We start from the raw sequence: 112,067 nt of genomic DNA, 5'->3' as shown, positions 1-112,067 counted from the left end.
CCCGCGAGGCCGTAGGCGACGACCAGCGGCGGGGAAGCGAGGTAGTTGGCCTTGATCTTCGGGTGGATGCGGGCCTCGAAGTTGCGGTTGCCCGAGAGGACGCTCGTCGTCCAGAGGTCGTGCTGGTCGATGGCCGCCTCGATCGGCGCGGGCAGCGGCCCGGAGTTGCCGATACAGGTCGTACAGCCGTAGCCGACGACGTGGTAGCCGAGTTCTTCGAGGTCGTCGAGCAGGTCCGCCCGCTCCAGGTACTCCGTGACGACCCGGCTGCCGGGCGCGAGGCTGGTCTTGACGTAGTCGGGCACCTCGAGTCCCCGCTCGGCCGCGTTGCGCGCGAGCAGGCCCGCGGCGACCATCACCGACGGATTCGAGGTGTTCGTACAGCTCGTGATCGCGCTGACGAGCACGTCGCCGTGGCCGATCTCGATCTCCGTGCCGTCCTCGAGTTCGACGGGGACCTTTTCATCGAGGGCGAGCCCGGGACCGGATGCGGTCGCGTCGTCCGCGGCAGCACCGCTGCCGTCACCAATGGCGGGTTCGCCACCGGGGCCCAGCACGCCCTGCTCCTCGAGCAGGTTCGGGAAGTGCTCGTCCAGATCGCCCATCGGGATGCGCTGGTGGGGCTTCTTGTGGCCCGCGAGGCTGGGCTCGACGTCGCCGAGGTCGAACTCGACGGTCTCGGTGTAGTCGGGCTCCTGCTCGCCGAACAGCCCCTGGGCCTCGAGGTACTCGCGGACGAGGTCGACGTGGTCGGGCTCGCGACCCGTCAGTTCGAGGTACTCGAGGGTCTTCTCGTCGACGGGGAACATACTGATGGTCGAGCCCTGTTCGGGCGCCATGTTCGAGATGGTCGCCCGGTCGGCGACCGAGAGCTGAGAGACGCCGGGGCCGTAGAACTCGACGAACTTGTCGACGACGCCGACCTCGCGGAGCTTCTCGGTGATGTGAAGCACCAGGTCCGTCGCGGTGGCTCCCTCGGGGAGCTCGCCTGACAGGCGGACGCCGACGACCTCCGGCAGCGACATGTTGATCGGCTGGCCGAGCAGCGCGGCCTCGGCCTCGATGCCGCCGACGCCCCAGCCGACGACGCCGATGCCGCCGATCATGGGGGTGTGGCTGTCGGTGCCGACGAGCGTGTCCGGAAGGAGCCACTGCTCGCCATCGACCTCTCGCTCGTGGACGACGCGGCCGAGGTGCTCGAGGTTGACCTGGTGGACGATCCCCGTCCCCGGCGGGACGACGTTGAAGTCCTCGAAGGCCTGCTCGGCCCACTTGATCGCGCGGTAGCGCTCCTCGTTGCGCTCGTACTCGATCTCGACGTTCTTCTCGTAGGCGTCCGCGCTGCCGAAGTGGTCGACCTGCACGCTGTGGTCGATCACGAGGTCGCAGGGGACCTCGGGTTCGACGACCGTCGGGTCGACGCCCTCGCGCTCGGCGGCCGAGCGCAGCGCCGCGAGGTCCACGACCGCGGGCACGCCGGTCAGGTCCTGCAGGACGACCCGCGAGACCGTGAACGGCACCTCCGCGTCCGGCACGTCGGGTTCCCACGAGGCCGCCGCACGGACCGCGTCGGCGTCGACGGGGCCGCCGTCGGTCGCCGCGTTTCGAAGCACCGACTCGAGCAGGATCCGGACGCTCACGGGCAGTTTCTCGAGGTCGCAGAGGCCCTGCTCCTCCAAGACCGTGAGGTCGGCCATCTTGTACGTCTCCCCGTCGTGTTCGAACTCTCGGATCGCTTCTGAGAACGATTCGGTTGACATTGTCTCGACTAGGAAGTCACTACATTTGAAACTGCCTAGATCGCGGAGTAGAGGTTATATACTCCCGAGATGCGGCGGCGTCAGTCATCGATGGAGCCATCGTCAATCGTCGGTCCGCGGGACGGACTCCCAGCGGCGCCGATCGGACCGTTCTGGACCGCGATCCCTCGCTGACGATGCCCGACCGCCACGATCTCAGCAGCGCGGACCTCTCGGGTAAGGCGCTCGAGCAACTCCAACGCGCCTACGAGTACCAGCCTGACGACTACGAGGAACTGGTCGAACTCGAGGGGATCGGTCCCGGCTCGCTACGGGCGCTCGCGCTGATCGCCGAACTCGTCTACGACGCCGAGAGTTCCCGCGAGGATCCGGCGAAGTACGCCTACGCCCACGGCGGTAAGGACGGCACGCCGCACCCGGTCGAGCGCGAGCGCTACGACGAGTCGATCGACCACCTGCGGTCGATGCTCGACGGCGCGGAACTCGAGCGGGAGACGAAACAGGAATCGCTGAAGCGACTGGCCGAACTCGAGTAACGGCGGTGTGACGCCCGCTCGCGTTCGGATCGTTCCGAGACCGATCCTCGGAGACGATAGGTGTGACAACAATTGCCACAAAGGATAATGAGCAGTGCTGGTGGACGAGCGCACATGCCCAAACGCCGTACTATCGCCGTCGCGGGAATGACCTGCACCGGCTGCGAAAAGAACGTCGAGAACGCACTGAAGACCGTTCCCGGTGTCCGTCGCGTCGAAGCCAACCACGACGACGAATCGGTCGAGGTCGTCGTCGACGACGACGTCGACGACCAGCGGATCGGTGACGCGGTGTACGACGCCGGCTACGAGTTCGTCGGCTGAGTCAGGCCGAGCGCCGGACGTACTCGACGAACGCGAAGCCGTCGCGCTCGTCTCGAGCGACTTCCTCGAACGACGCGCGGTCCCAGTCGGGGAAGTGCGTGTCCCCGTCGGGGCCCTCGTGGACTTCGGTCACGATCAGCCGATCGAGCGCGGGCAGGTACTGCTCGTAGACGGTCGCGCCGCCGGCGACGAAGATCCGATCCGCGTCGTCGTGTCGTTCTCGAGCGGCCGTCTCCGCCGCCTCGAGGGCCTCCTCGAGGTCCCCCGCGGTCACGGCGTTCTCGGGCGTCTCGAGGTCCCGACTCGTCAGAACTACCGTCGTTCGGCCGGGTAGCGGTTCGTCCAGCGCCTCGAGGATCCCCTCGTAGGTGACCCGGCCCATGATCACCGGGTGATCCATCGTGGTCTCCTTGAAGTGCTGCAGGTCCGCGGGGATGTGCCACGGCATGTCGCCGTCCTTCCCGATGACGCCGTTGTCGGCGACGGCGACGATGCCGACGAGTTCGCGGTCGGTCTCGGGCAGAGCTGTATCGTCGGCAGTCATTCGGCCACTGAAAACTCGATGCCGTCGTGTGACTCGTAGTCCCGAAGCTGGACGTCCTCGTACGCCAGTTCGTCGATCGAGACGTCGGCGACCTCGAGCGTCGGCCGCTCGAGCGGCTCCCGAGAGAGTTGCTCGAGCAGGCCCGGCACGTGATCGAGCCGCTCGTCGCCCTCGGCCTCGTCGGGGGCTTCGGACTCGAGCCACGCCTTGACCTCGAGGTACTCCTCGCGGTCCTCGACATCGTCGAGACGGGACTGGAGCGCCTCGAGGTTGTCGGCGTACCACTCGCCGCGGTCGCCGCGGCCGCAGTAGACGTGCGTGTCGACGACGGTGTGGGCGAACGTGCCCGGTTCGAAGCCGGTCTGCTGGGCGATGACCTTGGTCAGCAGCGCGTACGCGGCGATGTTAAAGGGAATTCCCAGCGCGGTGTCGCCCGAGCGCTGGGTCAGGTGGCAGTTCAGCCGGTCGCCCTGCACGTTGAAGACGAAGGAGTAGTGACAGGGGGGAAGCGTCGAGACGGCCGCGTTGGCGGGGTGCCAGGCGTTGACGACGAGCCGGCGCGAGTTGGGCGAATCCGAGAGCGTGTCGATCACGTACCGCAGTTGGTCGAACGTGCGCTGCCCGTCGTCCTCGACGGTGACCCACTGCTGGGCGTCGTCGGGCCAGGACTCGCCCTCGAGTTGGGCCTCGTCCTCGGGAATCGGGAACCGGCGCCAGAAGCGGCCGTAGGCGGTGTCGAGTCGGCCCTCCTCGTCGGCCCACGCGTCCCAGATCTTGGTCTCCTCGCGGAGGTTCCGAATGTGCTCTTCGCCGGAGAGATACCAGCAGACTTCGTGGAGCATCGAGTTCCAGCGGTAGCCGTCCATCTGCTTGGTCGTGAGCAGCGGATAGCCCTCCCGGAGATCCACCTCGTAGTGCTCGCTGAACGACGAAATCGTGTCGACCCCGGTCCGGTTGGGCTTGTAGGTGCCCTCGGAGAGAACCGTGTCGACTAGCTCGAGGTACTGTCGCATTGTCGCGCCATTCGAAGTCCCGACTAAAGACTTCACCTATCGATGGACGGGATGTTCAAATCACTGTGATGATCGAGAACACCACGAAAGCCCCTGCCGCGCTCGACCCTCCGGGACTCGTTGCGCTCCTCACTTCGTTCCGGTGCTTACGTCGCCCGGGTGGGATCGAGCGCGGCAGCCCCTTTCATTCCCGCCCGTGGTGACATGGCCGGCCAGCCGACACGGGTGGGAATGAAAGGGGCTGCCGTCTCCGGGAAGACGGGCGACGTAAGCACCGCAGGCTGAAAGCCGAGGAGCGCAACGAGCCCATCGACCGGAGACGGCAGGGGCTTTCGTGGTGTTATCAGAAGCTACCACTGCCGCTACTAGCACTGATCACTTTCACTCCGGTGTCCAAACCCTCTTTGTCGCCGCCCGCCTCCCGGCCACTAATGACCGCTCGAGCCGGCGTCCGCCTTCTCGCCCTCCCGCCGTCGGCGCTGGCCGACCGCCCCGTCGCGACCCTCGAGGACATCGATCGGACCCTCGAGCCCGACGCCGTCTGGGTGCTCGGCCCGGCCCGCGAGCCGCAGGCGTTCGCCCGGGCTCGCAGCGCGTTCGACGCGCCGGCGTTTCACCCGCCGCTCGAGACCGGCGGGACCGAACCGAGTCACCGGCGCGTGATCGTCGACGGCGACGGAGCCGAACTCGAGATCGCCGTCGTCCAGAGCCTCCGCGCGCTCCGTTCGGCTCCCGAAGCCGTCTCGAGCGCGCTCGGCGACGAGAACGACCGCACCGCGCTCGTCTGCGACGACGTGACGACGACCGTCCGGCCGACGGCCCTCGAGACCCGCCTCGAGGGCGCCGAGACGCTGGCCAGTGCGCTCCCGGCGGGAACAGTTACGACCGTTCTGACGGGCTCCGAGCCCGCAGCGTACGACGAGTTGTGGCGCCTCGAGTCCGAAACCGGCGCGGTTCGCGGCGTCGACCACGAACTGCGCGCCGGCGTCGAACCGCTCGACGAGGACTGCGTCGCCGTCCGCGTTCGGGGTGCCGGTCCCGTGGAGGGGTACGGCCGCTCTCGATCGATCGCGGTGCTGACGCTCACCCCCGACGGCGTCGAGCGCGTCGAAACGCACGACGTGACCGACTTCGGTCTCGAGTCCGTCTCCGGCATCGGTCCGAAGACGGCCGAGCGACTGGCCGACCGCGGCGTCTCGACCCGTACCGAACTGCTCGAGACGCCGATCGAGACGCTCGCGGGGCTGCCGAACGTCGGCCGCGACGGCGCCCGGACGATGCACGAACACGCGCGGGTGCTCGAGACGGGCGAGCCCCGTCGGCTCACCGACGAGTCGCTGCCGGGCGCGAACTGGTCGACGCCGCCGCTGTGCGTGGACATCGAGACGGACGGCCTCTCGCCGACGATCATCTGGCAGATCGGCGTCTACGACCCCGTCGCGGACACCTACCGGGCGTTCGTCGAGCGCGACGATCCGACGGATCCGGCGTCGGTGCTCGAGGCCTTCTGCGACTGGCTGCTGGGAGTGCACCCCGACCGCGCGCTGCTCACGTGGAACGGCTGGGGATTCGACTACCGACATCTGGGCGCATTCATCGCGAAGCACGTCCCCTACTACGCCGACGAGTGGGAGTCGATCCCCAAGTTCGATCTCTACCTCTGGGCCGTGAAAAACGACAACGCCCTGCTGCCCGGCCGGACGAACAAACTCGAGGCCGTCGCCGACGCGCTCGGCTACGACGGCGCGGCGACCGGCCTGGACGGCGCGGCGACGGCGGCGGCCTATCAGCGGTTCATGCGTACGGGCGCGGAACTCGAGTGGGACCGCCACGAGGCCTACTGCGAGGACGACTGCCGGGCGCTCTGGCGCGTCTACGAGCGACTGCGGGACGCGCCGACGGCATCAGCGTCGTCGTCGTTCGCGGGTGTTTCGGCCTCGAACTCATCCGACGCGAGCGGTTCGGCCTCGTCGACTGCGTCCTCGAGCACGAGCGCGTCGGGGTCCGAGGCGACCGATTCAGGCTCGAGAGGAGACACGAGGCAACAGAGCGGGAGCAGCGGTACCGACAGCGAGCAAACCGGACTGAGCGATTTCTAAGCCATGAGTAGCGACCACGAATCCGAACGGCACGACACCGACGGGGCGAACGTCCCGGTCATCGGCGACGAACTGGTCGACACGTTCCCCGGCTACCGCGACGAGGACGATATTACGGTCCTCGAGCGTCCCGGCCGCGAGGCGTCGACCGTCCCGAACGAGCGCGCGCTCCGTCCCGAACTGGCCGATCCGCTCGAGTACGACCTCTATGCCCACCAGGCCGAGGCCCTCGAGGCGCTGGCCCGCGACGAGAATGTCTGCGTCGCGACGAGCACGTCCTCGGGGAAGACGCGGATCTACGCGCTCCAGATCGCGCGGAACTACCTCGAGGCCCGCGCCCGGAACGAGGACGCGACGGCGTACGTCCTCTACCCGACGAAGGCGCTCTCGCGGGATCAGGAACGCGAGTTGAACGACCTCTTCGATCAGTTGGGCCTCGAGATCACCGTCCGCGTCTACGACGGCGACACCGAGCGCGGCAGCAACCGCAAGCGGATCCGCGAGGAGGCCGACGTCATCATCTCGAACTTCGCGGGCGTGAACACCTACCTCCACGACCACGACCGCTGGGCGCGGTTCCTCTCGGCCTGCGATCTCGTCGTGATCGACGAGTCCCACACCTATACGGGCGTCCACGGGATGCACGTCGCCTGGATCGTCCGCCGGCTGAAACGCGTCCTCGAGTACTACGACGCCGATCCGCAGTTCGTCCTGACGAGCGCGACGATCGGGAACCCCGGCGAGCACTCCGCGGCGCTGATCGACGAGTCCGTGACCGTCGTCGACGAGGACGGTTCGCCGACGGGGCCGCGGGATCTGGTGCTCTGGAATCCGCCCCCTCGAGCGCGGGAAGACACGGCGGACGAGCGCGACGAGTGGCGCGAGGACGCCGCCGAGACCGAATCTACCGACGATCCCGACTCGGGGGACACCGTCGTCGAGCGCGTCCCCGCCACCGTCGAGGCCCCGCGACTGCTCTCGCACCTGACCTACAACGACGCCCAGACGCTGCTGTTTACTCCTTCGAGGAAACTCGCCGAACTCTCGGTCAAGCGGGCGTCGAAACACCGCCACGATAACCGGCGTTACTACACGAATCCGGACCGCGGGAGCGCCATCGAGCCCTACCACGCGGGCCACTCGCGGAAGAAGCGCCACGGAACTGAACATCAGCTCAAGACCGGCGTGTTAGACGGCGTCGCCTCGACGAACGCCCTCGAGTTGGGGATCAACATCGGCGAGATGGACGCGACGGTTCAGTTGGGCTATCCGGGCCAGCGCCAGTCGTTCTGGCAGCAGATCGGCCGCGCGGGCCGCGGAACGAAGCGCGCGCTCTCGGTGCTCGTCGCCGAGCACCGCACGCTCGACCAGTACGTCGTGAACAATCCCGACTACCTCCTCGAGTCCGACGTCGAGGACGCCGTGGTCGACGTGGACAACGACGCGGTGTTCGCCCAGCACCTGCGCTGTGCGGCCGACGAACTCGCGATCGACGAGTCGGACGTCGGGACTCTCGCCGACCGCGAGCGCCTCGAGCGGGCGATCGAGATGTGGCGCCGCGCGGGCCGGCTACGGGGGCGCCTCGAGACGGGCGTCTCCTACGTGGGACCGCCCCGCCCGCAGCAGACGATTTCGCTGTACGCGACGACGGGCGAGGAGTACGAGGTCGACCTCGCCGACGGCGTCGACGAGCGCCGCGACCCGGGAATGGAGCCGCTGGCGAGGGAGCGCGTGCTGCGGGACTTCCACGAGGGCGCGGTTCGGCTGCACCAGGGCCAGCAGTACGAGGTCGTCGACGTCGACCACGGCGCACCACGGCCCTCGGTTACGGTCCGGCCGACGGACGTCGACTACTACACGCGCACCCGGACCGACGTGACGGTCCTCGACGCGGTCTCCGAGGAGTCCCGAGACATCGGCGACTTCACGCTGCACTTCGGCCGCGGCCGGGTGCTCGTCTACCACGGGACCTACGACAAGGTCGCGGTCCACGGCGGGGAGAAGAAAGAGCAGGGGATCCCCACCGAGAACCCGCCGCTCGAGATGGAGACCCAACTGTGCTGGCTCGAGGTGCCCCAGTACGTCGAGGACGCGCTGGTCGAGAAGTACCGGGACTTCACCGTCCCCGAGATGGACGGCGAGCTGGCCCAGACGGCCCACCTGGGCTACGCCGGCGGCCTCCACGCCGCCGAGCACGCCACGATCGGCGTCGCGCCGCTCGAGTTGATGGTCGACAAGCGCGATCTGGGTGGCCTGGCGACGCTGACGATCGATTCGCACCTCGATCAGGACGCGGGCGGAGACGACGGTAGCGAGGGTGGTATGGGTCCGGGAGCAAAGCCCACAGGCCCGGTGGGCGACGGCGCGCCGCGAAACATCGCTGCGGCCGAGGCCACGGTCCGGGAGATCGCCAGCGGCCTCGAGCGCACCCCCGCCAGCGGCTGGTTCATCTACGACGGGATCGAGGGCGGACTGGGCTTCGCGCGGGCGATCTACGAGAACTACGAGGCCGTCGCGGAGCGCGCTCGAGACCTCATCGCGGACTGCGACTGCGGCAACGTCGACGGCTGTCCGGCCTGCGTGATGGACGAGCAGTGTGGCAACGACAACCAGCCGCTGCACCGCGACGCGGCCGTGGACGTGCTGGATCAGTTGCTGGGAGAGGCGGACGAGGGCGCGCTCGAGGCCCACCTCCCCGACGAGGAGTACGGCGGAGACCGACGGCCGCCGCTGTTCTACGCTTGAAATAAGATAAGAAGTTTAACATTTTTCCAGGGCCGAGTGCGGAATATGTCTGTCCTCGGAACCGCACCGCTCGAGCAGGTCGGTACTCTACTCGTTAGGGGTCTCGTGAGCGGTATAGCTTGTTATCTCGCGATTCGCGTCACTGACGGACTCTTCGCCCAGTTAGCTGCGGCCGTCTTCTTCACCATCGTGCTCGCCGTACCGTGGGAACTGGTGAATCGACTTGTCGGTCGCGAACCGAACGACGGGGAGTGACGTCGGTGCGCTCAGGGTGACGAGCCACCGATATCGGTGGGTTCGTACTCGAAGCGCGTTCCTCGCTAGGCTCGGAGCGGCCGTGACGCTCGCTGTGAGTCCCCGACGGTCCGTGGCTGCCGCCGGGTTCGACTGGCGAGTGATCGACGGACGCTCGGGACCCGTCGGTTCGCGTCGTCACCGGCTGTTGCTTCGCGCTCTTCGAGTGCGGATCGAAACCTCGAGGATCGAGTTCACTACTCGACATCGCTCATTCGGGGCTCGGATACGCCAGTCTCCAGAGTCCCCACGGAACCGCCAGCGAAAACGGGAGGAGAAACGCGACCGAAACCAGCGAGATCACCGACAGCCACGGCTTGTACCAGAGGATGAGAGCCCCGGCGAATCCGACGCCGAGAACGACCGCGGCCCCTGCGAGCCGTCGATCGATCGGGTCCAGGTCCGCCGTCCGCAGCCGTAATTCGAACGCGGAGACGAACGCGTCGGGATCCGCCACGGGGCCGAGGTCTCGCTCGAACTCGTCGTCGCCCCACCCCATCGTGACGTCGAAGGTCCGCGTCCCGAGCAGGTGGTCCGGGAGGTGATCGACGACGACCGCAGCGTCCCGGATCTCGTGAAGGGGGACGGACCACTGCGGTTCGTCGACCCACGTATCGTACGCGACGAGTCGATCCCCGTACCGGCGGTACTCCAGCGGTCCGTATCTGAGAACGGTCTCCACGAACTCCGCCGCGGGAATCACCAGGAGCAGGAGCGCGAACGCGACGCCGGTACCGACCGTGAGCGATAGCGGGGTGTCGTCGCCGGCGACTATCGAGAGCACGACGACCAACGAACTCAGAATCCACTGTGCGAAAAAGACGGCTTTGAAGAGCGTCTGGTGGACGGCGGTATACAGGACGGCGGTGTCGTCGGTCGAAATTCGAACGTCGGGGTCGCCGTCGGGTACCGCCGGCGGATCGGCCGGCTCCGTCGGATCGTCCGGACCGGCGAGCCAGCCGGTGAGTCGTCCCGGCTCGCCGTGGGCGGCGCGGAAGGACGCCCACTCGACGAGCACCTTGACGAAGACGAATCCGGCGAGGAGCGCGACCCCGCCGATGGCTTCGGGACTCGCGACTGCCATGAGGACGAGCGCGAGAAGGAACATCTGGCCGAGGTGCGCCTGAACGACTTCGTAGGCGGAGACCGTCTCGTAGCGGCCGCCGCGGAAGTAGTCGCGCCACGCGTCGGCCGCGGTGGCGGCTACGAGGGCGACGATGCTCAGCACCACCTCCGATCGCCAGAGCACGTCCGCGACTGGAATCGCCGCGCTAATGGCCATCGCGACGACCATCGATATACCCGCGAACCAGGTGAAGACTGTGCCGACGAACGGCACGTTCCGGGGGTAGACCGGCGGGAGCCACGATACCAGTTCCGCGCTGCCGCGTCGCTGCTTCAGTTCGTCCGAGACGCTGGGGTCCCCGTCATCGTCAATTTTCGGCGGCTGCCGGGCGAACAGCGCCTTCGCCGCCGTGAGCGGAAACGCCAGAACCACCTCGAGCGCGTAGACCGTCACCAGCGTCGCCGCGTCCCAGCCGAACGCGAGGACGCCAGCGAGCGGAAGCAGGTTCGCGACGAGGATGGGAGCGAACCCGAGCCGAGAGGGAGAGCGCTCGAGCGTCTGCGGCGAAACCATCGGCTACGCTGTTCGTGTTGGTCGCCGAATCTTATAATTCTACTGAACTATCGAACGAAACGGGGATCGCTACCGGACGCTCGAGGCCGTCCGATCTGAGTATCAGCAGAACTATTATTCTCATCAAACACGACTGAGATATGCCTGCGCTCCAATCCGTGCTCACGGACTGGGATGTCGACCGGATCTACAGGGCCATCACGGCCGCAGCGGCGGTATTTCTTTCGCTGGGCGTAACGGACGGAGCGATCGCCGCGGTCGCGACCACTGCGCTCTTGCTCGCCGGATTCGGTGTCTGCTGGTCAGTCGGAACGCGAATCGCCGCCCGGTCACGGACGGTGAACTCGTGAGCCGTCGATAGTCACTAATTTCCCCACGATCGTGCATAGGTTCGACTCGAGGAAAGAGCAACGCTTACAGGTTCGTGCGTTCCGCTATCGACCATGCGAGAGAACGTGCTCCTGATCGGCGGCGGTGGCCGCGAACACGCCATCGCTCGCGCGCTCGAGGACAGCGAGGCCGACCTCTACGCTTGCGCGGGGAACCGTAATCCGGGCATCGCCGAGATCGCGATCGACTTCGAGACGCTCGAGACGACCAATCCGAAGGCCGTCGTCGACTACGCCGAGGACGTCGGCGCGACGATCGCCGTCATCGGCCCCGAGTCGCCGCTGGAAGCCGGCGTCGCGGACGAACTCGAGGCGGCGGGCGTCTACGCCTTCGGCCCGAAGGAGGAAGACGCCCGGATCGAGACGGACAAGGCGTTCCAGCGCCGATTCATGGCGGAGAACGACATTCCGGGCTGTCCGGACTTCGAGACGTTCGACGACATGGAGGCGGCCTGCGACTACATCGACGAGTACGACGGCGATCTGGCGATCAAGCCCGCCGGCCTCACGGGCGGGAAGGGCGTGAAGGTCATCGGCGATCAGGTCACCGCCGAGGAGGGCAAGGAGTACATCCGCGAGTCCGACTACGACCGGATCGTCCTCGAGGAACGGCTGATCGGCGAGGAGTTCACCGTCCAGGCGTTCGTCGCCAACGGCGAATTCCGCACCGCGCCCGCGGTCCAGGACCACAAGCGCGCCTACGAGGGCGACGAGGGGCCGAACACGGGCGGGATGGGAAGCTACTCCGACGCGACGACTCACCTGCCGTTCATGTCCGAGGAGGACTACGAGGAGGCCGTCTCGATCATCGAGGCGACCGTCGACGCTCTCGATGACTACCGGGGCATCCTCTACGGCCAGTTCATGCTGACCGAGACCGGCCCCCGCGTCGTCGAGTTCAACGCCCGCTTCGGCGACCCCGAGGCGATGAACACGCTGCCCGTCCTCGAGACGGACTTCCTCGAGATCCTCACCGCGGCTCGCGACGGCGAGGCCCCGCCGGAACTCGACTTCGCCGACCAGGCGACGGTCTGTAAGTACGCCGTCCCCGAGGGGTACCCGACCGATCCCGAGGCCGGCGCGAAGGTGCAGGTCGACGAGGAGAGCGCGGGCGACGCCCTACTCTACTACGCCAGCGTCGACGAGCGCGACGACGGCATCTACACGACCACGTCGCGCGCGTTCGCCCTCGTCGGCCTCGCCGACTCGATCACCGAGGCCGAGGAAATCGCGGAGGACGCCCTCGAGGTCGCCGGCGACGAGGGGCTACACGTGCGCCACGACATCGGCAAACCCGACCTCGTTCAGCGCCGTATCGACCACATGACCGAGATCCGCGGCGAGTAACGCGGCGTCAATCGATCGTCGGGACGCCGTCGGGCCGCTCGGGCCGATCGTCGACCGACCGAAGGAGATCGACGGCGATCGGAAAGGCGGAGTCGACCGCCACCGACTCGTTTTTCGCGTCGTAATCGACGATCCCCGCGTCGTCGAGCGCCGGCAGGTGGACGTGATACAGTCGCGTTGCGATTCGAGATCGGCGGTCGTCGCTCGTTGCGGACGACCGTTCGGTGCGAGCGTCGGCGACGAACGCGCTCAGTTCCCCGACGGAAACGACGTGCTCGTCGGCGCGTGCGAGGTGTCGGCAAACGAGACGCCGCCGTGAGTCACCTAGCGTCGAGAACACGCGATCGAGCGTTTGATCGGTCATTCGTATCGGTAGTGGCCGTTCGAACGGATGCGTCGCGTCCCTGAATCGTGAGGCAGTTAAGACCGGGTCCGTAGTAGCACCTCCCGAACGAGCGTCGCGGTCCCGCGTCGCAGGCGCTCCGAAAGCGCCTGCGAGGAGATGTTCAGCGTCGCCGCGAGTTCGGTCTGCGTAGTCGTTCGCGGGACGTCGAAGTAGCCGGCGTCGTACGCCGCCGCCAGCGCCGCGTACTGGTCGTCGGTCAACTGGGACTCGGCGGAGCAGTCCGCGTCGGCCTCCCGATAGAGCGACCGGAGCTGGAAGTCGAGGTCTCGGTCGCGCAGGGCCGATCGGTACCGCGCGAGCGTCTCCCTGTCCGGGATTCGCATGCGATTCTCCCACCCGTCGTGCGTGGCCCTCGCCTCGAGCAGGACGATGTCGAGTTCGCTCCACAGCGGGAACGTCGTGGCGTCACGCCCGCGGTCGGTCAGAGAGATGCGGTACAATCGCCGCGGGCCGCTCTCCGCGAGCAGTTTGCGGTCGGTGACGGTCGGGTCGTCGTCGAGGCCGGCCTCGAACGCGGACTGCTGGTCTCCCTCCGCCCAGAAGAGCCATCGGATCTCCCCCGTTTCGGCGAGGTACTGCTCCTCGCTGTAGACCGTGGTGTTCGGCGCTCGGTCGAGCGCCGCCATCAGAAGGGGAGAATCGACGCGGTATTCGACGGTCAGCATACCGGTGGAACGGTATCGGTCCGGAAAGAGACGTACGTGTTGTTCACACAGTGAGCACGTCCCGTATCACTCAAGTTTTCGGTCGCCGTTCGTACCGGAGCCCCGATACCGCCGCTGACGTTGCCGGACGAATCGGCTTTCGTCGCCGATCCGCGCAAGCGACGGCAGCGATCGATCCGCGGACGGGTCGACTATCGGCTCGCTCGAGAACGGAACGCGAGAAGTAGCGGCGTTCGAGCGCACTCGCCGGGTCGCTTCGGCCGTCGACGGTCGTTGCTTCCGGACGCGTCTCAGTTCTGGTTTTGCTCGCCGGTGAACTCGTCGGTCTGCTCCGACACCGACGACTGGATCTCGTCGACGTCGACGGCCGAGCGCAGCTCGTCCCGATCGATCGCCTCGTCGAGCAGCTGGGCGTCGGTCACCGCTCCCAGCCCGCCCTCGTCGACCGCGTTCTTCAGCGACTGGGTGTCGATGGCGGAGTCGATCGCGTCCTGGTCGTCGTTCGTCGCCGACTGGAGGGCTCGTCGGACGGCGACGTACCCGGCCAGTGCGATCCCGCCCGAGGCGATCGCTCCCGGAATCCCGTATCGTTTGTAGCCGAACGTGACCGCTTTCTTGCCGACGGTGAATGCGCCGATCATCGTACGTCGGGTTCGCGCGGACGGGGGAAGAGCCACCGGCTTTCGTACGACGACGTGCGGGCTCGACCGCCGGAGGACGGCGCTCTCACTCGAATTCCGGCGCGACGTCCGCGACGGCCTCGAGCAGCAGCTCCGTTCCCAGATCGATCTCGCGTTCGGTGACGTCGAGCGGCGGCAACAGGCGCAGCGTCTTGTGGCCGCAGCCCAGCGTGAGCAGCCCGCGCTCGAAGGCCGCCTCGAGGACGGCCTCGCGGCGCTCCTCGGTATCGAACTCGACGGCGAGCATCAGCCCGCGGCCCCGGACCTCGAGGGCGCCGGGCGCGTCGCCGTCCGCGATGGCGTCCTCGAGTCCGTTCCGCAACTGGCGGCCGCGCTCGCGGGCGTTGGCCAGCAGGTTCTCCTCGTGGATGGTATCGATCGTCAGCGCGCCCTGCAGCGAGGCGATGATATCACCGGCGCCCCACGTCGAGGAGAGGCGGCTCTTCTCGGTGGGGAACACGTCCGATCGGGAGATCGTCGCGCCGACGCGCAGCCCCTTCCCGGCCGTGATGACGTCCGGCGTGAGATCGAGGTGGTCGACGGCCCACAGCTCCCCCGTCCGTCCGACTCCGGACTGGATCTCGTCGGCGACGATGCGGAGGCCGTACCGGTCGCGAAGCGCCTCGAGGTCCCGCGCGAACTCGGGGTGGGCGACCCGGTAGCCGCCCTCGCCCTGGATCGGCTCGAGGATCAGGTAGGCGACCTCGTCGGGGTCGATCACGCCGCGCTCGGGGTGGAGTTTGTCCGCGACGACGTTGCCGCCGGGGCCGTCGGTGCGCCAGCGACGCTCGTACTCCTCGTCGGTAGCGGGGTAGGGCACGCTGACGACGCCCGGAATCTCGGGGTAGCCCCGGCGGTGGACGGCCTTCGAGCGATTCAGGGAGAGCGCGCCCAGCGTGCGGCCGTGAAAGGCTCCGTCGAAGGTGAACGCGCGGTGGCCGCCCGCGGCGTAGCAGATCTTGATGGCGTTCTCGACGGCCTCGGCGCCGGAGTTCGAGAGGAAGACCCGATCCATGTCGTAGTGGTCGGTCATCGCGACCAGGCGATCCATCAACTGGGTCGGCCCCGGAAACTCGGGGTCCTCGGGTGGCCCCCCGCCGCTGACGTAGAAGTCCTGGCCGGCGATCTTCAGCGGATCGACGAGGTCGAACGCTTCGAATTTCTCGCGGATCGCGGGGTTGTTGTACCCCAGCGGCGCCGCGGCGACGTGACTCGTGAAGTCCAGCAGGACGTTGCCGTCGACGTCGGTGCAGAACGGCCCGACGGCCTCGGCGGTCGCGTCCCAGACGAACTCGTAGACGTACGTGCTCGGCGCGGCGAACTCGTGGTGGTAGTCGACCCACTGTCTGGCGCGTTCGTCGGGGATCGTCCCGACCCGCGGTTCGACCGTATCGCGGTCCATAGCGTATGTTATCACGCGGAAGTGAAATAGGCGCCGACCAGTTTCACGAGACGGTCGGCGTCCGACGACGGAGGGCCGGAGCGTCAGCGGTCGATACTCGCTCGTCCGTCCGCCGTCTCGAGCGAGACGAACGCCGGCGGTATCGATCCAAGAGCTGATTCGGCGACGCGGATGCGGTGGCTGAACTCCCAAGGGAGTGTATTATGCTACCATATATCACAGTTTCTACCGGGGTGGCAACTAATGGCAGAAACAGCGACGGATCCGAACCGACTCGCTACCGAATACGCGACCATCTGGAACGAACAGGAGTTCTCGAGGCTCTCGGAGGTCGTCGCCGACTCGTTTACGTTCACCTCGCCGACCGCCGGCACGATCGAGGGGCGCGAGGCGTTCGAGGCGTACGCTCGAGAGATCACGGACGCGTTCCCCGACTTCGAGATCACCGTCCACGAGACGCTGGCCGGCGAGAACCTGCTCATGGCGGAGGGGACGCTCTCGGGCACGCACGAGGGAGAGTTCGACGGGATTCCGCCGACCGGCGAACGGTTCGAGATTCGCGATATGGCGCGGTTCGTCGTCGAAGACGGCAAGCTACGGGAAGAGCGCGCGTTCTTCGATCGGCAGGAACTCTTCGACCAGCTCGGGCTCCTCGAGGAGTGACGGCGGTCCGCTTTTCTCGGTCTTCGCTCGGCTCTCTAGACGACGATCGCGACCGTCGCGACCGCGCCGCCGAGCAGCAACAGACCGCTGTAGACCGCGACCTGATTGCGGAAGCCGTCGTTCGAGGACGTCGACGCGAGCAGGGCCTTGACGACGATGCTCGAGACGGTCGCCAATAGGATGGCGATGGTCGCCTCCGCGGGCCCCAGCTGGCCGCCCCGATAGAGGACGACCGCCGAGGTGGTCGCGCCGGCGCTCGAGACGAAGCCGCTGGCGACGGCGGTGGCGTAGAAGCCGAGCGTCCCGAACCAGGTCTCGGCCAGCGACCCGAAGACGAGGACGACGAGGAAGACGGCGCCGAACGCGAGCGCGTTCTTCAGCGAGAAGGGGGACTCGAGTTCGATCGGACCCGACTCGTCCCAGTCGGCGGTCCAGGCGGCGACGGCGAACGCGACCAGGATGACCGCGCCCAGCGGGACGATCGCCTCGAAGAGGATCGGACTCCCGCTGCCGACGGTGAACCCGACGGCGATGGCGAGGTTGCGAACGGCCATCGCCGCGTTGGCCAACAGGATCGCGGCGACGGCGTAGGAGGCGGCCTCGGGGCGCTGGTTGACGTGGTCGAGCATCGTCCCGACGACGGCCGTCGACGAGGCCAGCCCGCCGAAGAACCCGGTCACGGCGATACCGCGGCCGCCGTACGTCGTGACGATCGCGTAGTTGGCGATGCCGATGCCGGCGACCGCGACGACCATCAGCCAGATCACCTGGGGCTCGAGCGGGATCGAGACGCCGCCGACGTCCGCGGTGACCTCGGCGGGGAGGACCGGGTAGATGACGAACGCGAGGATGGCGAACTCGATCGTCGAGCGCATCTCCTCGTGGGAGAGCCCCCACGCGAACTCGTGGAGTTCGCGCTTGAGGACCAACAGCAGCGACGAGAGGACGGCGACGGTGACGCCTTCGATGATGAAGCCGGCGGCGACCAGCACGCCGACGCCGTAGGCGACGAGCATCGAGACCGAGGTGGTCAGCGAGAGGCCGGCGTCGTCCTCGCTCAACAGCCCCTGAACTGCCAGCAGGACGCCCTGAACGATCACGAGCACGCCGCCGAGGATGAGCAGCGTTTCGCCGATCTCGCTCTCGAAGACCAGCAGCGTAAAGACCGCACCGAGGAGGCTGATCAGCGAGAACGTCCGGATCCCGGCCGACTTCTGGGACCACTCCCGTTCGAGGCCGAGGAACATCCCCAGCGCTCCGGCCAGCGCGATCCGGACGACCGTCTCGTCCAGCGGCGCATCGGCGATCTGCAACGCGATCTCGTTCACTGTCGGTCGTTCACGGCGTATTACCATAAACGGCGCGCCGGCTCGCAGGGAGACCGTCGCCTCGAGCGACTGACGGAAACGCGGAAAAGCGCCGCGAAACTCGAGGAAAGCAGGTGACGAGACGATCCTCGACGCCGAACCGCAAACCCGCGAGCGAAGCGATCGGGCGCGATCGAGCGACGCGCTACGTGCTACGTGCTACGGGGCGAGTGGCCCGTCGTTACAGGTCGACGTACTGTCCCTCCCACTCGCGACGGGCCTCGAGTTCGCGGCGACCGCGCCGGGTCAGGGTGTAGAAGTTCGTCCGGCGGTCGCGCCGCCCCTTCTCGACGAGGCCCTTGTCGACGAGGGTGTCGAGGTTCGGGTAGAGTCGACCGTGGTGGATCTCCTTCTCGTAGTAGTTCTCGAGTTCCTCCTTGATCGCTAGCCCGTGGGGCTCCTCCTCGCCGGCGATGACGTACAGCAGATCTCGCTGGAATCCTGTCAGGTCGTACATTGGGAAAGTACCAGTTGCACTTACTGTCGAATTTTAATAAGGCTATCGGGTTGTTTCGATCGAAACAGCGATATTACCGATTGACCGCGTCGTTTGCGTGCGATTCCGAATAGATAACGGCTATGATGGGTTCTCGCGCTAATTCACGTAACGTGCAGTTCATGTTTACACACCATGCGTATTGTTTCGGTATTTTAATGATATCGGAGCGCGAGAAAGGCGGCTTCGAGTAACAGTGAGATTCAATTGAACGAGAACGCGGTCGCTGTGAGATGTGAGTTCGAAACAGGAAAGCAGATCGCGTGACGGGAAAAGTGTCACGCGATCGCTTGCCGCCCTGAATTGGTCCCCGCTGACGCTTCGGCCCTCCAAGCGAAGCGTCATCTGAACGCTTTCGCCGAGAATACTTAAAAGTAACGACACCGGATCGGCGTTTGATACGTTCCGCGGCTCAGATGTGCTCCTCCTCGAGCACCCAGCCGATGGCGCGCTTGTAGTGGGTGAACATCTGCCTGACGCCCTCGTGGCGCATGTCTTCGCTCTCGAGGTGTTCGGTGAGGAACTCGTACTGCTCGCGGATTTCTTCTTCGTCGCGCATGCTCGCCACTAGGGCCGGAAAACGGAAAAAACGGTCGCCGGACGGGATTCGCTCCGTCGTCCGGCGGTGGAGACGGGCCGACGGGGTGGCGCTATCGGGACGGCGTCGGCCGTCCGTTCGGCTCCGCCCGGCAGCTCGAGATCGCGCTATCGACGGACCGGAGGTAACTGGGGATTGGGACGGCGGCTACCGATCGACGCCGACGCTTTCGGCGATAAGGACGCGATTTGAGAGTGACAACAGTTCACGAACCGTTCGCGGGCGATTCCGATCGCCGGGTGGCGGACGGAGACGGCCAACTCCGACTCCGTCGCTGTCGCTCCCCGACGAGCGCCTGAAAAAGCGATGGGACACGGCGGCCGACGATCGACCGCCAGATTCCTGTCGACTACCGCTGCGCGCTGTCGATCGTTCGGAGCCGATCGATCGGCGTTAGCTGTCGTCCGATTCGTTATCGGACTCGTTTTCCTCGCCGTTGCCGCCCAGCATGCCGTCGTCGGACTCGTTGTCCGACTCGTTACCCGAGCTGCCGTCCTCGCCGAGAGTTAGCGTGACCTCCTCGTCGCCGCCGTCGATCTCGACGTCGTCCTCGGCTTCCTCGCCCTCGTGCTCGGCGGTGACGGTGTACTCGCCGTCCTCAAGTTCGTCGAACTCGACTTCGCCGTTCTCGTCGGTCTCCTCTTCTCGCGGCCACTCCTCCTCGCTGGCGCCGAGTCCGCCGTCCTCGGTCTCGTTGCCGGATTCGTTCTCCGACTCGTTTTCCTCGCCGTTACCGCCCAGCATGCCGTCGTCGGACTCGTTCTCGGACTCGTTGTCCTCCTGGATGAACGAGCCGACTTCCGACTCGTTGTCGGAGTCGTTTTCTTCGCCGTTGCCGCCCAGCATGCCGTCGTCGGACTCGTTGTCCGACTCGTTCTCGCCGCCGTCGCCGCCGAGCATCCCGCTTCCGGCCTGCTCGAGCGTGACGGTCGCGCCCTCGACGGGTTCCTCCTGATCGTCCTCGACGGTGACCGTCAGGGAATACGTCTCGTCTTCCGACCCTTCGGTCTCGTTTCCGTTTCCGGTTCCGGTGTCGTTCGTCTCTTCGCCGTTTTCGGTTTCGTTGTCTTCGCCGCCGGGTCCGCTGTCAGCGCAGCCAGCGAGTACGAGCGCGCCTGCGGTACCAGTTGCGGCGACGAACTTGCGTCGATTGAGTTCTGAATCGGACATATTCCTGGAAAGGACGTTCCATGTGGTTGCAGTGTGGCCTGCAACTGCCGCCCGTTAATCACCTATTGAACGTCGACTAGCCGTTCGTGATCGTCATCGGTTTCGTACCGTTCGATCGGTAAATCCGACGGTAGACGGCGGAACTGTCAGGAATTCGGGCCGCTCACGTCAGCGATCGAACCGATCACGAACGTTTCTCTATCGCGTCGGTTTCGGTACCCCGGAAGAACGAGCCCGATCGGTTGGAGAGAGTCCCCGTCGCCACCGTCGCGTCTGAAACGGGCGGCCGTCCCCGCGGCGTTCGGTCGACTCCGGTGTGATTTTGGGTCGTCCGCGCGTAGGACCGTCCATGAAGATCAGGGGCGAGCGCGAGTGCAAGGAGTGCGGGACGCGGTGGTCGTACTACGAGACCGGCAGCGTCGGCTGTCCGGCCTGCGGGAGCCTCCACAGCGTCGGCGTCGACGACCGGACCGAACACACCGATCTCCAGGTCACGTTCGACCTCACGGCGATCCGCAACGCCATCGACGACCAGCCCGTCGGCGACCTCGCCGAGCGGGCCCGCGAGGAGTGTCGGGAGTACGTTCGGCGGCGCGGCTTCGTCAACGCGGGCACGCTCCGGGAGCTCGACGACGACTACCTGGCCGCGAACGAACTCCTCCACGTCGCCGATATCGTCCGCCGGGAGATCGACCTCGAGGAGCGCGAAGAACTCTACTTCCTCTCCTTGCTCCGGGACGCCGACGGCGGCGGCCCGCGATCCGACGACGGCCAGCGACCGCCCGCTGAGGAAGTCCCGCCCGGCCTCCGGAGCGCGCGCGGTCTCGCCGCCGCGAACGCCGTCCGCGACTACCGCCGGGACATCCGCACCTGGGCCGAGGATCGCGACCTGACGACCGCCGAGCGCGGCGCCCTCGAGACGCTCGGCGAACACGTCACCCGCATCCGGATGCTCGACGGCGACGTCGATCCCCGGACCGCCGATCGACTGATCGAGGCCGCCCGCGACCTGGCGAACGGCCTCCGCGGCGACGAGCTCGCGTTTACCCGCGCGCAGGACCGCCTCGAGGACCTCGAGTTCGGAACCGACGGTTCGGGCGATCGGTTCGGGGACTGAGTCGGTGACCGCGACGGGTCCGGAAGCACCGGCCTCGCGAACGCCGGGTGCCGATCAGTTAATTATCTTATCATCCCGGTGTAAATCTTGCCGCTCTTATACCGTCGATCGAGAAGGTTCCGACGAACGCACGGACCGCCCTCGATCGGCTCGGCTCGCGCGACGGAACGGGTTCTCGCGCGAGCCTGCAGCGGCCGACGCGAGCGACCGCTCGCGGGGGTCCTGCACACACGCACACTATGGCGCACGGACCATCCGAAGAGAAACCGGACACGAGCGAGAGTCGCACAGCGCACGAACGGGCGGAACGCGGGCCGTCCCCGTACGTCCCCGCGGGGAAGAGCGTGGCCGAACTCACGATCAAGGCGGTCGCGATGGGCCTCACGCTCAACGTGGTGATGCTGACCGCGAACATGTATCTCGGGATGCGCTCGGGCATGACGATCAGCGCCTCCATTCCGGCGGCGGTCATCAGCATGGGCCTCTTCTACGGGCTCCGGCAGGCCGGGATCGGCGGGACGATCCTCGAGAACAACATCGTCCAGACGATGACCTCCGCGGGCGAGGCGCTCGCGGCGGGCGTCATCTTCACGATCGCGGGCGTAACTTTCCTCGATCAACCGATCGACATCGTCAACACCGCGGTCGTGGCGATTCTGGGCGGCCTGCTCGGGGTCCTGTTTATGATCCCGATGCGCCGCTACCTCATCGTCGACAAACACGAGGAGCTTCCCTATCCGGAGGGGACGGCCTGTGCCGACGTGCTCGAGGCGGGCTCGCGCGGCGACGAGGGCGTGAAACTCATCTCCTTCGGCTTCCTCGTGAGCTTCGTCTACATGTGGCTGGCCAGCGGGATGGCCGCCTTCCGGACGACGATCCAGACGGCGTTCTCGGCCGGTGAGACCGACGGATTCGCCATCGGTGGCGACTTCACGCCCGCCCTGATCGGCGTCGGCTACATCATCGGCCCCCGAATCGCCGGCTACGTGTTCGGCGGCGGGCTGATCGCCTGGATGATGCTGATCCCGCTGCTCATCACGGGCGGGTTCGTCCCCGAGTCGGCGGCCGACGCGGCGCTGATGACCCAAGCCGAGGCGGTCTGGGACGAGTACATCCGCTACGTCGGCGCGGGCGCGATGATCGTCGGCGGGTTCTACGCCGTCCTCTCGATGCGGGGCACGATCGCCGACGCGCTGGGAACCGCAGTCGCGGAGATTCGCGGCTCCGGTGCGGCCGCGACCGGGGACCGGAAGCGCACGCAGCGGGATCTCCCGATGAAGGTCGTCGTGGTCGGCGCCGTCCTGATCGCGCTCGCGCTGGTCGCGGTCCCGCAGGTCCAGGTCGGCCTGCTGGGCGGGTTCATCGCCGTGATCGCCGCGTTCCTCTTCGTCGCCGTCTCGGCGTACCTGGTCGGGGTCGTCGGCAGCTCGTCGAACCCCGTCTCCGGGATGGCCGTGGCGACGATCCTGATCGCCGCGCTGGCGCTGCGATCGACCGGCGTCACCGATCCCGTCGTGGTGCTGGTGACGGCCTCGGTCGTGGCCATCGCCGCGGCGGTCGCGGGCGACACCTCCCAGGACTTGAAGACCGGCTACCTGCTCGGCGCAACCCCGCGAAACCAGCAGATCGCGCAGGTGATCGGGATCGCCATCTCGGCGCTGTTCGCCGGCTGGGTGCTGTACTTCTTCCACCAGGCCTACGGCATCGGGAGCGAGACCATCCCCGCGCCACAGGCCGGGATGATGGCGCTGATCTCCGAGGGCGTCCTCACGGGCACCGCCCAGTGGGGGATGATCCTCATCGGCGCCGTCTTCGCGTTCGTCCTGATCCTCATGGACGTCCCCGTCCTGCCCTTCGCGGTCGGGATCTACCTGCCGATCACGCTCGCCACGCCGATCTTCCTCGGCGGCCTGTTGCGGGCCGGCATCGACCGCTACGTCTCGCGACGAGACGACGAGGACGGATCGCTCGCCGAGCACACGACCTCGAGGGGCCGGATCGTCGCGGCCGGACTCATCACCGGCGAGGCGATCATGGGGATCGTCATCGGCGCGCTCTACATCACCGGGACCGGGAACGCCGAGGGCGCGCCGTTCCCGCTCGGACTCGGCGGCCAGACGCAGACGATCCTCGGCGTCGTCGCCGTCGTCGCGCTCGTCGGACTCTTCGTGGCCAGCGTGCTCCGGAACGCGCCCGACGCGGCGGACCGATGAGTTCGCACGGGCCGAGCGCCGTCCCGATCCGGACCGCCGACGACTGGGAAGCGACGGTCGTCGACGGTGAGCCACGAGTCACCGTCTACTGGACGAAGACGCCGCGCAACCGGCTCGACCGGTTCCTGTTCGATCTCTTCGGAACGAGTCGGGAGCGGGAACTCACGCTGGATCCCGTCGGGACGACGGTCTGGCGCCGCTGCGACGGCGACCACACCGTCGCCGAGATCGCGTCGGTCGTCGCGGACTCCCACGCCGACGAACGCGTCGCTCCCGTGGACGAGACGCTCGCGCACTTCCTCATGCAACTCGAGGAGCGCGGGCTGATTCGGTTCGACGAGGAAGCGTAGTCGGAGAGGAGCGCGTTCGAAAGCCGTCGGGCAGCGCCGAGCGCGGATCGCCCGCGGCCGAATCGGACACTCGAGAGTCGGGATTCGCGGGTAGAAGTTCGATACCGACTCTCCGACGCCTCGAGAAACCGATCCGGCGTTCGATCGCAGCGTCCGGTCAGGGCAGGTCGACGTCGACGTCTTCCTGCAGGCTCGCGGCCTTGACCGTGTTATAGAGTAACATCGCTCGCGTCATCGGGCCGACGCCGCCCGGGACGGGCGTGATCGCGCTCGCCTGCTCCTTCGCGCTCTCGAACTCGACGTCGCCGACCAGTTCGTACCCCTTCTCGTTGTCCGCGTCCACGCGATTGACGCCGACGTCGATCACGACCGCGCCCTCGCCGATCATCGAGCCGTCGACGAGTTCCGGCGCGCCGGCGGCGGCGACGACGACGTCGGCGCTGCGAGTCTTCTCGGCGAGATCCTCGGTCCGGGAGTGACAGAGGGTCACCGTCGCGTTGCCGTCGTCGGCCTTCTGGATCAGCAGGTTGGCCAGCGGCTTGCCGACGATGTCCGAGCGGCCGACGATCGTTACGTCCTTGCCTTCGGTGTCGACGTCGGCGGACTCGAGCAACTTCTGGACGCCGTGGGGGGTGCAGGGACGGAAGCGGGCGTCGCCGGCGACCAGCCGGCCGACGTTCTCGGGGTGGAAGCCGTCGACGTCCTTCGCGGGGTCGACCCGGCGGATGACCTCGCGGTAGTCGACGTGATCGGGAACCGGGGCCTGCACGATGTAGCCGTGGACGTCGTCGTTGCCGTTGAGGTCGGCGATCTCGTCGTACAGCGTCTCGGGCGAGGCGTCGCCGTCGACGTCGACGTGGTAGCTCTCGATGCCGACCTCCTCGCAGTCGCGTTGCTTCATGTTGACGTAGGTCTGGCTCGCGGGGTCGTCGCCCATCAGCACGGTCGCCAGCCCCGGACGCGCGCCCGCGTCGGCGAGCGTCTCGATCGCGTCGGTCAGGTCGTCTCGAATCTGACTCGCGACGGCGTCGCCGTCGATGATCTCGGTCATTACTCGAGTGGGCGACCGCGAGGCTAATCAACCCTCGGATTCGTGCGCAGAACAGGTACCGAGAGCCGCTCTGATGACCACGAACGTGGATAGGTGATGGCGGCGTCTGGCGGCGGTCGCGAGTCGCGAACGGCGCCGCCGCTCTCGGATCTGCACCAGTTCGGATCCGCAGATCGCTATCGGATCGGTACCGCCCGTCCGTGCGTAATCAGAGGTAACCGAGACGGTCCGTTTCGGTAGCGACCGTCAGCCTCGAGTATCGAGGTAGTTCTCGCTCGCTCCGTCTTCACGGCGACGGAATAGTCGGCGGCGAGGCCGACGATCGGCAGCGTCTCGCGTTCCGAGCGTCGGCGCGGTGTCCGACCGTCGCGCTCGGTACCGACGTTCGGTATCGCCGCTTACCACCAGCGGCCCCAGGCGCGACCGCGACCCGGGTGGGACGACCGGCTGTCGAGTTCGTGCCGGACGGTGTCGGCCATCGTGCCGACGCGGAAGTCCTGTTCGGTGCGTTCTCGAATGCCGTTCGTGACGTACGCGAACGCGATGTCGTTTTCGGGGTCGGCCCAGCCGACGCTGCTGCCGAGGCCGGCGTGACCGAACGCCGTCGGCGGCGCGGTGACGCCGAGGTTGCTCTGGACGACGCCGCCGAGGAAAAAGCCCATCGCGAACCGGCCGGAGACGTCCCGGCTCATGTCGTCGGCGGTTTCGGCCTGCAGCGAGGTCCACTCGTCGATCGTCTCCGGGGTGAACAGGCGCGTGCCCTCGAGTTTTCCGCCGTTCAACAGGCAGGCGTAGAACCGGAGCATGTCGCTCGCCGTCCCGATCCCGTTCGCCGCCGGGATGATCGCCTGCTGCTGGACGAAGTCGCTGTTGAAACTATCGGCGGTGTCCTGGTTCGTTCCCGACTGGACGCCCGAACTGGCCGACGTGATCTGATCGTAGGGTTCGAAGCCGACCAGCGTGGCGACGTCGACCTCCTCGCCTTCGGGGAGCCCGATGCTGGTGTTGTCCATTCCGAGGGGCTCGAAGATCTCGTCCCGCGCGAACCGGTCGATCCGTCGACCGGAGACCTTCCGCACGATCTCGCCGACCAGCCAGCCGAAGCTGAGCGTGTGGTAGTTCGGCTCCGTCCCCGGCTCGTAGACCGGTTCGGCCGCCTCCATTCCCTCGGCGATCGCGTCCGGATCGCTCCACAGGTGAGCCTGGCCGTCGATTTCGACGGCCGGAACGCCCGCCTGGTGCGAGAGCACGTGACGGATCGTCGTCTTCGCTTTCCGCGTTCCCTCCTCGGCGTAGTCGGGCCAGTGCTCGACGACGCGGTCGTCGTAATCGAGTTCCCCTCGCTGGGCGAGCAGATGGACGCAGGCCGCGGCGTACGGTTTCGTACACGAAAACAGAACGTGTCGCGTTTCCGTGGTCGTTTCGCCCCCCTCCGGATCGGAGAGACCGCCGGCCGTATCGACCACGAACTCCCCGTCGTGGTAGATCGCCAGCTGGGCGCCGTGATGGAGCTCCTGTTCGAGCTGCCGATCGAAGGTCGCCGTGATGCGATCGGTGCCCGTCTTCAGAACCGCCGACTCCGTGTCGTCACCGTCGTCCTTCCAGTTCCCCCGTCCCCGTTCGGATCGATCGTTCCCTCCCTGTGCTGCTGCGCTCGTCGACGCACCGGTAGCAAGCGTCGCCCCCACCGTACCGAGCGTCGCAAGCACACGTCGTCGATCCATCGAAGTCCTCTGTGATGGCATCACGCGAAACCATAGGATCCGACGTATATGAATCCATTCATAATCAATTCAGAATACAATATAGTCACGAGAAGTGTCCTGTAGCTGGATACCGGCATTTAAACCCGTCAGCAACAGGCCAGCCGTTTCAGTTTCCGTGACTGTTCAGGTCCCGGTATCGCCGTCGACGACCACGGGCTGGTAGGTCGTCTCGAGGTCGCCGTACTCGTCCGCGTCCGCGGCGTCGGTCAGCCGGAGCGCCTGTCGCTCGTGGCACTCCCGCGCGGCCTCGAGCGCGTCCGCGTCGACGTCGACGGCGTTCGACTCGAGCGCCGGCGCGATTCGGTCGGTCCACGCCCCGTCCTCGAGCAGGCACACCGCTCGGTCGTCGACCGTGAGGGGCGGTTTGCCGGCGACGTGATCGCCCGAGCCGACGATATCGTAGGTTTCGATCCCCTCGAGGATTCCGACGACGTCGGCTTCGGGAACGTCGGTGGGTGCCTCGGCCATGACCTCGTCGAGCACGAGCGCGTCGATCGGCGCGTCCATCGTCTCGGGTCGCGGGGTCGGATCGCCGTCGCGCTCGCGGGCGATGGTCTCCTCGGCGACGGGGTCGCTGTCGTCCGGCGTCCCCGGCAGCGGCTCGGGACGGTACGGGTCGCCGTCGTCGAACCGGACCGGAACGAGGCCGATCGTCTCGGCGGCCGTCATCGCGTCGAACAGCAGCGGCCGATCGGCGTCGTAGGACTCGAGGTCCAGTCCCAGCCCCTCCGGCGGGGCGGCGCGCACCAGCGGATCGGGGACGGGCGCGACGATCTCGCCGTCCTCCTCGCGGAGCTGGCGCGGGTACGGCGCGTCGCCGGTTTGGGGCTCCGGAATCCCGCTGAGCACGAGCATGGGTTCGCCCTCGTACTCGTCGACGCCCCAGTCGACGTGGTCGCCCGGCTCGGCGCCCATGAAATCGGCGACCGGCGTCAACTCGAGGGCCAGTTCCGAGGCCGCCGTCGTCGCGGTCTCGCGAAGCTCGAGCAGTCGATCGTCGTCGAGAACGGTTCCGATCGGATTCGTAGCCATTGACGGCGGTACGTCCAGCCGGTGGAAAAGCCGCGTGCCGGCGAATGACAGGGAGCGGGAATCGAGCGGTCGCGGCGTCGTGACCGATCGTCAGCGCCTCGAGCCCGAACTGTCGGTAGCGGACGCGAGCTACCGGCGATCGGTCCTACTCCGACTCGTCCTCGTCCACATCCTCGCCTTCGTCCGATTCGAGAGACTCGCCGGTCCCTTCGCGGCGCTCTCGAGCCTGTCGCGAGTCCTCGTCGCTCACTTCGTCCTCGTCCGTCGATCCGTCATCGGCGACGAATTCGACCGCCGGTGGCGGCTCGTCTTCGGTGATGGTCTGTTCGTCGAGCGGTTCGCGGTCCGCGTTCGCGTCGAACCTCGATTCGTCGCTCATAGGTGGTGTGTCGCGGAGCGGGTCGCGAAACGGTCCGGTTTCGACTGCGGACTCGTCGCTCGCTACCGGGCCCGTGTCCGTGTCGGACGGCACCACGTAGCACGGATGACGGTGTTGCTTGCCAGTTCGGGCACCACCGAAACCGAAAACAGCACCGATTGCAGCCGCGTCGGCGACGACCGGTCGCGACGGATTCGAACCGGTCGAGACGGCGCGGTTATCGACTACTCGTACAGCGGGTTCGCGTCACACAGCGTCGCGACTTCCTCGCGGACCGCCTCGATGACGGCCTCGTCCTCGGGAGCGTCGACGACGCGGGTGATCAGGTCACCCACCTTGCGGCAGTCCTCCTCGTCGAAGCCGCGGGTGGTCAGCGCGGGGGTGCCCGCGCGGATGCCCGAGGGATCGAACGGCGAGCGCGTCTCGCCGGGGACCGTGTTTCCGTTGAGGACGATGCCGGCCTCCTCTAAGGCCTCCTCGGCGTCGCCGCCGGAGGTGTCGGGGTGGCTCTCGCGGAGGTCGACGAGGACGAGGTGGTTGTCCGTGCCCTCCGAAACCAGCGAGAAGCCGTTCTCCGCGAGGCTCTCGCCGAGGGCCTTCGCGTTGGCGACGGTCTGCTCGGCGTACTCCTCGAACTCGGGCTCGAGGGCTTCCTTGAAGCCGACCGCCTTGCCCGCGATGTTGTGCATGAGCGGGCCGCCCTGTCCGCCGGGGAAGACCGCCGAGTCGATGTCGTCGGCGTACTCCTCGTCGCACATGACGATGCCGCCCCGACCCGAGCGGATCGTCTTGTGGGTCGAGCCGGTAACGAAGTCGGCGGTGCCGACCGGCGAGGGGTGGACGCCGGCGGCGACGAGGCCGGTGATGTGGGCGATGTCCGCGAGGTGGAGCGCGCCGACGCTGTCGGCGGCCTCCTGGATGCGCTCCCACTCGATTTCGCGCGGGTACGCGGAGTAGCCGGAGACGATGATGTCCGGCTCGAACTCCTCGGCGTGTTCGGCCAGCCCCTCGTAGTCGAGGTAGCCCGTCTCGGCGTCGACCTCGTACTGTTCGACCTCGTAGAGCTGCCCGACGAAGTTCGCCGGGTGGCCGTGGCTCAGGTGCCCGCCGTGGTTGAGATCCAGCGAGAGGATCTTGTCGCCGGGCTCGAGCATCGCGAAGTAGACGGCCTGGTTGGCCTGCGTGCCCGAGTGGGGCTGGACGTTGACGTGCTCGGCGCCGAACAGCTCGGTCGCGCGGTCGATGGCCAGCTGTTCGACCTCGTCGGCGTACTCGCAGCCGCCGTAGTAGCGCGAGCCGGGGTACCCCTCGGCGTACTTGTTCGTCAGGGCGCTGCCCTGCGCGTCGATGACCGCCTGACTGACGTGGTTCTCGCTGGCGATCATCTGCAGCGTCTCTCGTTGGCGGTCGACCTCTCCCTCGAGTGCATCGGCGACGGCGGGATCGACGTCCCGTACGTGCTCGTGCTCCATGTCCGATGTGCCGGCTGGCGACTGTATAAGTGTACCCGTCTTCGGCGAATCTCACCGCCGAAGGCGATCCCGACGCGTCGATTCGCTCGGACCCCACCGCCGGAAATCGGCCAAACGACGGTCGCTCCCGGCACCTCTCCTGAATTATCAAAACTTTGACTCCCGATACAACTAACTTTCTCGGGGAACATTCAGCGTACCGAATGATAGAGTGGGCGGTAGACGACGGGGCGCTCCGCGTGACTGACGCCGACAACGCCGAACTGTCGGTCCGCGGTAGCGACCTCGTCGTCGGCGGAACCGGACCCGACATCCCACGGCCCGTCGACGAGACGGTCGTCGTGACGACGGACGAACTCCGATTCCCCCACGCGGTCGCCTACGCGTTTTCGCTCGGCTCGGACGAGCAACACGAGCTCGATCCCGACGGGGCGCCGCTCTCGCTGTCCCCGGGCGAGTACGTCGTCGACATCGACACGGAGATCAAGACGTACCTCCGGTTTTCCGGGACGGCGACGATCGAGAAGACCGGCGGCTACGAGGAGACCGTCGTCAGATTTCCCGATCGCGTGCGCGTGATCGTCGGCTTCCGGAGTCGCCACGAACTCCCCGCGGGAACCATCACCGTTCCCGACACGCCCGAGGGGGTCGCCGCCGGACTCACGCATCTCGCCACCTCCCACAAGACCGACGGTCCGGATCGCACCTATCCGACCCTCAGGGGCCACCCGTCGCTGCTCGAGTGCGGCGACGGCCTCGAGATTCCGGACTGCATCCGGGAGGACTTCTCGCCGTCGGGGATCGAACTGATCGTCCCGGCCGACTACGAGTCGCTGTTCGTCGCCGCGCCGCTGGCCTACTACCTGCAGGCGACGATTCAACCCCGCGAGCGTCCCGCGACCGGGCCGAACCACGCGACGCTTCGCGTCCCGGAGTTCGCCGTCGAGAAGCGGCTGTCGCCGATGCCCGGTCTCGAGCGCGACGTCGATCGACTGCTCCGGAAGGTCTTCTTCTTCGACTGCCTCGTCCGCAACGCCGGCCCCTACGGGACGAACCTGGCCGAGCAGAGCATGCTCGAGGTCCTCGGTCTCGACGCCGAGGAACTCTACGAGGCCGGCCCACAGCGCCGACTCGCGACCTACCTCGAGGTGCCCGACGCCGCCATCGAACACCGCCTCCCCGACTGGCACCTCTCGACGTACGTCCGCCCCGACTACGACAGCGTCGAGTCGCTCCCCTTTCTGCTCGACCGGATGAGCCTGATCCACATGCCCCGGACCTCCGAACTCGAGGGGAAGGAACTCGTCGAGCGCTCGCTGGAGGACTTCTACCGCGGCGGCGGTTCCCGCGACGGAACCGACGGCCGCGACGGCCGCAGCCGGGCGAGTGCCGGGAAGGTCGCGTCGGTCGACATCGTCAAACCCGAACTCCACAACGGGCGGGTCCACGGCTGGCTCGCCGACGGCGTCCCGATCGACGTCTTCAAGACGACCCCCGAGGCCTATCACAACCGACTGGACTACCTCGAGCGCGCGACCGACTCGACGTCGATCGCCGTCGTCCTGAACGATCCCGAGATGGCCGGCGAACACGACGACGTCGCCGAGATCTACCGCCAGCGATCCGAGGAGCTCTCGATGGAGGTGACCGTCGACGAATCGCTCTCGACGGCCGAACTCGCGCGCGTCTTCGAGGACGACCACGACTTCGTCCACTACATCGGCCACTGCGAAACCGACGGCCTGCGCTGTCCCGACGGCTACCTCTCGACCTCGTCTCTCGGTCGCTGTAACACCCAGACGTTCTTCCTCAACGCCTGCGGCTCCTACTACGAGGGGATGGGGCTCATCGAGCGGGGGAGCGTCGCCGGCGCGGTCACCTTCTCGAAGGTCCTCAACGACCACGCCGTCAAAGTCGGCTCGACGTTCGCCAAACTCCTCGTCCACGGGTTCAGCATCGAACGCGCGATGGGGCTCGCGCGCAGGCGCATCATGATGGGGAAAGACTACGCCGTCGTCGGCGACGGCACGCACTCGCTGACCCAGGGCGAACACCGCGTCCCGACCACGCTCACGCTCGAGAAACTCGAGGACGAGCGCGCCGAGTACCTGGTCACGTTCGACTGTTACTCGACGCGGGTCACGGGCTCGTACTACTTCCCGCACGTCGAGGACAACGAGTTCGCCTACCTCTGTGGCACGCAGTCGAATTTCACCGTGACGAAGTCGGAACTGGCCACGCTACTCCAAGAAACGGAAGCGTCGGTGATCTTCAACGGCGACGTCTACTGGTCGACGGAGTTGGCGTCGCGGTTCGTCGAGTGATTCCCACAGAGAGTCCGACAGCCAAGCGGAGGAATCCACGACTGCAGTCGTGGGAGGCGGTCAAGGGCCGCCGTACGTGCTGACGCGCTTGGCTCGCATCGCCGGTCGATCCGCTCTCTCGGCCGTGTGTGCCTGATAGAGGAGCTCACGCGCAACCGACCACAACCGCTCGCAGCTAACACCCATATGACCTAACAATAACAGATCGTTACTATATATCTATCGTCAATTCCGCAACTGTTTACGAGTGGCTAACGACGGTGCAGTCGAACGGTCTCGCGGCTCTAGACAGATTTCCGACAAGATATCGATTCGGCACCATCTCGTCGGTGAACTGACGAAAGCGCGGACAAAAATTACCGGCGTCGCCGTCGCACACGATGTTCTGGTGTGGATTCGGCCACCAAAATTAAGTAATATCCGTACGTTTACTTCTGTATAGACATGACCTCGAATTTACTCAACCACCAGATTGACGATATCCTCGACTCCGTACTCGAGGAGGCGACCGGGGACGTCTACATGGTCAACCCGTCGGGGGACGCCATCGAAGAGTTCGTTTCGGTCGCGACCGCGTTCGACGGCGACCTGCCGTCCGTCCACATGCTCGCCGACGAACGAACGCTGAAAGACGTCATGGACGACTTCATCGTCGCCTCGAACGCCGCGGACCTCATCAGCGAGGACGCCCTCGCGCTCCGCACGCTCGAGGAGGCGCCCGAGAACTCGCTTTTGGTCACCGAGGACCGAGTGATCGCCATCGTCCACGCCGGCGACCGCGTCGGCGGCCTCGTCACGGACGACGAGAGCTTCGTCGAAGACACCTACGACACCTACGCGGCCCGCTGGGACGACGCCGCCGAATTCAACCTCCGGACGCCGCCGATCACGGCCGTTCGCGAGACCCTCTCCGAGGAGATCAGCCCCGAGGCCGAGGAGGACTTCACGTCGATCCTCAACTCGCTCGAGACCGCCCGCGGCGACGGCGACGGCCTCGACGAAGTGACGATCTCGCTGCTCGTCGCGGCCAAGAACGAGGCCCTACTGTACGACATCAGCAAGTGGGGCGAGGACGTCGGCATCGCTAGTAAGGCCACGTTCAGCCGCACGAAGACCAAGCTCGAGGATATGGGCCTGATCGACACCGAGAAGGTCCCGATCGACGTCGGCCGTCCGCGCCTTCGCCTGAAGATCGGCGACGACCGACTCCAGGAAGCGGATAACGGGCAGCTCGCGACGGTCGCGCAGTCCATCCTGAACTAGAACCGAACTTTTGCTCTGCGTGGGGTCGCGCAGCGACCCCACTCGGCAAAACTTCGATGAAAAGCACTCCTCCTTCCGTTCGTTCGTCTCTCCAGTCCTCACTCACATCAGTCGTCGGCCCGCTCGCTCCCTTCGGTCGCTCGCGGTCGTATCGGGTAATGGCCTGCCTTCCCCCGGGTCACACGTCTCTCGCAGTTGCTCGAGACGCGTTCCCGGCCACGTGATTTTGCGAGCGACTCGACGCTGAGTACCGTCGCATGACGCAAACCCCAAGTCGCCGCCGCGAGACGACTCGAGTATGTACGAGGCCGTCCACGCCCGCCCAGACGGAGAGAGCACGGTCGCCCGGTTCGCCAAGACGGCGGCCGACTACGGCTTCGAGGGCGTGGTCGTGCGCAACCACCACGATTCGCGCGCGGAGTACGACGCCGAGGCGATCCGCGAGGCGTACGGGATCGACGTCGTGGAGGGCCTCGAGATCCGCGCCGACGACCCGCAGGCGGCCGGCGGCTCCGTCGGGAACTACCGGACGACCGAGACGATCGTCGGCGTCCACGGCGGAACGAACGCCGTGAACCGGTTCGCCGTCGAGAGCGAGAAGGTCGACGTGCTGGCCCACCCGATGGCCGACAACGGCGACGTGAACCACGTGCTGGTGAAGGCGGCGGTCGAGAACGGCGTCCGCCTCGAGTTCGACCTCTCGGGGGTGCTCCGGACCAGCGGCGGACGTCGCGTCAGAGTCCTCCAGTCGCTGCGCAAGCTCGAGGAGATCGTCGGCCACTACGACGCCCCCTACGTGGTCAGCGCGAACCCGCGCTCGCACCTCGAGTTGCGCGCCCCCCGCGAACTGACGGCGCTCGGCGAGGAGATCGGCCTCTCGACGGCGTTCGTCGAGCGAGGGTTAGCGGAGTGGGGACGGCTCGCCGAGCGCAACCGTCGGATCCAGTCCGAGTCGTTCATTGAGCCCGGGGTCGAACGAGGGAGGTATGAAGAAGAGCCTTGAGGACCACGCCGCCCGATTCGACGAGAAGGCCGGCGAATACGACGAATCGAACTCCGACGAGTACCGCGCCTGTGCGAACCTGGTCGTCGAACACGCCGCCCCCGGCGAGGACGACGTCGTCCTCGACCTCGGAACGGGGACCGGCGCCATCGCGCTCGCGCTCGCCCCCGACGCCGACCGCGTGGTCGGCCGCGACATCAGCGAGGGGATGATGGAGGAAGCCGAGCGGAAAGCCGACGAGGAAGGCCTCGAGAACCTCGAGTTCGATTACGGCACCTTCCGGGAGCCCGAGTACGACGGCCCGGTCGACGTCGTCACCTCGAACTTCGCCATGCACCACCTCTCGGACGACGAGAAGCGCGAGGCGATCGACGTCATCGCCGCCCTCGAGCCGCGCAAGTTCGTCCTCGGGGACGTGATGTTCTTCGGCGAGCCGGATTCCGACGCGCCGTTCTACTCGCCCGAGGTCGACGACCCCGCGACGGTCGGCGCGCTCGCCGACGCCTTCACCGACGCCGGCTTCTCGCTGACCGCCGTCGAACGCGTCCACGACCAGGTCGGCGTGCTGGTCGCCGAGCGGTCGCCGACCGCCGCTGACGCCGACGCCGACGCCGACGCCGAGGGCGAGGTCGGCGATCCCGGCGACGACCCCGCCGCGGACGCATGAAACACCTCCCGAAACACCTCCAGCCGCGGTGGCGGTATCTCGCCGTCGAGCTCGAGAGCTGGCCCGACGCCGGGATCGATCGCCGAGCGTTTCAACGCGAGTGCTGGTACGCGGCCCAGAACCTGCTGGGAGATCCGGGCAGCGCCCACGCCGATATGACCGTCGTCAGGTTCGAATTCGCCGGCGAAACCGGCGAGGCGATCGTCCGCGTCCGCCGCGGCGAGACCGAACCGGCCCGCGCTGCCCTGGCCTGTATCGACGAGATCGACGGCGCTGCGGTCGGCCTGCGAGTCTGCGGTATCAGTGGCACGATCCGTGCCGCTGAAGAAAAGTATTTAGGACGCCGCGGGCAAGATTCCGAGGAGAGAAACGTCGTGTTCGGGAACGAGGAGCGAGTCGCCGTCCTGCGGGAATGCGTTGCAGACGTGCGACTCGATGAGGCGTTCGCGGGTGCGACAGACCTCGATTACGATTTAGCGTGATACTATGCAGGGACAAGCCCAACAGCAGGCGTACGACCGCGGCATCACGATCTTCTCGCCCGACGGCCGACTCTACCAGGTCGAGTATGCTCGCGAGGCGGTCAAGCGAGGAACGGCGAGCATCGGCGTCCGAACGAGCGACGGCGTCGTGCTGGCAGTCGACAAACGAGTCCCCTCCCCGCTGCTCGAGGACTCGAGCGTCGAGAAGATTCACAAGGCCGACGACCACATCGGCATCGCCAGCGCGGGCCACGTCGCCGACGCCCGCCAGCTGATCGACTTCGCGCGCCGCCAGACGCAGGTCAACCAGCTGCGTTACGGCGAACCGATCGGCGTCGAGACGCTGACCAAGGAGGTCACCGACCACATCCAGCAGTACACGCAGGTCGGCGGCGCCCGTCCGTTCGGCGTCGCGCTGATCGTCGGCGGTATCGACAACGGCGAGCCGCGCCTGTTCGAGACCGACCCCTCGGGGACGCCCTACGAGTGGAAGGCCCTGGCCGTCGGCGCCGACCGCGGCGAACTCCAGGACTACTTAGAGGAGAACTACGACGAGGAAGCCGACCTGGACGGCGGCATCGCGCTCGCGCTCGACGCCCTCGCGTCGGTCAACGACGGCTCGCTCCTCCCGACCGAGGTCGGCCTCGCGACGGTCGACGTCGAGACCGAGTCCTTCGAGCAGTTCGACTACGACCGGATCGAGTCCCACCTCGAGGAGAACGACATCTTAGACGAGGGCGACGACGCCGCCGCGGACGACGAAGAGCAAGAGTAACCGACTCGCTCGATTTCGACTCGAGTACCGCCTTCGTCCCGCGCGTCGACGGGTTCGACCCACGGAACGATTCGCTTCTCCCGTTTCCAATCTGTGCGTGTGAGCGTGCGAACTGTCCACCGTCTGCCTGCACCCGCGCACGATGGACGACGACCGGATCCGTACCCGCTCAGCGGCGGCGCTCGCGAGCGGCGGCTCGCCTCGACTGACCGGACGACCGGCTGTCGCCGATTCGAAGCGGGGTCGAACCCGGAACCCGCGCCGTGATATCGGGAAACACTCTTTTCATTGGCGGGGGAAGCAACCGATATGATATCGCTCGACGAGGCGGTGACGGCGCGACTCGAGTCACACGGGGCGCGCTTCGAGGTGCTCGTAGATCCGGACGCGGCGTTGGCGATCAAACGCGACGAGTTCGACGGCGACCTCGAGGACGTAATCGCGGCCGAGGACGTCTTCGAGGACGCGTCGCGGGGCGACCGACCCGCCGAGGACGACCTCGAGACGGTCTTCGACACGACGGATCCCCTCGAGATCATCCCCGAAGTGATCAAGGAGGGGGAGATCCAGATCACGGCCGACCAGCGCCGCGAGATGCAAGAACAGAAGCGCAAGCAGCTGATCGACACCATCGCGCGCAACGCGGTCAACCCCCAGATGGACAACGCGCCCCACCCGCCCGAGCGCATCGAGAACGCCCTGGAGCAGGCCGGGTTCACGGTCGATCCGATGGAACCCGTCGAGAGCCAGGTCGACGACGCGCTCGACGACCTGCGTCCCGTCATTCCGATCCGATTCGAGGAGGTGACCATCGCCGTACAGATCCCCGCCGAGTACGCCGGCAGCGCGCAGGCACAGGTCCGTCAGTTCGGCGACTTAGAGCGCGAGGAGTGGCAGGCCGACGGCTCGTGGGTCGGCGTCATCACCTTCCCCGCGGGGATGCAAAACGACTTCTACGACGTCGTCAACGAACACTCCAGCGGCGAGGCCGAGACGGAGATCATCAAGGACAAGGACGACCTGAAGACGCGGTAGGGCGGTTCGGCGGGCGGTGGGTCCTTCTCAGCCGCGGTGGTAGCCGATCAGGAAGCCGCTGGCGAAGCCGGCCCCGACCGCGACCATCGAGAGCGCCGACACGAGCCAGTGAACGCCCTCCTGGGCGCGGTCGCCCGTCTCGAGCAGTCCCGCGGAGAGGCGACTCCAGTCGACCGTGACAATTTCCTGGGACTCGAGGTAGCGAAAGGCCATCAACTCGACGCCGACGATGATCGCGAGCACCTTCGCGATCTGTTTCGTGGCGAATCCGAGTACCCCGCCAACGACCGCGCTGCCCCCGAACTCGAGGCCTAACCCCGTCGGATCGACGTCTAGCATTACGGTCTCGTATTCGGGTCGTCTCCAATGACTGTTATGGCTTCGTGATTTTTCGAGCGGTTGACGTCCGCTTTCGATCTGCGACGCGCTGCTCGCTGCGGATCGAGTCACGTTCCGGCACGTCGATTCCGCCGCGAACACCGCGGCCTGCGGACGCGCCACGGGATTCAAGACCGTCGGGAGCGTACGGTCGGGTATGTGCCGTATCCGTCGAACAGTAACGGAGGTGTTCGACCGCCATCCGTAGCGCGATCGGGCAGCCGCGGTCGCGAGTATCGAGCCGCCGTACCCAGCCCGTGGGACCGACGGGCCGTCGGGTCGCCCAGCGACCCGTCTCGCGTCGTCTCGAGCCTTCTTCTCCGAACGAGAGCTACGAGCACGTCTTTCCACCCGCATGAGAGCAATCATCGCCAAGCGCGTCGATTCGGGAACGCCCGACACGAGTGAGATCCGCGACCTCGCCGCGGCCGCGGGGTACACCGTCGTCGGCGAGATCACCCAGTCGCGGAAGGCCGATCCCGCCCTCCAGCTGGGCGAGGGGAAAGCCGAGGAACTCGCCGACGAGGTCGTCGCGACCGACGCGACGACCGTCATCTTCGACAACCGGCTCGGCCCCTACCAGACGTACAACCTCGGGCAACTGCTCCCCGAAGGCGTCGAAGTGATCGATCGATTCACGCTGATCCTCGAGATCTTCGGCCAGCGCGCCCAGACCCGCAAGGCCCAGCTCCAGGTCGAACTGGCCGAACTCCGGTACGAACTGCCCCGCGCCGAGGCCAAGACGAGCCTCGCCAAGCGCGAGGAACACCCCGGCTTCATGGGGCTCGGCGAGTACGACGAGAGCCGCGAACAGGACATCAAGGATCAGATCAGCCGGATCAACGACGAGCTCGAGCGGATCGAGCAGACCGAGCAACACCGCCGGGAGCGCCGGCGCGACTCCGGCTTCGATCTAGTCGCGTTGGCCGGCTACACCAACGCCGGCAAGTCGACCCTGCTGCGCCGGCTCGCCGACGACCTCACGGTCGAGGAAAACGAGGATCTCCACCCGGATCTCGACGCGACCGCCGAGTCCCAGGACAAGTTGTTCACGACGCTGGGGACGACGACCCGCCGCGCGGACATCGAGCCCCGCGACGTGCTGGTGACCGACACCGTCGGCTTCATCAGCGATCTGCCCCACTGGCTGGTCGAGTCGTTCAAGTCGACGCTCGACTCCGTCTACCGGGCCGACTTGGTGTTGCTCGTCGTCGACGTCAGCGAGGACATCGACGAGATCCACGAGAAGCTCGTCACCAGCCACGACACGCTCTACGAGCGCAACGAGGCGCCGATCGTGACGGTGCTGAACAAGATCGACAAGGTCGACGACGAGGAGCTCGCGGAGAAGCGCGACGCCCTGTCGGCGCTCGCCCCGAACCCCGTCGCCGTCAGCGGCCGGGAGGGGACGAACGTCGACGCGCTGCTCGAGCGCATCGACGAGGAACTGCCCGACTGGGAGGAAGAGCGGCTCCTCCTGCCGATGACCGACGACACGATGAGCGTCGTCTCGTGGCTCCACGACAACGCCCACGTCGAGGAGGTCGCCTACGGCGACGAGGACGTCGTCGTCTCCTTCGAAGCTCGGCCGGCGATCGTCTCGCAGGCGCGCTCGCGGGCCAGCGAGTTGCGGACGGCGGCGGCCGAATCGGCCTGATCGAACGGCGACGGACGCTCGCTCTCTCTCCCTCCCGGCTCGGTCCCCGACGACGACGTCGCGACGGCGGCGGCCTAACCCCACCTTATAAATCGATGACTCGAGTCCCCTAGGCTATGGAACGTGTTGCAATCATCGGTGCGTCGATGACCCAGTTCGGGCAACGCGAGGGGGAGTGGGTCCTCGACCTCCTCGCGGAGGCCGGCCTCGAGTGTCTCGAGGATTCCGGCGTCGACGCCAGCGACGTCGACCACCTGTACGTGTCGAACATGGCCAGCGGCGAGTTCGAGGGCCAGACCGGGATTCCCAACGCCTTGGCCCACGACATCGACGCGATGCCGGCGTACACCCAGCGCGTCGATCAGACGAGTTCCAGCGGCGGCGCGGGGATCTACGCCGCCTGGCAGTCGGTGGCCAGCGGCGCCAGCGACATGACGATGCTCGTCGGCGGCGAGAAGATGACCCACCGGACGACCGGCGAAGCGACCGACGTCATCGCGTCGCTGACCCATCCGGCGGAGTACAAACACGGCGTGACGCTCCCGTCGTTCGCGGGGCTGACCGCCCGCCACTACCTCGAGCGGTTCGACGCGCCGCGGGACAGTCTGGCGAAGGTGGCGGTCAAGAACCACGAGAACGGCGTCGATAACCCCAACGCCCAGTTCCAGAAGGAGATCGACGAGGAGACGGCCCTCGAGTCACCGATCGTCGCCGATCCGCTGCGGCTGTACGACTTCTGTCCGATCACGGACGGCTCCGCGGCGCTGATGCTCTGTCCGGAGTCCGTCGCCGAGGAGTACACCGACGACTACGTCGTTATTTCGGGTATCGACGGCGCCACCGACACACACGTCGTCCACGAGCGGGAGGATCCGACCGTGATGGGCGGCGTCGTCGAGAGCGGCAAGGGCGCCTACGAGATGAGCGGCTACGGCCCAGACGACATCGACGTCGCCGAACTCCACGACATGTTCACCATCCTCGAGTTCCTCCAGATGGAGGGACTCGGATTCGCCGAGCAGGGCGAAGCCTGGAAACTCGTCGAGGAGGGCTACACCGAACGCGACACGGGCGAACTGCCGATCAACACCTCCGGCGGCCTCAAGTCGAAGGGGCATCCACTGGGTGCCAGCGGCGTCGCACAGGGCGTCGAGATCTACGAACAGCTGATGGGCGAAGCGGGGCCGCGACAGGTCGACGCGGACGTCGGCCTCTGCTGTAACGTCGGCGGCTTCGGCAACTGCGTTATCACCACCATCATGGAGGCGGCACGATGACCATGGACGCTTACGAGTACGAGGACGGATCGATCAGCTACCCCGGGCACCCGCGCGGTCCCGGCGGCACCGAGCCGGTAGACACGATCGACCTCAGCGAGTACACCGGCGAGGTCGTCACCTGGACGACCAGTACGGCGACGCCGCCGGGCGTCCGCGAACCGAACACGCTCGCCATCGTCGAGTTCGACGTTGATGGGGAGTCGGTCCGCGCGCTCGGGCAGGTGACCACCGACGAGATCGAAACCGGCGACGAGGTCGAACCGGTCCACGTCGAGGAACTTCGCGAGCCCGGCGCCGGCATCCGCGAACCGGAGAGTCAGGACTGGGACGGCTACCGGTTCCAGCCGGTCTAGGCCGCGTCGGAACCGTTTTCGCTCGAGTCGGAGTCGTCGTCATCAGCGGCGGCGCCGTCGCCAGACGCGTCGGATTTATCGCCATCGGACTCACCGGAGTCGTCACCGGCAGTATCGTCGGCACCGTCGTCGCGCCCGTACTGATCCTTCAGGGTCTCGAGTTCGGCATCGACGTCGACGCCCGGGTCCGGCTCCGGCTCGTCGTCGTCCGACGAACCGTCGAGCGGGTCGCCGTCCTCGATGTCGATTCGGACGGCGTCCGTCGCGTCGGTCGATCGGCGCTCGAGGTCGTCGGCGGCGTCCCGGAGTCGCCGGTCGACGTCGTCGCGCAGTTCGCGGGCCTCCGAGAGCAACTCGCGAGCCCCTTCGTCGGCAGGGAGGTCGCCGTCCGACGCCGCCCGCTGGAGTTCGGCGAGGACGGTGTCGAGTCCGGAGAGCGTCGATCGGCGGAGGTCGTCGGCGCGCTCCCCCGCGGTCCGCGTGGCTTCGGTCGTCCGGTCGCGAACGTCCCGTTCGGTCCGGGCGAGTTGCAGGGCCCGCTGGAAGCCCTCGAGCGCGCGGACGCTGGTCTCGAGGGCCGCGATCGCGGCGGGAATCGCGACTTCGTCGGTGAACGCGAGGAGTTCCCGAGGCGTCGGCGGTCGGGGCGCCGGCGGGCGGAACGGCGGCCGGCGCCGGGTCGACTCGAGTTCCGACCGGAGCTCCTCGATCGTCCGTGTGAGTTCGCGGACGGCCTCGGCGAGTTCGTCGTCGGGATCGGCCATAGTTCAGCTACGGCGGCCGAAACAAAAAGCCGGGCGATCGGACCGATCGCTATTATTCGCTCGGCGATCGCGTAGGTGGATCCCGGCCACAATATTTATTATAATACCGAGGACTCGATATAAAGGATGACAACTGAACGAGGGGGTGCTGCGGTGGAGCGAACCGCCTTCGCCCAGACGCTTGCGAGGCTCAAGCGCGACGGGAGCAACGTCTTGCTCGTCGGCGCGGAGACGGCCGACGTGCATACGTCGCTCTGTCATCGGTTGCTGGGAGAGACGGGGGACGGCGCGCGGTATCGATTGTTCGTGACCGACGGACGCGAGCCGCTCGCGAACGCGAACGACGAGCCGGACGAAGGGACCGCTCGAACGATCGACTACTCGGCGCTCGACCCCACCGCAACCGAGGACGCCGAACTGCGCGGTCGCACCCCGCTCGGGACGCTGGGGATCGAGATCGCCGACGCGATCGACGGCTTTCAGGGCGACGCCGACGGCCTCGAGCCGTCTCAGCTACGCGTTTGCGTCGACTCGTTGGCAGCGCTGCTCGAGGAACACACGGCGGAGAAGGTGTTTCGACTGTTGCACATGACGACGTCGCGGGTGGACGCCCTCCAGGGGATGGGTCACTACCACCTGCCGCTCGATCGCGACCACGAGGCGGTCCACCTCTTCGAACCGCTGTTCGACGCGGTCGTCGAGATTCGCGTCCGTGACGGCGTCGCCGAACAGCGATGGGAGCTCAGGGATCGGGAGACGGCGACCGACTGGCTCCCCGTCTGATCGGATCCACGCCGGGCCGGTAGGTCGGTCGCGATGAGAGAGGTTCCGCAACCGTTCTCTCGAGGTAACAATCACGAAATAACGATAGTTATCAGCGCTGTCGATACGACTGTAATCTAGTGATTGGAGTGTGATAAGAACGATCGATCTGGAAACGGGTACGCACCAGAAATAGCGTGTGACGGCCGTCTTCGGACCGAAGCACTCCAGGGATATTGGTGTTACGGCAGAAGGACTATATACGGAACGACCTATCGGATTAGAGAGTACAATATATGGAAGTCAATGCTGAGCTTCTCGGCGGAGCTGCCGTCACCGTCTTCCTCGCGCTCCTCTTTTTCGGCGTCGTCGTGCTGTGGGACGTCGCGCTGGCGTTACGGAGCGTCGGGGACAAGATCGACAAGCTGGAAGACAATATCGACGACGATCTGACGGATATCGGCCACTCGCTGGACAACATTTCGAACGGGCGCGGCGGCGGCGGTGGCGGTGGCGGAACGCAGCTGCACCTCAACGGCGGGACTATCAGCTCCGGCCCGAACCCCGGGCAGGCGCAGGGCCAGACAGCACAGACGACACAGAGTCCGGGCCCGCAAGCGGCCGGCGGGCCACAGCCCGCAGAACCGCAGCAAGCGGCCCAGCACTCCCCGAACGGGAACGGTAGCGCCGCCGCTGACGCGACGACGGCGACGGCTCCCGGTGCCGAAACGGGTCCGATGAGGGCCGATACCGCGGCGGGAGCGGCGCGCGGTACCGGCGGCGTCGAAACGGAAACCGCCGACGCTCGCGCTGCCGATCGAGCCGCCGCCGGCGAGGCCGAAACGTCGGCCAACGGCGCTGCTGTCGCCGGAGTCGACGAACCGTCGCCCGACCTCGAGACCGACCCGACGGCGCCCGGAACGGACGCGACTGAAGCGGCTCTCGCCGACGAACGGTCGACGGTCTCAGCCGAGACAGCGACTGACTCCGACGTTGACGCCGGTGAGACCACCGTCGATGCCGACGTGGCGGACGAACCGGATGCTGCTTCCAGCCACGAGGTGACGACGGACAGCGATGCCGCGACCGACGAGACGCCGAACGATCAGGCGGCCCGCAACCAGGGTCGGTTCGTCACGCAATCCGACGGGACGGCGTGGTACGCGGTTCGGCTCGATCGCGACGCGATCGCCGACCCGGGACCGACGATCGCCGGCGAGCTAACCGACGGCTCGGAGCGCGACGACGCGGTCATCGCCGCCGGGCCGGTCGACTCGACCGCCACGAGCGAGACGGACGCGTCAGCCGCGGCCGCCGACGACTCCGAGGCCGACGAAACCGATTCCGTCGTGGCGGCGCCGCCGGCCGAGACGGCCGAAGACGACCCCGAGCGGGAATCGACAGCGCCGACGACCGCCGACGCGTCGGACGACGACCCCGAAGCGGCCTCGGTCGACGACGACGCGGACAGCGACGAGACGGGCGACACTGCTGTCGACTCGGCCGAGGACGACGGTGCGGTCGAGGGCGATACCGTCGGTGAGGACGGAACCGAAACCGACGCCGAAGCGCTCGAGTCCGGCGCCGACGACGCGACGGCTCCGAACGTGTTCGCGTTCGAGGAGACCGATCCGGTGACCGAGTCGCCGTCGGACGCGGCGTCCGAGCCGGAGGCCGACGAGGGCGACGACGAGAGCGAGGCCGACGACGCTGCTGCGAACGACCGGCCGACGGCGGAGACGGACCTCGAGCTCGACGACGCTGCTACTGAGACGAACGAAACGGATGCTGAGGCGGCCGAGACGGACGCCGACGACGAGGGCGGCGAGTCGGACGCGGCCGGTCTGGAGACCGTCGACGACGCCGTTTCGGACGACGAGACAGCTCAGTCCGACGACGAGCCGACTGTCGACGCGGCCGATCCGCTCGCCGGCGACGTGGCCGCCTTCGAGTTCGACGACGAGGACCTCGAGGACGTGACGGTCGAGGAGGCCGTCGACTCGATCAACGAGGAGGCGCCGACGCCGGAGCTCTCGAGCCACCGGTTCGACGTCTCGGCGGAAGTCTACGGGACCGACGAGGGCGGCGACGGGACTGCTCCCGACGGCTCGGAGCGCGACGACGGCGGCGAGAACACCGTCCTGACCTACGAGTTCGAGACTGACACCGTCGATATCAGCGGCTCGACGAAGCGGCTGCTCCAGTACCAGCTGCGGAGCTTCGCTGACCGCGACGCGACGCCCGAGGCCGACGTGTCGATCGGCCGGAACCGCATCGTCATCGAAATCCCCGACTCGGACGGCGACGCCGTTCAGCGCTGGAGCGAGGCGGCCGTCGACATCATCGACCGGACGCTCTACCTCTCGGACAACAGCTCCGACGACAGCTGAGCTTCGACTCCGACGATTCCTCCCTCTCTCTCGACTCTATCGCCACCCGATTCTTCGTCTAGCGCGTCGTTCGATCCCGCTGTCGTCCGGCCGTTCGCTCGATTCGTCGCCGTCGATCCAATCGCTTTTAGTTCGCTCGTCCCCCTCGAAGTGGTGTGCGAATCGAGAACAGTTTCATTCCCGTCCGCGGTGTCGGGGAGACCACCGAACGCAAACTCTGGCAACACGGAATCACCCACTGGGACGAGTTCGACGGCAGCGTCGTCGGCGACACGTTAGCCGACCGCATCCACACGTTCATCGAGGAGGGGCGAACCCACCTCGAGCGCGGCGACGTCGCTCCGTTCGCGGAGCAGCTGCCGGCCGCGAGCCGCTGGCGGTGCTACGAGAACGTCCGCGAGGAGACCTGCTTTCTGGACATCGAGACGACCGGACTCGACGCCTCCTGCGAGGACGTCACGACCGTCAGCGTCCACCGCGGCGGCGAGACGAAGACCTTCGTCAAGGACCGGGATCTGACGGCCCGTCGGCTGGCGGACGAACTCGAGGAGTCGTCGCTGCTGGTCACCTTCAACGGTCAGCGGTTCGACGTCCCGTTCCTCGAGACGTGCTACGACATCGACGTGACGACGCCCCACGTCGATCTCATGTACCCCTGTAAGCAACTCGGGCTCGACGGCGGGCTGAAGGCGATCGAGCGCGATCTGGGCATCGATCGGGACATGCCCGACCTCAGCGGCCGGGACGCCGTCCGGCTCTGGCACGAGTACGAACGGGGCGACGAGGGCGCCCTCGGGACGCTCGTGGAGTACAACCGGGCCGACACCCGGAACATGGAACCGCTGATGGAGATCGTCGCGGACCGCCTCCACGAGACCGTGTTCGAGGCGGCCTGTGCCGACGAGTAGCGACGTCGTCGACGAGCCAGCCGACCGAAGACGGACCCGTTTTTGCTGCCCGGAAACCGTCGGTACGCAGTCGAACGGCTAACTACGCGGAGCGAGTCGGGAGCGACGCGGCCAGCGACCGATGCTCGCCGCTGACGGGATCGCGATCAGCTTCGATCGAACGACCGCTTATCGGCCGCCGGTTTTCTCGAGAACGTCGACGTCGCCGTCGCTGGTGACGACGACGCGGTAGCCACAGAAGACGAATTCTACCCGGCCGGAGCCTCGTCTCGTGCCGTCCTCTCGGGGCGCGAAGAGGGAATCGAGGGCTTCCGGATTGATGACGTCGTACAGCGCGTCGTACTCCGGCGGTTCGACCTCCACCGGATCGATGCCCTCCTGCTCGGCGACAGCGCTGATAACTTCAAAACTGAGTGAGTCTGCGGTGGTCGCATCCGATGAATCGGCTGAGAGTAGCATTGCCCGGACGGTTACAGTCGTCGAATATAAATCCACCGGCCCCAATGAAGTGTTGCTGTACAGAGATGACCAATAGAGCGCAAAAACATACATCATCGGACATTTTCAGTAGTGATTTTAGTTTAATATTATTATAGAGCTATGATCTGGAACGATTCAGGGAGTAATTTTCGCGGTGCAGGCGTCCCTTGCGAACGGCCAGAATTCGTTTCGGGTAAGAATTGTGAGGGGGACGATTCGGTCTCGAACGGACGAAACACGGCTACCGGGCTCGTCCTGTCGAGTCCCGAGTCGCGATCCGGTCGCGATAACGGGGAATATGTTCGGGAGAGGGTACTGGACCGACGCGGCCGTTTTCGCTACTGTGATGAATCCCTTCACCCAGTCCACGACGCCAGGCGGCGACGGATTCGATTCGTGGGACGCGTTCGATCCGGACCGTGCGCCGGCGCCCGGCCCGTTCCTTGAGGGCCACGACGTGCTCGCGGGCGACGACCACCTCGCCTTTCACCGGCTCACCCGCGAGTTGTTCGAGGAACGGGGCGTCTACGACGCGACGTTCGGCTACAACCTCGCGCGGCTCAACCTCGATCGGCGCCACCCCGACGCCGGGTTCCGGTACGCGGTCGACGCCGACGAGCCGTCGATCCTGCGCGCGGAGTTCACGCCGACGACCGAGTTCTGTCCGCAAGCCGAGGCGCTCGTCACGGGCGCGTTCCGAGCGTGGAACGGACTCGCGGATCGCCACGAATACGATCTCGTGCGCGTGCGCGCCCACCCGTTACACCACCAGTCCGACGCGCTCGACGCCGAAATCGAGCGACTCGAGACCGAGTTCCGCGAGACGGGGACCGTTCCGGGCGCGGAGTCGGACGCCGACGCGGCTACGGGCGACGGAACGACCGCGCAGTCGCCGTTCTGATCGGACTTGGCCCGCAACCACCCGTTTCGGGTCGCGCTCTCCTCTCTCGAGCGGATCGGTCCTGCCGGGTGACCGTCGCGACGGATTTCTGCCGGTGGACCTCGGCACGGGCGACCGAATCGGTCAGGAATTCGCAGGCTCGAGTCTTAGGACCGAGTCGAACGGACGTCCCACTATGGATACCGCACGGTCGGGCGAGGACGACGGTCTGTCCGTCACGGCTCTCGGGACGGGGGCGTCGGCACTGGACAACGGGCGCGCGTCCGTCGGATACGTCGTCCACGTCGACGAGGAGCCGAGGTTGCTCGTCGACGCCGGCGGCGGGACCGCCGGTCGGCTCAGCGACGCCCGGATCGACCTGACGGCGTTGGACGCGGTCCTCCTCGGCCATCTGCACATCGATCACACGGCCGATCTCCCGGCGATCGTCAAGGCCGCGTACCAACAGGGGCGCGGCGATCGTCCGCTCGAGGTGTACGGACCCGCGGGAAACGCGGCACAGCCGGGGACCGAGGCGTGGATTTCGACCCTGTTCGACGCGGAGTCGGGCGCGTACGGCTACCTCTCCGACTTCGTCGAACGGTACGCCGACGGCGAACTCTCGCTTCCGACCACCGAGATCGACGCCGTCGCCGGGCGGGACGACGCGGTGACGCGAGTCTACGACCGCGACGGCGTCACCGTCGACGCGATTCCCGTCGTCCACGGCCGGGTGCCGACGCTCGCCTATCGCGTCGCCGCGAACGGCGCGTCGATCACCTTCAGCGGCGATTACGCCGCCGAGACCGACAACGTCGCGCGACTCGCCGACGGAAGCGACGTCCTCGTCCAGCACCGACTGCTCGAGGCGGGGGCCGACGGCCCGAAGACCGAGCTCCACCCGCTTCCCGAGGAGGTCGGTCGGATCGCTCGCGACGCCGGCGTCGGGACGCTCGCCGTCTCTCACGTCGGTCGCGACGACCGCGAGGCCCTCGAGTCCGCACTCGAGACCGTCCGCGAGGCGTTCGATGGCCGGATTGTCGTACTCGACGATCTGGTCGATATCGCCCCCGACGGAACCGTTCTCGAGACGCAGGAAATTCGCGAGACGGGATCGGGATCGGGAGCGTCGAGGCGCCGGTCCGAGGCGTTCGTCTTCGCCAGTGAGCGATCTGACTCGTGACGACGCACCGCCGTGGACCCGTCGCCGCGCCGGCCCGTGAGTTGATCGAATCGAGTCAGGCCGGCTCTCGGCGAATTGAGCGATGAGCAACGAATCTGTGCCGGACTTGCGAAGGACGGCAAGACGTTGATGCGAGTACTTCTGGACGGTACGGTAAACCGGTCGCGAGATCGGTGGCTCCGAGACGCGGCCCGTCACCGCCCGCACGGGCCGCTCGAGGAGGATACCGACGGCCCGACCGGTTACACGCGCAGTCGCGGTACGGGTCCCCGGTCTGCGCGCGCCGAGTCGACCCGGAGTTTCAACGATGTCAGACGACGACTCTACGCCCACCGAACGAGACGAAGAGCAACCGCAAGCGACCGACGGCGGCGAGAGCGACGAGTCCCGCTCCGACGCCGAATCCGGCCGAACCGGAACCAGCCGCGACGACGATATCGACGAGAACAGCAAGCAGGAGCAACTCGACGACGTTCGCGAGAACCCCGAGGGCGAGCGGCTGACGAGCGACCACGGGGTGACGATCAGCGACACGGACAACTCCCTGAAGGCCGGCGAGCGCGGGCCGACGATCATGGAGGACTTCCACTTCCGGGAGAAGATGACCCAGTTCGACCACGAGTCGATCCCGGAACGAGTCGTCCACGCCCGCGGGTCGGGCGCCCACGGCTACTTCCAGCCCTACGAGGACCCCGACCTCGGCGAGTACGACGACATCGAGGAGCTGACGAAAGCGAAGGTGCTGACCGATCCCGATCAGAAGACGCCCGTCTTCACCCGGTTCTCGACGGTCGTCGGCTCCCGCGGCTCGGCGGACACGGTCCGGGACGTCCGCGGCTTCGCGACGAAGTTCTACACCGAGGAGGGCAACTGGGACCTCGTCGGGAACAACATCCCGGTCTTCTTCATCCAGGACGCGATGGAGTTCCCCGATCTGGTCCACTCGATCAAGCCCGAGCCCGACGACGGAACGCCCCAGGCCTCGGCGGCCCACGACACCTTCTGGGACTTCGCCTCGCTCAAACCCGAAATCACGCACATGATCATGTGGGTGCTCTCGGGTCGCGCGCTACCGCGGGCCTACCGGATGATGCAGGGCTTCGGCGTCCACACCTTCCGGCTGGTCAACGACGAGGGCGACGCGCGGTTCGTCAAGTTCCACTGGACGCCCGAACTCGACACCAGCCAACTCGTCTGGGACGAGACCCAGAAGATCGCCGGCAAGAACCCCGATTTCAACCGGATGGACCTCTACGACGTCATCGAAGCGGGGTACGAACTCGAGTGGGAGTTGGGCGTCCAGGTCTTCGACGAGGAGGAGGCCGCCGAGTTCGACTTCGACGTCCTCGATCCGACGAAGATCGTCCCCGAGAGCGAGGTCCCGGTCCGCCCGATCGGGAAGATGGTGCTCAACGAGACGCCGGACAACTTCTTCGCGGAGGTCGAACAGGTCGCGTTCCACCCGGGGAACGTCGTCCCCGGTATCGACTTCTCGAACGACCCCCTGCTACAGGGACGGCTCTTCTCCTACCAGGACACCCAGCTCAACCGCTTCGGCAGCGCCAACTGGGACGAGATCCCGATCAACCGACCCGTCGCCGAGCGACACAACAACCAGCGGGCCGGCTTCATGCGCCAGGAGATCAACGAGGGGAAAGCCTCCTACAAGCCCAACTCGATCGGCGACGACGATCCCCAGGAGGTTCCCGAAGGAGAGGGCGGGTACGAACACCACGCCGAGAAGATCGACGGGAAGAAGATTCGCAACCGGTCGGAGAGCTTCCAGACCCACTTCGACCAGGCACGGCTGTTCTGGAACAGCATGACCGAACCCGAGAAGCAGAACATCGTCGACGCCGCCCACTTCGAACTCGGGAAGGTCGACCGCGTCGAGATCCGCGAGCGGATGGTCTACGACCTGTTCAACAACGTCGACCACGAGTTCGCCAAGCGGGTCGCGGAGGGCATCGGGATCGAGCCCCCCGAAGAGCCCGGCGACGAGATGCCGACGCACGACCGCGAGGACTCGCGGCTGAGCATCGAGCAGCGCCGCGACGCCGACTCCATCGAAACCCGCAAGATCGCCGTCCTCGTCGACGACGGCTACGACAGCGACCACCTCGAGACCATCGAATCGACGCTGGAAGACGAGGGCGCCCGCGTGAAGATCGTCTCGAAGATCCTCGGCGACAAGACGTCCGAGAACGGCGACACGGTCGAGGCCGACAAGAGCCACGTGACCACCGAATCGGTGCTGTTCGACGCCCTCTTCGTCCCCGGCGGCGAGGACAGCGTCGACGCGCTCGTCGAGCAGGGCGACGCGAAACACTTCGTCGCCGAGACGTTCAAGCACAAGAAGCCGATCGCCGCCGCCGGTTCGGGGACGGAGCTCCTCGAGGCGGTCGACCTCCCCGACGTGGAGATCGCCGACGACGGCGAAACCGTCTCCTCGGACGGCGTGGTGACGGGACGGGGCGACGACCTCGAGGAATTGGCCGAGGCGTTCGTCGACGCGATCGCCGAACACCGCCACTGGGAGCGGAGCCCGAAGGAAGTGCCGGCGTAAGTAGCCTCGGCGAGCGGCTCACTCGCGGGCTTCGGCCCGTTTCTCGAGCCAGCGGACCGCGGGCGTCGCGGTGATCCCGTGGACGACGATGGAGATGAGGACGACGGCCCCGACGACGGCCCACAGGACGTCTGCGTCGGGGAACGCGGCCTCGTTGAGGCCGTGTGCGAGGTAGTAGAACGAGCCGATCCCGCGGACGCCGAAGGCGGCGATCGTCGCCCGCTCGGCGATATCGCGGTCGAAGCCGAGGAATCCGACGATGCCCGCCAGCGGCCGGACCAGAAAGACGATCGCGACCGCCGCGGCGAGCCCCTCGAGCGTCAGCGGTTCCAGGAGGCCGCCGACGATGGCGCCGCCGAAGAAGAGCATGATCAGCCCCATCATCACCTGTTCGGCGAACTCGCTGACCTCGTGGAGCGAGCGGTTGTAGTCGTGGGTGCGCTCGTAGTGGCGGACCATCAGCGCCGCGACGAAGACCGCGATGAAGCCGTAGCCGCCGAGGAGTTCCGTCGCCCCGTAGACCAGCAGGGTGCCGGCGACGGCCTCGAGTCCCTGCACCGACTCCGCGACGGGGGTGTCGGGCTCCGTCGCGAAGACGAGCCGCGCGGTCAGGTAGCCGAGGACGACGCCGACGATCGCGCCGACGACGATCCGATAGCCGACGTCGATCAGGAGCCACTCGCCGACCCAGTTGCCGGGCGCGAGGCCGACGAGCGCGAACGCGATCGCCAGGTTCGTAAACGGGAAGGCCAGCCCGTCGTTCAGCCCGGCCTCCGAGGTGAGCGCGAATCGGACCTCGTCTTCCATCCCGGCCGCTTCCTCCTCGTCCTCCGCCTCGCTGCCCATCCCCGGACCGCCGACCTGGACCTCCGAGGCCAGCACCGGGTCGGTGGGGGCGATGCACGCGCCCAGCAGGACGGCGGTGGGGATCACGAGGCCGAGCCACCAGCCAAGCAGCGCCGCGCCGGCGATCGACAGCGGCATCGTCACGACGAGCAGCCGCCACGTCGACGCCCACGCGCGCAATCCCGGCGGTCTGTCGATCTTCAGCCCGACGCCCATCAGGGCGATGATGACGCCGAGTTCCGCGAGGTGTTCCGTCGTCGTTCCCTGCTCCAGGGGATCCGGCGGCGGGAGCCCGATCGGCAGTCCGAAGGCGAGCATCCCGAAGCCGACGAAGAAGATCGGCATCGAGATCGCTCGGTCGGAGACGAACCTGGGGAGAACGGCGATACCGAACAGCGCGATCCCGACGACGACGAGGCCGACGTTGTACAGCTCGAGTGCCATCTGGGTCGATCGTAGGCGTGCCTACGAGAAATCGGTCCTTTAGCCCGATGCCGGCGTTTGCCGAACGAATCCCTTTGCCGCGAGGCGACGAGGGTACACGTATGAAGCGGTCAGCGTCGGAATCGACGGACCGGACGAGCCGACGACGGCTGTTGCAGGCGAGCGCGGTCGCCGCGACCGTCGGCCTCGCCGGTTGTATCGAGGAGATGGGGACCGAGTTCCCGCAGAACACGAAGTGGCCGGTGTCAGAACAGGTACCCGATCTCCCCGTCCGCGAGCGGGTCGAGATCGTCGAGGAGCGGATTCACGAACTCGCCGAGGCGGATATCGCCGGTCCCGACGAACTCGTCTCGACGCTCGGCGAGTACGATATGGCGATCGAATCGATCGAGCGCGAACGGGACGTGCTGACGCTCGAGTACGTCAACACGGATCGCGCCGACGAGGGAAACCTCCACGACGTCGGGCTGCTCGCGGGCGGCTACGCCGCGCTGATCGACGGCGGGTACGAGGCCGCGGCGCTGGGGGCGACGATCCTCGACGACGCGCCGGCGTCGTACGGCTCGGCGACGGTCGAGACGCCGTGGGCCGTCGAATACAACCACGGCGAGCTGACGGCCGCCGAGTACGGCGAACACGTCGCGGGCACGATCGAGTCACAGCGGTACGAACCCGAGGTCGAGGTCGACCCCGAGGAATAGGTCTCGTCCGGCGTCGCGGCGGTCCGACGCCCGGAACGGTCATCGCTCCGGCGCGGGATCGACGTCGGGCTCGGGATCGCCGCCGGTTCCGGCGCCGCCCGTCGATTCGCGGACGCCCGTCAGGACGCCCGCGAGGCCGTTCGGTCCGTGGCGGTGAATCGTCAGGAGCACGTTCGCCACGAACAGGCAGAGCCCGAGCGCCGCGAGCGCGGTTCCGGCGGTCGCGACCGCCTCGGAGAGATCGAACAGCGGAGCGGCGGCGATCCCGAGGAAGCCGACCGCGGTCAGCCCGAAGTCCGCGCGCTCGAGGCGGCCGTCGTAGAGGTCGTCGATCATCGGCACCTGCTCGAAGCCGAGCCGGTCGCTGTAGCGCTCGTGCCAGATGATGAAGGGGACGATGTGGTACAGCGAGCCGACGACGACGAAGGCGAAGACGCCGACGACCAGCACGGCGCCGCCGTCGGGGTGGCCGAACAGCGTGCCGTACTCGAGGGGCGCGAGCCACCACGCCGGCGCGGTCAGGGCCAGCCAGGCCCACAGCGACGCGACGACGACCCAGTAGCGGTCGATCATCGGCGAGCGGTCGACCGTCGCCCCCAGAAGTTGGCGGGCGACGACGACGGTAAACGCCGCGAGCCCGAGGAGCGCGGCGACGGCGCCGACGCGAGCCAGCGGGAGCGACTCGAGCCCGCGTCCGGCGGCGAAGAGGACCACGCCGGCCGGGAAGGTCAGTTGCTCGAGACCGAGCAGCCGCTCGTCGATCGGGGTGCGGTCGGCCTGAGTGAACATCGTGACGAGCTGGGCGAGCGCGCCGACGACCGTCGCCGTGATGGCGCCGAACAGCGCCAGCGTCGCGTGGACGAGCAGGACGTCCCCCCGCGTCAGCGCGGTCGCGTCGAAGACCGGCGTCGTGAAGTCGACGGCCAGCAGGAAGCCGAGCGGGACGACGAGCGCGAAGGCGCCGAGCGCGACCGCGAAGTGTCGCTCCGTGAAATCGAGCGGACGGGCCCGCCACAGCGTCCGGCCGACGTTGTAGACGAACGTCCAGATCCCCACCAGCAGCGCCGCGCCGGCGATGGGGAGGGCGGACAGCGCGCCGGCCAGCAGCGCCGCGCCGAACCCGACCAGTCCGACGGCGACGAGCGCGAGTTGGACGACCGCGAGCCGTCTCGAGTGAAGCGACACGCCGGACCAGACCGGGACGAACTGGGTCATCGCGCCCATGATGGTGATCGCGATCCAGCCGATCAGGAGGACGTGGACGTGCGCGAGGCTCGCGAGTCCCGGCAGCGTCGTGACCGCCGTCGCGAGCTCCGCGCCGATCCCCACGACGAGGAAGGCGAGTCCGAGGACGAAGTGCCCGAGGGGAATCGCCATCGGGGGCTGCTGGTCGGTTCGGAGACCGCCCGGAATCCGGTTCATATCCGTCGGTAGGCGCTCCACCGCCGTCCCGTTGAACCCGAACACGTTCGCATGAGGAGAGTTGCTCGTTCCGGTCGTACGATCGCGTATGACCGCCGAAACCACCGAGGCGATCGAGACGGCCGCAGGCGAGAGCCGAGAGCGTCGAACGGCGCGGGAAGAGTCGACGGAGACGCGCCCACAGACGACCGTCACCGTGCGCTGTACCGGCCACGTCCGCGACGCCGTCGGCGCCCACGAACTCGAGTACGCCTTCGCGGGGACGCGTCTCCGGGACTTCCTCGAGGCCTTCTTCGACGACTACGACGTCGAGGAGCTGCTGATCGCGGAGACCGAAGCGGACGCGACCCACAGCGGCTGGGCGCCGGTTCCCGACGACCTGCCCGGCACGTGGCGCAAGAATCCGGAAGGCGACCAGACCCGGCCGTTCGCCCGCGTCTGCATCAACGGCCGGTTCAACGAGCACTTCGAGGGGTTCGAGACGGAACTCGAGGACGGGGACCGGGTCGCGCTGATATACCCGTTCATGTTCTGCTGCTGAGCGGGCCCGCGTCCGGTCGCACCGGAACCGACGGCCGCTGACGATCGCAGACCGAACGGGTTCGTCTCAACCCTCACGTCCGCTCGAGTCCGACGAACGCGTATGAGCGACGGTAGTGCGGACCCCGACGTCGAGCCCGTCACCCGCCGCGAACACGACGTCTCGTGGTCGGCGAACCTCGAGAAGCCCCGCCACGCGGCGGACCGCGACCTCGTCGTCTCGCAGGCCAAAGACGCGGTCGAGGCGACCGCCGCGGGTACCCACGTCAACCTCGTCACCCACGGTGACCACGGCCGGCCCGAGAACTACCTCTGGGACGAACTCGAGGCCGCGTTCGAGGGGATCGACCTCGAGATCGAATACGTCGACCGCTGTGGCTGCGGCGGTCACGTGACTCGAGTGCACGTCGGCGACTGAGTCCCGATCACGTCGACGGCGACCGGGCGGACCGATCGTCGGCGATCGATTTCTCGGCCCGCGATTGCGGAATCGCGACGGAAAACGTCGCGCCCTCGCCGGGTTCGGCGTCGACGCGGATCTCCCCGCCGTGACGTTCGACGATACGTTTGCACACCGCCAGTCCGATCCCCGATCCGGCGCTCTCCTCGACGGAGTGGAGCCGCTGGAAGAGCGCGAAGATCCGGTCGGCGTCCGCGGGGTCGATGCCGATCCCCTCGTCGCGGACCGCGATCACCCACTCGGAACCGGTCTCCGCAGCCGATACGGCCACGCGCGGCGGCTCGTCGCCGCTGTACTCCAGCGCGTTCGACAGCAGATTCTGGAGCACCTGGCGCAGTTGGCCGGCGTCGCCGGTCACCGTCGGGAGCGGCTCGCGAGCGATCGCGGCGTCGGTCTCTTCGATCCGAAGCTGGAGGTCGGTGAGCACGTCGTCGAGGACCGCGTCCAGATCGACCGGCTCGAACGGGTCCCCCTGCGTCTCGACCCGCGAGTACTCGAGCAGGCCGTCGATCATCCGGCGCATGCGGTCGGCGCCGTCGACCGCGAAGTCGATGAACTCCCGGCCGTCCTCGTCCAAGGCGTCCGCGTACCGGCGCTCGAGCAACTGCAGATAGCTCGAGATCATCCGTAACGGCTCCTGGAGGTCGTGGCTGGCCGCGTAAGCGAACTCCTCGAGGCGTTCGTTCGAGGCCTCGAGCCGGGCGTTGGCGCGCTCGAGTTGCGCCTTGGTCGCCTCCAGGTCGTCGTTGCGCCGCTCGACGGCGTGTTTCTCCGTGAGTTCCTCGTTCTGTCGCTCGAGCGTTCGGGAGTGGGTGATCGCGCGGGCTTCGTGGACGCCGACGGCCAGCCCGGCGATCGACCCGGTCGCGACCGACGCCGTCTGCGTGCTGACGGTGAACGTCACGTCGACGGCGGGGTCGAGCGCGCGCAACGCGATCAGACCGACCATCACCGCGATCCCGCCGACGATCCACGCGGCGATCCGCGGATGGAGATCGGGATCGATATCGGTACCCGGCAGCCAGACGCCGACGGACAGCAACACCAGCCCCGGGGCGCTGATCAGAAAGACGTCGAGAACCGCCTCGAGAGCGGTCCCGCCGTCGGCGAGCGTCGCGGCCGCGGTGGCGAGTGCGACGACGACGAGGACGAGCCCGGCTACGGTAATTACGCGGTGCCAACGAATCATCGTGGACGGTAGGCGATCCGGTACCATCAACGGTGCGGATAGCGGGGCTGAACGTCGCGAAACGGGGAGTATCGCCGTTTCCGTTCAGTCCGCGGCGCCGCCCGCGACCGATCCCGGGTGCTCGCCGCGGATCTCCTCGTCCCGGAGGTAACACTGCGGATCCGGCGCGAACGGATCGCCGGTCGTCGCGAGCGCGCGCAACCGCGACGCGCCGCGGCAGATCGACTTGTATCGACAGTCCGCGCACTTCCCGGTGAGCCGGTCCTCGCGCTCGCGCAGCGCCGACAGCAGCGGGTTCGACTCGTCCTCCCAGATCTCGCCGAACGGCCGGTCGCGGACGTTGCCGAGGCTGTAGCCCTGCCAGAACTGCGTCGGGTGGACGTTGCCCGCGTAGTCGACGTCCGCGATCCGCTCGCCCGTCGGATCGCCGCCGTTTCGCTCGAGGTAGTCGTAGACCGCCCGCGCCTTCGCCTCGCCGAACTCCTCGCGGGCGTACTCCACGAGGAAGGCGGCGTCGGCGTAGTTGCCCACGAGCAGGGTCTCGATCTCCTCGCCGCGGTCGTGGTACTCGAGCGTGAGGTCGGCGACCCGCTCGATGGCCGCGCGTTTCTCCTGCGGGGAGAGGTCGGCGTCGACGATTTCGGCGCCGCGACCGCCGTAGTCGAGGTGGTAGAAACAGAACCGATCGAGTCCCTTCTCGACCAGCAGGTCCACCACGCCCTCGAGGTCCGGCGCGTTGGCCTCGGTGATCGTGTACCGCAGGCCCGTCTTGAGGCCGACGTCGAGACAGTGCTCGATGCCGCGGACGGCGGCCTCGAACGCGCCGTCCTCGCCGCGGAACTCGTCGTTGCGCTGGGGCAGGCCGTCGACGGAGATGCCGGCGTACTGCAGCCCCGCTTCGTCGAGCGCCTCGGCCTTCTCCCGCGTCAGGAGGGTCCCGTTCGAGGAGAGCACCGGCCGCAGGCCGAGCTCCGCGGCGTAATCGACCAGTTCGATCAGGTCGTCCCGGACGAGCGGTTCGCCCCCCGAGAAGAGGATCACGGGTGCCCCGAAGTCGGCCAACTGCTCGAGGAAAGTCTTCGCTTCGCTCGTCGAGAACTCGCCGGGGGCGGCCTCGAGGTCGGCGCCGGCGTAACAGTGCGAACAGTAGAGGTTGCACCGCCGCGTGGCGTTCCAGACGACGACCGGCCGGCGCTGTTTCTCCTCGGTGATCTGGGGCTTCGAGGAGCCGTCGGCCGCGTCGTAGCGCAGCCCGTCGCCCTCGGCGTCGAGGTCGCAGAGGAGCTTGCTGATCGAGATCACAGGCTGTTCACCTCGGAGGCGCCGGCGGTTTCCTTGTAGACGCGGGGTTCTCCGTCGCCGTCGCTGTCGTCGTCTCCATCACCGTCGGAATCGGTCCCGTCACCGGCGTCGTCGGATCGTTCGCTCTCGGACTCGAGGCCGCGCGTCGAGTACCGCCCGACCGCGTCGGCCGGACAGAGCCAGACGTCGACGGCGTACCAGCCGAACAGCCGCGAGGCGTGTTCGTGGGCCTCGCTCTCGCTCCCGGCCGCGACGCTGCCGACGTGTCGCAGCGGATCACCTGGCTCCTCGCGCAGGAACACTTCCCACTGCGGCGTCGGGTTCCCCCGTTCGTCGGCCTCGACCCGTTCGCGTCGTGCTTTCTCGACCATACCGACCCGTACGAACGGGCGCCGTAGAACCGTCTCTCAAACTCCCAGGCCGTGGGAACACCTGCCCGCGATCCCGAACTCGTTCGTCGTCGTTCCCGCCGGCCGGGAAGTCCGGCGACCTTTTCGACCGTTTGGCGCCGACTCCCGATAATGCGCCCCGGCACGCTCGATACGTCCGACCGACCGATGGTCCTCATCTGGGAACTCACCCAGGCCTGCGGGCTGGCCTGCGATCACTGTCGGGCCGACGCCCGGCCGAACCGCCACCCCGACGAGCTCTCGACCGCCGAGGGGAAACGCCTGCTCGAGGACGCCGCCGAGTTCGGCGACGGCCAGCTGGTCGTCCTCTCGGGCGGCGACCCCCTCGTGCGCGACGACGTCGAGGAGCTGATCGCCCACGGCGACGACCTGGGACTCCGGATGACGATCACGCCGAGCGGCACCGGCTCGCTGACCGCGGACCGCATTCGGGCGATGGCCGACGCCGGGCTCAAGCGGATGGCCGTCAGCATCGACGGCGCGTCTCCCGAGAGCCACGACGAGTTCCGCGGCGAGACCGGCAGCTTCGAGGAGACCGTCCGCGCCGTCGAGGACGCCAAGGCGGCGGGGCTCCCGGTTCAGGTCAACACGACGGTCTGTCGCCAGACGGTCGGCGAACTCCCCGAAATTCGGGACCTCCTGCGAGAGATCGGCGCCGTGATGTGGAGCGTCTTCTTCCTCGTCCCCGTCGGCCGCGGCCGCATCTTAGAGCCGATCGATCCCGACGAGGCCGACGCCGTGATGGCCTGGCTCGACGAGGTCAGCGACGAAGAGCCGTTCGGCCTCAAGACGACCGAAGCGCCCCACTATCGGCGGGTCTCGATGCAACGCCAGCGCGCTCGAGCGGACGAGAACGGCGACGGCGGTGACGACGACGGTCGACCGCCCTCGCAGGGACTCGAGCGTCGCGGCGGGATCGTCGCCGGGGACGGCTTCGCGTTCGTGAGCCACACCGGCGAGGTCTTCCCCTCCGGCTTTCTGCCGGAGTCGGCCGGGAACGTCCGCGAGCGGCCCGTCACCGAACTCTACCGTGAGTCGGATCTCTTCCGAGCGCTGCGCGACCGCGACAACCTCTCGGGCAAGTGTGGGGCCTGTCCCTACCGCCACGTCTGCGGCGGGAGTCGCTCGCGGGCGTTCGCGACGACCGGCGATCCGCTGGCGAGCGACCCGCTCTGCCCGTACGTTCCCGAGGGCTACGACGGTCCGCTCCCGTGGGAGGCTCCGGAGACGACCCCCGGCCAGCCGTCGTCGAGCGACTGATCCTGCTCGGACGGCCCTCGCTTCGACGACGAGTTCCGAGAAACGGAGGCTCGAGGCTGTCAGTGAATCGCCCGGAGGTCTCGAGTGCGGTCTCTGATCACCGGTTAGTCTCGTTCGGGTGGACGGGCAGTGATCGTCGTCACCATCCCGAGCAGACCGGTATTCGACTCCTCGACGGTCAGTTCCGATCGTGAGACGATCGCCAGCGGCTCTTGATTCCACCGGCAGCCGGTCTTCTCGTACCTCGGTTCCGCGCGCCAGTCCTGGAGCCGCGCAATCGGGCCGACGCTGCTTCGTCCGTGTTCGAGGAGCAGGATCCGCCCGTCGGGCGTGCAGACGCGTGCCATCTCCTCGAGCGCGGCGACGGGGTCCGGAAACATGCAGGTCGACATCGAGGAGACGACGGTGTCGAAGCTGTCGTCGTCGAACGCGAGGTCCTGTGCGTCCATCTCGTACAGCGATTCGCCTCGCGTTAGGTACTCGAAGCGATCTGCCGCCCGGGTCAGCATTTCGGGGCAGATGTCGACGCCGACGTACGCCACGTCGTCCGGCAGGTACTCGACGTTCGTGCCGGTGCCACAGGCGACATCGAGGACGCGACCGCCGGCTCGAGCGAAGTGACGACGGCGGTAGCGGGCGGTCAGCAGCCGGTTAACTGTGGAACTCCCGTCCATCTCGTCTACGTGGTCAGCGACTGCGTCCTGAATCTCCGGTATCGACTTCGAGCGGTTGCCGATTCCGTCGTGATCACCGATCGCGTGTGAGTGGCCGTGTCGCGCGGATTCGTTCGTCGTCATCCCTACTGTCGAGAACGCGGTGGATTCCGTTGTAGTCACTCATCGGAACGGTTCCCGATGCCGAAATCGTTTCACGGGGAGGAACGCCGCGCGCCTCGCGGGCCGTTCGGTCGCCGCAGGCAGTGCCGTCCGATACCGGACAGTCCTGAACCGGTGGCACGACGAAGCTATTTACGTTACTCACGAGAGAGTGGCTACCGTGGCCGAAGGCGCGTTCAACGAGGAGATCCTGAGGACGGCCGTCGAACGCCGCGACGCGTTAGCACTGCTGGCGGACGGCCCGCACCATCGCCGCGAAATCCAGGCGGAACTCGATCTCTCGAAGACGACGTGTCACCGGATCGTCCGGACATTCGATAACTACGGACTGCTCGAACGGACCGACGACGGCTACGAACTGACCGCGAAGGGAACACTGCTCGAGGAAGCCGTCGACAACTACGCCAAAAACGTCCGAGCGACGTTCGAATACGGGCCGTTCGTGACTGCCTTCGCGGAGACCGACGTGACGTTCGCCGTCGAAGCCTTCCACGACGCCCGGATTACCCGGCCGGAGCCGAACGATCCCACGCTCCCGCTCGATCGCGAGTTCGACATCTTCCGACAGGCCGAGTACTTCACCGTCGTCGACGGGAACCAGCACGTCCCGGAACTCTACCTCGAGCAGGTGATCGAGATCGGACTCGAGCAGGGGAAGGAAGCCGAACACATCGCGCCCCTACCGATCGTCGAGAAACGCCTCTCTCAGTTTCCAGAGGCACACAAGAAGCACTCAGACGTCGACGCGACGATACAGTACCGCATCTGTCCGGCGCTACCGTTCGGGCTCGTCCTCTACGAAGACGAACACGTGGTCGTTCGGACCTACGACGACGAAACCGGATCGATCGAACTGATGGCGGATACCGACGCGGACGCCGCGGTCGCCTGGGCTCGGGACGTGATACGGCACTACCGCGAGCGGGCAGATCCCCCGTCGGCGTTCGACGACCTCCCCGACTGGACGCCGGACGAACGGGTGAGCTTCCGCGACGACGCGTGATTCCGTCTGCCGGACTGGACGCGGTCCGATCCGCGAAACCCCACCAGCGTTCGGAACCGTTCCGAGAGGTGGCTACAACCGCTACCCGCTCGAACGTCCTCGTGTCTCGCGATGTCGGCACAACTCACGCTCCGGCGGTACGACCTCGACGACGCGGATCGCGTCTGGACCGTCCACGAGCGCGCGATGCGAGCGGCTCCGATCGAATTCGTCGACGACGCTCCCAACGACCGCCCACTGCGACACGTTCGGGACCACTATCTCGAGGCAGGTGGCGAGTTTCTCGTCGGTCTCGTCGACGACACCGTCGTCGCGATCGGCGGCTTCCAGCGGGACGACGCCAGTACCTGTCAGCTCCGTCACGTCCGGGTGGACCCAGCCCACCAGCGCCGGGGATACGGCACACGGCTGCTTTCCGAACTGGAAGCGCGTGCCCGCGCGGACGGGTTTCGGGAGGCAATGCTCTGGACGAACGAACGCCTCTCCGCTGCGCGACGGTTGTACGAGGGAAACGGGTACGAGGAAACGGCCCGGGAAACCCACGCGGAGTCGGGACACGTCGTCGTTCGGTACCGGAAATCGCTCGAAAGCGACCAGCTCTAACCGTCTTCTCGGCGGCTACGGCGGTCCGCTGCCGTGGGACCACGACGACGACACGGCAGCCGGAGACCCACTCGCGGGCCTCGCGTCGGATAGGTGGATCGTGACCTACTATACGTGTCCCAAGACGGTCCGGTCATCGCGCCGCGGCGCTCGAGGCGGACGGGGACACCAACGTCTCCCTCCTGAAAGACGGCCTGCAGGAGCGGGCCAGAAAGGGGTAGCCGCTCGTCGGGTCGGCGGTCAACTGAGCGACGACTCACCGGCGGGTTCAGTGCACCGCAACGAAAGAGACGACCGCAGAACGGCGGACACCGGAACGACGGTGACTGCCCGAACTTCCACCACGAAATTCGTGCACACAACGACCGTCGCCCGGATCCGTTCGTCGCAATCGTCGACCGATCACGCCGACGACCGATCGCCGGCTGATCGTGTCACGCGGCCGGGGCGTCGAATCGACGCGTCCGAACCCGCGTGTAGCGGCCGTTTCGATGGTGGCCCCTTCAGCGTTCACCCGCATATGTTCACCGAGGTCGACCGCCGTCTCGACGATCGGCGAGGACGCTGAACTGAGAAGCGAGCAATCCGCCCCGCGACGCGACTGGCGAAGTGCTCCGTCGGGGAAACCGATACGGGTCGCGTGCCGATATCCGGGACTCGGTACCGCCGCGTTACTCGAGGACGACCAGCGTATCGCCCATATCGACGCTCTGGTCTTCCTCGACGGCGATCTCGGTGACGGTGCCGCCCTTGGAGGCGACGATGTCGTTTTCCATCTTCATCGCCTCGAGGACGACCAGCACGTCGCCGGCGGCGACCTCGTCGCCGACCTCGACCTCGACGTCGAGGATGGTGCCCTGCATCTCGGCGTCGACGGTCTCGCCGCTACCCTCGAGTTCGTCGCCGCCGCCGGAGCCCCCGCCGGGTTGCGGTCGTTCGGCCTGACCGCCGCCGACGTCGACGTCGCCGGCCGGAATGGCGGGCGCGCCGTGTTCCTCGAGTTCGACCTCGAAGCGCTTCCCGTTGACCTCGACGGTGAACTCGCGTTCGACGGACTCCTCGTCGTCGCCGGCGCCGCCGTCGCCGGTGTCGCCGCCCCACTGTTCCTGGGCCTCCTCGATCCGGGTCTCGTCGAGTTCCTCGTCCAGGTATTTCGTGGTGTGGGTGCTCTGAACGAACTCCTCGTCGGTGAGCATCAGCCGGTGGAACGGGATGATCGTCGGGATCCCCTCGATCTCGTACTCCCGCAGCGCGCGCAGCGAGCGCTCGATACACTCGTCGCGGTCCTCGCCCCAGACGACCAGTTTCGCGATCATCGAGTCGTAGTCGGTGACGAGGTCGTCGCCCTGCCGGAGGGCGTCGTCCAGACGGACGCCGATCCCGCCCGGCGGGTCGTAGGTCTCTAACTGTCCGCCGGTCGCGGGCGCGAAGTCGTTGGCCGCGTTCTCGGCGTTGATCCGGAACTCCATCGCGTGGCCGTCGATATCGACGTCGGCCTGCTCGAAGTCGATCTCCTCGCCGGCGGCGACCCGGACCTGGCGCTTGACGATGTCGTAGCCGGTGATCTCCTCGGTGACCGTGTGCTCGACCTGGATCCGCGTGTTGACCTCGAGGAAGTAGAAGTTCGCGTCGGGACCGAGCAGTTCGCCCGCCTCGCGGTCCTCCTCCTCGACGAGGAACTCGACGGTGCCGGCGTTGGTGTAGTCGGCCGCGGCGACGCCGCGGCGGGCGGCCTCGCCGATCTTCTCGCGGAGTTCGTCCGAGAGGGCAGCCGACGGCCCCTCCTCGATGACCTTCTGGTGACGGCGCTGGAGCGAACAGTCCCGCTCGCCGAGATGGCGGACGTTACCGTGTTCGTCGGCCAGAATCTGGACCTCGATGTGACGGGGTTGCTCGAGGTAGCGCTCGAGGTAGACCGAGTCGTTGTCGAAGTAGGCCTCGCCCTCGCGCTTGGCGCTCTCGAGTTGGTCCTCGACTTCGCTTTCCTCCCAGACGACCTTCATCCCGCGGCCGCCGCCGCCGCCCTCGGCCTTGATGGCGATCGGGTAGCCGTGTTCCTCGCCGAAGGCCTTGACCTCCTCGGGGTCGGTGACGGGGTCCGTGGTCCCGGGGACGATCGGCACGTCGGCGTCGCTCATGATCGTGCGGGCCTTGGTCTTCTCGCCCAGCGATTCCATGGCGTCGCTGGACGGGCCGATCCAGGTGATCCCCTCGGCGTCCTCGACCTTGCTCGCGAACTCGGCGTTCTCCGCGAGGAAGCCGTAGCCGGGGTGGATGGCGTCGGCGTCGGCCTTCCGAGCGGCCTCGATGACGGCCTCGTGATCGAGATACGAGTCGGCCGCGCGGGCCGGCCCCACGTTGTACGCCTCGTCGGCGTAGCGGACGTGTCCCGAGTCCTTGTCGGCCTCGGAGTAGACGGCGACGGTCCCGATGTTCAACTCCTCGCACGCGCGCATCACTCGAACCGCGATCTCCCCGCGGTTCGCCACGAGAACCTTCCGAAACATTCCTGAGTAAACCACATGCGAACGCACTACGTTACTTTTTCGCAATGGGTCGTATATTGACGAGAGTCCGCGAAAACGACGGTCGTCGCGCCGAGTGCGAGGCTTCTCGAGCGGAGTGAATCACCGAAAGGGACGTGGACGAGGGAGAGGCGGAGATGTGGACGCGGGCGAGAGGTGCTCGTTCCCGGGAACGAGCATGCGACGGGCCGGAGCGACGCGCAATGCCGGTCGTGACGTGAAAAGCGCCGTAAACCGGCATCCGGACAAATGCCGCGACGGAATAAAAAGTCAGCGGTCGGCGAATCGCCGAAAGCGCTGCGACTAAGAGCTACTCACCGTGAGCGAACGGATGCGCGGCGCTACGCGCCGCGAAACGACGAGCGGCGCAAGCCGCGAGTCAGTGAGCGAGCGGGCCGACGACTGCTGTGAACGAGCGAGGACGCGACGCGAAGCGTCGCTACCGAGCGAGTGAACGGAAGGAAGAGGCTTTTCATCGACCGTTTTGCCGAGTGCGGTCGCTTCGCGACCGCACGTGGTTCGAGACACCTTCGACGTCTCGTCATCAAGCGAGACCTCCGGTCTCGCGGACCTCGCGAATCGAAGATTCGCGCAGTCACGAGAGAGCTTCGCTCTCTCGAACGACAGCGCAAAAGGTTGGCTAGAGACGACGGTCCCGAAGCGCCGGGAACTCCTCGCGAACCCGATCGACCGCGCCGAGGTCGAGGTCGGCGACGACCAGCGTCGGATCGTCGCCGCTCGAGGCCAGCGTCGTCCCCCAGGGGTCGTAGACCGTCGAACGACCGAGCAGCGTCGCGTCCTCGTCGGGGAACCGGCCCGAGCCGTTGATCGCCGCGACGAAGGCCTGATTTTCGATCGCTCGCGCGCGCGAAAGCGTCTCCCAGTGTTCGATCCGCGGATAGGGCCACGCGCTCGGGACGAGGACCAGTTCCGCGCCGGCGTCGATCAGCCGCCGGTACAGTTCCGGAAACCGCAGATCGTAGCAGGTCGTCGCGCCGACGGGGACGCCGGCGACGGTCGCCGTCTCGATTCGCTCGCCGGGAACGAGCAGTTCCGACTCGGCCGACTGGTAGCCGAAGAGGTGGTGTTTCCGGTAGACCAGTTGCAACTCGCCGCTGGCGTCGAACAGCGCCGCGGTGTTGGCGAGCCCCTCCTCGGCCGGGGTGTCGACGATCCCGGTGGCCGAGAGGTCCTCGACGATACTCCCCGCCAGAACGGCGATACCGTGGTCGGCCGCCGCCTCGCGGAGTCGCGTGAGCGTCTCTCCCTCGAGCGGTTCGGCGAGACGGTTGTAACTGTCGAACGCGAAGTAGCCCACGTTGAACAGCTCCGGAAGCGCGACGAGGTCGGCGCCCCGCTCGGCGGCCCGGGAAATCGCCTCGAGCGCCCGCTCGACGTTCGCGTCGACCGCGGTCGGTTCGACCTCGAGCTGTGCGAGCGCGAGCCGCAGCCGCTCGTCGGTCGCCCCGGTCATGGTTCCTCGGAGGGGGACGACCGCAGGTCGCGCTCGAGCGCCCGCTGGAGGTTCCGGAGTTCGTCGTCCAGATTGCGCTTGAAGAACTTCTCGACGCCCGGCAGTTTGCCGTCGACGACGAAGTGGTTCTCGAGGCGGGTGCCGTCGTCGGTCTCGACGACCTCGTGTTCGCCGGTGACGTCCATCACCTTCGATTTGCCGACGAACTTGACGTACGACGGCGGCTCGCGCGTGACGTCCTCGGTCTCGACGGCGATCGTTTTGCGGACGAGCGGGATCGGGAGCTCGACGTGCCAGGTGACCCGCCGCGCCGCCGAGTCCTCGACGGTGTAGCGCTGGACCACGCTGATCGCCCGGGCGCGGTTCTCCGGGTCGGCGATGAACTCCCAGACGCGCTCGGGCGAGGCCGCGAGTTCGAACGAGCGGTCGACGCGTACAGTCATGGCACTAAGTGGGAGAGTCGGTAATAAAAAGACCGCGGACCGGGAGGCAACCGCCGTTTGAGTCGGCTACCGCTCCCGACGCGAGCGGGCCGCGGGCGAGCTCAACTGAGGGAGACTTTCCAGGTCGTCGACCGAGCGCGTCCCCATTTCTCGATGTCGACGTCGTCTGATTTCTCCGCCAGGTGGGGGAGTCGCACGCCGACCTGTTTCGACGAGAGTCCGATCGCGTCCGCGATGTTCTTCGCCCGGAAGTACTGTTCACCACGGGCGGCACTCTCCCGGAGGTACGAGAGAATTCGTTGCTCTTCGTCGGAGTAATCGGTCATCGTCCGTACGTCCCCTAGGGCGTCGGTGCTCTTAACTGTTAACGGTCGTTTCAGTCTCGATCGCGATCGAGACGTCCCGACTCGAGTGCGATCAGTCCCAGTAGAGGTGGATGCCGACGACGGCGAGTGCGCTAAAGCACATCGCCGCGGCGAATCCCCAGGCGGCGGTAACGTCCGGAGCGCCGGTGAACATCACCAGCGCACCGATCGTCGCGACCGCGCCGAGTGCGAGCGCCAGTCCAACACCCATGTCCGTCGTTGACTCGGTTTCGGTGGCCATGTCAGGGGATTGCGTACGGGGTCTCTTAAGCGCATTCATTCAGCGTCGGCGAAACGAACGCCGGGTCGGCCACGGAAAACGACGCCGGACGCCGCTCTCGAGGGGACGGACGAGCGGCGAAACCGCGGCGATCAGAACCGGTCGGTGCGGCCGGCGGCCGACCACGGATCGGTCGGCGTCTCGCGCGGGACGCGGACGGTCCGGTGTTGCTGGGAGCGGATCCGTCCGGCGAACGACCAGCGTTTGTCGTCCCAGGTCTCCTCCCCGTCGGCCGCCGCGGCGGCGGCCGCGAGCGCCTGATCGTGGAGGTGGGCGCCGATCGCGGCCGCGATCGCCGCGGTCTCCTCGTCGTTCGCATCGTCGGGAACGTCGAGTTCGACGTCCGCGAGGAGCTCGCCCGCGTCGGCGGCCGCGGCGTCGCCCGACGTCGCCGCGGTCGCGTCGTCCGGCCCCTCCTCGAACTTGACGTTCGACTGGTTGGCGGTCATTGGTTACAGCGGGATGTTGCCGTGTTTCTTGTCGGGATTCTGTTCGCGTTTCGTCTCGAGCATCTCGAGGTCGTCGATCAGCCGCGGCCGCGTCTCCGTGGGGACGATCACGTCGTCGAGGAAGCCTTTGTCCGTTGCAGTGTACGGGTTGGCGAACTCCTCGCGGTACTCCTCGATGAGTTCGTCCCGGAGCTCGTCGGGGTTGTCGGACTCCGCGAGTTCCTCCCGATAGAGGATGTTGACCGCGCCCTGTGGTCCCATGACTGCGATCTCGGCGGTCGGCCAGGCGTAGTTGACGTCGGCGCCGAGGTTCTTCGAGGCCATGACGCAGTAGGCGCCGCCGTAGGCCTTCCGAGTGATGACCGTCAGCAGGGGGACGGTGGCTTCCGCGTACGCGTAGAGCAGTTTCGCGCCGTGGCGGATGATCCCGCGGTGTTCCTGATCGGTGCCGGGCATGTAGCCGGGGACGTCGACGAAGGTGACGATGGGGATGTTAAAGGAGTCACAGAAGCGGACGAACCGCGACCCCTTCATCGAGGAGTCGACGGTGAGCGTGCCGGCGTTGACGCGGGGCTGGTTGGCGACGAGGCCGACCGAGCGCCCGTCGAGGCGGCCGAAGCCGACGACCAGTTCCTTGGCGAAGTTCTCCGCGACCTCGAAGAACGAACCCTCGTCGACGACGCTGTCGATGACGTCGACCATGTCGTAGGGCTTCTGGGGGCTCGGCGGGACGATCGACTTCAGCTCCTCGTCCCGGCGGTCGGGGTCGTCCCACGGCTCGACGCGCGGCGGATCTTCCATGTTGTTCTGCGGGAGATAAGAGAGCAGTCGCTTGATGTCGTCTAAGGCCTGCTCTTCGCTCTCGCAGGCGAACTGGGCGACGCCGGTCTTGCCGGCGTGGGTCATCGCGCCACCGAGCTCCTCGTGGGTGACCTCCTCGCCGGTGACGGTCTTGGTGACCCCGGGCCCGGTGATGTACATGTGGCTCGTGTCCTTGACCATGAAGATGAAGTCGGTAATCGACGGCGAGTAGACCGCGCCGCCGGCGCAGGGGCCCATGATAGAGGAGATCTGGGGAACGACGCCGCTGGCTTCCTGATTGCGCCGGAAGATTTCGGTGAACCCGGCCAGACTCTTGACGCCCTCCTGAATGCGGGCGCCTGCGGAGTCGTTGAGCCCGACGACGGGAGCGCCGACCTCCATGGCCATGTCCATGACCTTGCAGATCTTCTCGGCGAAGACCTCCCCGAGCGAGCCGCCGAAGACGGTGAAGTCGTGGGCGAAGACGAAGACGGTACGTCCGTTGACCTCGCCGTAGCCCGTGACGACGCCGTCGCCGGGAATCTTCTTCTCCTCCATCCCGAACTGGCTCGTCTGGTGGGTCCGGAGCTGATCGAACTCCGTGAAGGTGCCCTCGTCGAGGAAGTAGTCGATCCGCTCCCGGGCGGTCATCTTCCCCTTGTCGTGTTGCTTTTCGATGCGGTCCTCGCCGCCGCCTAGCTCGGCTTCCTCGCGGAGGTCCTGGAGTTCGTCGATACGGTCTTCCATCGTCATTGTTGATGAACCCTCCCGCTCATTGCCCGAGGAAACGACCACATCCCCCAAAAACGTTCGGTAAATCTGAGTGATATCCCGCCGATGGTGTGCGAAATTATACCATGATTGTTCGGTTACGCGTACCGTCGGCTTCGGTGACCCGTGAACGGACGCGATCGTCGCCGCGGACTCGTTGCAGCACAAACATCTATATAGGATACCTTGTCACTATTACCCATGGTAAGGCAAGTCAATCGGAGGTGGGTACTCAGTGGGATCAGTGGTGCAGGTGCGATCGGTCTCGCCGGATGTATCGGCGACGAAGGGGCCGTCGAAGGAGGCGGCCCGGACGTCCTGAACGTCATCGGCTACCCGGAGAGCGGCATTCAGATCTTTCGGGACTTCTACGCCGACTTCGACACCGGGACGGAGATCATCGTCCCCGACGGCCTACAGGACGGCGATCTCCCCGACGAAGTCGGGAACGACATGACGAACGTCACCGGCACCGCGCCGGCGTCCCAGGGCCCGCACGAAGACGCCTTCGCAGAGCTCTACGAGGACGAGTTCGGCGAATCACCGGGCGTGTTCACCTCGCACACGTTCGACGCCGTCGCGGTGTGTACCCTCGCGAACGTCGCGGCCGGCGAGAACGACGGCCAGGCGATCCGAGATCAGATGCGCCGGGTCGCGAACCCCGGCGGCGACGAGTACGGCCCCGGCGAACTCCAGGCGGCCGCCGAAGCCGCCGCGGCCGGCAACGAGATCGCCTATCAGGGCGCTTCGAGCGCGGTCGACTTCGACGACGTCGGTGACCCCGCGGAGGCCGCCTACGACGTCTGGGAGTTCAGCGACGGTGACATCGAAACGGTCGATACGATCACGTTCGAGGGAGACGGTCCCGGCGGCGAGACGGCCGACGAGTCGCCCGGCGGGACCGGACGCGACGTGATGGTCGCGATGTTGCTCCCCGAGACGGGAGACCTCGGCGAACTCGGCACCCCGATGATCGACGCCGGCCGCCTGGCCATTCGACGGATGGAAGGGGTCGACCTCACGTTCGATCTGCAGGTCGAGGACACGGAGACCGACGAGGACACGACCCTCAGCAACGGCGGCGCGCTCATCGACGCGGGGTATCCCGCGATCGTCGGCGCCGCGTCGTCCGGCAACTCCGTCCCGCTGGTCGGCGAGACCAGCAGCGCGAGCGTCGTCCAGTGTTCGCCGGCCAGTACGGCGCTGTCCCTGTCGAACGTCGAGGACGACGGCTACTTCTTCCGGACCGCGCCGAGCGACCTGCTGCAAGGGCAGGTGATGGCGGAGGTCTCCGCGAATCGCCTCGACGCGGACCAGGTGGCCACGCTGTACGTCAACAACGACTACGGACAGCAGCTCTCGGAGCAGTACGTCGAGTCCGTCGAGAACGATCAGGGCGGCGAGGCGCTCAACGAGGTCTCGTTCGAGCCCGAACAGGGCTCGTACACCGGCGAACTCGAGTCCGCACTGGCCGAGTAGTACCGCGGCGCCGCGGTGGCCGGTCGCGACCGGACTCCGCTTTCGTCGCCCGCCGACACGCGTCGATACCACCCGACGACCGCCGAGTCGCGCGCGGATCGCGAGCTAACCGCCGAGGAACTGCTGGCGGACCTCGTCGTCGTTCAGCAGGGCCTCGCCGGCGTCCTCGTATCGGTTCGAGCCCTGAACGAGGACGTAGCCCCGGTCGCAGCGGTGCAAGGCCTCCTTCGCGTTCTGTTCGACGACCAAGACGGCGGTACCGCTGGCGTTGATCGCGTCGACGTGATCGAACATCTCGTCGACGAGGTCGGGGGCCAGGCCCGCGCTGGGTTCGTCGAGCAACAACAGGTCGGGATCGAGCATCAGCGCGCGCCCCATCGCGACCATCTGCTGTTGGCCGCCGCTCATCGAGCCCGCCTTCTGCTCCTGTCGCTCGCGGAGTACGGGGAACTGAGCGAACACGCTCTCGAGCGCCGCCTCCGGCACCTCGTCGAGGATGTACGCGCCCATCTCGAGGTTCTCGCGGACCGTCAGCGACGGGAAGACGTTGTCGTTCTGGGGAACGTAGCCGATTCCCTCGTGGATGATCTCGTCGGGCGAGCGGCCGGTGATGTCCGCTCCTTTGAACTCGACCGTCCCCCCCATGTACGTCGTCAGTCCGAAGACGGACTTCATGGCCGTCGACTTCCCGGCGCCGTTGGGGCCGACGATGACCACGTACTCGTCTTCGGTCACCTCGAGATCGACGCCGTGCAGGATCTGCAGGTCCCCGTAGCCGGCGTCGAGGTCCCTGACGTCGAGCATCGCCATCAGACCTCACCTCCGAGATAGGCCTCGATGACCCGCTCGTTCGAGGTGATCGCTTCCGGGGCGCCCTCGGCCAGCACCGACCCCTGGTGCATGACGATGACCCGCTCGCAGTTCTCCATGATGAGGTCCATGTCGTGTTCGACGATCAGGAACGTGTACCCCTCCTCGCGGAGGTCGTGGACGTGTTCGAGCAACTTCTTCTCGAGCGTGGGGTTGACGCCCGCGAACGGCTCGTCGAGCAGGAGCATCTCCGGGTCGGTCATCAACGCGCGCGCCAGTTCGAGGAGCTTCCGCTGGCCGCCCGAGAGGGTTCCCGCTTTCTCCGCCGCGAGGTGCTGAATCTCGAAGAACTCGAGGGTGTCCCACACGCGCTCTAGGAGTTCGCGCTCCTCTCGGACGACGTCCCGGCGGGTGACCGGCAACACCGATCGCCAGAGCGCTTCGCCCCGCTGGCGTTTCGCCGGCAGCATCAGGTTCTCGAGGACCGTCATATTCGCCATCTCCCGAGCGATCTGGAACGTCCGGACGAGCCCGTGTTCGGCGCACTGGTAGGGCCTGATGCCCGTGATGTCCTCCCCCTGAAACGTCACCGTTCCGGCGTCGGGTTCGTGGATCCCCGTGATGCAGTTGAACGTCGTCGACTTCCCCGCGCCGTTGGGACCGATCAGTCCGGTCATCGATCCCGACTCGACCGCGAACGTCGCGCCGTCGACGGCCGTGATCCCGCCGAAGCGCTTGACCAGACCGTCGACGGCCAACTCGACGCCGTCCGTCGGTCGATCCGGGCGCTCGCTCGTCAGGGAGTCGGTCGGTTCGGTGGTCGTATCGCTCACTGGGAATCACCCCCGTGATCGGAATCAGTTCCAGGTCCGGCTGCGGTCTCGCCTCCGGTCTCGGCGGCGGGTCGATCCGTCAGGGGGATCGCCGCCGCCGTCTCCTCCCGATGGCCGAGCAGCCCGTCGGGCCGTCGATGCATGAGGAGGACGAGCGCGACGCCCATCAACACGAACTGCAGCGTCAGGAACTCGTCGAAGGTGTACCGCAGGAACGGCGCCGGGTTCGCCGAGAGCAGCGGCCCCACGGCACCGGCGAACGTGTTCGGCGCGTCGCCGACCGTGATGACCTCCTCGATCAGGCGGCGCACGTAGCGTGGCCCCTCGAACAGCACCGCGACGAAGAGCCCGGAGCCGAGGACGCTGCCGGTGTTCGAACCGGCGCCACCGATTATCAGCGCGATCCAGATGTAGAACGTGACGTGCGGTCGGAACGCCGTCGGCGTCACGCCGGTGCGACGGAACCGCCAGAGGATGCCGGCCAGGCCCATCAGGGCACAGCCGAGCACGAACACCTTGATCTTGAATCGGTTCGTGTTCTTCCCGAGCGATTGGGCGGCCTCCTCGTCCTCGCGGATCGCTTTGAGGACGCGTCCGAACGGCGATCGACTGGTCCGCTGGATGAGCCAGTAGAACCCGATCAGGACGAGCACGAGCACGATCGAATAGGCCAGCGACCGCGCCTGCGTCGGCCCGAAGCCGAACAGGGCGTTCGTGAGGTCGACGAACGAGGAGAACGCCTCGAGCTCGAAGATGACGTTCATCGGATCGGCGTAGTTTCGAGTGAGACCGCGACCGCCGCCGGTCCCCAGTTCGGCCCCGAGGACGCTGAACTGCTGGGCCGCACCAGAGGTGAGCCCCAACCGGACGATCTCCGCGAAGGCGATCGTCGTGATCGCGAAGTAGTCGGCCCGGAGGCGCAACGCGGGGATCGCGACGACGAGGCCCGCCAGGCCGGCGGCGACGACGCCGCCGGCGATCGCGATCGGCATCGGGAGCCCGAGCCCCGGGTACTGTGCGGCGCCGGTCGGGTCGACCGGTTTCGCCAGCATCATCGTCACGTACAGCCCGATCGCCATGAATCCCGCGACACCGATGTTGAACAGGCCGGTGTACCCCCAGTGGAGGTTCAGCGCCAGCGTGACCATCCCGTAGACGGCGATCAGGTAGGTCATCCGCCGCAAGGTGTTGACGATCCCGTCGAGGGAGTAGCCGAGCGCGAGACCGATCGCCGCGTAGACGAGATAGATCGCCGCGAAGGCCGCGAGGATCTTCACGGCGTCCCGTTCCCAGAGCGCTTCCAATCGAGTCCGTTCGTCCGCCGCGTTCGCGGTCGTATTCGCGCTCATGCCGTCGTCTTCCCTCCGAAGAGTCCGGACGGTCTGATCAGCAGGACGAGGATCATCAGCAGGAACGCGGTGATCGTCGTGAAGTCGCCGCCGGGGAGCCAGATCATCGACATGTGCATGCCGACGCCGATGACCAGGCCGCCGAAGATGGCCCCGTAGATCGAGCCGATCCCGCCGAGGATCACGGCCGCGAAGATCAGCAACAACAGCAACCACCCGAACTGCCAGTCGATGGTCCCCGTCCACAACACCATGAGATAGCCCGCGGTGCCGGCGAGGCCGCCGCCGATCATCCAGGTCCACCGGATCACCCGTTCGGTCGGGATGCCGGTGACGAGGGCCAGGTCTCGGTTGTCCGACATCGCTCGCATCGCTTTCCCGAGTTTCGTCCGCTGGAGCAGGAAGTGAACGCCGAGCATCAGCGCGACCGCGGCGACGATCAACGTCGCGTCGTGGGCGCCGATCGACACGTAGCCGTCGACCAGGAGGAAATCGACGGACGGTACGCTCGCGGTCGTGCCGCGCGTGCTGCTCGAGTAGACGAACACGAGAACGTACCGGAGCGCGAACGCCACGCCGACGCTCGTGATCAGCAGCGGAATACCGCCCGAACCGCGGACCGGTTTGAAAGCCACGCGGTCGATCAGCAACACGAAAAGCGCCGTCGCGACGCCGGCCACGAGGAGGCCGGCGAGGACGGCGACCGGCGTCGCGGTGATCGCGACGTCAAGTTGCGCTCCGGAGACCTCGCGCTGAGGTGCGACGAGGACGAGCGGGCCGACGCTCGCGACGCCCCAACCGGCGACGAGGTACGTGACTCCCCACCCGAAAAACGCCCCCGTCGTCACGTAGTCCCCGTGAGCGAAGTTCGCGAAGTTGAGGATGCTGTAGGTCATCGAGAGCCCGATCCCGGCGAGCCCGATAATCAGCCCGTAGAGGATCCCTTCCGTCACGTATCGGGCGACACGTGAGATGCTGTACGTCCCGCTCGCGAGGCCGAGAATCAGGTCTCCCAGCAACGCCACGGCACCGATCCCCACGATCAGTAACAGGAGCTGCTCGGACGAGAGATTTCGACCCCGGTTGACCGCCTCATCTACTGTGGACATGCACAGGCCTCCGTACGAGTCGATACTTTCAGCGTGCCGTGTTATATGTTATGGAGGACCTTGATAATGTATGTCATCCAGGCGGCAAGCAAGGCAATTTTCTCACATAGATGTGCGTGAGAAAACGTCCGAAAAGGACCGCGGTCGGTGTTCCCCGCGACTGCCCCAGATGCAGGACTGTCGAAGTGTTCACCGACCGCCCCACGATTTATTACAGGATAGTTACTCGTTATCAGCGATGATAAACTCGGACTGCGAATGTAAGGCTTTAGGACCCCGGGGGGCAGTCGCATAACGTATGGCACAACGCGAAACATGGGCAACGAGAACAGGCTTCATCCTGGCTGCCGTCGGCAGCGCAGTCGGGCTAGGGAATATCTGGCGGTTCCCGTTCATTACGGCAGACGGGGGCGGGGCGGCGTTTCTCGTCGTCTATCTGCTGTTCGTCGCGTTCATCGGCTTCCCGGCGATTCTGGTCGAGTTCGTCGTCGGGCGCCGAACCGAACGGAACCCGGTCGGAGCGCTGCTCGAACTCGGCGGTAACGCCTGGAAGTACGTCGGCGGCGTGTTCATCGTCACCGGCTTCGTGATCCTGTCGTACTACAGCGTCGTCGCCGGCTGGTTCATCCGCTACTTTTTCGAGGGCTTCCGCGGAAGCTACGCGGACCGCCTCGCCACACACGGCGGCGAAGCGGGCGCGATGTTCGGCGAAGTATCCACGGGAATGGACGCGTTCGTTCTGCACACGGTCTTCATGGCCGTGACGATCGGCGTCGTCGCGCTCGGGATCCGACGCGGCATCGAGGTCGCGACGAAGGCGATGGTGCCGGCGATCGTCGTCCTGCTCGCCGGGCTGGCCGTCTGGGCGTTCACCCTCTCCGGGTCCGGTGCCGGCTACGAGTACTACCTCTCTCCGGACTTCAGCACCATCACGTCGAACTGGACGAACCTCCTGCCGGCGGCGGCCGGACAGGCGTTCTTCACCCTCTCGCTCGGGATGGGTGTGATGATCACCTACGCGTCCTACCTCGGCGAAGATCGGAACCTGACTAAAGACGCCGCGACGATCATCGGGTTCGACACCGGAATCGCGTTCCTGACCGGTCTAGTCGTCTTCCCCATCTTCTTCGCGGCCGGCATCACCGATCCGGGCGAGGGCGGTCCCGGTGCGATCTTCGTCTCGATGACTCAAGCGTTCGCCGACCTCTCCGGCGGGCGACTGCTCGGCCTCCTCTTCTTCGGCACCGTCGCCATCGCGGCGCTCTCGAGCGCGATTTCGCTGCTCGAGGTCGTGACGGCGTACGTCATCGACGAGAAGGGTGTCGAACGGTGGAAGGCGGCCCTCGGGATGGGCGGCGTCATCTACCTGCTCGGTATTCCGGTCACGTACGACCTGATCTTCCTCGACCTGCTGGACCTGTTCGCCGACGGCATTCTGCTGGTGTTTGGCGCGCTCGTATTGATGCTGCTCGTCGGCTGGGTCGCCCCGCAATTCGCCGTCGAGGAACTCTCGAAGGGAATCGGCGATCTCGGATCGCTCGGACAGGCGTGGATCTGGGCGGTTCGCGTCCCGATCATCGCCGTCCTCGCCGTCTCCCTGTACCTGGGGATCGTCGACTACGTCGACTTCCTCACCGGTCCGTTCTCGGAGTGGGTCAGCGCGAACCTGTAACGAGGCGTCGATCGTCCGTTCCGTTTTTTCAGGCCTCGCCGTACACCGGCACGGCTGCGCCGCTCGTTACCGACGCGCCGTCGCTACAGAGGAAGGCCATCACGTCCGCGATCTCGGCGGGGTCGACCCACGAGTCGTGATCCGCGTCAGGCATCATCTCGCGGTTCGTCGGCGTATCGATCACGCTGGGCATCACGCAGTTCGCGCGGACGGTGCCCTCGTTCTCCTCGGCCAGCGTCTCCGTCAGCAGCCGGATGCCGGCCTTCGTGATCCGGTAGGGGCCGTCGCCCTCGCCGCCCTCGAGCGAGGAGCGCGCGCTGACGCTCACGATCGAGCCCTCGCTGTCCTGGAGGTGCGGGAGCGCGTGTTTCGAGGCCAGAAACGCCGTTTTGAGGTTGATATCGACGAGCAGGTCGAACTCCTCGAGATCGGTTTCCTCGATGTGGTCGCCGCCGCGCCACGTCCCGGCGATGTTCACCAGGTGATCGATCCGGCCGTGATCGTCGACGACGGCGGTCATCAGTTCCTCGACGTCGCGCTCGTCGGTCAGATCGGCCTCGTAGAAGTGCGTCTTCGAATCGGGCTCGAGCAGGCTGTCCTCGTCGTCCGGCGCGACGACGTCGACGGCGCAGACGGTCGCGCCGGCCGTCCGGAACCGCTCGACGGCGGCGCTGCCGAGCGCGCCGCTCGCGCCCGTAACCACGGCGACGGTATCGTCGAAGTCGACGGAGTACGCTGTCGTCGGTGCCATGTCCTACCGTGCGACGGCGGGCGACGTAATAGCTCGCCCTCCGTCGGCCGGAGACGAGAAGCGGCGGCGAGGGCGTCGGTCCGATCACGCCGACATCGGCGGCAGCGCGGCCCGCTGGAACCAGAAGTCCGCGACGGCCTCGACCATCTCGGTGTACTCGATCGGATCGGTCGGCTTGGTCAGGTAGGCGTTGGCCGCGAGTTCGTAGCTCTCGTGGATGTCCTCGATGGCCTCGGAGCTGGTGAGGACGAGGACGGGAATGCGGGCGAGTTTCGGCTCCTCCTGAATCGATTCGAGGAACTCGAGGCCGCCCATCCGCGGGAGGTTCAGATCGAGGAGCACGAGGTCCGGCAGCGGGGCGGAGCCGTCGTCGCAGCGCTCCGTGAGGAACTCGACTCCCTCGTCGCCGTCGGTCGCGACGTGGATCGTCGTCTCCGTGGACAGTTGCCGGAACGCTTCCTGGGTGAGGCGGACGTCGCCGGGATTGTCCTCCACCAGGAGGATGTCGATCTGCTCGTCGCGTCGATCGTTCATGGGTCGGTTACCTCCAGCAGCGGTCTTGTCGCAGTCGGTGAGAATACGGTCGGGACACTAACGAATGCTCCTAACGGAAGTACCCGTATAACAGTACTTGCTAAAGGCTTTGGAACCTTCGCCGATTCCGTACCGACAGGAGCTGTAAGTCCCGATTCTCGCGATCGGCTCGACTGCCGGTTGGGAACGCGCGCGAGAATCGGCGACCGACTGAAACCCCTCGCCGCTCTTTCTCCCACCGAATGCGTCTGATCGCCCACCGCGGGTTCGCCGCGACCGCGGCCGAGAACACGATCCCGGCGCTCCGGTCGGCCGCCGACCGCGCGGACGCCGTCGAGTTCGACGTCCGCCGCTGTGGCTCGGGCGAACTCGTCGTCGTCCACGACGAGACGATCGACCGCGTGACCGACGGAACCGGCGCGGTCGCCGACAGCAGCCTCGCTACGCTTAGATCCCACACCGTCCTCGACTCCGGCGAGCGCATCCCGACCCTCGAGGCGGTGCTCGAAGCGCTTCCGCCGTCGGTCGAGATCAACCTCGAGCTCAAGGACGTCGGCATCGCGGCGGACGTTCTCGAGGCCGTCGACGGCGTGGAGAACCGGGTCGTCGCGACGTCATTTCTGGCGTCCGAACTGCGGACGATCCGCGAGCTCGATCCCGACCAGCCGATCGGACTGCTGGTCAGTCGGCGCCTCGAGACGCCGGTCACGACCGCCGTCGAACTCGACTGCGACGTCCTCGGCGCGAGCTACTGGCGCTGTCTCGCGACGGGCGTGGTGCCCCGGGCGAAGTCCGTCGGTCTCGAGGTTCACGCCTGGACGATCGAGCGGCGCCCCCTGGCAAAACTGCTCGAATCGCGAGGGGTCGACTGCGTCTCCGCAGACCGGCCGCTCCGTGTGTGACGACGGAGGCCACAGACCGCTCCGACTACTCGCCGACGGTCGTCACGGAAACCGTCCGCGACCGCGGTCCGTCGCACTCGACGAACAGGACCGATTGCCACGTCCCGAGCGCTAACTCGCCGTCCTCGACGGGAATCGTCACGTCGGGCCCGATCAGGGTCGCCCGCAGGTGCGAGTCCGCGTTGCCGTCTAACCGATCGTGGGCGTGGCCCTCGTCGGGGACGAGTTCCCGGAGAAACGTCTCTATGTCGCCGCGCAGCCGCGACTCGTTCTCCTGGACGACCAGTCCGGCGGTCGTGTGCTGAACGAAGACCGTCGCGGTGCCCGACTCGAGGTCGTCGGGAACGGCTGCAGCGATGCGATCGGTCACGTCGACGGTCGTCAGGCGCGCGTCGGTCTCGACGGAAAACGTCGACCGGCTCATACCCGACTCGAGGCGGGCCAGCCACCACTGTCTTGCGGTCGCGCGGCTACGCCGACGAGACGCGATCCAGCGCCCAGCTCGCCCGCTCGCGGACGTCCGGGTTCGGATCCTCGTGGGCCAGCGTCGAGAGTCGGTCCGCGGCCGCGTCGACGCGGCCGTGCCCGAGCGCGACGGCGGCGTTGGCCCGCACGCGGTCGTGGTCGTCGTCCAACCGCTCGAGCAACGGCTCCCGGACCGGCTCGAGGACCGACGTGAGCTCCGCCGTCACGCGCGCGATCGCGACGGCGGCGTTGGCCCGGGTCTCCCCGTCGTCGTGCTCGAGCGCGGTCGCGAGCTCCGGAACGGCCGGTTCGACCGCGGTGGGCGTCCGGCGGGCGACGTCGGCCAGACAGCCGACGGCGTTTCGGCGAAGGGGGACGGCGTCGTGGTCGACGAGTTCCAGCGCCGGGTCGACGAACTCGAGGGTCGGCAGCGGCGTCTCCGATCGGGCCAGTCGGCCGACCGCCGACAGCACCACCACGCCGTGACGCTCCGGATCGTCCTCGAGGGCCGCGGTGAGAACCGGGACCGCAGACTGAATCGCGCCCGGTTGCGCCGCCGAGAGCTGCTGGAAGATCTTCAGTCCCCGGCGATCGTACCCGGGGCGGCGGTCGATCACGTCGGCGATCGCGTCGGCGTGATCGACGACGGCGGAGGGCTGGTCGGCCGCGATCGTCGCGAGACAGCGAAGCAACTCGGCGGTCGCCGGCCGTTCGGGGTTCTCGACGGTGAACGCGACGATCTCGTCGGTCGACGGCGCGACGTCGGCGGTCGATTCGGTCGCGAGTTCGGCCAGACAGTAGGCGACCTCCCCGTGAAAGTCGACATCGGCGTCGCCGAGCAGCCGGCGCAGTTTCGGGACGGTCGGGAGACAGACCGCCGGGTCGTCGGCCAGCGTGTCTCGAACCGCCGCGACGGCGGCCCGCTGCTCGTCGCGGTCGTCCGTATCGAGTCGTGCGAGGACGGCCGGCAGCTCGAACGCGTCGTCGGCCCGCGGCGTTCCGACTGTCCGGCCCCCTTCCCCATCCATTGTATCCCGAGGATGTGCGATGGGGAGTAAAAGCCTTCCGAGTGTTTCGTGCCGGCGCGAAAATACGAAACGAATATCAGGCGAGCCACTCGTCCGGTTTCGTGTCGTAATCGACGTCGTCGGCGGCGAGATGGTCGACCTCCTCCCAGGGGACGTCCTCGACGGTCACCTCGTCGCCGTCGTACCGGATCAGTTTCCCGCGCTCTTCGGGTTCGGGCTCGCGGTTCCGGCGCTTGGCGACCTCGATGTCGTGGTCGTCGATCTCCTTGACGATGGTCAGCAGGTTCACCGGCCGACCCCAGAGCTCGAAGATCCGTTTCAGGGTCTCCCTGGCCTGGCCGAGATCGAGCATGACGCCGTTGTACTGGTGGCCGAGCAGCAGTTCGTTGGCGTTGTTGTAGTTGCCGTCGTAGACCGCGATCGTCGGCTTCCCGAAGTTGGTGAACTGCAGGAGCAACTTCTTCTTGACGTCCTCGGCGGCGTCGCTGGCGACGTGGAACTGGCCGGTCGCCTGCGAGTGCTCGTAGGTGAAGTAGTTGTTCTCCGTGATGAACTCCTGGGTGAGGAACTCGTCTAAGAAGGTCACGTCGTTGTGGCTCTCGCGGATGTCGAACATGCGGTCCCAGCCCGCGGCGAAGTCGACGTCCGCGAGCGCCTCCTCGACGGTCTCGTAGCGGGCGTCGTCGAAGAGGTAGCGCCCGATCTGCTCGAGGTCGTTCTGACTAACCCGGGTCAGGAACCCGCGGTTCTGGCGCTTGACCAGCGAGTAGTGACGGCGAGCCAGCCCCTCCTCGGTCAGGACCTTCCACGGATACTTCGCGACGTCGATCTCGCCATCGCGGGCGGCCTCGAGCGCCTCGCAGTCGATCCACTCGTCGGGAACCTCCTCGAGCGCGTCGAGCGTCTCCGGCGTGATCGTGTCGATCGCTTCCGGCGGCTCGAGGGTCTCGAGCACCTCGTCGAAGTCGACGACGTCCATCAGGTTCCGCCAGGAGATCCCCTCGACGCGCAGCAGGTGCTCGAGGACCTCGCGGCGGTTCGTCCGGTTCTCGACGTACTCCCAGAGCTCCATCCCGAGGCTGTAGGGGTTGAGCCCCCCCGACGCCAGGACCTTCGCCATGTGGTCGGCGTAGTTCATGAACTCGTCGTCGCCGGCGAAGGCCTCGTCGGTCATCATCGTCGACTCCCAGTAGGCGGCCCACCCCTCGTTCATCACCTTCGTCATCTTCTGGGCGGCGAAGTAGTAGGCCTCCGCGCGCATCATGTCGAGCACGTCGCGTTGCCACTCCTCCATCTCGACGGCCCGGCCGGCCTCGTCGTCGTACCGCTTGCCGTGCTCGCGGACGAACGCGAGGACGTCCTTCTGGGGCTCCTCGGGGAAGCTGATGGCCTCGTCGGCGTCCTCGAGTTTCTCGAGCCACTCGTCGTCGAAGACCTCGCCCTTCACCTCGTCGGAGAGGCCGAGTTCGTCCAGTTTCTCCGCGAGGTCGTCGTCTAAGTCGTCGGCCGGCCCGTCGACGTCGAGGCGGCGCTCGAAGACGCGGTGCTGGTCGATGTTGTCCTCCAGCGAGAGGCAGTGGTCGATCCACTTCTCGACCTCGGCGCGGTCGATCTCGGGGTCGGCCATGTACTCGTCGATCGCGCGCGCGTGGCGCTCGAGCATGGCGGCGGCGTTGACCTGATCCTCGTCGGCGCGCCCGCGGGTGAACATACCGAACCACTCGTTGTTCGCGAAGAAGTCCGAGTGGGCCTCGACGTGGGTGATGACCGCCTTCTGGTCGGCGACCGTGTTCGACTCCTGGAGGAACGCGTGGGCCGGGTTGTCGTTGTTGACGATTTCGAAGGCCTTCCCGCCGCCGTACTGGCCCTGCTTTTGCTGCTTGTCGTACTGCATGCCCCACCGCCAGTGGGGGTACCGGCTCTGGAACCCCCCGTAGGCGATGAGTTCGTTCATCTCGTCGTAGTCGATGATCCAGTACTTCACCGGGTAGGGATCGAGGCCGAGCTTCCGGGCCAGGTTCCTGGCCTCCGAAACCGGTTCCTCGAGGTCGCCGGCGATCGCCTGCTTGCGGAATCGGTCCGCGTTGGAGTTGCGTTTACTCATCTGCTTCACCTTCCGTGGAGAGGATCTCGTAGATCGCGTCGGTCACGTCGTCCTTGCTGTTGACGTAGGCCACCGCGACGTCGTCGGCGTCGGTGCCGAAGTGGCGCTCGAGTTCCTCGGCGTGGGTGGCGTTGATCGCGTTGCCGCTGGGTTGGGTCTCCACGTAGGCGTGGAGGTTCGCCGGGATCTGCTCCATCATCGGGATGACCCGCTCTTCGGTGTCGTTCGAGGAGTTCTCGGAGTCGCCCGCGGCGAACACGTAGCGGTTCCAGTCGCTCCAGGGGTACTCCTCTAACAGCTCCTGGGCGAGTTCGTAGGCGCTCGAGATCTTCGTCCCGCCGCCGCTGCGGATGCCGAAGAAGTCGTCGCGTTCGACCTCCCAGGCGTCGGCGTCGTGGGCGATGTAGACGAACTCGGCGTTGTCGTACTTGCCCTGGAGGTACCAGTCCAGTGGCGTGAAGGTCCGCTCGACGAGTTCCCGCTTCTTCTCGCGCATCGAGCCGGAGACGTCGCGGATGTTGACGACCACGACGTTCTTCTCCTTCTCCTCGATGATCTCGGGGTGGCGGTAGCGCTCGTCCTCACGGCGGAAGGGCACCTGTTTGATTCCCTCGCGGCGGATCTTCTGCTGGACGCTCTCGCGCTCGACGTTCTCCTCGACCTCCTCGATGGAGGCCCACTTCCCGCGTTCGTCTTCGGGAACGTCCTTGTAGGCTTCCTCGACCCAGGCCATCGAGACCGGGAGGTTCTCGCCGCGGGCCCACTCGAAGACCTCGCGGGGCTCGATCCCCTCGACCTTGCAGAGTTCGCGCAGGAACTCCTCGTCGAAGTCCATCGCGAGCTTGCGCTTGAGCCCCTCCTTGAACATCCGCTCGAAGTCGAGCGTGCTGTCGGGGCCCGTCCGGGTCATATCGGTGAAGGGACCTTCCTTCTCCTCGACGACCTTCTTCCCCTTCGGATCCAGATCGAGGCCGAGTTCCTCGTCGAGTTCCTCGGCGAACTCGTCGGGGTCCATCTCGTAGTACTCGTGGTCGCCGCCCTCCTCGCCGGGTTCGCCGTCCTCGCCGTCCTCGTCGCCCGGCTGGGGTTGGGGCTGGCCGACCGGCTGGCCGGGCTGGGGCGTGCCGTCCTCGCCCTGGCCGACGCCGCCCTTATCCCGTTGATCGTACTCGAACTCGGGCAGCGAGACGATCTTGACCGGGATCTGGATGTCGCTGTTGCCGCCGCCGCTCAGATCGCCGTACTGGATGAAGTCGGCCAGATCCTCGCGGCGTTGTTCGCCCACTTCGCGGAATCGCTCGAGGTCGTCTTTCAGTCCCATCTGTAACTCACCTGTCCCATGACGTGTCGGCTGGTTAGCTCGGCCGACGCCTCCGAGTAGTCGAAGAGGTCGACCATCGTCTCGATCGTTCGCTCCTTGACCGACGCCGTCTGCGTGCCGCTGGGCGGGTCGTCCCACTGGCGCGGATCGAAGTCCTCGAAGGTCCGCTGGACGTCCTCCCAGTCGTGGCTCTCGAGGACGGTCTTGATCACCGGGATCGCGGTGAGGTCGACGTCCTCGACCGAGAAGTCCTCGTTGCGGTGTTCCCACGCGTGGCGGTTCAGCGAGGTGATCACCTTCTCGCGGCGGAAGTTCCGGACGCTCTCGCGGGGGAGGTTGCCCTCGTACTCGCCCTCGGAGAACCGGCCGAGGTGTTCGATCTCGAAGAGCTTCATCTTCAGCGGATCCGGCTCGACGCGCTCGCCGCGGTCGTTGTACAGCGGCTCCTCGGTCTCCCAGGCGTAGACGTGTTCGACGTACTCGGCGACGGTCTCCTCGTCGACCCGCTTGTCGTGCATGATCGCCTCGATGACGTCGCTCTCCTGCTGGTCGAAGAGGTAGTTTTTCACGGGCACGATTCGGTTCTCGAACTCCGAGCGCTCGCCCGTCGAGAAGACGGGGGCGTCGGCCAGTCCTTCGGCCATCGCGTTCAGGACGTCCCGGGGCATGACGACGTTCTCGACCGGCAGGTCGGGGTGATGGCGGTCCCGCTCGGCCTGGAGCAGTTCGGCGAGGGTGTCCCGCGTGTAGGTCACCGGGATGCCGTGTTCGCCGTCGTGGGCCTCGCCGTCGAAGTCGAAGTCGTCCTTCTCGCGCCGGGAGTCGCCCTCCTGGAGGTAGCCCTGGTCGTAGATCAGGGCCTTGTCGACGAGGTCCAGCCCGTTGGGGAGGTTCTCCTCGTCGAGGCGCGTGACGACCGCGTAGAGGGCGGCCGCCTCGATCGCGTGGGGCGCGAACTCCCGCGCGTGCGTCTCGCCGTCCTGATCTCTGATCGTCACCGACACCGGTTCGCGGATCCGCTCCTCGAGTTCGTCGTAGCTCTCGGCCTCCCAGACCGAGGTCTCGTTGGTCAGTTCGCGCCGGATGAGCTCGCACTCCAGCGAGAGGTTCGTCAGGTAGCCGAACTGGTGTTTGTCCAGCCGGCGTTTGAGGGCTTTCAGGGGGTCCATGCCGTTGCGGTCGGAGTGCTGGTTGAGCTGGGCCTCGAGGTCGGGGTTCGAGATGATCAACAGCTGGGAGTCGACGTCCATGCCGATCCCCTTGTCCAGCTTGACGGACTGCTCGTCGGGGACGTTCAGCAGCTTCTGCAGGAGGTCGGCGTGTTGGGCCGCGTCCTCGACGATCGTGAGGACGCCGTTGCCCTGCGAGAGCACGCCGTCGTAGCTGAACGCCTGCGGGTTCTTGCGCCCGCGCGAGTCCAGTTCCTGGAGCATGCCGTGCATCCAGGAGCCGACGAGCCGTTCCTTCGGTCGGCCCTCGTCCTCCGAGTGGAGGACGCCGACGCCCTGGCCGACGTCGACGACGTAGTTCTTCACGCGGAGGTGGGCGTCGTCGGTGATCGCCGAGAACAGTTCCTCCTCGCCCTCCCGGCGGTAGCGCTCTTCTAAGAAATCGTAGGCCTCTCGGGAGAAGGGGTCGAGTTCCGCGTCGACCTGGACGGGGACGTGGTCGTCGAGTTCGGCGTTCAAGTCCTCGAGCAACCGCTCGCGGACGTCCTGGGGGAACACCGACAGCGGGTGAGTCTGGACGGGGCTCTCGTACCAGTGCTGGTCGTCCGTCGCGGTCGGATCGCCGGTGCCGTAGCTCAGCCCGCGGTCGTCGGCCTCGGCGGTCGTGACGTTCCACTCGACCGTGTAGCGCCGTCCCTCGGGGGTCTTCGAGTACTCGCGCAGCCCGTTGACCAGACAGCGCTTGAGTTCGGACTTGCCCGTCGCCGTGGGCCCCTCGAACCAGATGATCTTCTCGTCTTTCGCCCGCCCCGCCGCGATCGAGCGGAGGTCGTCGACGAACCCGTTGAGGACCTCGGTGTTACCGAGGATGGCGTGTTCGCCGTCGTTGTGCGGATCGTCGAAGAAGCGGTAGCGCTCCTTCTCCTCGCCCTCCTCGACGACGGTTCGGGTGCCGGCGGCCTCGATCGCCTCGAGCAGGTACTTCGAGGCGTGGGAGGCGATCGTCGGGTTCTCGAAGATCCGATCGACGTAGGTCGCGAGGTCCATCGGCTCCTCGTAGGTCTCCTCTAAGGTCCGATCGGCCTCGGTGACGTAGTCGTCGCCCGTCATGTTAGTCGACCCCGATCATGTTAGTCGTCCATCTCCGCTTTGGCGACCTCCGCGCCGGCGAACTCCAGGACCTCCTTGGCGCCCGCCTCGGAGTAGCCCTGTTCCATCAGGGCGTCGATCCACGCGGAGCGCTCGTCGTCGTCGAACTCGTTGGCGCTGACCAGCGCGGAGAAGTTGATGTTGTGCTTCTTGTCCTCCCAGAGCTTGCGCTCTAGGGCGCGACGCAGGCGCTCGTTGTCCTGCGGGTTGAACGCCTCGCCCTCGCGGGCCCGGCGGGAGACCCAGTTGGAGACCTCCTGGCGGAAGTCCTCCTTGCGGTCCTCGGGGATGTCGAGTTTCTCCTCGACGCTGCGGAGGAACGTCTCGTCGGGCTCCTGCTCGCGGCCCGTGAGGTCGTCCTCGATGGTGTCGTCGTCGATGTAGGCCATCACGTGGTCCATGTACTTCTCGCCCTGGCGCTGGATCTCGTCGATGTCGTAGGCCAGCGCGTGGCGGACGTCCTCGATGGCTCGCTCCTTGTACTCCTCGCGGACCGTCTCGAGGTAGCGGTAGTACTTCTCGAAGTTGTCCTCGGGGATGGAGCCGTGGTGTTCGAGGTTCTCCTCGAAGAAGTTGAACACCGTCAGCGGCGAGAGGAACCCGCGCTGGCGGTGTTTCGAGTCCATGATGGCCTCGGCGATCTCGTCGCCGATGAACCGGGGCGAGACGCCGACCATGCCCTCGCCGATCTCGGCCTTCTGTTCGGCTTCCTCGCGGAGCTTCTTCGTGTCGATGTCGTCGCCCTCGTCGATCTCGCCGTTGTAGGCCTTGGCCTTCGAGAGCAGATCGATCGTCTCGGTGTCGGGCTCCTCGACGCGCGTGAGGACGCCGAACAGCCCCGCCATCTCGAGCGTGTGGGGCTCAACGTTGATGTCGGGGACGTCGGCGTTGTTGAGCATCTTCTCGTAGATGCGGGCCTCGTCCTCGTAGGAGAGGACGTACGGGAAGTCGATCCGCTTGGTGCGGTCGTTGAAGGCCTCCATCTTCTCGTCGCCCTTCTTGTCCTTGTACTCGGGCATGTTCGTCCGCCCGACGATCACCTGGTCGATGTCGATCCGCGGGTTGTTCTTGGGCTTGATCGTCTGCTCCTGGGTCGCGTGCAGGAAGTCGTAGAGGAACTCCCGCTGGAGTTTCAGCAGCTCCTCGCCGGAGAAGATGCCGCGGTTGGCGTTACAGAACGCCCCCGAGTAGTCGAACGCGCGCGGGTCCGACTCGCCGTAGATGGCGATCTTCGAGTAGTTGACGTCGCCCGTGAGTTCGGTCTCGTCCTGGTTCTTCTTGTCCTTTGGCTCGAAGGTCTCCAGTCCCTGGCGCTTGTTCTCGTCGGCGACGAACCGGACGATCTCGATGTGGTTCTCTAAGACCTGCTGGAGGTCGTCGTCGTAGTAGGCCAGCAGCTTGTCCATGTAGAACTCGCTTTCCGGATCCAGCGCCTGCTCGTTCTGGATCGTGTAGGGCGCGTCGAGATTCTCGTTGAGATCGTCGATCACGCGCTGGCGCTGCTCCAACGGTAGCAAGACGAGGGGATCCTGATTCATCGGGGACCGGACGGTGTCGTCGGCGGGGTCCTGATCCTGGATGACGTCACAGAGGTTGGTCCACCGGAACGTGTACATCCGGCCCTCCTCGCGGAGCGTGTAGTCCTCGAAGTACTTGCGGACCTGCTTGTCGAAGTGGGACTTCCCGGAACCGACCGGGCCGAGCAGCAGTTTGATACGGCGCTCGGGGCCGAGTCGGCGGGCGCCCGACTTGACCTTGTTCACGAACTCGTGGATCGACTGGTGAATCACCCGGCCGTAGAAGGTGTTCTCACCGTCGTTCAGCGGATCCTCGCTCGCGAGGAGGTACTCGACGACGCCCTCGGTCTCGTCGTAGGTCGTCCCGTAGTAGTCGAACATGTCCGCGACGCGCTGGTGGGCGTTGCGGGTGATCTTCGGGTCCTCGTAGCACTCTTCTAGGTACCAGTCGAAGGACTTGGTCTCCCGCAGGTCTGCGGGCATCGATTCCTTGTAATCCGTGCTGAGCGTCTCGAGTGTCTCGATGTCACCGGTCATGGTATCATTGCCAGTTACGGGTCCCCCGTCTGCAGCGTCCGTTGTCACACGGACCGTTAGTCGCGCGGACGTCGTTCGACCAGCCGTGGCGTCGTGGCCGAACCGTCGGAATCCGTCGAACCGCGTCACCCGACAGCGCGACGTCGCTACCGCCGTCGCGTCGCTCCGAGAGCGGGGCGCTCCCGGAACGGACCGAACGGCGGCGGGCGGCGGTCTGTCGTGTCATGTGTGATCGTGTACCACTCTCCGTTGCGCATCGAGCGCGTCGGGGACTCGGGCAACGGTGCGCCGGGGACGGGCGCGGAGTGGATCGGTCCGGCGAGCGGATACCGATAGTATTTAATGAGTGAGTAATCCATCTACTTAGCTTTGGCCCCAAAAGGTATTTATCGGGACTTTATTACGGGTAAATTCTACCAGTATCGTATTGTGATGCTCGATACCACACCTCATCTTCGAAGGTCAGCGGCATAAACCACCGGCCAGCAATGGCCAGTCGCGCTCGCGCGCGCCGGCCGCGCGACTCGCGCGACACGGTCCTGTCGTCGAGTTCACACGAAATCGGGGCGATCGCCGCCGAATCGGCGTCCGACGACGAGGCTTTATGAGTGCCGCCCGTAGCGTCGCTCATGACCGACCCGGCTGTCGACGCCGATTCCGACGCGCTATCGCCGCTTCCGGACGGTTGGGACGTCTGGAACCGGAGCGAGGACGGCCGACTCGTGCTCGCCTACCGGCCGGACGTCTTCGACGGCGACGACTTCCCGGCGGCCTGTCTCCCCACGCTCTACCTGACACACGGGAAGCGGACGCGCCGGCCCGGAACCAACCCTACCAGTACGGCCGACGACGAGGACTGGTACGTCACCCTCTACCTCGAGCCCGACGTCTCGGCGGACACCGAACGGTTCGCGACGCGGGAGGCGGGCCTCGAGCGGGTCGCCGAACTCGCCCGAGAATTCGACACCGGCGAGATCGACTACCGGGGGCTCTACCAGGTCCCGCGCGAGACGTACTTCGAGCGGCTGGACGAGCTGACGAGCGGGGGCGACGCGGAGACCGCTTCCGGAGGGTGAACGCGCGATAGCAACCGTTGATCGACCGCAGCGGGCCGTCAGCGGCGAGCAGTTCCGTTCGGCGTCGGATCCGCTAACGCGTGAGTCTTAACCGCTACCGCCGACTACGTAGTGCTATGTCGACCGTCACGCTCGTCGGAACCCGGCTGGCCGAACCGGGAACCGAGTTCGTCTACCACGGCGAGGCCGACGCCTGCGCCGGCTGTCCCTACCGAAGCCAGTGTCTCAATCTCGAGTCCGGCACCAAGTACCGCATCACGTCCGTCCGGGAGAACGCCCAGACCTTAGAGTGCGCCATGCACGACGGGGGCGTCCGCGCCGTCGAAGTCGAGCCCGCCGACGTGCGCGCGAACATCACGTCGAAGGGCGCCTTCGCCGGCAGCAAGACCAGCCTCCCCGGCCCCTGTCCCTACGTCGAGTGTCCCAGCCACGAGTACTGCGAACCCGACGGGGCCGAGTTCGACACGGAGTATCGCATCCGCGAGATCCTCGGCGACCCGCCACACGACGTCTGCCACCTCGACCGCGCGCTCGAGTTGGTCGAACTGGACACCGACGACTGACCGTCCCGACGAACCGACCGATCGAGGGGCTCCGTTCTCCGCTGTCGTCGGATGACGATTTCGCTAGCTGCAAAGCGTCTCTGATTCTACAGAAGATATTTATTTCCAGTATTACCTATCCGACATATGGATCGTCGACGGTTCCTCGCTGCGTCCGGACCGAGCGTCGCAGTCGCAGTTGCCGGCTGTCTCAGAGGGGGTCGATTGTCCGACGGCAGCGACGATGAGAACGGGGCGGACGACGGGTCCGGACCCGGGACCGAAGCCGACGACGATGGAACCTCGGTCGAAGAGGATCGACGGGTCACGAAACCGCCCCAGAAGATCGAGCCGCCGGAGCCGCCGGACGACCCCGAAGCGTTCGACGAGTGGAACGACGGGTATCTCGGGGAACACATGGCGACGGAGCCGTCGCTCGCGTTCGATCCGCTCTCCGTTCGGGTCGGCTGGGTTCGGGACACCGGACTCGAACTCGGGGCGACGGAGCGCCGGGCCGACGAGGCGTACGAAGCCAGAGTCGTGGCCGACGAGGACGACTACGAGGAGACGTTTTACAGAGACCGGATGGATGGATCACTCCGGAGCAGGCTCGACGGCGTCGACTTCGACGAGTCCGTGCTGGTCATCGTCGAGTCCGGCTTCGGCTCCAGTTCGGTCGACCACCGCTGGGTGCGCGTCGAAGCCGACGGGGCCGTCGTCCACCTCCACGGATACGACACTGCCCCGTACGAACGGAACTCGGATATCGACTCGCGGTTCTCCGTCCTCGAGATCGAACGGCCGTCCGAGGGCTTCGATCTCGCTCGCGTGAGCCTCACCGTCGACGACGAGCGCCGAGTTCGGTTCAACTCGACGGAAGGAATCGTCGCGCTCGAGGTGTGAGAGCGCGGGTTCGCCGGAGCCACGGAGTCCGACCGCGACTCGTCCGGGCGGACCGAGGTGTTTTTGATCGATCCACCCTAACGCCGAGACAGACACGTGCTGTCGGTTGAACTCCACACTCACTCGTCGCTGTCCTACGACGGCCGCGACCCGGTCGAACTCATCCTCGAACAGGCCGACGCCGTCGGGTTGGACGCGATCGCCGTCACCGACCACGACGAGATCGACGCGAGCCTCGAGGCCGCCGAACGCGCCGCCGACTACGGGCTGCTCGGGATCCCCGGCATGGAGATCTCGAGCAAGGCCGGTCACATTCTGGGCTTCGGACTCGAGGAGGCCGTCCCGCCGGGGCTCTCCTACGAATCGACGCTCGAAGCGATCTGGGAACAGGACGGACTGGCCGTCATCCCCCACCCCTTCCAGGAGTCGCGCCACGGCGTGATGGCCCGCATCTCCCGCGAGGAACTCGCTCGGGGAGACGCCATCGAGGTCTACAACTCCCGGCTCCTGACCGGCCGCGCGAACCGCCAGGCCGAACGGTTCGCCCGCGCCCGCGACCTGCCGATGACCGCCGGTAGCGACGCCCACATCAGCGAGATGGTCGGTCAGGCGGTCACCCGCGTCGACGCCGAGGAACGATCCGTCGACGCCGTCCTCGAGGCGATCCGCGAGGGGCGGACCACCGTCGAAGGCAAACGGACGCCCTGGCACATCAGCTTCCGACAGGCCGCCGGCGGCGTCACCCGCCGCGTCAGAAACACCATGCTCGGGCTGTTCCGATGACGCTGCGCGGCGCCGACCCGGACACCGTCCGCGCGGCCCTCGAGAGCGGCGATCCGCTCCCCGCGACGAGCGGCTTCGCCGGCGAACTCGAGGGAACGCTCGTCCGGGACGTCCTCGGCCGCGTGCCGGTCTACGTCGAGACCGACGGACGCGCCACGCCGAGCGCGAGCGACGCGAACGACGCCGGCGAGGTCCGCGAGACTCGCGAGTGGGCCTTCGAACCCGGCGCCCTCGAGGCGCCGGAACTCCTGCCGGCGGGAACGACGCTCGATCTCACGGTCCCCGACGCCGGGCCAGAGCGCCGCTGGACGCTTCCCGACCCGACCCCCGAGAGCGATCCCGAGGCGGCACTCGAGGCCCTCTCCGACGCGATCGAGACCGCCGCGGCCGACGCGCTCGCTCCCGACCGGGAGATCGCCGTCGCCTTCTCCGGCGGCGTCGACTCGGCGCTGGTCGCCGAACTGCTGGACGCGCCGCTGTACGTCGTCGGCTTCCCGGACAGCCACGACGTCGAGGCCGCCCGGACCGCCGCCGACGCGATGGGGCGGGAGCTGACCGTCGTCGACCTCGAGCCGGCCGATCTGGAGCGAGCCGTCCCCCGCGTCGCTGCGGCGACCGGGCGCACGAACGCGATGGACGTCCAGATCGCGCTGCCGCTGTACCTGGTCGGCGAGCGCGTCGCGGCCGACGGCTTCGACGCGCTGGCGGTCGGCCAGGGCGCCGACGAACTGTTCGGCGGCTACGAGAAGGTCGTCCGCCTCGATCACCGCGTCGACGCCGAGACGACGCGGGCCGCGGTGCGCGAGCAGATCGCCTCCCTGCCCGACCAGCTTCCGCGGGACGTCCGCGCGATCGAGGCGACCGGGCTCGAGCCGGTCGCGCCGCTCTTACACGATACCGTCGTCGACGCGGCGCTGCGGCTCCCGGATTCGCTGCTGGCCGACGAGGACGAGCGGAAGCGCGCGCTTCGGCGCGTCGCGGCCGACTCCCTCCCCGACGAGGTCGTCTCGAGGGAGAAGAAGGCCGTCCAGTACGGAAGCCTCGTCGCCCGCGAACTCGACCGCCTCGCCAGGCAGGCCGGCTACAAGCGCCGCATCGACGACCACGTGACGAAGTACGTCCGCTCGCTGACGCCGGGCGTCGAGGCGCCCGAACCGCCGGCGGACTCCTGACGGTCTCGGGCGGTGATAGCTCGCCGGGCGAACGCCCTCGACGGCGGCCCTGCCTGCCGATTCCCAGCCAATCTATTTACATCCGCTCGGTGGCCGTTCAGCCATGGCCGAGAAAACCGTCAACGAACAGACCGTGACGCGAGAGGAGGCCGCGGACCTCGTTCAGGAACTCGCTCGCGAACTGCGCGACGAGGGCCCCGCCGAGGTACGGGTCGGGAACAAGATGTTGACGCTCTCGCCGACGCCCGAAGTCGAGTACGGAATCGAAGTCCAGGAGCGCTCGCCGATGCTCGGCGGGCCCCGAGAGGAGATTACGGTGACCCTCGAGTGGGAGGTCGAAGAAGAACCCGCGCCGTGACGCAGCGCGCGGACGTATCGCATATGCTCTAACAGCGTCGTCGATCGAACGGTCCTCGAGCCGTTAGTCTTCGGTCTCGGTCGGGAGCTGGTTGTCCGGACCGCCCTCGGTGTTGTCGGCGACCCGCTGTCGGTTGGTCATCCCGACGCGGTCGGAGACGTCCGCGACGAGGTCCGCGAGGGTCTCCTGTACCTCGCTCGTCTCGTCCTTGACGAGCGCGCCCTCGCTGCCCTCGGCGCCGAAGTCGGGGTGGATCGGGATCTGACCGAGCAGCGGCGTGTCGTACTTGTCGACGATCGTCTGTGCCCCTTCGGTGCCGAACAGGCCGTGCTGGTCGCCACAGGACGGACAGATGAACGAGCTCATGTTCTCGACGACGCCCAGCACGGGCGTGTCGTGCTTCTGGAACATCTGGATCCCCTTTCGGGTGTCGTCTAAGGACATCTCCTGGGGCGTCGTGACGACGACCGCACCGGTGACGGGCATCGACTGCAGGAGGTTCAGCGTCGCGTCGCCCGTCCCCGGCGGCAGGTCGACGACGAGGTAGTCGAGGCGACCCCACTCGACGCCCTCGAGGAACTTCAGCATGAACTTGTTGACCATCGGACCGCGCAAGATTGCGGGGTCGTCCTCGTCTTCGGTCAGCATGCCCATGCTGATGACGCGGACGCCGTCCGAGCTAAGGACATCTCCTGGGGCGTCGTGACGACGACCGCACCGGTGACGGGCATCGACTGCAGGAGGTTCAGCGTCGCGTCGCCCGTCCCCGGCGGCAGGTCGACGACGAGGTAGTCGAGGCGACCCCACTCGACGCCCTCGAGGAACTTCAGCATGAACTTGTTGACCATCGGACCGCGCAAGATTGCGGGGTCGTCCTCGTCTTCGGTCAGCATGCCCATGCTGATGACGCGGACGCCGTCCGAGCGGGGCGGGACGATGTCCTCGTTGGGCGTGACGCCGGGCTCGCTCTCGGGCGGGAGGATCCGCGGGACGTTCGGCCCGTGGATGTCGGCGTCGAGCAGACCGACCATCGCGCCGCGCTTCTCGAGGCCGGCCGCGATGTTGGCGGCGACCGTCGTCTTGCCGACCCCGCCCTTCCCGGAGGCGACGGCGATGACGTTGCGGACCCGCGGGAGGACCTCGTCGTCGAAGCCGTGCTCCTCGCCGACGTGGGCTCGCAGATCGGCCTCGAGGCCGGCCTCGTCACAGACCTCGCGGATCCGGTTGCCCAGCTCCATCTCGGAGGGCGCGTAGGGCGCGTTCAGCGCGAGGTCGATCCGCGCCGTTTCGTCCTCGATACGGACGTCGTTGACCAGGCCGAGCGAGACGATATCGTCGCCGAGATCCGGATCCTCGATGTCCTCGAGTTTGATCTTGAGTTCGTGCTCTGTGATGCTCATAGCGGATGTTACTGCACGTAAGGCATCGGAACGGGATACGTGTGATGGTTCGAAACTCGAGCCCCGCCGCTGGCGTCGATTTCCGCGTCGATCGAGGGGAGTTGCGACACCGTCGAACGGTGTCGCCGGCCGCTTACTGCCCCGGCAGTTCGCCGAAGAAGACGATCCCGAGTATCACCGTCAACACGAGCATCGACACCCACATCGACGTGGTGATGCCGACGAGGTAGGAGACCCCGAGCAGCCCCGTCCTGGTGTCGCGCGGGGTGCCGACGAACCACGCGACGAGCATCACGTAGATCGGGACCAGAATGACCGCGAAGATGATCCAGGTCCCCTCGTTAGCGAAGCCGGTCCAGCCCTGCGTCCCCTCGTAGCCGTGATAGAGGACCGTCGCCAGCGCGTCGACGAGCGTCATAGGTGAGGTTTTCCGTTCGGCAGCGTCGTGGTTTCCCTTGCTTGTGCGTGGTTGCCACGGAGCAAGCGACGCGGCCGTCGCTCTCGCTCGTCGATGACGGCCGGACCAAAAAAGCGAATCGCGGAAACGGAGCGTCGAGCGGTCGTTACGGACCGGGGGCGCCGATCGGTTCCGGCGCGCCGCCGTAGAAGACCAGCCCGATGATCACGGTCAGCACGAACATGCCGATCCACATCGACGAGGTGAGCCCGACGAGGTAGGAGACGCCGAGCAGTCCGCTCTTCGTGTCGCGGGGTTCGCCGGTGAACCACGCGACCAGCATGATGTAGACCGGGACCAGGATGATCGCGAAGATGACCCAGGTCCCCTCGTTGACGAACCCGGTCCACCCTTCGGTACCGTTGTAGCCGTGATAGAGGAGTTGCTGTGAGAGACTCAGCAGTGACATTAGGCCTTCACCTCCGGTTCCGTAGCGTGTTCATCGCCCTCCTCGTGCCCGTGCTCGCCGCGCATGTGCTCGACGGCGTGGAGTTCGACCACGGGAACGAGCTTCGAGAGGTTGAGGAACAGCAGCGCGACCAGACCGGCCGTCCCGGCGAGGGACAGCCACTCGATGAGGCTCGGGAAGTACGTCCCGGGCGTCGCCGCGTAGATGTCGAAGGTCGGATGGAAGAACCCTTCGACGACGAACAGGACCTTCTCGGTCAGCGTTCCCGTCAGGATCACGCCGCTGGCGAGGAGCGCCCGTTTCTTGCTGAACAGCGCCGGACGGATCCCCTGCAGGAAGATGAACACGAGCGTGCCGAACATCATCGCCATCGCGACCTGATAGGCCGGGTGTGCCATCTTCGCCTCGGCCGCGTGTTGGCTCGAGAGCGGCCCCATGAACACGCCGTTGAGGACGGACTGGAGCTGGAACCACAGGAACAGCAGGGTGAAAAAGCCCAGCCACAGGAGCAGGCCGCGGAAGATGTCGTCGGTGATGATGTGCTCCCAGTCGTAGGCGCGGCGGAACGCGTAGGAGATGATCATCACGCCGCTGATCGCCGACATCAGCGCGATGCTGAGGAACATCGGCCCCTGAATGCCGCCGGACCAGCCGGGCATCGCCGGGAGCAGCGCGAACAGCCACGGAATGACGCCGCCGTGAAGCAGGAGCGGCGCCATGATGATGACCGCCGCTGCGAGCCACCAGACCATCCGGTCGATGACCTCGTCTTCCTTCTCGGTGTAGCCGATCGTCATCAGCTTGTAGACCGGCTCGAACATGTCCGGAAGGTCGTCGCGCAGCCGGCTAACGTCGTAGCGAAGCGTCAGGCCGAGGTACGTCGCCGACAGCACGAAGTACGCCGTAATGACGGTCACGTCCCACACCAGTGGCGAGTTGTTGACCGTGATGTGGTAGTGACCCAGGACGCTCGTGACCATCCGGTCCGGGCGACCCATGTGGACCAGGATGTAGAACCCGGCGGCCGAGAGGCCGCCGATCGTGGTCATCTCCGCGAGTCGGGCGATCGGCATGTACCGATCCATGCCGAGCAGGCGAACGGCGGCCGAGAGAATGATCCCGCCGTGTGCCACACCGACCCACCAGATGAACGCGCCGATGTACAGCCCCCAGGTCGAACCGCCGCCGGTCCCCCAGTCGCCGAGGCCGGTGACGATCAGTCCCTTCTGGAGCTGGTACGCCCAGCCCACGAGGAACGCCAGCAGCGCCAGCGAGGCGATGCCGTACAGGATGAAGTACTTCTTCGTGAGCGTGTTGATCGGTCGGAGGATGTCCTCCTCCGTGGGCAGTTTCGTGCTCACAGCGACCACCCGACGTCACCGACGGTCCCCTCGTCGAGGATCTCCTGGCGCTTGTCGACCAGATCGACTTCGGAGCCGTCCGAGCGCTCGTAGGAGATATCACTGTACTCCGACGGCCCTTCGACCTGCTCGGCTTCCGGACCGGGTTCTTGACCGATGTACGTGATGTTCGGGTGCGTCCCGATGTCCTCGAGCAGCTTGAACTTCGAGCTGGGGTTGCCGGCGAACTCCCGGAGTCGAGCGTTGGCGTCGTCTTCTTCGCCGCCTCCGAGTCGCAGTTCCGTCAGCACCTCCTCGCTCTCGAGATCGACGTACTGTTCGAGCGCGTCGAGCGACTCGAGGATCGTCTCTTCGCCCTCGAGGATACTGTTGTTCTCCTCGTCGCCGGGCCCGAGGCGCTCGCTGACGATACCGATCGCCTTCATGATGCTGACCACTTCGGCATCGAGATCGAGTTCCTCGTTCTCGAGGACGGTCTCTAAGTCGTCGCCGTCGCTGAGCTGCTCGTCGACCGTCTCGGGATCCGGCACGTCGTTGTTGATCTCGATGATCGCGCGGCTCTTGCTCGGGTGTTCGCCGTGCTGGTAGGCGTCGCTGTGTTCGTCTTTGACGTTCCCGAACTGAATCGCGTCCGGCGGACAGGCGCGCTCACAGGCGGTCGTACCGACTCTGTCTTCGCCCTGTCGGCCGTCCTGCATCGACGGGCACATTGTACACTTGCTCATCGTGCCCCGGGGCGAGCGGCTGTCGACCCACCGTTCGGTGCCGTTCTCGTAATCGGCGTGGGTGATCTCCGAGGGGTCGTCGACTTCCGCGCCGTCGTAGCCGTTGATATCCTCGTGGGCCACGTCGGGTTCGTCCCACTGGAAGTAGTTGACGCCGTACGGACAGGCGACCTGGCAGTACCGGCAGCCGATACAGACGTCGTAGTCGGTCAGCACGAGCCCGTCCTTGTCGCGGGTGTGACGGGCCGTGGTCGGACACACCTTCTCACAAGGGGCGTCCGTACAGTGCTGACACGGCCGGACGAGCATATTGTGGTCGCTCGTTCCGCCGACGATGTTGTCGGGTGCCGGAGAACCGCCGGACGTGAGCTCGTCCTCGAAGGCCATGACGTACATCCAGTTGACGCCCTGGTCCAGGTCGTTCTCGCTGGCGCAGGCCTCCATACAGGAGAGACAGCCGTCACAGCGCTCGAGGTCGATGGTCATCCCCCACTGGAGATCCTCGTTCTGCTCGGCTTGGGAGTGGCCGCCACCGTGGCCCTCCCCTTCCTCGGCGAGCGAGGGTTGTCCGTCGATAGTGCTACCGAACGCACCCATCCCGACGGCGGCCGCACCGACGCCCATCTTCTTCATGACGTCGCGGCGACTCTCTTCGCCGTCGCCGTCGAACGCGGAGAGCATGCGGGAGACCGTCCCCTTGGCTTCTTCCTGGGCCGCTTCGAAGGCCTCCTTGGTGGGACGCTGGTCCTCGCCGAACTCCTCCATCACGTCCTCGTGATACATCTCGTGGAACTCGGCTTCGGAGAGCTCGCCCTTCGTGACCCGCATCGCGTCCTGGGCCATCTGCATACCGAGATCCGTATCGTACTCGGTATCGTCGAGCATCTCCTCGAGCTCGCCCTCCCACTCCTGACCGAGCGGATGGAATGATTCGTCGTCCGTGCTCATGCCGTGAGAACACCTCCGGACGAGAATCCGTACGATGCAAAGCGATTACACGCCGACACGCACGTCAATATGGTCATATATGGATCCTCTACACCGGACTCACAACTAGACGACGTTGAAGTATAGAGCCGATTTCCATCGCGTGAGAATCGACGCGAATATGTTCGTGAGTATAATACGCGTCTTAATAGCTTTCACTTGTGCTGGCCTGCATTCCGAATCGCGCGGTAGTATAGACGGCTGATATGACGGGGGTGAAACTCCCTCGAAAACTCCGCAGGAGTTTTTCGAACGCGATCGAGTTCGTCGCAGTTCGGAGTCGAGATATCGACCGGTATATGGATCACCGAACCTGTTCGCGGCAGTTCTCACGGGTGTCCGTCCCGATGCGGTAACCGTATGACCGACACCGATCAACTGACGACGCGGACGGAACGCCGACGCCTCGACGAGTTCGAGGAGACGCCCCACGCGAACGTGTTCGACGGCGAGCCGCGGACGGTGCGACTCGAACTCGCCGCCGGCGAGGGCGTGCCGGCGCATCGACATCCCGAACGCACGATCGTCTGTCACGTCCTCGAGGGGACCCTCGAGATGCGGCTCGGCGACGAGAAGTACGCGCTCGAGGCGGGAGAGGTACTCAGGTTCGACGGGCGACAGGAGATCGCGCCCGAGGCCCGAACCGACGCGACGGCGCTACTCGTGTTGGCGCCCCGAGGCGACTAACGCGTCGCGAGCTGTTCCTCGAGGGGGTCCCCCTCGACGCCCGGCAGATCCTCGACGAATCGCTTGATGATCGCCTCTTCGGCCCGGTGGAGGGTCTCGCTACAGGTCGACTTCGCGATATCCAGCTGTTCGGCGAGTTCCGTCAACGAGGACTCTCGGGGGGTGTCGTAGTAGCCTTCCTCGACGGCGGCGACGACCACCTCGAGCTGGCGGTCCGAGAGCAGTTGGCTCTCGTGGAGCCGTGCCGATCCCGCGAGCCGGTCACCTCGATGGTCGCCTCGCCGTCGACGATCTCGACGGGGAGTTCGATCGGCATCCCCGAGTCCCGCGAGGAGAACAGCAACAGCGGGACCGTCGTCTCGAAGTGGACCGTCACCTCGTTGTCGCTGTACTGAGCGAGGGAGAGTTCGGTGATCTGGTCGTGGTCGCGCATGTCCTCGACGACGTCCGCGACGTCGGGGCCGGTGATACGGACGAGCGCGAATCCGGTCTCGGAGCTCGGGACGGCGGCCAGCACCCGGAAGGTCGCCTCCGGATACGACGTCGAGAGCTGCTGGAGCCAGATCTGTTCGGGCAGCGTGATAGTGAGTGTCGCCTGAGCCATACGAACGTGTTCCGTTCGACGGTATATCCTCGTACCGTCGAATATATTCGCCGTAGTTCCCAGGCCGTGGGAACGCCGGCGAATCGAACACGTTCGCCCGAATAGCCACGCTCGTTCCGCCCCACAGTCGACCCATGGCAACCGATTCAACCGCGTCCGAGACGATCCTCGACGTCCGCGAGATCGACGGCCCGCCGTTCGACGACATCGTCGCCGCCCTCGAGGAGCTCCCGGCGGACGGCCGACTCCACCTGATCGCGCCCTTCGAACCGAAGCCGCTCTACGAGGTCCTCGAGACCCGCGGGTTCGAGCGCGAGGTCGAGCGCAACGGGACCTCGGAGGGAGCGAGCGGCGATGCCGCGAGCCGCGAAACCGAACGACGCGACGACGTCTGGCACGTCTTCATCGAGCGCGCCTAGACGCGACGATCCGCCGCTCGCGGGCGAACACGTTCGGACGAACACCCATGCGGTCGCGATACCCACCACTATCCGTATGACACGACTCGACGTCAGGGACGTGCCGCCGATGAACCGCCATCCCAAGATCCACGACGCCTTCGAGGAACTCGAGCCCGGCGAGACGCTGACGATCGTCAACGATCACGAGCCGAAGCCGTTGTTCTACGAGTTCCAGGCGGAGGTCGACGCGTTCGACGCCGACGGCTACGAGGTCGAACGCGTCGAGGCCGACGAGTTCGTCGCCCGGTTCCCCAAGGTCGAGGCGTAGCCGGCCGCCGACCCGCGTCGCTCGTCCCGACCCGGCCGGCTCGATCCCCGTCGGTGCCGGTCGTCACGACTCCCCTCTCTAACCGAACACGTACGGGACGAAAGCGAGGTCCCGTCGTCGCGAACGACCACGTATGCAATCGCCCGCTACCGTCGTCGATAGCACCGATGCGCCGAGCGACAGACCGCGGACGGTGATCGACGTGCGGTCGCTCGGCCCGCCGGAGCCGCTGAAAAACACCCTCGAGAAACTGGTCGAACTGCCCGACGAGACCGTCCTCGTCCAGCGCAACGACCGCGTCCCGCAGTTCCTCTTCCCCAAACTCGAGGACCGCGGCTACGCGTACGAGACCGTCGAGGGCGGCGAAGCGTCCGATGACGGCGAGGGACGAGGTCCCTCGAACAGTCGGACGCGGTCCGACGACGAGGTCGTGACCGTCATCTGGCGGCCGTAGTCGGCTCGGCAGGCGCGACTGCGACCGCGACTACGCGCCGTTTTCGAACGTCTCGAGCAACAGCTCCGTCAGTCGGGTCGGCCGTTCGTGTTGCACCCAGTGGCTCGTCTCCGACAGGAGTTCGAGGCGGCTCCGGCGACACCGCTGGTCGCTGTCGACCGCGAGCGACGGCGTCAGCGCGGCGTCGTCCTCGCCCCAGACGATCGTCGTCGGGGCGTCGACCCGCTCTCGAGGCGGCGGCGAGGGAGCGCGAGCGGCCGCCCGGTACCAGTCGAGCATCCCGGTCAGCGCGTCCGGTCGAGCCCAGGCGCGGCGGTACCGGTCCAGTTCCGCGTCGGTGAACGTCCCCGGAGCGGCCGTCCCCCGGAGCGCGCGCTCGAGCAGTCGGAAGTCGTTGCGCCGGAAGGCCAGTTCGGGCAGCCACGGGAGCTGGATCGCTGCCGCGTACCAACTGCGGCGCAACTGCTCGGGGTCCGACAGCAGGTGCTGGCGGTAGACCGTCGGATGCGGCGCGTTGACGATCGCGAGCCGATCGACCGCCGAGGGATGCCGAAGCGCGAGATCCCAGGCGGCCATGCCGCCCCAGTCGTGGCCGACGACGCGCGCGCCGTCCCGTCCCTCGGTCTCGATCAGGGCGGCGATATCCCGCGCGCACTCGCCGATTCGATAGGCCCGCAGCGCCTCCGGCTTCTCGCTCAGGTTGTACCCTCGTTGGTCCGGCGCGAGCACGCGGTAACCGGCCTCGACGAGCGGCTCGAGTTGGTGGCGCCAGCCGTACCAGAACTCGGGGAATCCGTGCAACAAGACGACGAGCGGGTCGTTCTCGTCGCCCGCGGCGACGACGTGCAACCGGACCCCGTTGACCTCCCGGACGGTCGATTCCGCGTCGACCGTCGACAGTAGCTCCGCGTCCGTTCCGGTCCGCGTCGACGGCATCGTAGCCATACCTCGACCGACGACGGAGAGCGTGATACCGGTTTGGGGGCGACCGCCGCGAGTCGGCGCGTCAGATCGGAATCCGCCGGTCGACCCGGTAGCGCCGCGCTACGTCCAGACGCGGAGGCACTCGCTCGAGCAGAAGTGGAGTTCGACCCGCTCGTCAGGCGCGTCCGCGACGTGGGTCGTCAGCGTGTAGGCGACCTCCTCGGCTCGGCAGTTGTCGCAGTTCATACGCGACACGTCGGTACTGATGGGTTTCAGTATACAGTTACTATATTCGGTTCGGATCGGTTAGTGGCGTAATAACTCGAGTCAAGCCGGTATTGACGACCGACCGTGATCGACGGCCGGCGGAGCCCCGATCGGGTCGAGACCCCGCGCTCCGGCCTCGATCCGCAACGACGGTATCGAAACCCTTACTCTCCGCCCGCCGGTTCGAGCAACCATGAGCGACGACGCCGTCAGCCCCGAGGAGGTCCGCCACGTCGCGGGACTCGCTCGCGTCGACCTCGACGACGACGAGGTCGACCGGTTCGCGCGACAGTTCGCGGACATCCTCGAGTACTTCGAGACGCTAGACGAGGTGCCCGAGGTCGACCGCGAGGCCGCCCTCACGAACGTGATGCGCCCAGACGAGGAGCGCGACTCGCTGGACCGCGAGGCGGCCCTCGAGAACGCCTCGGAGACCGAGGACGGCTACTTCAAAGGACCGAACGTATCCTGAGCATGTCGGAGAACATCTACATCACCGAGGAGCGAATCGAGGGGGCCGACGACGGGCCGCTGTCGGGAACGACCGTCGCGGTCAAGGACAACATCTCGACCGAGGGCGTCCGGACGACCTGCGGTTCGAAGATGCTCGAAGAGTACGTCCCGCCCTACGACGCGACGGTCGTCTCCCGTCTCAAGGAGGCCGGCGCGACCATCGTCGGGAAGGCCAACATGGACGAGTTCGGGATGGGGACGACCAACGAGACCTCCCACTTCGGCTCGGTCGACAACCCCGCCGCGCCCGGTCGCGTCCCCGGCGGCTCCTCCGGCGGTTCGGCGGCCGCGGTCGCCGCCGGCGAGGCCGACGTCGCGCTGGGCTCGGACACCGGCGGCTCGGTCCGCTGTCCCGCCGCCTTCTGCGGCGTCGTCGGCATCAAGCCCACCTACGGCCTGGTCTCCCGGTACGGCCTGGTCGCCTACGCGAACAGCTTAGAGCAGATCGGTCCCTTCGGCGAGACCGTCGAGGACGCCGCGCAGTTGCTCGACGTCATCGCCGGCGACGACGAGCGGGACGCGACGACCCGCGAACTGCCTCTCGAGGAGGGCGAGACCTACGCCGACGCCGCGACCGGGGACGTTGACGGCCTGCAGATCGGGGTGCCAACGGAACTGCTCGACGGCGCCGACGAGGGCGTCGTCGAGACCTTCTGGGACGCCATCGCCGAGTTGGAGGACCGCGGCGCGGAGTACCACGAGGTCTCCCTGCCCTCCGTCGAGCACGCCGTCGAGGCCTACTACGTGATCGCGATGTCCGAGGCCTCCTCCAACCTGGCGCGGTTCGACGGCGTCCGCTACGGCCACTCGGCCGACGCCGAGGGCAACTGGAACGAGACGTTCGCCCGGACCCGCGAGGAAGGGTTCGGCGACGAGGTCAAGCGTCGGATCCTGCTCGGCACCTACGCCCTCTCGGCGGGCTACCACGACAAGTACTACAAGAAGGCTCAGGACGCCCGCGCGTGGGTCAAGCGGGACTTCGACGAGGCGCTCTCCGACGCGGACGTCCTCGCCTCGCCGACGATGCCCGTCCCGCCGTTCGAACTCGGCGAGAGCCTCGACGACCCGCTCCAGATGTACCTCGCCGACGCGAACACGGTGCCGGTCAATCTGGCCGACCTCCCCGCGATCTCGGTGCCGGCCGGCGAGACCGACGGCCTCCCCGTCGGGCTCCAGCTGGTCGGCCCCGCGTTCGGCGAGCGGCGGCTGATCCGCGCCGCGAGCGCGCTGGCCTGAGCCGCGACTCACGTCTCGAGTCGGAGGATAGCTTTTTATACTAATTTTGCTAACAGTACTCATAGCTAACCGATCGCTCGGTGACCGTTCAATGCAAATTACACACAATCAACAGGTCGAGTTCGACGAGTTCTCTCGAGCGTGCGATCTCGTCGAAGGCTACTTCGGGGAGACGATCGACGATATCGCGCTGCACGCACCGGTCTCGCGGCGCCAGCTCGTGGCCGTCCTCGCGCGAGCGCAGCTGTCGGGACGCCAGCTCGCGATCGAAGGGCTGACCGAGGAGGGAGAGGTCGTCTACCAGTCCAACGACGAAACGCTGCTCTGGCTCGACGGCGGGTTCTGGAACGACATGCGAGGTCGACACCACTTAGAGCCGGACGAGGGACGGGCCGCACGCGAGGTCCATCGTCGGCTCATCGAGGCGATCGACGGTGACGTTCCCTACTACAACCGCGAGCGGGATCCGTTCGTCCTCATCGAGCGGTTCGATCCCTACGAGTAGCCGTCGCTTGACAATCGGGTCCGTCGAAAAGCGAGTGCTCGAGTCGCGGTCGGTCGCTAGTCCTCGTAAGCGAGGTTCATGATCCACTGCGAGAAGGCGTCGCTGTTGGGATCGACCTCCTCCTCGCCGATAAACGGCGAGAGCATGTCGCCGGCCATCAGCAGGGTGAAATCCAGATCGCGAGCGGTCGGCGTGATGTAGTAGGTGTTGTGTCCGTCGTAGACCGTGTCCTCTCGGTCGACGAGTTCCTTTTCGACCAGCGACTCGACGATCCGGCTGCCCTTTCGCGAGGAGACGCCCAGTTCCTTCCAGAAGTCGCTCTGGTGGATGCCGCCGGTCTCGCGAACGAGTTCGAGCCCGGCGCGCTCGTCCTCGGAGAGTTCCGCTTCGGCCGTCGACATGCTCACGGTGACCACCTCTCCGTACTCGTCGCTAGCGGCAGGAGTGCGTCCATGTGCGTATGAGATGGACGGAGGCGCATGAATCTACCGCTCCCCGGTTCGGTCCGCCGGCGGCCGCTCGGGAACCAGTGAGCCGGCGTGCGTTATTCCCGCCCCTCCGAGGCGAGATCGGTCTCGAGAGAGACGGGTTCGTACGCCGTCTCACAGGGTGGTCCCGGTGCGAACTCGTAGCGCGGCCCCGCGGAACCGAGCGCGATCAGCGACGACGACCGCGTCCCGAACCCGTTGCGGTGGATGCAGACGCCGTACTCGTGGTCGCCCAAGACCTCGCCGGCCCGCTCGAGCCACTCGTCGACCGATTCGCCGGTAGCGGTGCCGCCGTCTCCGTCGCCGTCGCCGTCGACCGCCAACGCCTCGCGGACCCTGCGAGCGTTCGCGGCCTGCCGACGCCCCGCATCCGCCCGGAACTCGGGCACGTCGACCGTCTCGTCGGCCGCGACGTTGACCACGACGTGGACGCCGGGCTCGAAGTCGATCCGCTCGAGGGAGCCGTCCCAGTAGTAACAGTACGCGTCCGTCTCGTCGGCGACGACGAGGTAGAACCCGTCGTACTCGTCGTCGTCCGTCTGGGCTTCGACGATCGCACCGGCTTCGGCGGCCGACGTCGCCTCGAGAACGTCGGCGACGAGCAGGCCTCGCGAGCGCTCCCCCGCGAGGTCGGCGTCGGTCCACTTGTTCGTGATCCCCGCGAAGACGCCGCGCTCGTTGTAACCGATCCACGTTCCGCCGGCCTCGGCGTCTCTGGGCGCGACGGTAAGCGGATCCTCGCGGTAGACGCCCGGCGGGAGCGACTCGCGGCCGACCGCCTCGTCGCGGTTAGCGGCGACCGCGACCGGCGCGTCCTCGAAGACCTGCCAGGCGAGGGTCAGTGTACACACGACTCGAGAGAGGGGGCGAAGCGCCTTAACTCCGGTTCCGGCGGCAGTCTCGAGGGGTTCCTGCCGTCTCGAGACGATTTCGGAGTCACGCCGATTCGGTCGCGTCGATCCCGCCCTCGAGCAGCCGTTCGCGGACGGCCGTCCGATCGACGGTCCCCGAGGCGGTCCGGGGGAGGGCGTCGGCGATCCCGATCGTCTTCGGCCGCTTGAATCCCGCGAGCCGATCGTCGCAGTGTGTGAGCAGCGACTCGATATCGATCGCGTCGGTCCCGCTGGCATCGGTCGCGGCGCCGTTAGCGGGGACGACCAGCGCGGCCACGCGTTCGCCCCACTCCGGGTCCTCGAGGCCGACGACCGCCGCCTCCTCGACCGCCGGGTGGGAGCGCAGCGCCGCGATCACTTCGCCGGGATCGACGTTCTCGCCGCCGGTGACGATCCGGTCGCTCCGCCGGTTGAGGATCCACAGACGGCCGCCCTCGTCGCGGTAGCCGATATCGCCGGTGTGCAGGCCGTGCTCGCCGAAGGCCGCCTCGGTCTCAGCGTCGGAGAGATAGCCCGGCGTCACCGTCGGCCCGGCGACGACGAGTTCGCCGGACTCCCCCGCCGGACACGGCTCGCCGCTCTCGTCGACGACCGTCACGTCCGTACAGACGAGCGGCCGGCCGACCGTTCCCTCACGGGTCGCCACCTCCTCCGGCGTCGCCGTCGCGATCTGGGAGGCCGTCTCGGTCATCCCGTAGGTCGGGTGGACCGGCACGCCGGCCTCGCGACAGCGCTCGAGCAACTCGCTCGAGGCGGGCGCGCCGCCCAGCAGGACGAACCGCAGCGAGTCCGGCGGCGACCAGCCGGCGTCGAGCAGCCGCTTGCACATCGTCGGGACGAGCGAGACGCCCGTGATATCGTACTCGTCGACGACCCGCGCGGTCGCCTCGGGATCGAACGACCGCTGGATCACGACGGGCGTCCCGTAGAGCGTCGAGCGGACGACCGGGGCCAGCCCGCCCATGTGGTACATCGGGAGACAGCAGAGCCACCGGTCGTCGGGCGTGACGCCCAGCCGGAAGGCCGACGCGTTCGCGCTCGAGACGAGGTTTCCGAGAGTCAGCCGAACGATCTTCGGATCGCCCGAGGTCCCCGAAGTGAACATGAGCAGGTGAGTCCGGTCGCGCTCGAGAACGACCGGCTCCAGATCCGGGGTCGTCCCGCCATTCGAGCGGAGCGAATCCACGCCCCCGCCTTCGGACTCGTCGACCGAGGCGATCGGACAGTCCGCGATTTCCGCGGCGAGGTCCGCCGTCTCGGCCTCGCAGACGAGCGCGTCGAGATCGGTTCGTCGAACCTTCGACTCGAGTTCGGCGGCCGTCTCGCGGACGTTCAGCGGGACGACCGTGACGCCCCGGCGCATCGCGGCGAAGTAGAGTTCGGCGAACTCGACGCGCGTCTCCATCAACACGCCGAGTCGGGCGGGGTCGTCGAGTCGACCGTCGGAGTCGGCGAGGAGCGACTCGAGGCGGGCGGCGACGGCGTCGACTCGCCGATCGAACTCGCCGAACGTCCACGACTCGTCGTTGTCGGCGTCGATCACGGCCGTCGCGTCAGGCGTCGTCGACGCGCGGTGGGCGAGGAGGTCCCTCGTCGGCCACTCGACCGGCCCGGGCGTCACTCCTCCCACACCCCCTCGACGCCCAGCCCCTTCGCCTGTGGGACGACCGCCGACCCCTTCTCGAGGAGGACGGGATCCTTGCCGAGGTCGTTCGCGAGCAGGTCCGCGGTGGCCAGCCCGCAGGCCGACACGTCGGGGATCGACGCGGCCAGGTGGACCGCCCCCGTCCGGGCGACGACGGCGTCGATCGTCGTCGTCACGATCGGGTCGATGTCGAGTTCGCTCACCCACGCCGAGACCGTTCGGGCGACGTCGACGCCGCCCAGCGCCATCGGCTTCAGGACGAGGGCGTCGGCCGCCTCGGCGTCGCAGATCGCGTCGACGCCGTGTTCGAGCAGCCCCTCGTCGAGCGCGATGTCGACCCCCTCTCCCCGATCGTCCGCGCGGAGGTCCGCGTGCCCCTCGAGGGCCCCCGCGGGAAGCGGCTGCTCGAGCAGCGACACGTCGAACTCGGCGGCGGCCTCGAGCGCTGTCGCCGCCTCCTCGTACGTCCAGCCCTCGTTGGCGTCGACCCGCAGTTCGACGTCGGGCCCGACGGCCTCGCGGACGCGCCGGATCCGTTCGATGTCCTCCTCGACGCTCCGCCGGCCGGCTTTCAGCTTGCAACAACTGAACCCGCGGTCGACGGCATCGGTGGCCTCCCGGACGGTCTCGACCGTCGAGCCGTCGCCGATCGTCGCGTTGACCGGCACCCGCCCGACCATCGGTCCCTGTCCGATGTACCGGTACAGCGGCGTCGATTCGCGCTGCGCTGTCAGATCCGTCAGCGCGAGCCCGACCGCGTGTCTGGCCGCGACCTGCTCGTCGACCGCCTCGATCGCCGCGGCAGAGCCGGCCTCGATCTCTTCGGCGGCCCGCGCCAGCGCCGCCTCGCAGTCGGCGTGGGACTCCGTCCAGCCCGGCAGCGGCGTCGCCTCGCCGTATCCCACGGGGCTGTCGTCGGCCCCCCGATCGGTGATCCGAACGAGGAAGCCGTTGCGCGAGTCGATCGTCCCGTCGGCCGTCTCGAGCGGATCCGCGAGATCGAGCGAAAACGGTCGGTACTCGAGGTCGAGCTCTCGGTCGTCGGACATGCTACGTCGCCACCCCCGCGGCGAACAGGATCGCGTAGATCGCCAGCAGTTTGCCGGTTCCCTCGAGCGCCGGGTTCAGCGCCTCGCCGTCGGTCCGCGTACAGACCGTGCGGGCGACGACGGCCGCGTAGGGCAGCGAGGCGAGGGGCAGCAACGCGCGCGGGCCGAACCCCTCGGCCAGCCAGAGCCACGGCGGCACGAGGTAGGCGAGCCCGAGCAGCGCGGCGTACTCGACGCGGCTCCAGCGGTAGCCGATCCGAACCGCCAGCGTCCGTTTGCCGGTCTCGGCGTCGGTCTCGAGGTCGCGGATGTTGTTCACCACGATGATCGCCGTCGAGATGCCGGCGACCGGGAGGCTCGCGAGGAACGCCTCGCGGGTGACGGTTCCCTCGGGGATCGTCGTCGTCAGCGGTTCGGCGAGCGTCGCCGCGGCCTGGACGTAGAACGTCCCCATCACGGCGACGAGTCCGAAGAAAATGAAGACGAACAGGTCCCCGAGGCCGTGGTAGCCCAGCGGATAGGGGCCGCCGGTGTAGGCCCAGCCGCAGACGACGCTCGCCAGTCCGACGACGAGGATCGGCAGGCCGCCGACGTAGACGAGGTAGGTCCCCGACAGGATCGCCAGCGCGAAAGTGACGAACGTCGCCAGCTTCACCTGTTCCGGGGAGATGATCCCCGCCTGGGTCACCCGGGTGAACCCCTCCCTGTCGTCGGTGTCGGCCCCCTTGATCGCGTCGTAGTAGTCGTTCGCGAAGTTGGTCCCGATCTGGATCAGCGCCGCGCCGACGAACGCCAGCAGCGCCGGCAGCGGGGCGAACACGCCCTCGTGGAGCGCGACCCCCGTCCCGGCGATCACCGGCGCCGCGGCCGCGGGCAGCGTCTGCGGGCGTGCGGCCATCAACCACGCCTTCGTTCGTGAGATATCGACCTCGGCCGTACTCATTGCTCGAGTGTCCCACTCGCGGAAGTGTCAACGTTGGCATTGCGATCGATCGAGACGCCGGGCCGATCCGGGGCCGCGGCCACGCGAGTAACCTTCCATCGTTGTCTCGATCGCCGCTACCGTCGGGCCCGCAGCCAGAGCGCCGCGCCGAGACCGGCCAGCCCGGCCAACCCGGCCAGCAGCGTCAGTCCGGGGACGGGATCCTCGAGGCCGCCGTCGCTCTCGTCGCCCGCGGCGCCGTCGACGACCAGCGTCGCGTTGCGTTCGACCGGATCGACCGGATAGCCGCTCGGGAACATCGCCGAGTCGTCCGCGATCGCGAGGGGCTCGTCGGTCGTCGGCGCGTCCTCGCTGACCTCGAGAGTGATCGTCGCCGTCGGTCCGGTTCCCGTCGCGCCGTTCCCCGGCGGGGTCCGCTCCTGCTCGACCGTAATCACGCCGGCTTCGTCGTCGATCTCGACGTCGCCGTCGACCGTGGCGTTCCCGCCCTCCCCGCCGGCCAGCATCGGTCCCTGTCGGACGTCGGTCACGGTGAGCACGTCGGGGTCGTACTCGATCGCGTAGGAGAGCCCGCTGATCCCGTTGCCCGCGGGGTTGCCGTGCGTGCTCGCCACGAGATCGAGCGTCACGGTCTCGCCGGCCGCGACGTCGATCTCGGTCGTGTCGTCGTTGAACCCCTCGGAGTCGAAGTACAGCAGCGTCGCGCTGTCGATGGCGCCGGCCGGCGCGGGGACGAACGCGAGCGGGGCGAGGAGGAGCCCGCAGGCGACGACGGCCGCCAGCGCGGCCGAGCGGACGGCCGCAAGCCGCTTCTCAGCCATCGTCCTCCGGCACCCGCAGTTCGATCGGCGGCATCTCGAGGAAGGCCGTATCGTACCCCTGGTGGCGGGCGACCTGCGGCGGCGACCGGATCGTCAGCGTCACCGTATCGCCGGCCCGGAGAGCGACGTCCTCGAGCGACGTCCCGTAGTGCAGACCGTACTCGCCGTCGATGGTCTGCCCGAGGGGAACGGGCTCGTCGGTAACGGCCCCACCGTCGCGGTCGACCGTCACGGTCGGGGCCGTGTTCGGGAGCGGGACGCGGTTGTACGGCGTCCGCGGCGAGACGAGCAGATACGACTCGTCGCCGTCGGCCAGCCGGTGGTCCGACTCGAGGACGGTCGCGAGAAACGCCGCGTCGCCGCTCCGAGGCAGGTCCGCTGTCGTGTCGGGTCGTTCGCCGTCGGAGTCGACGAGGAGCGTCCCGGGGAACGCGTCGACTTCGGGGAGCTGGGAGTAGGGCATCTCGCCCTGCCCCGGCGGCTCGAGGGCGCCGCGGTCGCCCCACCGCTGCTCGTCGAAGTATTCGATGTCCGTGACCGACTCGCGAAACTCCTGATCGTAGTCGAACTCGAAGGTCGCGGTCTCGCGCTCGTCGAACCGACCCGCGAGCTCGCCGGTCGTCCGCGCCGATAACGGCGGCAGTTCGACCTCGGCCGCGTAGGTGCCGTCGTCCTCGAGGGGGACGTTGTCGCCGAAGTGAAAGCCCATCTCCTGGGAGAGCATCGGCCACATCGACTGCGGAGACCCGACCCGCTCGCCGTCCCGAGAGAGCCTGACGACGGCGCCGCTATCGACCGGCAGGACGACGCCCGTCTCGGCGTCCCAGAGGGTGAACATCATGTGGACGCCCCGCATCTGATCGGGTACGACGTGCTGGACGTCGTCCTCGCCGTCGCCGGTCACGGTCCAGAACGGGTGGGGGTACGACAGCATCGGCGCGAGACGGTAGTCGCCGGCCGCGATCGGCTCGAGAGCGCGCATCGACTCGCGGTGGGTCGGCACGTAGACCGCGTCCGGTTTGTCCTCGATTTCGGGGAACGGAGGCGCGACGTCGACGGTCTCGTTTGGTTCCTCGTCGGTTTCGTTCCGCTCGCCGCCGTTTTCGTCGCCGTCCTCGCCCAGACAGCCCGCCAGCGCGAGCGCGCCGGTCGCCGCCCCCGTCCAGCCGACGAACGTCCGTCGATCGATTTCGTGGTCCATGTGGATGGTCGTGAGTCGTCTGTCGGTTTCGTCCTCGAGTCGTCTAGTCGGGATTCGCCGGCGGCAGCGCCCGCAGCGACCGCGGCGGGAGCAGGTAGTTCCCGCGTCGGTCGACGAAGATGTAGCCGGTGATGCCGTTGTTGAGGTTGGTCACGTCGAGGTCGGTGCCCTCCATCGCCCGGCGCACGCGAACGAAATCCTCGATCCCCTCCTGGAGGGCGAGGAAGTGGACGCCCGGCCGGTCGTCGTCGACCGTGCTGAAGTCGCGTCGCAACAGCGGCGGCTTCCCGTCCTCGCGTCCGCGGGCGGCCTTCTGGGCGTGGCCGACGACGCCGCGGTCGCTGGCGTCGGCTTCGGTCGCCGCGATCCGCTCGTCGGTCAGCCCGTTGGTCGTCGTCAGCTTCTCGCCGGTCGCGCCGACCGCGTCCTCGTCGGCGTGTTCCGGGCTGAACATCTTCTGGACGCGCTGGTGTTGGCTGTCCTGTTCGAACCACTGCCGGAGGTTGAGCGCCATCGAGGAGACGTGCTGGGTCGTCGCCCCCTCGAACGGCCCCTCCGCGACCGTCACGCGATCCTCGGGGGCCTGGCTCTCGGCGAATCCCGATCGAAAGCCCATCAGCGACGGCGCCTCGTCGGGGATCGACTCCGGAACGCCGTCGAGGTCGGTGTGGTTGGCAGGAAGTCCCGCCCCGACGAAGCCGGTCCGGCGCCGCTCGTCGACGCGCTCGAAGACGCCGGTCAGGTCCGTCTCGATTTCGAGGCCGTTGTACTCGTCGCGCTCGCCGAACAGCCCCTGCTCGGCCTCGAGGGTGACCTCCGGGTGATCGCTGGCGAGGTGGAGGACGGCGTCGAACTCGTCGAACCTGTCGACGTCACCGACGATCGGTTCCGGATCGGGGAGGTCGACCGAGTCGGGCAGCGAGCCGTCGAATCGGTCGAAGTACGCCGGCGTGTAGCCCAGCGTGAAGACGAGCCCCTCGTTGCTCCACTCGTAGGCGCGCTCGAGGGCCCGAAGCGCGTCCTCGACCTGCTCGCGCGCTTCGTCGGTCGGCTCGGTCGAGAGCGACAGCGCCACCAGCACGTGGTGTTCCGGCAACTGAACGTTCCCGTCGTCGTCCGTCGAGAGGAACTCGTTCCAGGCGTGCTGCCGCGCCGGCAGCGAATCGGGGTCGTCGGTTCCGGACGGGACGTCGACCTCCTCGTCGCCGCTCTCGGAGAGGCAAGCGCTGAGCGCCGACGCGCCGCCGACGGCCACCAGCGCCCGGAGGTAGTCCCGGCGGGACAGCGCGGACCGATCGGGAAGTGTCACTGGTCGGAAGTCGGGCGCCGACGCTCAAATGATTTTCTCCCCTGATCGAAGGGTCGAACCAACGTGCTCGAGGAGTGTTATCAGTGAACACAGGATTGTTCTCACC

108 protein-coding genes and 3 pseudogenes (1 of these 111 cut by a window edge) are annotated in these 112,067 nt (G+C 67.0%); 49 read left to right on the top strand and 62 right to left on the bottom strand.

Translation table 11 applies throughout. The features are described 5' to 3' along the window. Window positions 1-1,760: the 5' portion of an aconitate hydratase AcnA gene (gene acnA, locus HTZ84_RS07865; protein WP_174680167.1), read on the bottom strand. 1,009 nt of this gene lie to the left of the window's left edge; only the first 1,760 of its 2,769 coding nucleotides appear in the window; its start codon is at window positions 1,758-1,760; its stop codon lies beyond the left edge, outside the window. 56 nt (window positions 1,761-1,816) lie between these two features. Here acnA and HTZ84_RS07860 point away from each other — a divergent pair, with 56 nt between their 5' ends. Both HTZ84_RS07860 and HTZ84_RS07855 read left to right on the top strand, forming a co-directional pair. Beyond that, window positions 1,817-2,296 carry a DUF763 domain-containing protein gene (locus tag HTZ84_RS07860; protein WP_309138884.1) on the top strand — a complete coding sequence of 160 codons (480 nt, stop codon included), beginning with the start codon at window positions 1,817-1,819 and terminating at the stop codon, window positions 2,294-2,296. A 114-nt stretch (window positions 2,297-2,410) separates the two neighbouring features. Then, window positions 2,411-2,620, top strand: coding sequence for a heavy-metal-associated domain-containing protein (locus HTZ84_RS07855; protein WP_174680165.1), 210 nt, complete (start codon window positions 2,411-2,413; stop codon window positions 2,618-2,620). Window position 2,621: 1 nt separating this feature from the next. Here HTZ84_RS07855 and HTZ84_RS07850 read toward each other — a convergent pair whose 3' ends face one another. Then, a complete protein-coding gene (locus HTZ84_RS07850; protein ID WP_174680164.1) occupies window positions 2,622-3,164 on the bottom strand; it encodes a dihydrofolate reductase in 543 nt (180 codons plus the stop codon). After that, a complete protein-coding gene (thyA, locus tag HTZ84_RS07845) occupies window positions 3,161-4,177 on the bottom strand; it encodes a thymidylate synthase (RefSeq protein WP_174680163.1) in 1,017 nt (338 codons plus the stop codon). Before thyA ends, HTZ84_RS07850 begins: the two co-directional genes overlap by 4 nt. A gap of 431 nt (window positions 4,178-4,608) precedes the next feature. Between thyA and HTZ84_RS07840 the strand changes: the two genes are divergently transcribed. From HTZ84_RS07840 to HTZ84_RS07830, 3 genes are read left to right on the top strand one after another with little or no spacing between them, the layout of a single operon-like run. After that, window positions 4,609-6,276 carry a ribonuclease H-like domain-containing protein gene (locus HTZ84_RS07840; RefSeq protein ID WP_174680162.1) on the top strand — a complete coding sequence of 556 codons (1,668 nt, stop codon included), beginning with the start codon at window positions 4,609-4,611 and terminating at the stop codon, window positions 6,274-6,276. A 3-nt stretch (window positions 6,277-6,279) separates the two neighbouring features. After that, window positions 6,280-9,021: a DEAD/DEAH box helicase gene (locus tag HTZ84_RS07835; protein WP_174680161.1), complete on the top strand. Its 2,742-nt coding sequence runs from the start codon at window positions 6,280-6,282 to the stop codon at window positions 9,019-9,021. 45 nt (window positions 9,022-9,066) lie between these two features. After that, a complete protein-coding gene (locus HTZ84_RS07830; protein WP_174680160.1) occupies window positions 9,067-9,276 on the top strand; it encodes a hypothetical protein in 210 nt (69 codons plus the stop codon). Window positions 9,277-9,526: 250 nt separating this feature from the next. Here HTZ84_RS07830 and HTZ84_RS07825 read toward each other — a convergent pair whose 3' ends face one another. After that, on the bottom strand, window positions 9,527-10,954 hold the full coding sequence (locus tag HTZ84_RS07825) for a DUF6498-containing protein (protein ID WP_174680159.1): 1,428 nt from the start codon (window positions 10,952-10,954) through the stop codon (window positions 9,527-9,529). 140 nt (window positions 10,955-11,094) lie between these two features. Between HTZ84_RS07825 and HTZ84_RS07820 the strand changes: the two genes are divergently transcribed. Together HTZ84_RS07820 and purD are read left to right on the top strand one after the other, a co-directional pair. Further along, window positions 11,095-11,304, top strand: coding sequence for a hypothetical protein (locus HTZ84_RS07820; RefSeq protein ID WP_174680158.1), 210 nt, complete (start codon window positions 11,095-11,097; stop codon window positions 11,302-11,304). A 93-nt stretch (window positions 11,305-11,397) separates the two neighbouring features. Beyond that, a complete protein-coding gene (purD, locus tag HTZ84_RS07815; protein ID WP_174680157.1) occupies window positions 11,398-12,690 on the top strand; it encodes a phosphoribosylamine--glycine ligase in 1,293 nt (430 codons plus the stop codon). 7 nt (window positions 12,691-12,697) lie between these two features. On the opposite strand, the gene HTZ84_RS07810 is transcribed toward purD, so the two are convergent. The 4 genes from HTZ84_RS07810 to HTZ84_RS07795 all read right to left on the bottom strand — a co-directional run bounded on the left by HTZ84_RS07810 (window position 12,698) and on the right by HTZ84_RS07795 (window position 15,843). Further along, window positions 12,698-13,054: a DUF7344 domain-containing protein gene (locus tag HTZ84_RS07810; protein WP_174680156.1), complete on the bottom strand. Its 357-nt coding sequence runs from the start codon at window positions 13,052-13,054 to the stop codon at window positions 12,698-12,700. Between the two features lie 56 nt (window positions 13,055-13,110). Further along, window positions 13,111-13,761 carry a helix-turn-helix domain-containing protein gene (locus tag HTZ84_RS07805; RefSeq protein ID WP_174680155.1) on the bottom strand — a complete coding sequence of 217 codons (651 nt, stop codon included), beginning with the start codon at window positions 13,759-13,761 and terminating at the stop codon, window positions 13,111-13,113. A gap of 290 nt (window positions 13,762-14,051) precedes the next feature. Next, window positions 14,052-14,402, bottom strand: a complete 351-nt coding sequence (locus HTZ84_RS07800; protein WP_174680154.1) for a hypothetical protein — start codon at window positions 14,400-14,402, stop codon at window positions 14,052-14,054. An 85-nt stretch (window positions 14,403-14,487) separates the two neighbouring features. After that, window positions 14,488-15,843 carry an aminotransferase class III-fold pyridoxal phosphate-dependent enzyme gene (locus HTZ84_RS07795; RefSeq protein ID WP_174680153.1) on the bottom strand — a complete coding sequence of 452 codons (1,356 nt, stop codon included), beginning with the start codon at window positions 15,841-15,843 and terminating at the stop codon, window positions 14,488-14,490. Between the two features lie 243 nt (window positions 15,844-16,086). Here HTZ84_RS07795 and HTZ84_RS07790 point away from each other — a divergent pair, with 243 nt between their 5' ends. After that, window positions 16,087-16,506, top strand: a complete 420-nt coding sequence (locus HTZ84_RS07790; RefSeq protein WP_174680152.1) for an ester cyclase — start codon at window positions 16,087-16,089, stop codon at window positions 16,504-16,506. 35 nt (window positions 16,507-16,541) lie between these two features. Here the strand turns inward: HTZ84_RS07790 and HTZ84_RS07785 are convergent, their stop codons facing one another. From HTZ84_RS07785 to HTZ84_RS07770, 4 genes are all read right to left on the bottom strand, one after another. Beyond that, entirely contained in the window at window positions 16,542-17,834 is a 1,293-nt protein-coding gene (locus HTZ84_RS07785) for an MgtC/SapB family protein (protein WP_174680151.1), read from the bottom strand. A gap of 220 nt (window positions 17,835-18,054) precedes the next feature. Further along, window positions 18,055-18,330 (bottom strand): PadR family transcriptional regulator, encoded by a 276-nt coding sequence (locus HTZ84_RS07780; protein ID WP_008895436.1) that lies wholly within the window; start codon window positions 18,328-18,330, stop codon window positions 18,055-18,057. Window positions 18,331-18,781: 451 nt separating this feature from the next. Beyond that, entirely contained in the window at window positions 18,782-18,928 is a 147-nt protein-coding gene (locus HTZ84_RS07775) for a hypothetical protein (RefSeq protein ID WP_008895435.1), read from the bottom strand. Window positions 18,929-19,360: 432 nt separating this feature from the next. Beyond that, on the bottom strand, window positions 19,361-20,137 hold the full coding sequence (locus HTZ84_RS07770) for a putative sodium/potassium/calcium exchanger (protein WP_174680150.1): 777 nt from the start codon (window positions 20,135-20,137) through the stop codon (window positions 19,361-19,363). 349 nt (window positions 20,138-20,486) lie between these two features. On the opposite strand from HTZ84_RS07770, the gene HTZ84_RS07765 reads away from it, so the two are divergent. From HTZ84_RS07765 to HTZ84_RS07755, 3 genes are all read left to right on the top strand, one after another. Continuing rightward, window positions 20,487-21,254 carry a DUF7117 family protein gene (locus HTZ84_RS07765; protein WP_174680149.1) on the top strand — a complete coding sequence of 256 codons (768 nt, stop codon included), beginning with the start codon at window positions 20,487-20,489 and terminating at the stop codon, window positions 21,252-21,254. Window positions 21,255-21,493: 239 nt separating this feature from the next. After that, a complete protein-coding gene (locus HTZ84_RS07760; protein ID WP_174680148.1) occupies window positions 21,494-23,467 on the top strand; it encodes an OPT family oligopeptide transporter in 1,974 nt (657 codons plus the stop codon). Then, window positions 23,464-23,817 (top strand): PqqD family protein, encoded by a 354-nt coding sequence (locus HTZ84_RS07755; protein WP_174680147.1) that lies wholly within the window; start codon window positions 23,464-23,466, stop codon window positions 23,815-23,817. Before HTZ84_RS07760 ends, HTZ84_RS07755 begins: the two co-directional genes overlap by 4 nt. Before the next feature lie 157 nt (window positions 23,818-23,974). On the opposite strand, the gene HTZ84_RS07750 is transcribed toward HTZ84_RS07755, so the two are convergent. From HTZ84_RS07750 to glyA, 5 genes are all read right to left on the bottom strand, one after another. Beyond that, window positions 23,975-24,868 carry a bifunctional methylenetetrahydrofolate dehydrogenase/methenyltetrahydrofolate cyclohydrolase gene (locus HTZ84_RS07750; protein ID WP_174680146.1) on the bottom strand — a complete coding sequence of 298 codons (894 nt, stop codon included), beginning with the start codon at window positions 24,866-24,868 and terminating at the stop codon, window positions 23,975-23,977. A gap of 398 nt (window positions 24,869-25,266) precedes the next feature. Then, entirely contained in the window at window positions 25,267-26,592 is a 1,326-nt protein-coding gene (locus HTZ84_RS07745; RefSeq protein ID WP_254611721.1) for a serine hydrolase domain-containing protein, read from the bottom strand. A gap of 165 nt (window positions 26,593-26,757) precedes the next feature. Next, the gene (locus HTZ84_RS07740) at window positions 26,758-27,666 is read right to left on the bottom strand and encodes a hypothetical protein (protein WP_174680144.1); all 909 of its coding nucleotides are present in this window, start codon (window positions 27,664-27,666) and stop codon (window positions 26,758-26,760) included. Window positions 27,667-27,811: 145 nt separating this feature from the next. Next, entirely contained in the window at window positions 27,812-28,045 is a 234-nt protein-coding gene (locus HTZ84_RS07735) for a hypothetical protein (protein WP_174680143.1), read from the bottom strand. A gap of 224 nt (window positions 28,046-28,269) precedes the next feature. After that, complete coding sequence (gene glyA, locus HTZ84_RS07730; protein WP_174680142.1) at window positions 28,270-29,517, bottom strand: serine hydroxymethyltransferase; 1,248 nt, start codon at window positions 29,515-29,517, stop codon at window positions 28,270-28,272. A 203-nt stretch (window positions 29,518-29,720) separates the two neighbouring features. Here glyA and HTZ84_RS07725 point away from each other — a divergent pair, with 203 nt between their 5' ends. From HTZ84_RS07725 to HTZ84_RS07695, 7 genes are all read left to right on the top strand, one after another. Continuing rightward, window positions 29,721-31,841 carry a hypothetical protein gene (locus tag HTZ84_RS07725; RefSeq protein WP_174680141.1) on the top strand — a complete coding sequence of 707 codons (2,121 nt, stop codon included), beginning with the start codon at window positions 29,721-29,723 and terminating at the stop codon, window positions 31,839-31,841. A 444-nt stretch (window positions 31,842-32,285) separates the two neighbouring features. Then, complete coding sequence (gene tbsP / locus HTZ84_RS07720; RefSeq protein WP_174680140.1) at window positions 32,286-33,104, top strand: transcriptional regulator TbsP; 819 nt, start codon at window positions 32,286-32,288, stop codon at window positions 33,102-33,104. A gap of 298 nt (window positions 33,105-33,402) precedes the next feature. Next, window positions 33,403-34,107 (top strand): RNase P subunit p30 family protein, encoded by a 705-nt coding sequence (locus HTZ84_RS07715; RefSeq protein WP_174680139.1) that lies wholly within the window; start codon window positions 33,403-33,405, stop codon window positions 34,105-34,107. Then, window positions 34,091-34,774 carry a class I SAM-dependent methyltransferase gene (locus HTZ84_RS07710; protein WP_174680138.1) on the top strand — a complete coding sequence of 228 codons (684 nt, stop codon included), beginning with the start codon at window positions 34,091-34,093 and terminating at the stop codon, window positions 34,772-34,774. Before HTZ84_RS07715 ends, HTZ84_RS07710 begins: the two co-directional genes overlap by 17 nt. Continuing rightward, on the top strand, window positions 34,771-35,256 hold the full coding sequence (locus HTZ84_RS07705) for an Rpp14/Pop5 family protein (protein ID WP_174680137.1): 486 nt from the start codon (window positions 34,771-34,773) through the stop codon (window positions 35,254-35,256). The genes HTZ84_RS07710 and HTZ84_RS07705 overlap by 4 nt, the downstream gene beginning before the upstream one ends. Before the next feature lie 4 nt (window positions 35,257-35,260). Beyond that, window positions 35,261-36,031: an archaeal proteasome endopeptidase complex subunit alpha gene (gene psmA, locus HTZ84_RS07700; protein ID WP_008895421.1), complete on the top strand. Its 771-nt coding sequence runs from the start codon at window positions 35,261-35,263 to the stop codon at window positions 36,029-36,031. Between the two features lie 309 nt (window positions 36,032-36,340). Next, window positions 36,341-37,066, top strand: a complete 726-nt coding sequence (locus HTZ84_RS07695) for a ribosome assembly factor SBDS (RefSeq protein ID WP_174680136.1) — start codon at window positions 36,341-36,343, stop codon at window positions 37,064-37,066. A 27-nt stretch (window positions 37,067-37,093) separates the two neighbouring features. Here HTZ84_RS07695 and HTZ84_RS07690 read toward each other — a convergent pair whose 3' ends face one another. Continuing rightward, complete coding sequence (locus HTZ84_RS07690) at window positions 37,094-37,405, bottom strand: FUN14 domain-containing protein (protein ID WP_174680135.1); 312 nt, start codon at window positions 37,403-37,405, stop codon at window positions 37,094-37,096. A gap of 394 nt (window positions 37,406-37,799) precedes the next feature. Between HTZ84_RS07690 and hflX the strand changes: the two genes are divergently transcribed. The 3 genes from hflX (at window position 37,800) to HTZ84_RS07675 (ending at window position 40,734) form a co-directional block, all read left to right on the top strand. Further along, window positions 37,800-39,101: a GTPase HflX gene (gene hflX / locus HTZ84_RS07685; protein ID WP_174680134.1), complete on the top strand. Its 1,302-nt coding sequence runs from the start codon at window positions 37,800-37,802 to the stop codon at window positions 39,099-39,101. A 116-nt stretch (window positions 39,102-39,217) separates the two neighbouring features. Next, the gene (locus tag HTZ84_RS07680; protein WP_174680133.1) at window positions 39,218-40,378 is read left to right on the top strand and encodes a thiolase family protein; all 1,161 of its coding nucleotides are present in this window, start codon (window positions 39,218-39,220) and stop codon (window positions 40,376-40,378) included. Further along, on the top strand, window positions 40,375-40,734 hold the full coding sequence (locus HTZ84_RS07675) for an OB-fold domain-containing protein (protein WP_174680132.1): 360 nt from the start codon (window positions 40,375-40,377) through the stop codon (window positions 40,732-40,734). Before HTZ84_RS07680 ends, HTZ84_RS07675 begins: the two co-directional genes overlap by 4 nt. Here the strand turns inward: HTZ84_RS07675 and HTZ84_RS07670 are convergent. Beyond that, window positions 40,731-41,498, bottom strand: a complete 768-nt coding sequence (locus tag HTZ84_RS07670; RefSeq protein ID WP_174680131.1) for a DUF7547 family protein — start codon at window positions 41,496-41,498, stop codon at window positions 40,731-40,733. The genes HTZ84_RS07675 and HTZ84_RS07670 overlap by 4 nt on opposite strands. Window positions 41,499-41,624: 126 nt before the next feature. Here HTZ84_RS07670 and HTZ84_RS07665 point away from each other — a divergent pair, with 126 nt between their 5' ends. From HTZ84_RS07665 to HTZ84_RS07655, 3 genes are all read left to right on the top strand, one after another. Then, window positions 41,625-42,281, top strand: coding sequence for a DUF7504 family protein (locus HTZ84_RS07665; protein ID WP_174680130.1), 657 nt, complete (start codon window positions 41,625-41,627; stop codon window positions 42,279-42,281). A gap of 275 nt (window positions 42,282-42,556) precedes the next feature. Further along, the gene (locus HTZ84_RS07660) at window positions 42,557-44,650 is read left to right on the top strand and encodes an AAA family ATPase (RefSeq protein WP_174680129.1); all 2,094 of its coding nucleotides are present in this window, start codon (window positions 42,557-42,559) and stop codon (window positions 44,648-44,650) included. A 155-nt stretch (window positions 44,651-44,805) separates the two neighbouring features. Further along, window positions 44,806-45,558 carry a ribonuclease H-like domain-containing protein gene (locus HTZ84_RS07655; protein WP_174680128.1) on the top strand — a complete coding sequence of 251 codons (753 nt, stop codon included), beginning with the start codon at window positions 44,806-44,808 and terminating at the stop codon, window positions 45,556-45,558. A gap of 168 nt (window positions 45,559-45,726) precedes the next feature. Here HTZ84_RS07655 and HTZ84_RS07650 read toward each other — a convergent pair whose 3' ends face one another. Beyond that, entirely contained in the window at window positions 45,727-46,017 is a 291-nt protein-coding gene (locus HTZ84_RS07650) for a HalOD1 output domain-containing protein (RefSeq protein ID WP_174680127.1), read from the bottom strand. A 319-nt stretch (window positions 46,018-46,336) separates the two neighbouring features. On the opposite strand from HTZ84_RS07650, the gene HTZ84_RS07645 reads away from it, so the two are divergent. From HTZ84_RS07645 to HTZ84_RS07635, 3 genes are all read left to right on the top strand, one after another. Next, on the top strand, window positions 46,337-46,939 hold the full coding sequence (locus HTZ84_RS07645) for a hypothetical protein (RefSeq protein ID WP_174680126.1): 603 nt from the start codon (window positions 46,337-46,339) through the stop codon (window positions 46,937-46,939). A gap of 175 nt (window positions 46,940-47,114) precedes the next feature. After that, window positions 47,115-48,101 (top strand): MBL fold metallo-hydrolase, encoded by a 987-nt coding sequence (locus HTZ84_RS07640; protein WP_174680125.1) that lies wholly within the window; start codon window positions 47,115-47,117, stop codon window positions 48,099-48,101. Between the two features lie 307 nt (window positions 48,102-48,408). Beyond that, complete coding sequence (locus HTZ84_RS07635) at window positions 48,409-50,667, top strand: catalase (protein WP_174680124.1); 2,259 nt, start codon at window positions 48,409-48,411, stop codon at window positions 50,665-50,667. 18 nt (window positions 50,668-50,685) lie between these two features. On the opposite strand, the gene HTZ84_RS07630 is transcribed toward HTZ84_RS07635, so the two are convergent. Beyond that, complete coding sequence (locus HTZ84_RS07630; protein WP_174680123.1) at window positions 50,686-51,957, bottom strand: cation:proton antiporter; 1,272 nt, start codon at window positions 51,955-51,957, stop codon at window positions 50,686-50,688. Between the two features lie 101 nt (window positions 51,958-52,058). On the opposite strand from HTZ84_RS07630, the gene HTZ84_RS07625 reads away from it, so the two are divergent. Then, a complete protein-coding gene (locus HTZ84_RS07625; RefSeq protein WP_174680122.1) occupies window positions 52,059-52,658 on the top strand; it encodes a hypothetical protein in 600 nt (199 codons plus the stop codon). Window positions 52,659-52,697: 39 nt separating this feature from the next. Here the strand turns inward: HTZ84_RS07625 and HTZ84_RS07620 are convergent, their stop codons facing one another. After that, on the bottom strand, window positions 52,698-54,080 hold the full coding sequence (locus tag HTZ84_RS07620) for a hypothetical protein (RefSeq protein ID WP_174680121.1): 1,383 nt from the start codon (window positions 54,078-54,080) through the stop codon (window positions 52,698-52,700). Between the two features lie 88 nt (window positions 54,081-54,168). On the opposite strand from HTZ84_RS07620, the gene HTZ84_RS07615 reads away from it, so the two are divergent. Together HTZ84_RS07615 and HTZ84_RS07610 are read left to right on the top strand one after the other, a co-directional pair. Then, window positions 54,169-54,621, top strand: a complete 453-nt coding sequence (locus HTZ84_RS07615; RefSeq protein ID WP_174680120.1) for a MoaD/ThiS family protein — start codon at window positions 54,169-54,171, stop codon at window positions 54,619-54,621. A gap of 102 nt (window positions 54,622-54,723) precedes the next feature. Next, a complete protein-coding gene (locus tag HTZ84_RS07610; protein ID WP_174680119.1) occupies window positions 54,724-55,038 on the top strand; it encodes a CGCGG family putative rSAM-modified RiPP protein in 315 nt (104 codons plus the stop codon). Between the two features lie 7 nt (window positions 55,039-55,045). On the opposite strand, the gene HTZ84_RS07605 is transcribed toward HTZ84_RS07610, so the two are convergent. The 3 genes from HTZ84_RS07605 to HTZ84_RS07595 all read right to left on the bottom strand — a co-directional run bounded on the left by HTZ84_RS07605 (window position 55,046) and on the right by HTZ84_RS07595 (window position 57,942). Then, window positions 55,046-56,269, bottom strand: a complete 1,224-nt coding sequence (locus HTZ84_RS07605) for a sensor histidine kinase (RefSeq protein WP_174680118.1) — start codon at window positions 56,267-56,269, stop codon at window positions 55,046-55,048. A gap of 84 nt (window positions 56,270-56,353) precedes the next feature. Next, window positions 56,354-57,571: a TIGR04347 family pseudo-SAM/SPASM protein gene (locus HTZ84_RS07600; RefSeq protein WP_174680117.1), complete on the bottom strand. Its 1,218-nt coding sequence runs from the start codon at window positions 57,569-57,571 to the stop codon at window positions 56,354-56,356. Then, window positions 57,568-57,942, bottom strand: coding sequence for an Htur_1727 family rSAM-partnered candidate RiPP (locus HTZ84_RS07595; protein ID WP_174680116.1), 375 nt, complete (start codon window positions 57,940-57,942; stop codon window positions 57,568-57,570). The genes HTZ84_RS07600 and HTZ84_RS07595 overlap by 4 nt, the downstream gene beginning before the upstream one ends. Window positions 57,943-58,092: 150 nt before the next feature. On the opposite strand from HTZ84_RS07595, the gene HTZ84_RS07590 reads away from it, so the two are divergent. Further along, window positions 58,093-59,241, top strand: a complete 1,149-nt coding sequence (locus tag HTZ84_RS07590; RefSeq protein ID WP_174680115.1) for a TIGR04053 family radical SAM/SPASM domain-containing protein — start codon at window positions 58,093-58,095, stop codon at window positions 59,239-59,241. Window positions 59,242-59,345: 104 nt separating this feature from the next. Here the strand turns inward: HTZ84_RS07590 and HTZ84_RS07585 are convergent, their stop codons facing one another. Next, window positions 59,346-60,038 (bottom strand): class I SAM-dependent methyltransferase, encoded by a 693-nt coding sequence (locus HTZ84_RS07585; protein WP_174680114.1) that lies wholly within the window; start codon window positions 60,036-60,038, stop codon window positions 59,346-59,348. Window positions 60,039-60,237: 199 nt separating this feature from the next. On the opposite strand from HTZ84_RS07585, the gene HTZ84_RS07580 reads away from it, so the two are divergent. Beyond that, window positions 60,238-61,080: a winged helix-turn-helix domain-containing protein gene (locus tag HTZ84_RS07580; RefSeq protein WP_174680113.1), complete on the top strand. Its 843-nt coding sequence runs from the start codon at window positions 60,238-60,240 to the stop codon at window positions 61,078-61,080. 111 nt (window positions 61,081-61,191) lie between these two features. Further along, the gene (locus HTZ84_RS07575; protein ID WP_174680112.1) at window positions 61,192-61,683 is read left to right on the top strand and encodes a GNAT family N-acetyltransferase; all 492 of its coding nucleotides are present in this window, start codon (window positions 61,192-61,194) and stop codon (window positions 61,681-61,683) included. 671 nt (window positions 61,684-62,354) lie between these two features. Here HTZ84_RS07575 and HTZ84_RS07570 read toward each other — a convergent pair. The 7 genes from HTZ84_RS07570 to HTZ84_RS07540 all read right to left on the bottom strand — a co-directional run bounded on the left by HTZ84_RS07570 (window position 62,355) and on the right by HTZ84_RS07540 (window position 68,767). Continuing rightward, window positions 62,355-64,190 (bottom strand): acetyl-CoA carboxylase biotin carboxylase subunit, encoded by a 1,836-nt coding sequence (locus HTZ84_RS07570; protein ID WP_174680111.1) that lies wholly within the window; start codon window positions 64,188-64,190, stop codon window positions 62,355-62,357. Window positions 64,191-64,848: 658 nt separating this feature from the next. Next, on the bottom strand, window positions 64,849-65,682 hold the full coding sequence (locus tag HTZ84_RS07565; protein ID WP_174680110.1) for a carbon-nitrogen family hydrolase: 834 nt from the start codon (window positions 65,680-65,682) through the stop codon (window positions 64,849-64,851). Next, complete coding sequence (locus HTZ84_RS07560; RefSeq protein WP_174680109.1) at window positions 65,679-66,125, bottom strand: SRPBCC family protein; 447 nt, start codon at window positions 66,123-66,125, stop codon at window positions 65,679-65,681. Before HTZ84_RS07560 ends, HTZ84_RS07565 begins: the two co-directional genes overlap by 4 nt. 101 nt (window positions 66,126-66,226) lie before the next feature. Then, window positions 66,227-66,451, bottom strand: coding sequence for a DUF7123 family protein (locus tag HTZ84_RS07555; RefSeq protein WP_008895392.1), 225 nt, complete (start codon window positions 66,449-66,451; stop codon window positions 66,227-66,229). Window positions 66,452-66,542: 91 nt separating this feature from the next. Further along, window positions 66,543-66,731: a DUF7525 family protein gene (locus HTZ84_RS07550; RefSeq protein WP_174680108.1), complete on the bottom strand. Its 189-nt coding sequence runs from the start codon at window positions 66,729-66,731 to the stop codon at window positions 66,543-66,545. Between the two features lie 131 nt (window positions 66,732-66,862). After that, on the bottom strand, window positions 66,863-67,219 hold the full coding sequence (locus tag HTZ84_RS07545) for a hypothetical protein (protein ID WP_174680107.1): 357 nt from the start codon (window positions 67,217-67,219) through the stop codon (window positions 66,863-66,865). Between the two features lie 3 nt (window positions 67,220-67,222). Next, on the bottom strand, window positions 67,223-68,767 hold the full coding sequence (locus tag HTZ84_RS07540; protein WP_174682550.1) for an acyl-CoA carboxylase subunit beta: 1,545 nt from the start codon (window positions 68,765-68,767) through the stop codon (window positions 67,223-67,225). 225 nt (window positions 68,768-68,992) lie between these two features. On the opposite strand from HTZ84_RS07540, the gene HTZ84_RS07535 reads away from it, so the two are divergent. Continuing rightward, entirely contained in the window at window positions 68,993-70,270 is a 1,278-nt protein-coding gene (locus HTZ84_RS07535) for an ABC transporter substrate-binding protein (RefSeq protein WP_174680106.1), read from the top strand. A gap of 105 nt (window positions 70,271-70,375) precedes the next feature. Here the strand turns inward: HTZ84_RS07535 and HTZ84_RS07530 are convergent, their stop codons facing one another. From HTZ84_RS07530 to HTZ84_RS07515, 4 genes are read right to left on the bottom strand one after another with little or no spacing between them, the layout of a single operon-like run. Beyond that, entirely contained in the window at window positions 70,376-71,080 is a 705-nt protein-coding gene (locus HTZ84_RS07530; protein ID WP_174680105.1) for an ABC transporter ATP-binding protein, read from the bottom strand. Next, a complete protein-coding gene (locus HTZ84_RS07525) occupies window positions 71,080-71,880 on the bottom strand; it encodes an ABC transporter ATP-binding protein (protein ID WP_217468324.1) in 801 nt (266 codons plus the stop codon). Before HTZ84_RS07525 ends, HTZ84_RS07530 begins: the two co-directional genes overlap by 1 nt. 29 nt (window positions 71,881-71,909) lie before the next feature. Further along, on the bottom strand, window positions 71,910-73,262 hold the full coding sequence (locus HTZ84_RS07520; RefSeq protein WP_174680103.1) for a branched-chain amino acid ABC transporter permease: 1,353 nt from the start codon (window positions 73,260-73,262) through the stop codon (window positions 71,910-71,912). Next, window positions 73,259-74,371: a branched-chain amino acid ABC transporter permease gene (locus HTZ84_RS07515; RefSeq protein ID WP_174680102.1), complete on the bottom strand. Its 1,113-nt coding sequence runs from the start codon at window positions 74,369-74,371 to the stop codon at window positions 73,259-73,261. The genes HTZ84_RS07520 and HTZ84_RS07515 overlap by 4 nt, the downstream gene beginning before the upstream one ends. Before the next feature lie 298 nt (window positions 74,372-74,669). On the opposite strand from HTZ84_RS07515, the gene HTZ84_RS07510 reads away from it, so the two are divergent. Continuing rightward, complete coding sequence (locus tag HTZ84_RS07510; protein ID WP_174680101.1) at window positions 74,670-76,043, top strand: sodium-dependent transporter; 1,374 nt, start codon at window positions 74,670-74,672, stop codon at window positions 76,041-76,043. A gap of 28 nt (window positions 76,044-76,071) precedes the next feature. Here HTZ84_RS07510 and HTZ84_RS07505 read toward each other — a convergent pair whose 3' ends face one another. Together HTZ84_RS07505 and HTZ84_RS07500 are read right to left on the bottom strand one after the other, a co-directional pair. Beyond that, the gene (locus tag HTZ84_RS07505) at window positions 76,072-76,794 is read right to left on the bottom strand and encodes an SDR family oxidoreductase (protein ID WP_174680100.1); all 723 of its coding nucleotides are present in this window, start codon (window positions 76,792-76,794) and stop codon (window positions 76,072-76,074) included. An 84-nt stretch (window positions 76,795-76,878) separates the two neighbouring features. Next, window positions 76,879-77,328, bottom strand: coding sequence for a response regulator (locus tag HTZ84_RS07500; protein ID WP_174680099.1), 450 nt, complete (start codon window positions 77,326-77,328; stop codon window positions 76,879-76,881). 242 nt (window positions 77,329-77,570) lie between these two features. On the opposite strand from HTZ84_RS07500, the gene HTZ84_RS07495 reads away from it, so the two are divergent. Continuing rightward, window positions 77,571-78,230 (top strand): glycerophosphodiester phosphodiesterase, encoded by a 660-nt coding sequence (locus tag HTZ84_RS07495; protein WP_174680098.1) that lies wholly within the window; start codon window positions 77,571-77,573, stop codon window positions 78,228-78,230. 25 nt (window positions 78,231-78,255) lie between these two features. On the opposite strand, the gene HTZ84_RS07490 is transcribed toward HTZ84_RS07495, so the two are convergent. From HTZ84_RS07490 to HTZ84_RS07465, 6 genes are all read right to left on the bottom strand, one after another. Further along, window positions 78,256-78,654, bottom strand: a complete 399-nt coding sequence (locus HTZ84_RS07490; RefSeq protein WP_174680097.1) for a secondary thiamine-phosphate synthase enzyme YjbQ — start codon at window positions 78,652-78,654, stop codon at window positions 78,256-78,258. Between the two features lie 46 nt (window positions 78,655-78,700). Beyond that, on the bottom strand, window positions 78,701-79,723 hold the full coding sequence (locus HTZ84_RS07485; RefSeq protein ID WP_174680096.1) for a HEAT repeat domain-containing protein: 1,023 nt from the start codon (window positions 79,721-79,723) through the stop codon (window positions 78,701-78,703). 76 nt (window positions 79,724-79,799) lie between these two features. Next, on the bottom strand, window positions 79,800-81,827 hold the full coding sequence (locus HTZ84_RS07480) for a SpoVR family protein (protein ID WP_174680095.1): 2,028 nt from the start codon (window positions 81,825-81,827) through the stop codon (window positions 79,800-79,802). Further along, window positions 81,820-83,148, bottom strand: coding sequence for a YeaH/YhbH family protein (locus tag HTZ84_RS07475; protein ID WP_174680094.1), 1,329 nt, complete (start codon window positions 83,146-83,148; stop codon window positions 81,820-81,822). Before HTZ84_RS07475 ends, HTZ84_RS07480 begins: the two co-directional genes overlap by 8 nt. After that, a complete protein-coding gene (locus HTZ84_RS07470) occupies window positions 83,139-85,427 on the bottom strand; it encodes a PrkA family serine protein kinase (protein ID WP_174680093.1) in 2,289 nt (762 codons plus the stop codon). Before HTZ84_RS07470 ends, HTZ84_RS07475 begins: the two co-directional genes overlap by 10 nt. Before the next feature lie 20 nt (window positions 85,428-85,447). Next, a complete protein-coding gene (locus HTZ84_RS07465; protein WP_174680092.1) occupies window positions 85,448-87,520 on the bottom strand; it encodes a PrkA family serine protein kinase in 2,073 nt (690 codons plus the stop codon). Between the two features lie 629 nt (window positions 87,521-88,149). Here HTZ84_RS07465 and HTZ84_RS07460 point away from each other — a divergent pair. The 6 genes from HTZ84_RS07460 (at window position 88,150) to HTZ84_RS07435 (ending at window position 92,354) form a co-directional block, all read left to right on the top strand. After that, complete coding sequence (locus tag HTZ84_RS07460; RefSeq protein ID WP_174680091.1) at window positions 88,150-88,596, top strand: DUF5820 family protein; 447 nt, start codon at window positions 88,150-88,152, stop codon at window positions 88,594-88,596. A 116-nt stretch (window positions 88,597-88,712) separates the two neighbouring features. Beyond that, the gene (locus HTZ84_RS07455) at window positions 88,713-89,159 is read left to right on the top strand and encodes a UPF0179 family protein (protein WP_008895372.1); all 447 of its coding nucleotides are present in this window, start codon (window positions 88,713-88,715) and stop codon (window positions 89,157-89,159) included. Window positions 89,160-89,285: 126 nt separating this feature from the next. Further along, entirely contained in the window at window positions 89,286-90,041 is a 756-nt protein-coding gene (locus HTZ84_RS07450) for a hypothetical protein (protein WP_174680090.1), read from the top strand. Window positions 90,042-90,137: 96 nt separating this feature from the next. Beyond that, complete coding sequence (locus HTZ84_RS07445; protein ID WP_174680089.1) at window positions 90,138-90,824, top strand: PHP domain-containing protein; 687 nt, start codon at window positions 90,138-90,140, stop codon at window positions 90,822-90,824. Continuing rightward, entirely contained in the window at window positions 90,821-91,996 is a 1,176-nt protein-coding gene (locus HTZ84_RS07440) for an asparagine synthetase B family protein (protein ID WP_174680088.1), read from the top strand. Before HTZ84_RS07445 ends, HTZ84_RS07440 begins: the two co-directional genes overlap by 4 nt. Window positions 91,997-92,099: 103 nt before the next feature. Beyond that, window positions 92,100-92,354: an amphi-Trp domain-containing protein gene (locus HTZ84_RS07435; RefSeq protein WP_174680087.1), complete on the top strand. Its 255-nt coding sequence runs from the start codon at window positions 92,100-92,102 to the stop codon at window positions 92,352-92,354. 63 nt (window positions 92,355-92,417) lie between these two features. Here the strand turns inward: HTZ84_RS07435 and HTZ84_RS07430 are convergent. The 6 genes and pseudogenes from HTZ84_RS07430 to HTZ84_RS07405 all read right to left on the bottom strand — a co-directional run. Then, a pseudogene (locus HTZ84_RS07430) lies at window positions 92,418-93,032 on the bottom strand (P-loop NTPase); the annotation flags it as partial. After that, a pseudogene (locus HTZ84_RS07425) lies at window positions 93,026-93,754 on the bottom strand (P-loop NTPase); the annotation flags it as partial. The pseudogenes HTZ84_RS07425 and HTZ84_RS07430, both read right to left, overlap by 7 nt. 133 nt (window positions 93,755-93,887) lie before the next feature. Beyond that, entirely contained in the window at window positions 93,888-94,172 is a 285-nt protein-coding gene (locus tag HTZ84_RS07420; RefSeq protein ID WP_174680085.1) for a hypothetical protein, read from the bottom strand. A 145-nt stretch (window positions 94,173-94,317) separates the two neighbouring features. Beyond that, window positions 94,318-94,620 carry a hypothetical protein gene (locus HTZ84_RS07415; RefSeq protein ID WP_008895366.1) on the bottom strand — a complete coding sequence of 101 codons (303 nt, stop codon included), beginning with the start codon at window positions 94,618-94,620 and terminating at the stop codon, window positions 94,318-94,320. After that, window positions 94,620-95,981: an NrfD/PsrC family molybdoenzyme membrane anchor subunit gene (nrfD, locus tag HTZ84_RS07410; RefSeq protein WP_174680084.1), complete on the bottom strand. Its 1,362-nt coding sequence runs from the start codon at window positions 95,979-95,981 to the stop codon at window positions 94,620-94,622. The genes HTZ84_RS07415 and nrfD overlap by 1 nt, the downstream gene beginning before the upstream one ends. Beyond that, window positions 95,978-97,654: a 4Fe-4S ferredoxin N-terminal domain-containing protein gene (locus HTZ84_RS07405; protein ID WP_174680083.1), complete on the bottom strand. Its 1,677-nt coding sequence runs from the start codon at window positions 97,652-97,654 to the stop codon at window positions 95,978-95,980. The genes nrfD and HTZ84_RS07405 overlap by 4 nt, the downstream gene beginning before the upstream one ends. 399 nt (window positions 97,655-98,053) lie before the next feature. Here HTZ84_RS07405 and HTZ84_RS07400 point away from each other — a divergent pair, with 399 nt between their 5' ends. After that, the gene (locus HTZ84_RS07400) at window positions 98,054-98,380 is read left to right on the top strand and encodes a cupin domain-containing protein (RefSeq protein ID WP_174680082.1); all 327 of its coding nucleotides are present in this window, start codon (window positions 98,054-98,056) and stop codon (window positions 98,378-98,380) included. On the opposite strand, the pseudogene HTZ84_RS07395 reads toward HTZ84_RS07400, so the two are convergent. Beyond that, window positions 98,377-98,984 (bottom strand): annotated as a pseudogene (locus HTZ84_RS07395) (helix-turn-helix domain-containing protein). The gene HTZ84_RS07400 and the pseudogene HTZ84_RS07395 overlap by 4 nt on opposite strands. Window positions 98,985-99,118: 134 nt before the next feature. Between HTZ84_RS07395 and HTZ84_RS07390 the strand changes: the two are divergent. From HTZ84_RS07390 to HTZ84_RS07380, 3 genes are all read left to right on the top strand, one after another. Then, window positions 99,119-99,403, top strand: coding sequence for a DUF2249 domain-containing protein (locus HTZ84_RS07390; RefSeq protein WP_174680081.1), 285 nt, complete (start codon window positions 99,119-99,121; stop codon window positions 99,401-99,403). A 76-nt stretch (window positions 99,404-99,479) separates the two neighbouring features. Next, window positions 99,480-99,713, top strand: coding sequence for a DUF2249 domain-containing protein (locus HTZ84_RS07385; protein ID WP_012942941.1), 234 nt, complete (start codon window positions 99,480-99,482; stop codon window positions 99,711-99,713). Between the two features lie 133 nt (window positions 99,714-99,846). Then, the gene (locus tag HTZ84_RS07380; protein ID WP_174680080.1) at window positions 99,847-100,167 is read left to right on the top strand and encodes a DUF2249 domain-containing protein; all 321 of its coding nucleotides are present in this window, start codon (window positions 99,847-99,849) and stop codon (window positions 100,165-100,167) included. Window positions 100,168-100,197: 30 nt separating this feature from the next. On the opposite strand, the gene HTZ84_RS07375 is transcribed toward HTZ84_RS07380, so the two are convergent. After that, window positions 100,198-101,112: an alpha/beta fold hydrolase gene (locus HTZ84_RS07375; protein WP_174680079.1), complete on the bottom strand. Its 915-nt coding sequence runs from the start codon at window positions 101,110-101,112 to the stop codon at window positions 100,198-100,200. 99 nt (window positions 101,113-101,211) lie between these two features. Next, a complete protein-coding gene (locus HTZ84_RS23020) occupies window positions 101,212-101,337 on the bottom strand; it encodes a hypothetical protein (RefSeq protein ID WP_012942944.1) in 126 nt (41 codons plus the stop codon). Between the two features lie 214 nt (window positions 101,338-101,551). Between HTZ84_RS23020 and gatC the strand changes: the two genes are divergently transcribed. From gatC to HTZ84_RS07360, 3 genes are all read left to right on the top strand, one after another. Next, on the top strand, window positions 101,552-101,830 hold the full coding sequence (gene gatC / locus HTZ84_RS07370; RefSeq protein WP_174680078.1) for an Asp-tRNA(Asn)/Glu-tRNA(Gln) amidotransferase subunit GatC: 279 nt from the start codon (window positions 101,552-101,554) through the stop codon (window positions 101,828-101,830). 2 nt (window positions 101,831-101,832) lie between these two features. Further along, entirely contained in the window at window positions 101,833-103,107 is a 1,275-nt protein-coding gene (gatA, locus tag HTZ84_RS07365) for an Asp-tRNA(Asn)/Glu-tRNA(Gln) amidotransferase subunit GatA (RefSeq protein ID WP_174680077.1), read from the top strand. Window positions 103,108-103,198: 91 nt separating this feature from the next. Beyond that, window positions 103,199-103,612: a hypothetical protein gene (locus HTZ84_RS07360; protein ID WP_174680076.1), complete on the top strand. Its 414-nt coding sequence runs from the start codon at window positions 103,199-103,201 to the stop codon at window positions 103,610-103,612. 56 nt (window positions 103,613-103,668) lie between these two features. Here HTZ84_RS07360 and HTZ84_RS07355 read toward each other — a convergent pair whose 3' ends face one another. From HTZ84_RS07355 to HTZ84_RS07320, 8 genes are all read right to left on the bottom strand, one after another. Beyond that, window positions 103,669-104,019 (bottom strand): helix-turn-helix transcriptional regulator, encoded by a 351-nt coding sequence (locus tag HTZ84_RS07355; protein WP_174680075.1) that lies wholly within the window; start codon window positions 104,017-104,019, stop codon window positions 103,669-103,671. A 137-nt stretch (window positions 104,020-104,156) separates the two neighbouring features. After that, the gene (locus HTZ84_RS07350) at window positions 104,157-104,951 is read right to left on the bottom strand and encodes an NRDE family protein (protein WP_174680074.1); all 795 of its coding nucleotides are present in this window, start codon (window positions 104,949-104,951) and stop codon (window positions 104,157-104,159) included. Window positions 104,952-105,036: 85 nt separating this feature from the next. After that, a complete protein-coding gene (locus HTZ84_RS07345; RefSeq protein ID WP_174682549.1) occupies window positions 105,037-106,614 on the bottom strand; it encodes a class I adenylate-forming enzyme family protein in 1,578 nt (525 codons plus the stop codon). Continuing rightward, window positions 106,611-107,687: a mandelate racemase/muconate lactonizing enzyme family protein gene (locus HTZ84_RS07340; RefSeq protein ID WP_174680073.1), complete on the bottom strand. Its 1,077-nt coding sequence runs from the start codon at window positions 107,685-107,687 to the stop codon at window positions 106,611-106,613. The genes HTZ84_RS07345 and HTZ84_RS07340 overlap by 4 nt, the downstream gene beginning before the upstream one ends. 1 nt (window position 107,688) lies before the next feature. Then, window positions 107,689-108,630 (bottom strand): 1,4-dihydroxy-2-naphthoate polyprenyltransferase, encoded by a 942-nt coding sequence (locus HTZ84_RS07335; RefSeq protein WP_174680072.1) that lies wholly within the window; start codon window positions 108,628-108,630, stop codon window positions 107,689-107,691. A gap of 116 nt (window positions 108,631-108,746) precedes the next feature. Continuing rightward, window positions 108,747-109,451 (bottom strand): cohesin domain-containing protein, encoded by a 705-nt coding sequence (locus HTZ84_RS07330; RefSeq protein ID WP_174680071.1) that lies wholly within the window; start codon window positions 109,449-109,451, stop codon window positions 108,747-108,749. Next, window positions 109,444-110,652, bottom strand: coding sequence for a DUF7350 domain-containing protein (locus HTZ84_RS07325; RefSeq protein WP_174680070.1), 1,209 nt, complete (start codon window positions 110,650-110,652; stop codon window positions 109,444-109,446). The genes HTZ84_RS07330 and HTZ84_RS07325 overlap by 8 nt, the downstream gene beginning before the upstream one ends. Before the next feature lie 43 nt (window positions 110,653-110,695). Further along, on the bottom strand, window positions 110,696-111,961 hold the full coding sequence (locus tag HTZ84_RS07320) for a DUF7405 family protein (RefSeq protein WP_174680069.1): 1,266 nt from the start codon (window positions 111,959-111,961) through the stop codon (window positions 110,696-110,698). Window positions 111,962-112,067: the final 106 nt, after the last annotated feature.

It is taken from the genome of Haloterrigena gelatinilytica, from assembly GCF_013342145.1.
In the GTDB taxonomy this organism is placed as follows: domain Archaea; phylum Halobacteriota; class Halobacteria; order Halobacteriales; family Natrialbaceae; genus Haloterrigena; species Haloterrigena gelatinilytica.
This window is presented reverse-complemented; position numbering and strand designations above follow the sequence as displayed.

Coding starts and splice junctions, on each gene's coding strand:
- HTZ84_RS07855 (WP_174680165.1), top strand. CDS start 2,411: ATGCCCAAACGCCGTACTATCGCCGTCGCGGGAATGACCTGCACCGGC.
- HTZ84_RS07850 (WP_174680164.1), bottom strand. CDS start 3,164: ATGACTGCCGACGATACAGCTCTGCCCGAGACCGACCGCGAACTCGTC.
- thyA (WP_174680163.1), bottom strand. CDS start 4,177: ATGCGACAGTACCTCGAGCTAGTCGACACGGTTCTCTCCGAGGGCACC.
- HTZ84_RS07840 (WP_174680162.1), top strand. CDS start 4,609: ATGACCGCTCGAGCCGGCGTCCGCCTTCTCGCCCTCCCGCCGTCGGCG.
- HTZ84_RS07835 (WP_174680161.1), top strand. CDS start 6,280: ATGAGTAGCGACCACGAATCCGAACGGCACGACACCGACGGGGCGAAC.
- HTZ84_RS07830 (WP_174680160.1), top strand. CDS start 9,067: ATGTCTGTCCTCGGAACCGCACCGCTCGAGCAGGTCGGTACTCTACTC.
- HTZ84_RS07825 (WP_174680159.1), bottom strand. CDS start 10,954: ATGGTTTCGCCGCAGACGCTCGAGCGCTCTCCCTCTCGGCTCGGGTTC.
- HTZ84_RS07820 (WP_174680158.1), top strand. CDS start 11,095: ATGCCTGCGCTCCAATCCGTGCTCACGGACTGGGATGTCGACCGGATC.
- purD (WP_174680157.1), top strand. CDS start 11,398: ATGCGAGAGAACGTGCTCCTGATCGGCGGCGGTGGCCGCGAACACGCC.
- HTZ84_RS07810 (WP_174680156.1), bottom strand. CDS start 13,054: ATGACCGATCAAACGCTCGATCGCGTGTTCTCGACGCTAGGTGACTCA.
- HTZ84_RS07805 (WP_174680155.1), bottom strand. CDS start 13,761: ATGCTGACCGTCGAATACCGCGTCGATTCTCCCCTTCTGATGGCGGCG.
- HTZ84_RS07800 (WP_174680154.1), bottom strand. CDS start 14,402: ATGATCGGCGCATTCACCGTCGGCAAGAAAGCGGTCACGTTCGGCTAC.
- HTZ84_RS07795 (WP_174680153.1), bottom strand. CDS start 15,843: ATGGACCGCGATACGGTCGAACCGCGGGTCGGGACGATCCCCGACGAA.
- HTZ84_RS07790 (WP_174680152.1), top strand. CDS start 16,087: ATGGCAGAAACAGCGACGGATCCGAACCGACTCGCTACCGAATACGCG.
- HTZ84_RS07780 (WP_008895436.1), bottom strand. CDS start 18,330: ATGTACGACCTGACAGGATTCCAGCGAGATCTGCTGTACGTCATCGCC.
- HTZ84_RS07775 (WP_008895435.1), bottom strand. CDS start 18,928: ATGCGCGACGAAGAAGAAATCCGCGAGCAGTACGAGTTCCTCACCGAA.
- HTZ84_RS07770 (WP_174680150.1), bottom strand. CDS start 20,137: ATGTCCGATTCAGAACTCAATCGACGCAAGTTCGTCGCCGCAACTGGT.
- HTZ84_RS07765 (WP_174680149.1), top strand. CDS start 20,487: ATGAAGATCAGGGGCGAGCGCGAGTGCAAGGAGTGCGGGACGCGGTGG.
- HTZ84_RS07760 (WP_174680148.1), top strand. CDS start 21,494: ATGGCGCACGGACCATCCGAAGAGAAACCGGACACGAGCGAGAGTCGC.
- HTZ84_RS07755 (WP_174680147.1), top strand. CDS start 23,464: ATGAGTTCGCACGGGCCGAGCGCCGTCCCGATCCGGACCGCCGACGAC.
- HTZ84_RS07750 (WP_174680146.1), bottom strand. CDS start 24,868: ATGACCGAGATCATCGACGGCGACGCCGTCGCGAGTCAGATTCGAGAC.
- HTZ84_RS07745 (WP_254611721.1), bottom strand. CDS start 26,592: ATGGATCGACGACGTGTGCTTGCGACGCTCGGTACGGTGGGGGCGACG.
- HTZ84_RS07740 (WP_174680144.1), bottom strand. CDS start 27,666: ATGGCTACGAATCCGATCGGAACCGTTCTCGACGACGATCGACTGCTC.
- HTZ84_RS07735 (WP_174680143.1), bottom strand. CDS start 28,045: ATGAGCGACGAATCGAGGTTCGACGCGAACGCGGACCGCGAACCGCTC.
- glyA (WP_174680142.1), bottom strand. CDS start 29,517: ATGGAGCACGAGCACGTACGGGACGTCGATCCCGCCGTCGCCGATGCA.
- HTZ84_RS07725 (WP_174680141.1), top strand. CDS start 29,721: ATGATAGAGTGGGCGGTAGACGACGGGGCGCTCCGCGTGACTGACGCC.
- tbsP (WP_174680140.1), top strand. CDS start 32,286: ATGACCTCGAATTTACTCAACCACCAGATTGACGATATCCTCGACTCC.
- HTZ84_RS07715 (WP_174680139.1), top strand. CDS start 33,403: ATGTACGAGGCCGTCCACGCCCGCCCAGACGGAGAGAGCACGGTCGCC.
- HTZ84_RS07710 (WP_174680138.1), top strand. CDS start 34,091: ATGAAGAAGAGCCTTGAGGACCACGCCGCCCGATTCGACGAGAAGGCC.
- HTZ84_RS07705 (WP_174680137.1), top strand. CDS start 34,771: ATGAAACACCTCCCGAAACACCTCCAGCCGCGGTGGCGGTATCTCGCC.
- psmA (WP_008895421.1), top strand. CDS start 35,261: ATGCAGGGACAAGCCCAACAGCAGGCGTACGACCGCGGCATCACGATC.
- HTZ84_RS07695 (WP_174680136.1), top strand. CDS start 36,341: ATGATATCGCTCGACGAGGCGGTGACGGCGCGACTCGAGTCACACGGG.
- HTZ84_RS07690 (WP_174680135.1), bottom strand. CDS start 37,405: ATGCTAGACGTCGATCCGACGGGGTTAGGCCTCGAGTTCGGGGGCAGC.
- hflX (WP_174680134.1), top strand. CDS start 37,800: ATGAGAGCAATCATCGCCAAGCGCGTCGATTCGGGAACGCCCGACACG.
- HTZ84_RS07680 (WP_174680133.1), top strand. CDS start 39,218: ATGGAACGTGTTGCAATCATCGGTGCGTCGATGACCCAGTTCGGGCAA.
- HTZ84_RS07675 (WP_174680132.1), top strand. CDS start 40,375: ATGACCATGGACGCTTACGAGTACGAGGACGGATCGATCAGCTACCCC.
- HTZ84_RS07670 (WP_174680131.1), bottom strand. CDS start 41,498: ATGGCCGATCCCGACGACGAACTCGCCGAGGCCGTCCGCGAACTCACA.
- HTZ84_RS07665 (WP_174680130.1), top strand. CDS start 41,625: ATGACAACTGAACGAGGGGGTGCTGCGGTGGAGCGAACCGCCTTCGCC.
- HTZ84_RS07660 (WP_174680129.1), top strand. CDS start 42,557: ATGGAAGTCAATGCTGAGCTTCTCGGCGGAGCTGCCGTCACCGTCTTC.
- HTZ84_RS07650 (WP_174680127.1), bottom strand. CDS start 46,017: ATGCTACTCTCAGCCGATTCATCGGATGCGACCACCGCAGACTCACTC.
- HTZ84_RS07645 (WP_174680126.1), top strand. CDS start 46,337: ATGTTCGGGAGAGGGTACTGGACCGACGCGGCCGTTTTCGCTACTGTG.
- HTZ84_RS07640 (WP_174680125.1), top strand. CDS start 47,115: ATGGATACCGCACGGTCGGGCGAGGACGACGGTCTGTCCGTCACGGCT.
- HTZ84_RS07635 (WP_174680124.1), top strand. CDS start 48,409: ATGTCAGACGACGACTCTACGCCCACCGAACGAGACGAAGAGCAACCG.
- HTZ84_RS07630 (WP_174680123.1), bottom strand. CDS start 51,957: ATGGCACTCGAGCTGTACAACGTCGGCCTCGTCGTCGTCGGGATCGCG.
- HTZ84_RS07625 (WP_174680122.1), top strand. CDS start 52,059: ATGAAGCGGTCAGCGTCGGAATCGACGGACCGGACGAGCCGACGACGG.
- HTZ84_RS07620 (WP_174680121.1), bottom strand. CDS start 54,080: ATGAACCGGATTCCGGGCGGTCTCCGAACCGACCAGCAGCCCCCGATG.
- HTZ84_RS07615 (WP_174680120.1), top strand. CDS start 54,169: ATGACCGCCGAAACCACCGAGGCGATCGAGACGGCCGCAGGCGAGAGC.
- HTZ84_RS07610 (WP_174680119.1), top strand. CDS start 54,724: ATGAGCGACGGTAGTGCGGACCCCGACGTCGAGCCCGTCACCCGCCGC.
- HTZ84_RS07605 (WP_174680118.1), bottom strand. CDS start 56,269: ATGATTCGTTGGCACCGCGTAATTACCGTAGCCGGGCTCGTCCTCGTC.
- HTZ84_RS07595 (WP_174680116.1), bottom strand. CDS start 57,942: ATGGTCGAGAAAGCACGACGCGAACGGGTCGAGGCCGACGAACGGGGG.
- HTZ84_RS07590 (WP_174680115.1), top strand. CDS start 58,093: ATGCGCCCCGGCACGCTCGATACGTCCGACCGACCGATGGTCCTCATC.
- HTZ84_RS07585 (WP_174680114.1), bottom strand. CDS start 60,038: ATGACGACGAACGAATCCGCGCGACACGGCCACTCACACGCGATCGGT.
- HTZ84_RS07575 (WP_174680112.1), top strand. CDS start 61,192: ATGTCGGCACAACTCACGCTCCGGCGGTACGACCTCGACGACGCGGAT.
- HTZ84_RS07570 (WP_174680111.1), bottom strand. CDS start 64,190: ATGTTTCGGAAGGTTCTCGTGGCGAACCGCGGGGAGATCGCGGTTCGA.
- HTZ84_RS07565 (WP_174680110.1), bottom strand. CDS start 65,682: ATGACCGGGGCGACCGACGAGCGGCTGCGGCTCGCGCTCGCACAGCTC.
- HTZ84_RS07560 (WP_174680109.1), bottom strand. CDS start 66,125: ATGACTGTACGCGTCGACCGCTCGTTCGAACTCGCGGCCTCGCCCGAG.
- HTZ84_RS07555 (WP_008895392.1), bottom strand. CDS start 66,451: ATGACCGATTACTCCGACGAAGAGCAACGAATTCTCTCGTACCTCCGG.
- HTZ84_RS07550 (WP_174680108.1), bottom strand. CDS start 66,731: ATGGCCACCGAAACCGAGTCAACGACGGACATGGGTGTTGGACTGGCG.
- HTZ84_RS07545 (WP_174680107.1), bottom strand. CDS start 67,219: ATGACCGCCAACCAGTCGAACGTCAAGTTCGAGGAGGGGCCGGACGAC.
- HTZ84_RS07540 (WP_174682550.1), bottom strand. CDS start 68,767: ATGGAAGACCGTATCGACGAACTCCAGGACCTCCGCGAGGAAGCCGAG.
- HTZ84_RS07535 (WP_174680106.1), top strand. CDS start 68,993: ATGGTAAGGCAAGTCAATCGGAGGTGGGTACTCAGTGGGATCAGTGGT.
- HTZ84_RS07530 (WP_174680105.1), bottom strand. CDS start 71,080: ATGGCGATGCTCGACGTCAGGGACCTCGACGCCGGCTACGGGGACCTG.
- HTZ84_RS07520 (WP_174680103.1), bottom strand. CDS start 73,262: ATGAGCGCGAATACGACCGCGAACGCGGCGGACGAACGGACTCGATTG.
- HTZ84_RS07515 (WP_174680102.1), bottom strand. CDS start 74,371: ATGTCCACAGTAGATGAGGCGGTCAACCGGGGTCGAAATCTCTCGTCC.
- HTZ84_RS07510 (WP_174680101.1), top strand. CDS start 74,670: ATGGCACAACGCGAAACATGGGCAACGAGAACAGGCTTCATCCTGGCT.
- HTZ84_RS07505 (WP_174680100.1), bottom strand. CDS start 76,794: ATGGCACCGACGACAGCGTACTCCGTCGACTTCGACGATACCGTCGCC.
- HTZ84_RS07500 (WP_174680099.1), bottom strand. CDS start 77,328: ATGAACGATCGACGCGACGAGCAGATCGACATCCTCCTGGTGGAGGAC.
- HTZ84_RS07495 (WP_174680098.1), top strand. CDS start 77,571: ATGCGTCTGATCGCCCACCGCGGGTTCGCCGCGACCGCGGCCGAGAAC.
- HTZ84_RS07490 (WP_174680097.1), bottom strand. CDS start 78,654: ATGAGCCGGTCGACGTTTTCCGTCGAGACCGACGCGCGCCTGACGACC.
- HTZ84_RS07485 (WP_174680096.1), bottom strand. CDS start 79,723: ATGGATGGGGAAGGGGGCCGGACAGTCGGAACGCCGCGGGCCGACGAC.
- HTZ84_RS07480 (WP_174680095.1), bottom strand. CDS start 81,827: ATGAGTAAACGCAACTCCAACGCGGACCGATTCCGCAAGCAGGCGATC.
- HTZ84_RS07475 (WP_174680094.1), bottom strand. CDS start 83,148: ATGGGACTGAAAGACGACCTCGAGCGATTCCGCGAAGTGGGCGAACAA.
- HTZ84_RS07470 (WP_174680093.1), bottom strand. CDS start 85,427: ATGACGGGCGACGACTACGTCACCGAGGCCGATCGGACCTTAGAGGAG.
- HTZ84_RS07465 (WP_174680092.1), bottom strand. CDS start 87,520: ATGACCGGTGACATCGAGACACTCGAGACGCTCAGCACGGATTACAAG.
- HTZ84_RS07460 (WP_174680091.1), top strand. CDS start 88,150: ATGACCGACCCGGCTGTCGACGCCGATTCCGACGCGCTATCGCCGCTT.
- HTZ84_RS07455 (WP_008895372.1), top strand. CDS start 88,713: ATGTCGACCGTCACGCTCGTCGGAACCCGGCTGGCCGAACCGGGAACC.
- HTZ84_RS07450 (WP_174680090.1), top strand. CDS start 89,286: ATGGATCGTCGACGGTTCCTCGCTGCGTCCGGACCGAGCGTCGCAGTC.
- HTZ84_RS07440 (WP_174680088.1), top strand. CDS start 90,821: ATGACGCTGCGCGGCGCCGACCCGGACACCGTCCGCGCGGCCCTCGAG.
- HTZ84_RS07435 (WP_174680087.1), top strand. CDS start 92,100: ATGGCCGAGAAAACCGTCAACGAACAGACCGTGACGCGAGAGGAGGCC.
- HTZ84_RS07420 (WP_174680085.1), bottom strand. CDS start 94,172: ATGACGCTCGTCGACGCGCTGGCGACGGTCCTCTATCACGGCTACGAG.
- HTZ84_RS07415 (WP_008895366.1), bottom strand. CDS start 94,620: ATGTCACTGCTGAGTCTCTCACAGCAACTCCTCTATCACGGCTACAAC.
- HTZ84_RS07405 (WP_174680083.1), bottom strand. CDS start 97,654: ATGAGCACGGACGACGAATCATTCCATCCGCTCGGTCAGGAGTGGGAG.
- HTZ84_RS07400 (WP_174680082.1), top strand. CDS start 98,054: ATGACCGACACCGATCAACTGACGACGCGGACGGAACGCCGACGCCTC.
- HTZ84_RS07390 (WP_174680081.1), top strand. CDS start 99,119: ATGGCAACCGATTCAACCGCGTCCGAGACGATCCTCGACGTCCGCGAG.
- HTZ84_RS07385 (WP_012942941.1), top strand. CDS start 99,480: ATGACACGACTCGACGTCAGGGACGTGCCGCCGATGAACCGCCATCCC.
- HTZ84_RS07380 (WP_174680080.1), top strand. CDS start 99,847: ATGCAATCGCCCGCTACCGTCGTCGATAGCACCGATGCGCCGAGCGAC.
- HTZ84_RS07375 (WP_174680079.1), bottom strand. CDS start 101,112: ATGGCTACGATGCCGTCGACGCGGACCGGAACGGACGCGGAGCTACTG.
- HTZ84_RS23020 (WP_012942944.1), bottom strand. CDS start 101,337: ATGAACTGCGACAACTGCCGAGCCGAGGAGGTCGCCTACACGCTGACG.
- gatC (WP_174680078.1), top strand. CDS start 101,552: ATGAGCGACGACGCCGTCAGCCCCGAGGAGGTCCGCCACGTCGCGGGA.
- gatA (WP_174680077.1), top strand. CDS start 101,833: ATGTCGGAGAACATCTACATCACCGAGGAGCGAATCGAGGGGGCCGAC.
- HTZ84_RS07360 (WP_174680076.1), top strand. CDS start 103,199: ATGCAAATTACACACAATCAACAGGTCGAGTTCGACGAGTTCTCTCGA.
- HTZ84_RS07340 (WP_174680073.1), bottom strand. CDS start 107,687: ATGTCCGACGACCGAGAGCTCGACCTCGAGTACCGACCGTTTTCGCTC.
- HTZ84_RS07335 (WP_174680072.1), bottom strand. CDS start 108,630: ATGAGTACGGCCGAGGTCGATATCTCACGAACGAAGGCGTGGTTGATG.
- HTZ84_RS07330 (WP_174680071.1), bottom strand. CDS start 109,451: ATGGCTGAGAAGCGGCTTGCGGCCGTCCGCTCGGCCGCGCTGGCGGCC.
- HTZ84_RS07325 (WP_174680070.1), bottom strand. CDS start 110,652: ATGGACCACGAAATCGATCGACGGACGTTCGTCGGCTGGACGGGGGCG.